The sequence below is a fragment of the Marinobacter sp. ATCH36 genome (assembly GCF_023555055.1).
In the GTDB taxonomy this organism is placed as follows: Bacteria; Pseudomonadota; Gammaproteobacteria; order Pseudomonadales; family Oleiphilaceae; genus Marinobacter.
Map to the genome: position 1 here is coordinate 57,672 of NZ_JAMJPL010000003.1, position 115,343 is coordinate 173,014.

General features: G+C 55.8%; 108 protein-coding genes, 2 tRNA genes and 1 pseudogene (2 of these 111 cut by a window edge). 51 read left to right on the top strand and 60 right to left on the bottom strand.

The window, feature by feature from the left end:
- From trpB to cobA, 13 genes and pseudogenes are all read left to right on the top strand, one after another.
- Positions 1-776: the 3' portion of a tryptophan synthase subunit beta gene (trpB, locus tag M8010_RS11145; protein WP_250091827.1), read on the top strand. It extends 433 nt beyond the left edge of the window; 776 of the gene's 1,209 nt are visible here — the last part of the coding sequence; its start codon lies beyond the left edge, outside the window; the stop codon is at positions 774-776.
- 20 nt (positions 777-796) lie between these two features.
- Positions 797-1,609, top strand: a complete 813-nt coding sequence (gene trpA / locus M8010_RS11150; RefSeq protein WP_250091248.1) for a tryptophan synthase subunit alpha — start codon at positions 797-799, stop codon at positions 1,607-1,609.
- Between the two features lie 41 nt (positions 1,610-1,650).
- Entirely contained in the window at positions 1,651-2,577 is a 927-nt protein-coding gene (accD, locus tag M8010_RS11155; RefSeq protein ID WP_250091250.1) for an acetyl-CoA carboxylase, carboxyltransferase subunit beta, read from the top strand.
- On the top strand, positions 2,561-3,877 hold the full coding sequence (gene folC, locus M8010_RS11160; protein WP_250091251.1) for a bifunctional tetrahydrofolate synthase/dihydrofolate synthase: 1,317 nt from the start codon (positions 2,561-2,563) through the stop codon (positions 3,875-3,877). Before accD ends, folC begins: the two co-directional genes overlap by 17 nt.
- Before the next feature lie 121 nt (positions 3,878-3,998).
- On the top strand, positions 3,999-4,628 hold the full coding sequence (locus M8010_RS11165) for an SPOR domain-containing protein (protein WP_250091253.1): 630 nt from the start codon (positions 3,999-4,001) through the stop codon (positions 4,626-4,628).
- A 71-nt stretch (positions 4,629-4,699) separates the two neighbouring features.
- Positions 4,700-5,269 carry a CvpA family protein gene (locus tag M8010_RS11170; protein ID WP_250091255.1) on the top strand — a complete coding sequence of 190 codons (570 nt, stop codon included), beginning with the start codon at positions 4,700-4,702 and terminating at the stop codon, positions 5,267-5,269.
- 35 nt (positions 5,270-5,304) lie between these two features.
- A complete protein-coding gene (purF, locus tag M8010_RS11175) occupies positions 5,305-6,828 on the top strand; it encodes an amidophosphoribosyltransferase (RefSeq protein WP_250091258.1) in 1,524 nt (507 codons plus the stop codon).
- Positions 6,829-6,858: 30 nt separating this feature from the next.
- Positions 6,859-8,100: an O-succinylhomoserine sulfhydrylase gene (locus M8010_RS11180; protein WP_250091259.1), complete on the top strand. Its 1,242-nt coding sequence runs from the start codon at positions 6,859-6,861 to the stop codon at positions 8,098-8,100.
- A 6-nt stretch (positions 8,101-8,106) separates the two neighbouring features.
- Positions 8,107-10,704, top strand: coding sequence for a DNA translocase FtsK (locus M8010_RS11185; RefSeq protein ID WP_250091261.1), 2,598 nt, complete (start codon positions 8,107-8,109; stop codon positions 10,702-10,704).
- Between the two features lie 12 nt (positions 10,705-10,716).
- A complete protein-coding gene (gene lolA, locus M8010_RS11190) occupies positions 10,717-11,376 on the top strand; it encodes an outer membrane lipoprotein periplasmic chaperone LolA (protein ID WP_250091263.1) in 660 nt (219 codons plus the stop codon).
- A complete protein-coding gene (locus M8010_RS11195; protein ID WP_250091264.1) occupies positions 11,376-12,719 on the top strand; it encodes a replication-associated recombination protein A in 1,344 nt (447 codons plus the stop codon). Before lolA ends, M8010_RS11195 begins: the two co-directional genes overlap by 1 nt.
- A 121-nt stretch (positions 12,720-12,840) precedes the next feature.
- Positions 12,841-14,115 (top strand): serine--tRNA ligase, encoded by a 1,275-nt coding sequence (gene serS / locus M8010_RS11200; protein WP_250091266.1) that lies wholly within the window; start codon positions 12,841-12,843, stop codon positions 14,113-14,115.
- Positions 14,116-14,129: 14 nt separating this feature from the next.
- A pseudogene (gene cobA / locus M8010_RS11205) lies at positions 14,130-14,951 on the top strand (uroporphyrinogen-III C-methyltransferase); the annotation flags it as partial.
- A gap of 24 nt (positions 14,952-14,975) precedes the next feature.
- On the opposite strand, the gene M8010_RS11210 reads toward cobA, so the two are convergent.
- Positions 14,976-16,049: a 3-deoxy-7-phosphoheptulonate synthase gene (locus M8010_RS11210; RefSeq protein WP_250091270.1), complete on the bottom strand. Its 1,074-nt coding sequence runs from the start codon at positions 16,047-16,049 to the stop codon at positions 14,976-14,978.
- Positions 16,050-16,173: 124 nt separating this feature from the next.
- On the opposite strand from M8010_RS11210, the gene M8010_RS11215 reads away from it, so the two are divergent.
- Both M8010_RS11215 and M8010_RS11220 read left to right on the top strand, forming a co-directional pair.
- Positions 16,174-17,997, top strand: a complete 1,824-nt coding sequence (locus tag M8010_RS11215; RefSeq protein WP_250091272.1) for a DUF1631 family protein — start codon at positions 16,174-16,176, stop codon at positions 17,995-17,997.
- 31 nt (positions 17,998-18,028) lie between these two features.
- Positions 18,029-18,439, top strand: coding sequence for a PilZ domain-containing protein (locus M8010_RS11220; protein ID WP_250091273.1), 411 nt, complete (start codon positions 18,029-18,031; stop codon positions 18,437-18,439).
- Positions 18,440-18,489: 50 nt separating this feature from the next.
- Here the strand turns inward: M8010_RS11220 and M8010_RS11225 are convergent, their stop codons facing one another.
- From M8010_RS11225 to gloB, 7 genes are all read right to left on the bottom strand, one after another.
- Positions 18,490-19,275 (bottom strand): enoyl-ACP reductase FabI, encoded by a 786-nt coding sequence (locus M8010_RS11225; protein WP_250091275.1) that lies wholly within the window; start codon positions 19,273-19,275, stop codon positions 18,490-18,492.
- An 88-nt stretch (positions 19,276-19,363) separates the two neighbouring features.
- Positions 19,364-20,953: an ABC transporter ATP-binding protein gene (locus tag M8010_RS11230; RefSeq protein WP_250091276.1), complete on the bottom strand. Its 1,590-nt coding sequence runs from the start codon at positions 20,951-20,953 to the stop codon at positions 19,364-19,366.
- Position 20,954: 1 nt separating this feature from the next.
- Positions 20,955-21,974, bottom strand: coding sequence for an ABC transporter permease (locus tag M8010_RS11235; protein ID WP_250091828.1), 1,020 nt, complete (start codon positions 21,972-21,974; stop codon positions 20,955-20,957).
- 5 nt (positions 21,975-21,979) lie between these two features.
- Positions 21,980-23,065 (bottom strand): microcin C ABC transporter permease YejB, encoded by a 1,086-nt coding sequence (locus tag M8010_RS11240; RefSeq protein ID WP_250091278.1) that lies wholly within the window; start codon positions 23,063-23,065, stop codon positions 21,980-21,982.
- Between the two features lie 38 nt (positions 23,066-23,103).
- Positions 23,104-24,927, bottom strand: coding sequence for an extracellular solute-binding protein (locus M8010_RS11245; protein WP_250091279.1), 1,824 nt, complete (start codon positions 24,925-24,927; stop codon positions 23,104-23,106).
- A gap of 26 nt (positions 24,928-24,953) precedes the next feature.
- Positions 24,954-26,687: a lytic transglycosylase gene (locus M8010_RS11250; protein ID WP_250091281.1), complete on the bottom strand. Its 1,734-nt coding sequence runs from the start codon at positions 26,685-26,687 to the stop codon at positions 24,954-24,956.
- 165 nt (positions 26,688-26,852) lie between these two features.
- Positions 26,853-27,647: a hydroxyacylglutathione hydrolase gene (gloB, locus tag M8010_RS11255; protein WP_250091282.1), complete on the bottom strand. Its 795-nt coding sequence runs from the start codon at positions 27,645-27,647 to the stop codon at positions 26,853-26,855.
- Between the two features lie 95 nt (positions 27,648-27,742).
- On the opposite strand from gloB, the gene M8010_RS11260 reads away from it, so the two are divergent.
- The 4 genes from M8010_RS11260 (at position 27,743) to M8010_RS11275 (ending at position 31,641) form a co-directional block, all read left to right on the top strand.
- Positions 27,743-28,513, top strand: coding sequence for a class I SAM-dependent methyltransferase (locus tag M8010_RS11260; protein WP_250091283.1), 771 nt, complete (start codon positions 27,743-27,745; stop codon positions 28,511-28,513).
- A complete protein-coding gene (gene rnhA, locus M8010_RS11265; RefSeq protein ID WP_250091285.1) occupies positions 28,513-28,956 on the top strand; it encodes a ribonuclease HI in 444 nt (147 codons plus the stop codon). The genes M8010_RS11260 and rnhA overlap by 1 nt, the downstream gene beginning before the upstream one ends.
- A 15-nt stretch (positions 28,957-28,971) precedes the next feature.
- On the top strand, positions 28,972-29,682 hold the full coding sequence (dnaQ, locus tag M8010_RS11270) for a DNA polymerase III subunit epsilon (RefSeq protein WP_250091287.1): 711 nt from the start codon (positions 28,972-28,974) through the stop codon (positions 29,680-29,682).
- Positions 29,683-29,934: 252 nt separating this feature from the next.
- Complete coding sequence (locus M8010_RS11275; protein ID WP_250091289.1) at positions 29,935-31,641, top strand: FimL-related protein; 1,707 nt, start codon at positions 29,935-29,937, stop codon at positions 31,639-31,641.
- 76 nt (positions 31,642-31,717) lie between these two features.
- Here M8010_RS11275 and M8010_RS11280 read toward each other — a convergent pair whose 3' ends face one another.
- Entirely contained in the window at positions 31,718-32,032 is a 315-nt protein-coding gene (locus M8010_RS11280; protein WP_250091291.1) for an SCP2 sterol-binding domain-containing protein, read from the bottom strand.
- Between the two features lie 196 nt (positions 32,033-32,228).
- Between M8010_RS11280 and sohB the strand changes: the two genes are divergently transcribed.
- Positions 32,229-33,293 (top strand): protease SohB, encoded by a 1,065-nt coding sequence (sohB, locus tag M8010_RS11285; protein WP_250091292.1) that lies wholly within the window; start codon positions 32,229-32,231, stop codon positions 33,291-33,293.
- Positions 33,294-33,319: 26 nt separating this feature from the next.
- Complete coding sequence (locus tag M8010_RS11290; protein ID WP_250091294.1) at positions 33,320-34,318, top strand: YhdH/YhfP family quinone oxidoreductase; 999 nt, start codon at positions 33,320-33,322, stop codon at positions 34,316-34,318.
- A gap of 337 nt (positions 34,319-34,655) precedes the next feature.
- On the opposite strand, the gene M8010_RS11295 is transcribed toward M8010_RS11290, so the two are convergent.
- From M8010_RS11295 to metH, 6 genes are all read right to left on the bottom strand, one after another.
- Positions 34,656-35,330, bottom strand: a complete 675-nt coding sequence (locus tag M8010_RS11295) for an IS110 family RNA-guided transposase (protein ID WP_250091296.1) — start codon at positions 35,328-35,330, stop codon at positions 34,656-34,658.
- Positions 35,331-35,339: 9 nt separating this feature from the next.
- A complete protein-coding gene (locus M8010_RS11300; protein WP_250091297.1) occupies positions 35,340-35,690 on the bottom strand; it encodes an IS110 family transposase in 351 nt (116 codons plus the stop codon).
- Positions 35,691-35,970: 280 nt separating this feature from the next.
- Positions 35,971-36,474, bottom strand: coding sequence for a DUF934 domain-containing protein (locus M8010_RS11305; RefSeq protein WP_250091299.1), 504 nt, complete (start codon positions 36,472-36,474; stop codon positions 35,971-35,973).
- Positions 36,467-38,119 (bottom strand): nitrite/sulfite reductase, encoded by a 1,653-nt coding sequence (locus M8010_RS11310; protein ID WP_250091300.1) that lies wholly within the window; start codon positions 38,117-38,119, stop codon positions 36,467-36,469. The genes M8010_RS11305 and M8010_RS11310 overlap by 8 nt, the downstream gene beginning before the upstream one ends.
- A gap of 327 nt (positions 38,120-38,446) precedes the next feature.
- Entirely contained in the window at positions 38,447-38,689 is a 243-nt protein-coding gene (locus M8010_RS11315; protein WP_250091302.1) for a DUF2970 domain-containing protein, read from the bottom strand.
- A gap of 41 nt (positions 38,690-38,730) precedes the next feature.
- Positions 38,731-42,438 (bottom strand): methionine synthase, encoded by a 3,708-nt coding sequence (gene metH, locus M8010_RS11320; RefSeq protein WP_250091304.1) that lies wholly within the window; start codon positions 42,436-42,438, stop codon positions 38,731-38,733.
- A gap of 185 nt (positions 42,439-42,623) precedes the next feature.
- Between metH and nfuA the strand changes: the two genes are divergently transcribed.
- The 3 genes from nfuA to M8010_RS11335 all read left to right on the top strand — a co-directional run bounded on the left by nfuA (position 42,624) and on the right by M8010_RS11335 (position 44,875).
- Positions 42,624-43,211, top strand: a complete 588-nt coding sequence (nfuA, locus tag M8010_RS11325; protein WP_250091306.1) for a Fe-S biogenesis protein NfuA — start codon at positions 42,624-42,626, stop codon at positions 43,209-43,211.
- Positions 43,212-43,296: 85 nt separating this feature from the next.
- A complete protein-coding gene (locus M8010_RS11330; protein ID WP_250091307.1) occupies positions 43,297-44,496 on the top strand; it encodes a DUF445 domain-containing protein in 1,200 nt (399 codons plus the stop codon).
- A 49-nt stretch (positions 44,497-44,545) separates the two neighbouring features.
- Positions 44,546-44,875 (top strand): hypothetical protein, encoded by a 330-nt coding sequence (locus tag M8010_RS11335; RefSeq protein WP_250091308.1) that lies wholly within the window; start codon positions 44,546-44,548, stop codon positions 44,873-44,875.
- Here the strand turns inward: M8010_RS11335 and M8010_RS11340 are convergent.
- From M8010_RS11340 to M8010_RS11360, 5 genes are read right to left on the bottom strand one after another with little or no spacing between them, the layout of a single operon-like run.
- A complete protein-coding gene (locus M8010_RS11340) occupies positions 44,870-45,196 on the bottom strand; it encodes a TusE/DsrC/DsvC family sulfur relay protein (protein ID WP_250091310.1) in 327 nt (108 codons plus the stop codon). The genes M8010_RS11335 and M8010_RS11340 overlap by 6 nt on opposite strands.
- Before the next feature lie 3 nt (positions 45,197-45,199).
- Positions 45,200-45,481, bottom strand: coding sequence for a sulfurtransferase complex subunit TusB (tusB, locus tag M8010_RS11345; RefSeq protein WP_250091311.1), 282 nt, complete (start codon positions 45,479-45,481; stop codon positions 45,200-45,202).
- Between the two features lie 11 nt (positions 45,482-45,492).
- Positions 45,493-45,843 carry a DsrE family protein gene (locus tag M8010_RS11350; protein WP_250091312.1) on the bottom strand — a complete coding sequence of 117 codons (351 nt, stop codon included), beginning with the start codon at positions 45,841-45,843 and terminating at the stop codon, positions 45,493-45,495.
- Between the two features lie 2 nt (positions 45,844-45,845).
- A complete protein-coding gene (tusD, locus tag M8010_RS11355; protein ID WP_250091314.1) occupies positions 45,846-46,289 on the bottom strand; it encodes a sulfurtransferase complex subunit TusD in 444 nt (147 codons plus the stop codon).
- Positions 46,286-46,999, bottom strand: coding sequence for a Bax inhibitor-1/YccA family protein (locus tag M8010_RS11360; protein WP_250091315.1), 714 nt, complete (start codon positions 46,997-46,999; stop codon positions 46,286-46,288). The genes tusD and M8010_RS11360 overlap by 4 nt, the downstream gene beginning before the upstream one ends.
- 282 nt (positions 47,000-47,281) lie before the next feature.
- Between M8010_RS11360 and M8010_RS11365 the strand changes: the two genes are divergently transcribed.
- A tRNA-Ser gene (locus M8010_RS11365) sits at positions 47,282-47,372 on the top strand.
- A 366-nt stretch (positions 47,373-47,738) separates the two neighbouring features.
- On the opposite strand, the gene hemH is transcribed toward M8010_RS11365, so the two are convergent.
- From hemH to M8010_RS11385, 4 genes are all read right to left on the bottom strand, one after another.
- Positions 47,739-48,848 carry a ferrochelatase gene (gene hemH, locus M8010_RS11370; protein ID WP_250091317.1) on the bottom strand — a complete coding sequence of 370 codons (1,110 nt, stop codon included), beginning with the start codon at positions 48,846-48,848 and terminating at the stop codon, positions 47,739-47,741.
- Positions 48,849-48,892: 44 nt separating this feature from the next.
- On the bottom strand, positions 48,893-49,324 hold the full coding sequence (locus M8010_RS11375) for a protein tyrosine phosphatase family protein (protein ID WP_250091319.1): 432 nt from the start codon (positions 49,322-49,324) through the stop codon (positions 48,893-48,895).
- Between the two features lie 96 nt (positions 49,325-49,420).
- Complete coding sequence (locus tag M8010_RS11380) at positions 49,421-49,846, bottom strand: YeeE/YedE family protein (protein ID WP_250091321.1); 426 nt, start codon at positions 49,844-49,846, stop codon at positions 49,421-49,423.
- 3 nt (positions 49,847-49,849) lie between these two features.
- Positions 49,850-50,290, bottom strand: a complete 441-nt coding sequence (locus M8010_RS11385) for a YeeE/YedE family protein (protein ID WP_250091323.1) — start codon at positions 50,288-50,290, stop codon at positions 49,850-49,852.
- Positions 50,291-50,705: 415 nt separating this feature from the next.
- On the opposite strand from M8010_RS11385, the gene M8010_RS11390 reads away from it, so the two are divergent.
- On the top strand, positions 50,706-51,125 hold the full coding sequence (locus M8010_RS11390) for a phasin family protein (protein ID WP_250091325.1): 420 nt from the start codon (positions 50,706-50,708) through the stop codon (positions 51,123-51,125).
- A gap of 23 nt (positions 51,126-51,148) precedes the next feature.
- Here M8010_RS11390 and M8010_RS11395 read toward each other — a convergent pair whose 3' ends face one another.
- The 10 genes from M8010_RS11395 to M8010_RS11440 form a co-directional block, all read right to left on the bottom strand.
- Complete coding sequence (locus M8010_RS11395; protein ID WP_250091327.1) at positions 51,149-51,778, bottom strand: TetR/AcrR family transcriptional regulator; 630 nt, start codon at positions 51,776-51,778, stop codon at positions 51,149-51,151.
- Positions 51,779-51,795: 17 nt separating this feature from the next.
- Positions 51,796-52,608, bottom strand: coding sequence for an exodeoxyribonuclease III (gene xthA, locus M8010_RS11400; RefSeq protein ID WP_250091329.1), 813 nt, complete (start codon positions 52,606-52,608; stop codon positions 51,796-51,798).
- An 88-nt stretch (positions 52,609-52,696) separates the two neighbouring features.
- Positions 52,697-53,431, bottom strand: coding sequence for a hypothetical protein (locus M8010_RS11405; protein ID WP_250091331.1), 735 nt, complete (start codon positions 53,429-53,431; stop codon positions 52,697-52,699).
- Positions 53,428-53,949 (bottom strand): DUF2878 domain-containing protein, encoded by a 522-nt coding sequence (locus tag M8010_RS11410; RefSeq protein ID WP_250091332.1) that lies wholly within the window; start codon positions 53,947-53,949, stop codon positions 53,428-53,430. Before M8010_RS11410 ends, M8010_RS11405 begins: the two co-directional genes overlap by 4 nt.
- Complete coding sequence (locus tag M8010_RS11415) at positions 53,946-55,217, bottom strand: SAM-dependent methyltransferase (RefSeq protein ID WP_250091334.1); 1,272 nt, start codon at positions 55,215-55,217, stop codon at positions 53,946-53,948. The genes M8010_RS11410 and M8010_RS11415 overlap by 4 nt, the downstream gene beginning before the upstream one ends.
- Complete coding sequence (locus tag M8010_RS11420; RefSeq protein ID WP_250091336.1) at positions 55,205-56,128, bottom strand: DUF1365 domain-containing protein; 924 nt, start codon at positions 56,126-56,128, stop codon at positions 55,205-55,207. The genes M8010_RS11415 and M8010_RS11420 overlap by 13 nt, the downstream gene beginning before the upstream one ends.
- A gap of 2 nt (positions 56,129-56,130) precedes the next feature.
- Entirely contained in the window at positions 56,131-57,396 is a 1,266-nt protein-coding gene (locus tag M8010_RS11425) for an NAD(P)/FAD-dependent oxidoreductase (protein WP_250091338.1), read from the bottom strand.
- Positions 57,389-58,192, bottom strand: coding sequence for an SDR family NAD(P)-dependent oxidoreductase (locus M8010_RS11430; protein WP_250091340.1), 804 nt, complete (start codon positions 58,190-58,192; stop codon positions 57,389-57,391). The genes M8010_RS11425 and M8010_RS11430 overlap by 8 nt, the downstream gene beginning before the upstream one ends.
- Entirely contained in the window at positions 58,189-58,656 is a 468-nt protein-coding gene (locus M8010_RS11435) for a nuclear transport factor 2 family protein (protein ID WP_250091342.1), read from the bottom strand. Before M8010_RS11435 ends, M8010_RS11430 begins: the two co-directional genes overlap by 4 nt.
- Positions 58,653-59,609: an acyl-CoA desaturase gene (locus M8010_RS11440; protein WP_250091345.1), complete on the bottom strand. Its 957-nt coding sequence runs from the start codon at positions 59,607-59,609 to the stop codon at positions 58,653-58,655. The genes M8010_RS11435 and M8010_RS11440 overlap by 4 nt, the downstream gene beginning before the upstream one ends.
- Positions 59,610-59,702: 93 nt before the next feature.
- Here M8010_RS11440 and M8010_RS11445 point away from each other — a divergent pair, with 93 nt between their 5' ends.
- Positions 59,703-60,698, top strand: a complete 996-nt coding sequence (locus M8010_RS11445; RefSeq protein WP_349666110.1) for an NAD(P)/FAD-dependent oxidoreductase — start codon at positions 59,703-59,705, stop codon at positions 60,696-60,698.
- A gap of 6 nt (positions 60,699-60,704) precedes the next feature.
- Here the strand turns inward: M8010_RS11445 and M8010_RS11450 are convergent, their stop codons facing one another.
- The gene (locus tag M8010_RS11450; RefSeq protein WP_250091348.1) at positions 60,705-62,171 is read right to left on the bottom strand and encodes an HD domain-containing protein; all 1,467 of its coding nucleotides are present in this window, start codon (positions 62,169-62,171) and stop codon (positions 60,705-60,707) included.
- 114 nt (positions 62,172-62,285) lie between these two features.
- Between M8010_RS11450 and M8010_RS11455 the strand changes: the two genes are divergently transcribed.
- From M8010_RS11455 to M8010_RS11480, 6 genes are all read left to right on the top strand, one after another.
- Entirely contained in the window at positions 62,286-63,494 is a 1,209-nt protein-coding gene (locus M8010_RS11455; RefSeq protein ID WP_250091350.1) for a PP2C family protein-serine/threonine phosphatase, read from the top strand.
- A gap of 14 nt (positions 63,495-63,508) precedes the next feature.
- Positions 63,509-64,000 (top strand): STAS domain-containing protein, encoded by a 492-nt coding sequence (locus M8010_RS11460; RefSeq protein WP_250091351.1) that lies wholly within the window; start codon positions 63,509-63,511, stop codon positions 63,998-64,000.
- Between the two features lie 25 nt (positions 64,001-64,025).
- Complete coding sequence (locus M8010_RS11465; RefSeq protein ID WP_250091353.1) at positions 64,026-65,093, top strand: NAD(P)H-dependent glycerol-3-phosphate dehydrogenase; 1,068 nt, start codon at positions 64,026-64,028, stop codon at positions 65,091-65,093.
- Positions 65,094-65,131: 38 nt separating this feature from the next.
- Positions 65,132-65,581 carry a SixA phosphatase family protein gene (locus tag M8010_RS11470; protein WP_250091354.1) on the top strand — a complete coding sequence of 150 codons (450 nt, stop codon included), beginning with the start codon at positions 65,132-65,134 and terminating at the stop codon, positions 65,579-65,581.
- A 25-nt stretch (positions 65,582-65,606) separates the two neighbouring features.
- Positions 65,607-66,176 carry a DUF1285 domain-containing protein gene (locus M8010_RS11475; RefSeq protein ID WP_250091356.1) on the top strand — a complete coding sequence of 190 codons (570 nt, stop codon included), beginning with the start codon at positions 65,607-65,609 and terminating at the stop codon, positions 66,174-66,176.
- 203 nt (positions 66,177-66,379) lie between these two features.
- Positions 66,380-66,841, top strand: coding sequence for an FKBP-type peptidyl-prolyl cis-trans isomerase (locus tag M8010_RS11480; protein ID WP_250091358.1), 462 nt, complete (start codon positions 66,380-66,382; stop codon positions 66,839-66,841).
- A gap of 68 nt (positions 66,842-66,909) precedes the next feature.
- Here M8010_RS11480 and M8010_RS11485 read toward each other — a convergent pair whose 3' ends face one another.
- The gene (locus M8010_RS11485) at positions 66,910-68,562 is read right to left on the bottom strand and encodes an electron transfer flavoprotein-ubiquinone oxidoreductase (RefSeq protein ID WP_250091359.1); all 1,653 of its coding nucleotides are present in this window, start codon (positions 68,560-68,562) and stop codon (positions 66,910-66,912) included.
- Between the two features lie 415 nt (positions 68,563-68,977).
- On the opposite strand from M8010_RS11485, the gene M8010_RS11490 reads away from it, so the two are divergent.
- Both M8010_RS11490 and M8010_RS11495 read left to right on the top strand, forming a co-directional pair.
- Positions 68,978-69,727 carry an electron transfer flavoprotein subunit beta/FixA family protein gene (locus M8010_RS11490; RefSeq protein WP_137434489.1) on the top strand — a complete coding sequence of 250 codons (750 nt, stop codon included), beginning with the start codon at positions 68,978-68,980 and terminating at the stop codon, positions 69,725-69,727.
- Positions 69,728-70,669 (top strand): electron transfer flavoprotein subunit alpha/FixB family protein, encoded by a 942-nt coding sequence (locus tag M8010_RS11495; protein ID WP_250091360.1) that lies wholly within the window; start codon positions 69,728-69,730, stop codon positions 70,667-70,669. It begins immediately after the preceding gene.
- A 57-nt stretch (positions 70,670-70,726) separates the two neighbouring features.
- On the opposite strand, the gene M8010_RS11500 is transcribed toward M8010_RS11495, so the two are convergent.
- A complete protein-coding gene (locus M8010_RS11500) occupies positions 70,727-71,188 on the bottom strand; it encodes a hypothetical protein (RefSeq protein WP_250091361.1) in 462 nt (153 codons plus the stop codon).
- An 18-nt stretch (positions 71,189-71,206) separates the two neighbouring features.
- Positions 71,207-71,536, bottom strand: a complete 330-nt coding sequence (locus M8010_RS11505; RefSeq protein ID WP_250091363.1) for a hypothetical protein — start codon at positions 71,534-71,536, stop codon at positions 71,207-71,209.
- Positions 71,537-71,661: 125 nt separating this feature from the next.
- Here M8010_RS11505 and M8010_RS11510 point away from each other — a divergent pair, with 125 nt between their 5' ends.
- Both M8010_RS11510 and M8010_RS11515 read left to right on the top strand, forming a co-directional pair.
- The gene (locus tag M8010_RS11510; RefSeq protein ID WP_250091364.1) at positions 71,662-72,087 is read left to right on the top strand and encodes a hypothetical protein; all 426 of its coding nucleotides are present in this window, start codon (positions 71,662-71,664) and stop codon (positions 72,085-72,087) included.
- A 27-nt stretch (positions 72,088-72,114) separates the two neighbouring features.
- Positions 72,115-73,356 carry a saccharopine dehydrogenase family protein gene (locus tag M8010_RS11515; protein WP_250091366.1) on the top strand — a complete coding sequence of 414 codons (1,242 nt, stop codon included), beginning with the start codon at positions 72,115-72,117 and terminating at the stop codon, positions 73,354-73,356.
- 7 nt (positions 73,357-73,363) lie between these two features.
- On the opposite strand, the gene cydC is transcribed toward M8010_RS11515, so the two are convergent.
- Genes cydC through M8010_RS11535 form a run of 4 tightly spaced genes read right to left on the bottom strand, consistent with a single transcriptional unit; the run spans position 73,364 to position 79,078 of the window.
- Positions 73,364-74,980 (bottom strand): thiol reductant ABC exporter subunit CydC, encoded by a 1,617-nt coding sequence (gene cydC, locus M8010_RS11520; protein ID WP_250091367.1) that lies wholly within the window; start codon positions 74,978-74,980, stop codon positions 73,364-73,366.
- Positions 74,973-76,643: a thiol reductant ABC exporter subunit CydD gene (cydD, locus tag M8010_RS11525; RefSeq protein ID WP_250091368.1), complete on the bottom strand. Its 1,671-nt coding sequence runs from the start codon at positions 76,641-76,643 to the stop codon at positions 74,973-74,975. Before cydD ends, cydC begins: the two co-directional genes overlap by 8 nt.
- Positions 76,644-77,645 (bottom strand): cytochrome d ubiquinol oxidase subunit II, encoded by a 1,002-nt coding sequence (cydB, locus tag M8010_RS11530; protein ID WP_250091370.1) that lies wholly within the window; start codon positions 77,643-77,645, stop codon positions 76,644-76,646.
- Between the two features lie 2 nt (positions 77,646-77,647).
- Complete coding sequence (locus tag M8010_RS11535) at positions 77,648-79,078, bottom strand: cytochrome ubiquinol oxidase subunit I (RefSeq protein ID WP_250091372.1); 1,431 nt, start codon at positions 79,076-79,078, stop codon at positions 77,648-77,650.
- Between the two features lie 184 nt (positions 79,079-79,262).
- Here M8010_RS11535 and M8010_RS11540 point away from each other — a divergent pair, with 184 nt between their 5' ends.
- The 4 genes from M8010_RS11540 to M8010_RS11555 all read left to right on the top strand — a co-directional run bounded on the left by M8010_RS11540 (position 79,263) and on the right by M8010_RS11555 (position 82,775).
- The gene (locus tag M8010_RS11540) at positions 79,263-79,892 is read left to right on the top strand and encodes a class I SAM-dependent methyltransferase (RefSeq protein WP_250091374.1); all 630 of its coding nucleotides are present in this window, start codon (positions 79,263-79,265) and stop codon (positions 79,890-79,892) included.
- 87 nt (positions 79,893-79,979) lie between these two features.
- Positions 79,980-80,066 (top strand) — tRNA-Leu (locus M8010_RS11545).
- 99 nt (positions 80,067-80,165) lie between these two features.
- Positions 80,166-82,262 (top strand): putative bifunctional diguanylate cyclase/phosphodiesterase, encoded by a 2,097-nt coding sequence (locus tag M8010_RS11550; RefSeq protein WP_250091375.1) that lies wholly within the window; start codon positions 80,166-80,168, stop codon positions 82,260-82,262.
- Positions 82,263-82,415: 153 nt separating this feature from the next.
- Positions 82,416-82,775, top strand: a complete 360-nt coding sequence (locus M8010_RS11555) for a VOC family protein (protein ID WP_250091377.1) — start codon at positions 82,416-82,418, stop codon at positions 82,773-82,775.
- A 37-nt stretch (positions 82,776-82,812) separates the two neighbouring features.
- On the opposite strand, the gene M8010_RS11560 is transcribed toward M8010_RS11555, so the two are convergent.
- Genes M8010_RS11560 through M8010_RS11570 form a run of 3 tightly spaced genes read right to left on the bottom strand, consistent with a single transcriptional unit; the run spans position 82,813 to position 86,019 of the window.
- Positions 82,813-83,616, bottom strand: coding sequence for an enoyl-CoA hydratase-related protein (locus M8010_RS11560; RefSeq protein ID WP_250091378.1), 804 nt, complete (start codon positions 83,614-83,616; stop codon positions 82,813-82,815).
- A 53-nt stretch (positions 83,617-83,669) separates the two neighbouring features.
- On the bottom strand, positions 83,670-84,548 hold the full coding sequence (locus M8010_RS11565; RefSeq protein WP_250091380.1) for a DMT family transporter: 879 nt from the start codon (positions 84,546-84,548) through the stop codon (positions 83,670-83,672).
- Between the two features lie 4 nt (positions 84,549-84,552).
- Entirely contained in the window at positions 84,553-86,019 is a 1,467-nt protein-coding gene (locus tag M8010_RS11570; RefSeq protein ID WP_284048084.1) for a patatin-like phospholipase family protein, read from the bottom strand.
- A gap of 128 nt (positions 86,020-86,147) precedes the next feature.
- On the opposite strand from M8010_RS11570, the gene M8010_RS11580 reads away from it, so the two are divergent.
- Entirely contained in the window at positions 86,148-86,939 is a 792-nt protein-coding gene (locus M8010_RS11580; RefSeq protein ID WP_250091381.1) for an enoyl-CoA hydratase, read from the top strand.
- Between the two features lie 6 nt (positions 86,940-86,945).
- Here the strand turns inward: M8010_RS11580 and M8010_RS11585 are convergent, their stop codons facing one another.
- Genes M8010_RS11585 through M8010_RS11595 form a run of 3 tightly spaced genes read right to left on the bottom strand, consistent with a single transcriptional unit; the run spans position 86,946 to position 89,146 of the window.
- Positions 86,946-87,449, bottom strand: coding sequence for a DUF192 domain-containing protein (locus M8010_RS11585; protein WP_250091383.1), 504 nt, complete (start codon positions 87,447-87,449; stop codon positions 86,946-86,948).
- Positions 87,449-88,210, bottom strand: a complete 762-nt coding sequence (locus M8010_RS11590; RefSeq protein ID WP_250091385.1) for an ABC transporter permease — start codon at positions 88,208-88,210, stop codon at positions 87,449-87,451. Before M8010_RS11590 ends, M8010_RS11585 begins: the two co-directional genes overlap by 1 nt.
- A 15-nt stretch (positions 88,211-88,225) precedes the next feature.
- Positions 88,226-89,146, bottom strand: coding sequence for an ABC transporter ATP-binding protein (locus M8010_RS11595; protein WP_250091387.1), 921 nt, complete (start codon positions 89,144-89,146; stop codon positions 88,226-88,228).
- A 122-nt stretch (positions 89,147-89,268) separates the two neighbouring features.
- On the opposite strand from M8010_RS11595, the gene M8010_RS11600 reads away from it, so the two are divergent.
- Together M8010_RS11600 and M8010_RS11605 are read left to right on the top strand one after the other, a co-directional pair.
- Positions 89,269-89,751 (top strand): hypothetical protein, encoded by a 483-nt coding sequence (locus tag M8010_RS11600; protein WP_250091388.1) that lies wholly within the window; start codon positions 89,269-89,271, stop codon positions 89,749-89,751.
- A 69-nt stretch (positions 89,752-89,820) separates the two neighbouring features.
- Positions 89,821-90,105, top strand: coding sequence for a hypothetical protein (locus M8010_RS11605; RefSeq protein WP_250091391.1), 285 nt, complete (start codon positions 89,821-89,823; stop codon positions 90,103-90,105).
- Here the strand turns inward: M8010_RS11605 and M8010_RS11610 are convergent.
- From M8010_RS11610 to M8010_RS11620, 3 genes are read right to left on the bottom strand one after another with little or no spacing between them, the layout of a single operon-like run.
- On the bottom strand, positions 90,102-91,568 hold the full coding sequence (locus tag M8010_RS11610; protein ID WP_250091392.1) for a PhnE/PtxC family ABC transporter permease: 1,467 nt from the start codon (positions 91,566-91,568) through the stop codon (positions 90,102-90,104). The genes M8010_RS11605 and M8010_RS11610 overlap by 4 nt on opposite strands.
- Positions 91,569-91,584: 16 nt before the next feature.
- Positions 91,585-92,235, bottom strand: a complete 651-nt coding sequence (locus M8010_RS11615; protein WP_250091394.1) for a phosphonate ABC transporter ATP-binding protein — start codon at positions 92,233-92,235, stop codon at positions 91,585-91,587.
- Positions 92,235-93,104: a putative selenate ABC transporter substrate-binding protein gene (locus M8010_RS11620; RefSeq protein ID WP_250091395.1), complete on the bottom strand. Its 870-nt coding sequence runs from the start codon at positions 93,102-93,104 to the stop codon at positions 92,235-92,237. The genes M8010_RS11615 and M8010_RS11620 overlap by 1 nt, the downstream gene beginning before the upstream one ends.
- A gap of 145 nt (positions 93,105-93,249) precedes the next feature.
- Between M8010_RS11620 and senB the strand changes: the two genes are divergently transcribed.
- A complete protein-coding gene (gene senB, locus M8010_RS11625; RefSeq protein WP_250091396.1) occupies positions 93,250-94,224 on the top strand; it encodes a selenoneine biosynthesis selenosugar synthase SenB in 975 nt (324 codons plus the stop codon).
- Here senB and selD read toward each other — a convergent pair.
- The 4 genes from selD to M8010_RS11645 form a co-directional block, all read right to left on the bottom strand.
- Positions 94,214-96,490, bottom strand: a complete 2,277-nt coding sequence (selD, locus tag M8010_RS11630; protein WP_250091398.1) for a selenide, water dikinase SelD — start codon at positions 96,488-96,490, stop codon at positions 94,214-94,216. The two genes, senB and selD, sit on opposite strands and share 11 nt — an antisense overlap.
- Entirely contained in the window at positions 96,490-97,170 is a 681-nt protein-coding gene (locus M8010_RS11635; RefSeq protein WP_250091399.1) for a helix-hairpin-helix domain-containing protein, read from the bottom strand. Before M8010_RS11635 ends, selD begins: the two co-directional genes overlap by 1 nt.
- 48 nt (positions 97,171-97,218) lie before the next feature.
- Positions 97,219-97,617: a hypothetical protein gene (locus M8010_RS11640; protein ID WP_250091400.1), complete on the bottom strand. Its 399-nt coding sequence runs from the start codon at positions 97,615-97,617 to the stop codon at positions 97,219-97,221.
- A gap of 121 nt (positions 97,618-97,738) precedes the next feature.
- A complete protein-coding gene (locus tag M8010_RS11645; RefSeq protein ID WP_250091401.1) occupies positions 97,739-99,286 on the bottom strand; it encodes a bifunctional GNAT family N-acetyltransferase/carbon-nitrogen hydrolase family protein in 1,548 nt (515 codons plus the stop codon).
- Positions 99,287-99,472: 186 nt separating this feature from the next.
- Between M8010_RS11645 and M8010_RS11650 the strand changes: the two genes are divergently transcribed.
- The gene (locus tag M8010_RS11650) at positions 99,473-101,359 is read left to right on the top strand and encodes a methyl-accepting chemotaxis protein (RefSeq protein ID WP_250091403.1); all 1,887 of its coding nucleotides are present in this window, start codon (positions 99,473-99,475) and stop codon (positions 101,357-101,359) included.
- On the opposite strand, the gene M8010_RS11655 is transcribed toward M8010_RS11650, so the two are convergent.
- Positions 101,342-102,235 carry a transporter substrate-binding domain-containing protein gene (locus M8010_RS11655; RefSeq protein ID WP_250091405.1) on the bottom strand — a complete coding sequence of 298 codons (894 nt, stop codon included), beginning with the start codon at positions 102,233-102,235 and terminating at the stop codon, positions 101,342-101,344. The two genes, M8010_RS11650 and M8010_RS11655, sit on opposite strands and share 18 nt — an antisense overlap.
- A gap of 273 nt (positions 102,236-102,508) precedes the next feature.
- Here M8010_RS11655 and M8010_RS11660 point away from each other — a divergent pair, with 273 nt between their 5' ends.
- Positions 102,509-103,060, top strand: coding sequence for a PaaI family thioesterase (locus M8010_RS11660; protein WP_250091406.1), 552 nt, complete (start codon positions 102,509-102,511; stop codon positions 103,058-103,060).
- A gap of 9 nt (positions 103,061-103,069) precedes the next feature.
- Here M8010_RS11660 and recQ read toward each other — a convergent pair whose 3' ends face one another.
- A complete protein-coding gene (gene recQ / locus M8010_RS11665) occupies positions 103,070-104,929 on the bottom strand; it encodes a DNA helicase RecQ (RefSeq protein ID WP_250091407.1) in 1,860 nt (619 codons plus the stop codon).
- Positions 104,930-105,080: 151 nt separating this feature from the next.
- Between recQ and M8010_RS11670 the strand changes: the two genes are divergently transcribed.
- Both M8010_RS11670 and M8010_RS11675 read left to right on the top strand, forming a co-directional pair.
- Positions 105,081-106,286: a 1-acyl-sn-glycerol-3-phosphate acyltransferase gene (locus M8010_RS11670; RefSeq protein ID WP_250091409.1), complete on the top strand. Its 1,206-nt coding sequence runs from the start codon at positions 105,081-105,083 to the stop codon at positions 106,284-106,286.
- A 15-nt stretch (positions 106,287-106,301) separates the two neighbouring features.
- Positions 106,302-106,961, top strand: a complete 660-nt coding sequence (locus M8010_RS11675) for an alpha/beta hydrolase (protein ID WP_250091411.1) — start codon at positions 106,302-106,304, stop codon at positions 106,959-106,961.
- Positions 106,962-106,980: 19 nt separating this feature from the next.
- Here the strand turns inward: M8010_RS11675 and glgP are convergent, their stop codons facing one another.
- Genes glgP through glgB form a run of 3 tightly spaced genes read right to left on the bottom strand, consistent with a single transcriptional unit; the run spans position 106,981 to position 112,912 of the window.
- Complete coding sequence (gene glgP, locus M8010_RS11680; protein WP_250091413.1) at positions 106,981-109,533, bottom strand: alpha-glucan family phosphorylase; 2,553 nt, start codon at positions 109,531-109,533, stop codon at positions 106,981-106,983.
- 44 nt (positions 109,534-109,577) lie between these two features.
- Positions 109,578-111,029, bottom strand: a complete 1,452-nt coding sequence (glgA, locus tag M8010_RS11685) for a glycogen synthase GlgA (RefSeq protein ID WP_250091414.1) — start codon at positions 111,027-111,029, stop codon at positions 109,578-109,580.
- Positions 111,026-112,912 carry a 1,4-alpha-glucan branching protein GlgB gene (gene glgB, locus M8010_RS11690; protein ID WP_250091416.1) on the bottom strand — a complete coding sequence of 629 codons (1,887 nt, stop codon included), beginning with the start codon at positions 112,910-112,912 and terminating at the stop codon, positions 111,026-111,028. Before glgB ends, glgA begins: the two co-directional genes overlap by 4 nt.
- Before the next feature lie 188 nt (positions 112,913-113,100).
- Between glgB and glgC the strand changes: the two genes are divergently transcribed.
- Positions 113,101-114,366 (top strand): glucose-1-phosphate adenylyltransferase, encoded by a 1,266-nt coding sequence (glgC, locus tag M8010_RS11695; protein ID WP_250091418.1) that lies wholly within the window; start codon positions 113,101-113,103, stop codon positions 114,364-114,366.
- Positions 114,356-115,343: the 5' portion of a glycoside hydrolase family 57 protein gene (locus M8010_RS11700; RefSeq protein ID WP_250091420.1), read on the top strand. 740 nt of this gene lie beyond the right edge of the window; 988 of the gene's 1,728 nt are visible here — the first part of the coding sequence; the start codon lies at positions 114,356-114,358; its stop codon lies beyond the right edge, outside the window. The genes glgC and M8010_RS11700 overlap by 11 nt, the downstream gene beginning before the upstream one ends.

Here is a 115,343-nt window from a genome sequence, read left to right on the forward strand (position 1 = left end):
AAGACATCAGACGTCAGTCTCCCAATGTCTACCGGATGAAGCTGCTGGGTGCCGAGGTCCACTCGGTTACGAGCGGTACCCGTACCCTGAAAGACGCCATGAACGACGCCATGAGGGACTGGGTAGCGAATGTCGACGACACCTTTTACATTATCGGTACTGTGGCCGGCCCCCATCCTTACCCGCTACTGGTCCGTGATTTCCAGTCGGTGATTGGCCGCGAGACCCGTGAGCAGTGTCTTGACCGTACCGGAAAGTTGCCCGATGCGCTGGTCGCCTGCGTCGGTGGCGGATCCAATGCCATTGGCATGTTCTATCCTTTCCTGACTGACGAAAGCGTCGAACTCTACGGCGTAGAGGCTGGCGGCCTTGGTATTGAGTCAGGTCAGCATGCTGCACCTCTGAGTGCCGGTCGCCCGGGCGTGTTGCACGGCAACCGCACCTATCTGATGGAAGACGAGAACGGCCAGATTGCCGGTACACACTCCGTCAGCGCCGGCCTGGATTATCCGGGCGTTGGCCCGGAACATAGCTGGCTCAAGGATATTGGCCGGGCACACTACGTGTCGGTTACCGACGATGAAGCGCTGGATGGCTTCCGTAAACTGACCCGCGTGGAGGGCATCATGCCGGCGCTGGAAACCGCCCATGCCGTTGCGTATGCGATCAAACTTGCCGCCTCCATGGACAAAGACAAGGTGGTGGTGATCAACATCTCCGGCCGCGGCGACAAGGATATGCAGACCATCGCCGAGATAGATGGTATCGAGGTTTAAGCTACAGCAAAGGAGCTGGCATGAGTCGAATCGAAGGGGTTCTTAAATCCCTGAAAGGGCAGGGTCGAAAGGCACTGATTCCGTACATTACCGCTGGCGATCCACACTTGGATCAGACCGTTGATCTGATGCATACGCTGGTGGATGCGGGCGCTGATATTATCGAGCTTGGCGTGCCCTTCTCGGACCCGATGGCGGATGGCCCGGTGATCCAGCAGGCCTGCGAGCGTGCACTCAGGCATGGAACCTCCCTGCGCCAGGTGCTGGCGATGGTGAAAACCTTCCGGGAAAAAGACGATGCAACACCCATTGTGTTGATGGGCTATCTAAACCCCATGGAGGCCATGGGACAGGAGAAGTTTGCGGATGCCGCTGTCGATGCGGGTGTGGATGGCATCCTCACAGTGGATCTGCCACCGGAAGAGGCTGACGAAGTCGCGCCCCTGTTCACCGCACGTAACCTGGATGCGATATTTCTGCTGGCACCGACCACCACCGATGACCGAATTCGTGCAATCAGTGAGCACAGTTCCGGCTATGTGTACTATGTTTCATTCAAGGGCGTAACGGGAGCTGGCAAAATTGATGTGGATGAAGTGGCCTCGAAGGTTGCTCACATTCACGAGCTGACCGCTCTTCCGGTCGCTGTCGGCTTTGGTATCCGTGATGCAGCTACTGCTGCCGCTGTCGGGCGGGTATCCGATGGTGTAATTGTCGGCAGTGTGTTGGTGGATACAATAGCCCGGAATCAGGCAGATCCTGACCAGCTCAAGCGGGCGTTGTCAGATCTGCTTCACCCGATGCGCGAAGCACTGGACAGCCTGGCCTCCTGACACACAGGCATCCGGCAGGCAAAAAAGGACAGGATGAGACCATGAGTAACTGGCTGGACAAGATCATGCCGAGCAAGATTCGCTCGGAATCCAAGCAACGGACCGGGGTGCCCGAAGGCCTCTGGAAGAAATGCCCGAAATGCGGTGCCTTTCTCTACAAGCCGGAGCTCGACAAGAATCTGGATGTTTGTCCCAAATGTCAGCACCATTTGCGGGTAACCGCTCGTCGGCGCCTGGATATCTTTTTGGACAAGGACGGCCGCCAGGAAATTGCGGCTGATCTGGAGCCCTGGGATCGGCTGAAGTTCAAGGACAGCAAGCGCTACAAGGACAGGCTGACACAGAACCAGAAAAACACCGGTGAAAAAGATGCCCTGGTGGCCATGCGAGGCTCCTGCCTTGATACGCCATTGGTTGCAGTGGCCTTTGAATTCAACTTCCTGGGCGGTTCCATGGGCCAGGTCGTGGGCGAGAAGTTCGTTCAGGCCGCCAACGTGTGTCTCGAAGAGCGGATTCCCCTGGTGTGTTTCTCGGCCAGCGGTGGCGCGCGGATGCAGGAAGCCATCCTGTCGCTCATGCAGATGTCCAAGACAGCGGCAGTGCTTGAGCGCATGAAACAGGAGGGCATTCCCTATATCTCGGTGATGACCGATCCGGTGTTTGGTGGTGTTTCCGCCAGTCTGGCGATGCTGGGCGATCTCAACATCGCCGAGCCTTACGCGCTGATCGGCTTTGCCGGTCCACGAGTTATCGAGCAGACGGTCCGTGAAAAACTGCCGGAAGGTTTCCAGCGCAGCGAATTTCTGCTGGACCATGGCGCCATCGATATGATTCTGCATCGTCACCACATGCGTGAACGCATCGCCGCTTTGCTGGCTAAATTTACCGGCCTTGAAAAGCCGGCTACGGAAGCCCCGATAGAGTTTGAAGTGTCGGAGCGACCGGAATCGGATGTCCCCGCAGAATGAGTCCGGCGCCCGGCATCCGAATGTGCCGGGCGCCGGAGCCACCCTTGAGCAGTGGCTTCGTTACCTGGAATCCATCCATCCCTCCGAAATAGACCTGGGCCTCGACCGTGTCCTTCTGGTGCTGCGGCGCCTGTTCCGTGGAAATCCGCCGGCACGGATCATTACGGTCGGTGGCACCAACGGAAAGGGCAGTGCCGTAGCGGCGATAGAGCAACTGTTGATCCGTGCGGGCCGATCCACCGGCGCTTATACCTCACCCCATTTGCAGCATTACAATGAACGGGTCCGAATTAACGGCTCAAGCGTGACGGATGACAGTCTGGTTCGTGCTTTTGAGCAGGTTGAGGCGGCCCGCGGTAATACCACGCTGACCTATTTCGAGTTCGGTACCCTCGCCGCTTTCGTGTTGTTCAGAGAAGCCGGTGTGGAAGACTGGGTTCTTGAAGTAGGTCTCGGTGGCCGGTTGGATGCGGTGAATGTGCTGGATCCGGATCTGGCGATCATTACCTCGGTGGATATCGATCACGTCGCTTTTCTTGGGGATAACCGCGAGGTTATTGGTTTTGAGAAGGCCGGTATACTACGTCCCGGCATCAATGCTATCTATGCAGATATTGATCCTCCCGAGTCCGTGCTTCAGCAGGCATCTGCCCAGAAGGTTCACCTTGAACGCCCGGGTGAAACCTATCAGCTTGTACCCGAACCGCAGGAGGGCAGGGGTGCGAGCGGGTTCACCCTGAAGCAGGCGCGTTATGGTGATGATGTCCGGCTTCCCGATACCGGGCTCCCTGTCCATAGCCTGGCAGCCGCGGTTGTTGCTATCCGTCATCTCGAGCCGGGCCTTGAACTGGCCACTATTGAAAGGGTTCTTGAGGGGTTGACCCTGCCTGGACGTTACGAAGTCTTGAATTCCTCACCACGGGTGATTGCCGATGTTGGCCATAACCCACATGCTGCTGCATGGCTGGCCAGCCGGATTGCTCGCCAGCGAAAGCCGGGCGGGCGCGTTATTGCGATCTACGCCGCCCTGGCTGACAAGGATGTGGAAGGTGTTGCCCGGGCAATGAGCCAGGTTGTCGACCAGTGGATGCTTGCAGGTCTGGAGGTCCCGCGCGGCCTGGGGCGTCAGGAACTGGCGGCACGTTTGGAGGGCAGCATCGGGGAGGCCCCAATGATACTTTCGTCATCGGTGGTGGACGCTCTGAAACAAGCCCTGGCGGAGGCGGACAATGATGATCTGGTCATTGTATTCGGATCTTTCTATACCGTTGCCGCGGCCCGAGCCGCGCTGGGGAAATAGCACATCTTAAATATCCGTCATGCCTGCCCGGAGACTTTGAGTTCTCGGTAGGTGGCGGTTACTATCGGGCACAGTATCTGCCAATGTTGGCATGTGGTGAATTAACGGGAGATAACGTAACGTGGACGGACTGAAGCAAAGAATCATCGGAGCGCTTGTGCTGGTGTCTCTTGCGGTTATCTTTGTGCCCATGATGTTTGACGAGCCTCACTCCGAGCGTGAGTCCACCTCCATCAAGATTCCCGAAGAGCCACCCTTTCCAGAAGTAGAAGCACCGGAACCCGATGTTGTCGATACGCCGGCTTATCGCATCGAAGAACCTGCGGACGAAAACCAGCAGGTAGCAGCCCCGGAGCCCTCAATCGAAGAGCCGCCACAACCAGCCCCCACGGTTGAAGAGCCTGAGGTAGCCCGTCAGGATGACAGTGAACCCGAGCCGGAGGCCGAACCCGAACCCGAATCGGAAGAGCCGGTCAAAGACGAAGACGCCGCGGAGTTTACCCGTTCCCTGGAAGGGGCCTGGGTGGTTCAGCTGGGCAGTTTTGGCAGTGCGGATAATGCCAGAAACCTGCGCGAAAAAGTTCGTGACAAGGGCTATAACTCCCACCTACAGCAGGTGACACGGGGCGACGCTGAACTGACTCGGGTATTCAGTGGACCGTTTGCCGAGAAAGCTGAGGCAGAAAAAGCCAAGCAGGTTCTCGACAAAGCCTTTGGTCTCAACAGCCTGGTAACCTCGGGCGACAAATAGGGCAATGGGCGGTTTGGTCAGGTGACGTTTCCTGATAGAATTCGCGCTTCCTTTTCTCCACCGGGTTTTCCATGGATGCGCTGATCTGGATCGACTGGGTCATCATTGCCCTGATTACTGTTTCTACCCTAATCAGCCTCAAGCGTGGCTTCATCAAGGAAGCGCTATCGCTGATAACCTGGGTGGGTGCGTTCATTATTGCCCGCACGTTTCATCCCCAGATGCAGTCTCTGCTTGAAGGCACGGTTGAGACACCGCTGGTTCGCCTGGTAGCAGCATTTGCCATCCTGTTTTTTGCCACTCTGATCGTTGGTGCGATCATCAACAACCTGATTGGTCACCTGGTAAGGGCCACCGGCCTGTCTGCGACCGACCGGGTGCTGGGTATGGGGTTCGGCCTGTTGCGGGGGCTGGTGGTGGTGATCGTTGCCATTGCCTTTACTCGTTACACCCCTCTGGCAGAAGACACCTGGTGGCGCACCTCTGTGATGATTGACCGTCTGGCCGTGGTGGAGGACTGGTCGCGAAGGACCCTCGGAGATGAATTTGCCCGATTCCTGGGGCCTGCAGGTGGAGGCACGGACGACTCCCCGGATTCTCAGCAGGAAGATAACGTGGAACCCGCTTCCGCGTCCCGCTAACATTCAGTTTTAACGCTTCGGAGATTACCGTATCCATGTGTGGCATTGTCGGCATAGTCAGTACTTCCAACGTGAATCAGTCGCTTTACGACGCGCTGACCGTATTACAGCACCGGGGCCAGGATGCAGCGGGGATTGTTACCTTTCAGGATGAGCGGTTCTACCTTCGCAAGGACAACGGGCTGGTGCGGGATGTATTCCGTACCCGCCACATGCGCCGGTTGGTGGGTAATGTAGGTATTGGTCACGTCCGTTACCCTACAGCTGGAAGCTCCAGCTCGGCCGAGGCCCAGCCGTTCTATGTCAACAGCCCTTACGGTATTACTCTCGCCCATAACGGCAACCTGACCAACGCCGATGACCTCAGCAACGACCTGTTTCGAACCGATCTGCGACATATCAACACCAATTCGGATTCCGAAGTTCTACTGAACGTATTCGCTCACGAGCTACAGAAACTGCGCAAGCTGGACCCTACGAAGGAGGAGATCTTCGCCGCTGTGCGCGCTGTCCACAAACGTTGTCGGGGTGCATACGCGGCCATTGCGATGATCACTGGCTATGGCATTGTCGGGTTCCGTGACCCCAATGGTATTCGCCCCGCCTGTTATGGTGTGCGCAAGACCGACGGTCGCGAGGAGTACATGATTGCGTCGGAAAGCGTCGCCCTGAGTGCCGCCGGTTTCAAGCTGGTGCGTGATATTGCACCGGGCGAGGCGGTTTATATTGAAACTGATGGTACGCTGTATACTCAGCAATGCGCTGAAGAACCCCACCTCTATCCCTGCGTATTCGAGCATGTGTATTTCGCGCGCCCTGACTCCATTATCGACCAGGTGTCGGTTTACAAAGCACGCCTGAGAATGGGTGAAACCCTGGCAGAAAAGGTGCTGCGGGAGCGCCCGGATCATGATATCGATGTGGTGATGCCAATACCCGATACCAGCCGCACCTCTGCGATGCAGATGGCACACCGGTTGGGAGTTAAGTTCCGGGAAGGTTTCATCAAGAACCGTTACATTGGCCGGACCTTTATTATGCCTGGCCAGAAAATGCGCAAAAAATCCGTGCGCCAGAAACTGAATCCGATTGATCTTGAGTTCCGTGGCAAGAACGTGATGCTGGTGGACGATTCAATCGTACGGGGCACCACCTGCAAGGAGATTGTCCAGATGGCCCGGGACGCCGGCGCGCGCAAGGTCTACTTTGCGTCCGCGGCGCCCCCGGTTCGCTACCCCAATGTTTATGGTATCGATATGCCCTCGGTCAATGAGCTGATCGCCCATGATCGCAGCGTTGACGAAATCGGCGAACTGATTGGCGCCGACTGGCTACTTTATCAGGATCTCAACGACCTGATTACCTGCGTCAGCGACGTTAATCCGGATATTGAAGGCTGGGAATGCTCGGTATTCACCGGCGACTACATTACCGGTGATGTCGACGCTGCATACCTCAACAAGCTGGAAGCCGCCCGCAACGATGAAAATCGCTTCCAGGCCAGTTCCGGGGATTCCTCGGATAACGGTATTATTGATCTTTACAACGATGAAGACTGACCACGCCTTGGTCTTACACAGGAGTTTGTCATGACCTATCGCCGCGAAGAGCACGTCCTGATCCCCGAGTCGGATCTGGACGGCATGTCGGTGGACACTCTTGCGGTCCGTGCCGGGCAGATTCGCACCGGCCAGCTGGAACACAGTGACGCAATTTTTCCCACATCCAGCTTTGTTTATGGCAGTGCCGCTCAGGCGGCGGCGCGGTTCGGCGGCGAGGAGCCGGGCAATATCTATTCCCGTTTTACCAACCCGACGGTCCAGGCATTCGAAGCCAGAATTGCAGCGATGGAAGGTGGTGAGCGGGCTGTCGCGACGTCGTCCGGCATGGCCGCCATTCTGGCGACCTGTATGGCGTTGCTGAAGTCCGGCGATCATGTGATTTGCTCAAGAGGCGTGTTCGGCACAACCAATGTGTTGTTTCAGAAGTATCTGGCCAAATTTGGCGTGGAAACCACGTTTGTCGGGCTGACGGATATGGAGCAATGGCATGCAGCGGTGAGGCCGGAAACCCGGATGATCTTTATCGAAACACCCTCCAATCCGCTGTGTGAAGTGGCGGATATGGAAGCGTTGGCCAGACTCTCCCACGACAATGACGCTTTGTTTGTGGTGGATAACTGCTTTTGTACGCCGGTTCTTCAACGCCCGCTCGAGTATGGTGCAGACATTATTATCCATTCCGCCACCAAATATCTGGATGGGCAGGGCCGCTGCGTTGGCGGTGTGGTGGTTGGCAGCAATACGCTGATGGAAGAAATATACGGTTTTCTGCGCTCAGCCGGCCCCACCATGAGCCCGTTCAACGCGTGGGTTTTCCTCAAGGGCCTGGAAACCTTACCAATCCGTATGCGCGCCCACTGTGACAATGCGTTAGAGTTGGCCAAATGGCTGGAAGGGCAGGCAACCGTGGATCGGGTATTCTATGCCGGTTTGCCCGACCACCCCCAGCATGATCTGGCGAAACGCCAGCAGAGTGGGTTCGGCGGCGTGCTCTCCTTTACCGTAAAAGGCGGAAGGGAGCAGGCCTGGGCTTTTATCGACGCAACACGGATGATTTCCATCACCGCCAATCTCGGTGATGTCAAAACAACCATTACACATCCGGCCACAACGACCCATGGCCGACTGTCTCCCGAAGACAAGGAGCAGGCAGGCATTACCGAAAATCTGGTTCGGATCTCGGTAGGTATTGAAGCAGTTGAGGATCTCAAGACCGACCTGCAGCGCGGTTTAGAGGCCCTTGAAAATTACCGTCAGGGAACTGTCTGAGCATTCATGGCTGAGAGCGCAAAAGCAAAAAAATCAGGAGAGCTGACAGACAAACAGTTGCGATTCCGTCGTTTTCTGGCCCAGGGGGCACGGGAAGGGGCGGTGATCGCACTGATTGCACTGTGTATCTATCTGGGTATGGCGCTGGTAACCTTCAGCCCTTCAGACCCCGGCTGGGCCAGCATAGGCCATGAAACCAGTGTGCAGAATTATGCTGGCCGCACCGGTGCCTGGCTCGCCAGCCTGCTTCGCGACTTCTTTGGCCATGTGGCTTTCCTGTTTCCGGTGATGATAGCGGCATACGCCCTTATGCTCATCCGTCGCCGCAATGACCCTATCGATATGCATATGCCACTGTTCCTGGTGCGATTTGGCGGGTTTCTTCTGATCCTGCTGTCGGCTACCAGCCTGCTGTCACTTTATTCCGTTTTCGGGCTTGGGGTTACCTCCGGCGGGGTGCTTGGATCAGCGGTTTCCGAAGCCATGGTGCGATTCTTCAACCTGCCGGCTACCACGCTTTTGCTGATCTCCATATTTCTGTTTGCACTGACAGTGAGTACCGGATTGTCCTGGTTCTGGTTGATGGATCAGTTGGGGAACCTGACCCTGCGGGCAGTCAACAGCATCAAGAATCTGTTTACCTCTACCGGAAAGGCTCCGAAGGCATCGGGCGAGTCGGGCCCCGCAGCCGCTCCGGTACCCGCGAAGAAACCGGCGGAGCCACCCCTCGTGCGGGACAAGGTTGCGGCGCCCGGCAAGGATAAGCGCTCTGCAGGCGTATCCTGGTGGCGACGTCTGCTGGGTCTGGGCCCCCGCAAGGAAAAGGCCAAGGCATCGGCTGGCCCGAAAGAACGCCGCGAGCCGGGTCTTGAGGGTGTGCACTCCGCAGAGGATGCCGAACCTGCGCTGCTTGAAAGCTTCAGCTCCCGCGATGACCGTGCGCCCGGAACCGATGTCCCGGAACCCGGCCCCAAGAGTGGCAAGAAACCACCTGCCGGCAAATCTTTGAAGATCTCTCCCTTCAAGCGTGATGATCAGTCGGTTACAAACGGGAGCGGCAACAGCAAACAACCATCGCTGCTGGAAGATATCGAAAGCGCCATTCCCCCTATTTCACTTCTGGATCCGCCGGAAGAGCATAAGGAAAGGGGATATTCCGAGGAATCGCTTCAGCATATGTCGCGATTGCTGGAAGAGAAACTGGCGGATTTCGGGGTTTCCGTGGAAGTGGTCGAGGTTAACCCGGGGCCCGTTATTACCCGCTTTGAAATCAAACCTGCTCCTGGCGTCAAGGTGAGCAAAATCTCCAACCTGGCGAAAGACCTGGCCCGTTCACTGGCGGTTCTCAGTGTCCGGGTGGTGGAAGTGATACCCGGAAAATCCGTTGTCGGTATCGAAATTCCCAACGAAGAACGGGAAATGGTGCGGCTCAGTGAGGTATTGAATGCCCGCGTATTCAAGGAATCCTCGTCAGCGCTGACACTGGCGCTGGGAAACGACATCGGTGGTAATCCGATGGTGGCCAATCTTTCCAAGATGCCGCACTTGCTGGTGGCGGGTACGACAGGTTCCGGTAAGTCGGTGGGTGTGAACGCTATGCTCCTGAGCATGCTTCTGAAAGCTACGCCCGAGGAAGTCCGTTTTATCATGGTAGACCCCAAGATGCTGGAGCTGAGCATCTATGACGGCATCCCTCACTTGTTGGCACCTGTGGTCACCGATATGAAAGATGCCGCCAATGCCTTGCGCTGGTGTGTGGCGGAAATGGAACGGCGTTACCGGTTGCTTGCGAGCCTGGGCGTGCGCAACCTGGCAGGGTTCAATCGCAAAGTGAAAGATGCCGCCGCAGCAGGAGAGCCGCTGCTGGACCCCACCTGGAAGCCGGATGAATACCTGGCTGACGATGAACAGGAACGACCAGAGCTGGAAACTCTTCCGTTTATCGTGGTGGTGATCGACGAATTCGCCGACATGATGATGATTGTCGGTAAAAAGGTTGAAGAGCTGATCGCCCGAATCGCCCAGAAAGCCCGCGCCGCCGGAATACACCTGATTCTTGCCACCCAGCGGCCCTCGGTTGATGTGATCACCGGCCTGATCAAGGCCAACATTCCTACCCGTATGTCGTTCCAGGTTTCGTCCAAGATCGATTCCCGCACGGTACTTGATCAGGGCGGGGCAGAGCAGCTGCTCGGGCATGGCGACATGCTCTACCTGCCTCCCGGTTCAGGGCTGCCGGTGCGCGTCCACGGTGCCTTTGTGGATGACGACGAAGTACACCGTGTTGTGAGCGCCTGGAAAGCCCGGGGTGAGCCTGTTTATATTGACGACGTACTCAATGGCGCCGAAGGCGAAAGCCTGCCCGGTGTGCCCAGCCTGAGCGAAGGCGGCGGTGACAGCGAAGGCGATGCCCTGTTCGATGAAGCGGTAGCGTTCGTGACCGAGGGTAGGCGTGTATCCATTTCATCCGTGCAGCGGAAGTTCAAGATCGGCTATAACCGGGCGGCAAACCTGGTCGAGGCCATGGAAGCATCCGGTGTTGTCAGCTCGGCCGGGCATAACGGTGCCCGCGAAGTACTGGCACCACCGCCACCACGAGATTAGGAGAACCGATTAATGATGGAATCACCAAAGGGTTTATGGATTGTATCCATGTTGGCAGCATTGCTGGTGTTGTTCACCCTGCCTGCCCATGCTGAAGAAAGCGGTGAATCTGCAGCAGCGGAACTGGCTTCAATGCTTGAAAGCTACGAATCCTTCCAGTCCAGCTTTATACAGATTGTGGTTAACGATAACGGAAACCGTGTGCAGGAGAGCCGTGGATCCCTCAAGGCCAAACGTCCGGGCCTGTTCTACTGGGAGACCAGCGAGCCCCATTCCCAGTTCGTGGTCAGTGACGGCAACAAGGTAGAAGTCTACGACCCGGATCTTGAGCAGGTGACAGTTCACAGCCTCGATGAAAAAGTGTCGACAACGCCGGCGCTGCTGCTCAGTGGTGAAGTGGATAATCTTGATGAAACCTACAAAGTGTCCATGCAGTCAACCGGCGAAAACACCCGGGAGTTTACGCTTGAGCCCAGAAGCGAAGATTCGCTCTTTGTGTCGTTGCGGCTGACTTTCTCGGGAGGCGAGCTTCGGGAGATGCGCATGAAAGATTCGCTGGCGCAGCTCAGCGTGCTGAGCTTTCAGGATATCCGCCTTAATCAGGAAATCAGTGACAGCGCTTTTGTCCTTGAATATCCCGATGGCGTGGATGTGATCCGGGACGGAGCCTGATGCAGGAAAACCTGTTCGGGGAACAGCAGGGGTTTCGGCCTCTGGCTGCCCGAATGCGGCCGGCAAATCTTGACGAGTATGTCGGCCAGAGCCATCTGGTAGGCCCGGGCAAACCGCTTCGGCGGGCAGTGGAGCAGGGGCAGCTCCATTCCATGATCCTGTGGGGGCCTCCGGGAGTCGGCAAGACCACTTTTGCCCGCCTGCTGGCCAACCTTGGCGACCTGAGTTTCGAGACTGTATCCGCGGTCCTGAGTGGTGTGAAGGACATCCGTGCCATTGTCGAGCGCGCAAAAGATCGCAAGCGTGGCGAGGGTCGGGACACGCTGCTGTTCGTGGACGAAGTCCACCGTTTCAACAAAAGCCAGCAGGATGCGTTTCTTCCTCATATTGAGGATGGCACCTTCATATTCGTGGGGGCCACCACGGAAAATCCTTCCTTTGAGCTTAACAGCGCGCTGTTATCACGCACCCGGGTTTATGTACTCAAGAATCTTTCGGATGACGATATTCTGCAATTGCTGAACCGGGCACTGTCTTCACAGGAAGGATTGGGCGGACGCTTTACGGTTGAACAATCCGAGCTTGATCTTGTCGCGGCTGCCTCGGGTGGAGATGCCAGGCGAGCTCTGAATATTCTGGAGGTTGCGACGGATCTTGCCGAGCCGGATGCTGACAGCAGCGCCAGAATCACGCGCGATCATCTCGAACAGGTACTTCAGACCAGCCTGAGACGTTTCGACAAAGGCGGCGATGTCTTCTATGACCAGATATCGGCGCTGCACAAGTCGGTGCGGGGGTCGGATGCTGACGGGTCCCTGTACTGGTTGTGCCGGATGCTCGATGGCGGCTGTGACCCATTGTATGTTGCCCGTCGGCTGGCAAGGATTGCCAGTGAGGACATTGGTAACGCTGACCCCAGGGCGCTGCAGATTTCCATGGACGCCTGGGAGGCTCAGGAGCGGCTGGGTACCCCGGAGGGAGAATTGGCACTGGCCCAGGCAGTAACTTATCTGGCGATGGCGCCAAAGAGTAATGCCGTCTACAAGGCGTTTAATCAGTGTATGGCGGATATCCGCAACGATCCGGACTATGACGTACCCGTTCACCTGCGCAACGCACCGACAAAACTGTTGAAATCCATGGGTCATGGTGATGAATATCGTTACGCTCATGATGAGCCCGAAGCTTTTGCCGCCGGCGAGTCCTACCTGCCGGAAGCTATTCACCAACGCCGGTATTTTCGACCGGTCAATCGCGGCCTGGAAATCAAACTGCTTGAAAAGCAGGGTCGGCTGGATGAATGGAACCGCAAAAGCCCCCGCAAGCGTTATTCGCAGAACTGAAATCCCTTGACGGTCAGCCGCCTGCTGTAGCCACAGGCATACTCGCAGGTATAATGCCCAGTCAATTGCTAAACACCGAGATTTGTCCACTTACCATTGAACCGGAAAATTCAGGATAACCATGCTCGATCCCAAACGTGTCCGCACCCAGACTGAAGAGATCGCCCGTCGCCTGGCCATCAAGGGCTTCGCCTTTGATAAAGCCACCTTCGATCAGCTCGAGGAACGCCGCCGTGCGATCCAGGTGAAAACGGAAAACTTGCAGAGCGAGCAGAATCGCCGGTCCAAATCCATCGGCAAAGCCAAGGCCGCCGGTGAAGATATCCAGCCGTTGCTTGATGAGGTGGAAAACCTGAAAAAGCAGAAGTCGGAAGCGGAAGATGAATTGCGCGTGCTTCAGGATGAACTTAACGACTTCCTGGCGTCGATTCCGAATCTACCGGATGAGACGGTACCTGCCGGAGAAAGCGAAGACGACAATGTAGAAGTTCGCCGTTGGGGCACCCCGAAGAGCTTTGATTTCGAACCCAGGGACCACGTTGCCCTTGGAGAAAGCCTTGGTGGTCTGGATTTTGAAACCGCTACACGCCTGGCCCATTCCCGCTTTGCAGTGATGCGCGGCCCGGTTGCAAGACTGCATCGGGCGCTGGCCCAGTTCATGCTGGATCTGCATACAGAAGAGCATGGATACATGGAAGCCTATGTACCCTATCTGGTAAACGCCGAGACGCTCTATGGTACCGGCCAACTTCCGAAGTTTGAGGAAGACCTGTTCCGCATGGATGGCGAAAAGCCGTTGTACCTGATTCCCACGGCGGAAGTGCCGGCCACCAACCTGGTCAGCGACACCATTCTGGACGCCAAAGAGCTACCCCTGAAGATGGTGTGTCACACCCCCTGTTTCCGCAGCGAGGCGGGCTCTTATGGCCGTGATACCCGGGGCATGATCCGGCAGCACCAGTTTGACAAGGTGGAACTGATCCAGGTAGTGCGCCCGGAAGACTCCGAGGCCGCACTTGAGGCGCTCACAGGTCACGCTGAAAAAGTACTTCAACTGCTTGAGCTGCCTTACCGCCTGGTGGACCTCTGTGGCGGTGACATGGGCTTCGCCGCGGCCCGCACCTACGATATCGAGGTTTGGCTCCCCGGCCAGGACAAGTACCGTGAAATTTCTTCTTGCTCTAACACTCGTGATTTCCAGGCACGACGCATGCATGCGCGTTGGCGTAATCCGGAAACCAACAAGCCTGAGCCGGTCCATACCCTGAACGGGTCAGGCCTTGCCGTTGGCCGTGCATTGATCGCGGTCATGGAGAACTACCAGCAGGAAGACGGCAGCATTCTGGTTCCGGAGGTCCTGAAGCCGTATATGGGAGGCGTAGAAAGAATCCAATGAGTGACAGATCCGACGATGCGCCATGGAAGGGCGTTGGTGCGAAGCCTGCACCGGTTCGATACCAGAAAAATCCGGTCACCGAAAACCCCAACAGCTCCGAAGGGGAGGTCGCGCTTGTAGGCGCCGGCCCCGGTGATCCGGAACTTCTGACATTAAAGGCCTGGCGCCTGATTCAGTCTGCCGAAGTGGTGCTTTACGATCGCCTGGTATCGCCGGAAATCCTGGCGCTCATTCCGGAAACCGCGGAGCGGATCCATGTAGGCAAGCAGCGCTCGAACCATACCTTGCCGCAGGAACAGATCAACAACCGGTTGGTGGAGCTTGCCCGCAAAGGGCACAAGGTAGTACGCCTGAAGGGCGGTGATCCTTTTATCTTTGGCCGTGGTGGCGAGGAGATTGAAACCCTGGCCGCTGCAGGCGTTCGATTTCAGGTGGTGCCCGGGATAACGGCCGCATCCGGGTGTGCGGCCTATGCCGGTATACCACTGACACATCGGGATCACGCCCAGTCGGTCCGGTTCGTGACCGGCCATCTCAAGAATGATACCTCTGATCTGCCCTGGAAGGACTTTGTGCAGAACAACCAGACCCTGGTGTTTTACATGGGTCTGGTGGGATTACCCATTATCTGCCGCCAGCTGATCGCCAATGGTATGTCGCCAGATATGCCGGTGGCACTGGTATCCCGTGGCACCACACCTCAGCAGCAGGTGGTTACCGGCGTTCTGTCCAATATTGTTGAACGGGTGGAGGAAAATGCAGTGCCTGCTCCCACGCTGGTGATTATAGGCAGGGTGGTAACTCTGCGGAGCAGGCTGGACTGGATCGGCGGCTGAGTCTTCAGCCGCAACAGCTATGGATCAGCCGCGACGCTTCGGCAACACGTCCTTGAGCTTGTCGCGCATCTCGTGCAGGGCTTTCTCGGTGGATTCCCAGTCAATACAGGCATCGGTTACGGATACGCCGTACTTCAGGTCAGCCAGGTTCTCCGGGATTGACTGGTTACCCCAGTTCAGGTTGCTTTCCACCATCAGGCCCTGAATGGACTGGTTGCCCTCCAGAATCTGGTGGGTGATGTCCTGGAGTACCAGTGGTTGAATAGCCGGATCCTTGCTGGAGTTGGCGTGGCTGCAGTCTACCATGATGGATGGGCGCAACTTGGCTTTTTCCAGCGCCTGTTCACAGAGCGCTACACTCACGGAATCGTAGTTGGGCTTTCCGCCACCGCCACGGAGGACCACGTGGCCGTAGTTGTTGCCACGGGTACGGATAATGGCCACTTTGCCCTGTTGGTCGATACCCAGGAAGCTGTGCGGATGAGAGACCGACTTCATGGCGTTAACCGCGACATCCAGGCTGCCGTCGGTACCATTCTTGAAGCCTATGGCCATGGACAGGCCGCTGCTCATCTCGCGGTGTGTCTGGGACTCGGTGGTACGGGCACCGATGGCCGACCATGAAATGGTGTCCTGAAGGTATTGCGGAGAGATCGGATCAAGTGCTTCGGTGGCTGTTGGCAGGCCCAGTTCGGAGATGTCCAATAGCAATCGCCGGCCAATGTGAAGCCCCTGTTCAATATCAAAGGTGTCATTCAGGTGCGGGTCGTTGATCAACCCCTTCCAGCCGACGGTGGTACGTGGCTTTTCGAAATATACCCTCATGACAATCAGCAGCGTATCGCTGACTTCGTCCGCCAGTTTCTTGAGCTTCACGGCGTATTCACGGGCAGCTTCAACATCATGAATGGAGCAGGGGCCTACCACCACAAACAGGCGGTGATCCTTGCCGTCCATGATGTCATAGATAGCCTGACGGCCATTTTCGACCGTCGCCGAAGCCTTTTCGGAAAGCGGCAATTCCTGCTTCAGCGTTTCAGGGGTGATCAATGGTTCCTGACTCGCCACATTCAGATTCTCTAGTTTGGTGCCCGACATTCTGTTGTTATCCCCGTCGCATAAAACATGACCGGCCGGTGTCTGGTTGCAGTAAACCCCGGCGAGTTGGTTATACTGCGTCATTTGATGAACCTTTTCAACGCTTCTGACAAGCGGAGAACGGATGCAGCAGAGTACGCAGAACAAGGGGAAAGTCCTGCCCCGTAAGCGGGTGGCAGAGAGGATGGCCGATGTGCTCTCCGGCATTCGCGTACCGGATCTTCCGTACCCGGCACAAAAGCTCTCGCCCGATGCATTAAGCGACTGGGGGCCCTTGCTGCTTTCCTGCTGGACAGAACAACGGGACGAACCCGTCACCCGCGTGATTCGCTCAGTTTCGCTGACCTGGTCTGTCCGGCAGATCAATTCCGCCTACGTTGCCGACCGCATTATGGGTGTGTTCCTGAAAACCAGCGGCCTGCATCCGGACCTTACCCGCCGAATCGCGCGCCTGAGGTTCTTTTTCGCCTGGCGAATGAATCTTGAAGGTGGCGGTGCGCTCCCCGATACACTGATCCATTGGCTGGACAGTCTGCAGGACTGCCGTGGCTGGAGCGCCTCTGGGGGACGTTCGGCGAGGGCCGTTCTGGACCAGCTGGATGCCTTGGTGATAGCAGTTTCCGGCAGTTTCAATTCAGGTGATATTGAGCCCGTGCTGGCTTTCTGTCGCCAGTGGGAAGCAGACGCCGCGAAACGGGAACAGCAGAACGACAGGCTGCGTAGTCGGCTGCTTGAAACCGAGAAAGGTGCTGCGAGACAGCGGAGGGCCGAACAGACAGCACGCGCATTGGTGGGACGGGCTCTGCGGAATCGAGAATTGCCACAGGAAATTGTGAGCTTCATCTTTGATCAGTGGTTCGGATTATTAAAGCAGATTGTCTGGGAGGAAGGCACCGAGGGTGAAAACTGGCGTCACGCCGGCAAACTGCTGGAATGGCTCGTGTGGATTGGCGATCCTGCTCTTTCGGATCGGGACCGCAATCGTCTCTATACCGTGGGTGAGCAGATAGGGGATCGCATCGCCGATGTGTGGAGCCGGGTTCAGAAGAAGCCAATGCAGGAAAAAGCCCTGGAAGGTGTTCAGGCAGTGATGGTAGCTCGCCTCCGAGGCGAAACGCCGGATCTTGTGCCCGCACTGCCGGCTGATAACCGCTTTTCCTGGGATTCGTCCTGGCTCACGTTTTCCGAACCCGCGGAAGACGAGGTTGCTCCCCTGAAGGGTAAGTGGTTCGTTGAGGGCGAGGGGACAAATGAGCAACGCCGGTTCTTCTTTACGCTGTTACCGGACACCTGTGAGGTACTGTGGACCAATGGCGCGGGCGTCAAGCTCGGGGTGCTGCCCTGGACGCGATTTGTAAGTGGTCTCGAAGCCGGCACACTGCGGCCACTGCCACCGCTGAAACCGTTTGGCGAGGTGTTGGCGGAAACCATTACCTCTCTGTCTGTGGTGCTGGATCGTCAAAAACTCCAGCGCGAGACGGCCGCCAAGGAAGCACAAGCGCGCGCTGACGCGTTGCGCCGCGAAAAGGAAGCAGCAGAACGGCGCCAGCAGGAAGAGGAAACCGCAAGGCGGGAGGAGCTTGCCCGCAGCGAACAGGCTGCAGAGGCTCAGCGCCTGGCTGATGAAGAGGCGGAACAGGAGCGCTTGTTGCTTGAGAAGCAAGCTGCAGCGGGGCAAGTTGTCGACGGTATCAAACTGGGTGGCTGGATTGTTGAAGAGAACGTCGGGGCGGACCAGGGCCCGGTTCGTCTCAAGCTGGCGGTGCGGATTAATGCCTCGAAGAAACTGATCTTCGTTGACCGGCTGGGGCTAAACCGCCGGGAGTTTCTGGTGGACGAACTGGTGGATGAGATCGTTGCCGGTCGTATTCGCGTTCTGGGTAGCTCGGCGGAATTTGACGATACCCTTTCCAGGGTCGTCGGGCGCATTCGGGTGGGCCGGAACTGATCTGTCAACCGGCAACGTCAGGTGGGAAATCATGAGCGATATTGATTACAGTTTTGGTGACTACGAAGATTCCCCGGCGTCAGGGGATAATCGTTCCGAGTACCGGCTGACAGCGAGTGCAAAAGTTACCATTGAATTGGAATCGTCTGTTCCGGACGATGCAGGCAACAGCCCTGAACGTTCGCTTATCTCGCGAACCAGTGATTTGTCAGCGGGTGGAATTCGGTTGGCAACTTCCGAACCGCTAACAGCGGGTGCAATATTGCCCGCCTGGGTGAATCTGGAAGACGTTTCCGAACCGTTCCGGTTAATGGTTGAGGTGGTGTGGTGCCGTTCGGCGGATGCCGGTGGCTGGCTGGTGGGACTCCGGATACTGGAGTCTGATGGCACTGCTTGTCTGGAATGGGTGGAGGCGGTTGCGAGAGCCATGTCGGAAGGGTGACGTTGGTTCCCGGCAGGGCACAAGGCCCCACCGGTGCATTGCGGGTTCGATCAGTCTTCCAGTTCGCCCATACCGGTAATGTTGAAGCCGGCGTCGACGTACATGATTTCGCCGGTTATGCCGCTTGCCATGTCGGAACACATGAAGGCGGCGGCGTTACCAACCTCATCAGTGGTGACGTTGCGGCGCAGCGGTGCTCTTCTTGCATTCTCGGCAAGCATCTTGCGGAAGCTCTTGATGCCGGAAGCAGCCAGCGTCCTGATAGGGCCTGCAGAGATGGCATTCACCCGTATACCATCACGCCCCAGGCTGCCGGCCATATAGCGCACGTTGGACTCCAGGGAGGCCTTGGCGAGGCCCATCACGTTGTAATTCTGCAATACCTTTTCCGCACCCAGATAACTCAGGGTCAGCAGAGAGCTGTTTTCATGCAGCATCTTGCGGCCTGCCTTGGCCAGGGCGACAAAGCTGTAGGAGCTGATGTCATGGGCAATGCGGAAGCCTTCGCGGGTGGTGACATCCACGAAGTTGCCATCGAGCTGGTCGCCCGGTGCAAAACCAACGGAATGCACGATCACGTCGATATCATCCCAATGTTTGCCCAGTTCGGTGAACACGGCTTCGATTTCGTCATCACTGGCAACGTCACACGGGAAAGTCAGTGAACTGCCCCAGCCTTCGGCGAATTTTTCCACCCGGGATTTAAGCTTCTCATTCTGATAGGTGAAAGCCAGCTCAGCGCCTTCTCTGGCAAAGGCATCTGCAATGCCGTAGGCAATGGAGTGTTTGCTTGCAACGCCGACAATCAGTGCTTTCTTGCCACTGAGTAATCCCATAATTATTCTCCCTGTGTTTCAGTTTCAGGCATTATCCATGAACCGCAGCAGTGCGGGTAACGCTCAATTGGTCGTAGTGCCTGATGCATTACCGAGTATAGAAAAGCGCTGCCCCAAGCAGTTCACGGGTATATTCGTGTTCAGGTGTATTGAAAATTCCGGATGCTTCGCCATATTCCACCACGCGACCATTCTTGAGCACCAGCAGTTTGTGGCTGAGAGCCCTTACCACGGCCAGATCATGGCTGATAAATACATAGCTTAGACCATATTTGTCCTGTAATTCCCTCAACAGGGTAATCACCTGCTTTTGAACCGTGCGATCGAGGGCCGAAGTAGGCTCATCCAGAATGATCAGTTCCGGTTGTAGCACCAGTGCCCGGGCAATGGCAATTCGCTGCCTCTGGCCGCCGGAAAATTCGTGCGGGTAACGGTGCCGGGCGTTCGGGTCCAGGCCCACATCGTTCAGGGCCTGAATGACTCTCCTGTCCTGCTCTTCGGGGGTTGCCGGCGCGTGTATTTCAAGCCCCTCGCGAACAATCTCTGCAACCGACATGCGGGGGCTGAGGCTGCCGAAAGGATCCTGGAATACGATCTGAAGACGGCTGCGCCACGGTCGGAACTGTTTTTGGTCCAGGTGAGACAATTCGGCCCCCGTAAGCCGAATACTGCCGGTACTGCCGGTGAGTTTCAGCAATGCGTGGCCAATGGTCGTTTTGCCACTGCCGCTTTCACCGACGATGCCCAGAGTCTCGCCCTGGTTCAGGGAAAAGCTGACCTTGTCGACGGCCTGGAACCAGGCTTTCGGCCTGCCCAGCAGGCTCTTACGGGTAGTGAAGCGGACATCCAGGTTATCCACATCCAGTAGCGGCTTGTTGTTGATCATGGCACCCGAAGGTGAGGCGGGTGGTTCCGCATCAAGTAGACGACGGGTATAGGGATGCTGGGGTTCGTCAAACAGCGTTGCAGTCGCTGCTTCCTCCACCAGCAGGCCCCGCTCCATAACGACCACGTGATCGGCGTATCGACGAACGATAGAAAGGTCGTGGGTAATCAGCAGGATGGCCATCCCCAGCTTGTGCTGAAGATCCTTGAGCAATTCCAGGACCTGTTTCTGCACGGTAACATCCAGGGCGGTTGTTGGCTCATCCGCGATCAACAGGTCGGGCTCATTGGCCAGCGCCATGGCGATCATCACCCGTTGTTTCTGGCCACCCGATAACTGGTGCGGGTAGCTGTTCAGGCGCTCCTCTGGCGTTGGAATGCCGACCAGTTCAAGCAGCTCCACGCAGCGGGCCCTTGCCTGGGGCCCGCGCATGCCTTTGTGCAGGGCAAGGGTTTCACTGATCTGCTTTTCAACCGTGTGCAACGGGTTGAGCGAGGTCATGGGTTCCTGGAAGATCATGCTGATCTGCCGCCCGCGGATTTGCCGTAGCCGCTTCTGGCTTGCCTTCAGCATGTCCTCACCCTGGAACAGTATTTCGCCGCTTGGATAGCTGGCGTGGCGCTCATCCAACAGGCGCAGAACCGATAGTGCCGATACTGATTTCCCGGAACCACTTTCTCCCACTAGTGCGACAGTCTCTCCCCGGTCAATCCCCAGGGACAGCCGCTGGACTGCCTGAATGGAGTCATCAAACGTGATCGACAGGTTCCTGACTTCCAGAAGCTGGGACATATCAGTTCTTTCTCGGGTCAAAGGCATCACGCACTGCTTCGCCGACGAAGACCAGCAGGGTCAGCATGATGGAAAGGGAAACGAATGCCGAAATGCCAAGCCAGGGTGCATGGAGATTGGATTTGCCCTGGGCAATCAGCTCGCCGAGCGATGGCGAGCCCGATGGCAGGCCGAATCCGAGGAAATCCAGGGACGTCAGGCCGGTTATGGCGCCGGTAAGTATGAATGGCAGAAACGTAAGCGTGGCCACCATGGCGTTGGGCAGAATATGCCGGAACATGATCTTGCGGTTACCAAGGCCCAGAGCTCTTGCAGCCTTAACGTATTCAAAGTTGCGGGCACGGAGAAACTCCGCCCGTACCACGTCCACCAGCCCCATCCAACTGAACAATAGCATGATGCCCAGCAGCCACCAGAAGTTCGGCTGTACGATGCTGGAAAGGATGATCAGCAGGTAAAGCACCGGAAGGCCGGACCATACCTCGATGAAGCGCTGACCGATCAGGTCGATCTTGCCGCCATAGAAGCCCTGGATGGCACCGACAATGACCCCGACGATGCAACTGAGTATGGTCAGGATGAGGCCGAACAGAACCGAAATCCGGAATCCGTAGATAACTCTGGCGGCCACATCGCGGCCCTGGTCGTCGGTACCGATCCAGTTCTCGGCACTGGGTGGTGCGGGCGAGGGAACTTCCAGGTTGTAGTTGGTCGTGTTGTAGCTGAAGCGAATAGGGGGCCAGATCATCCAGCCGTTGGCTTCGATCTCATCGGCTATAAAGGAATCGCGATAGTCCGCTTCGGTGGGCAGAAAGCCACCGAAGGTTTCTTCCGGCACACTTTCGATCACTGGAAAATAGAGATCCCCTTTGTAGTAGGCAACCAACGGCACGTCGTTGGCGATCACTTCAGCTATCAGCGAGAGCCCGAACAGGGCCAGAAATACCCACAGGGACCAGAAGCCGCGACGGTTTTTGCGGAAGTTGGCAAGCCGGCGCTGCTGGATCGGGGTCAGCTTTATCCGACTCATGACCCCTCCCGGCTTTCAAAATCGATGCGCGGGTCCACCAGTACGTAGGTGATGTCGCTGATCAGCTTGAGCACGAGGCCCATCAGGGTAAAGATATAGAGCGTTCCGAAGATTACCGGGTAATCCCGGTTCAGCGCGGCCTCGAAGCCGAGCAGCCCGAGGCCATCAAGCGAGAAGATCACTTCAATCAGCAGCGAGCCGGTAAAGAACAGGGAAACCAGCACACCCGGCAAGCTGGCGATGACAATCAGCATGGCATTGCGGAATACATGCCCGTACAGAACCTGTTTTTCCTCGAGACCCTTGGCTCTGGCCGTCACAACGTATTGCTTGCTGATTTCATCCAGAAACGAGTTCTTGGTCAGCAGGGTGAGGGTGGCGAAACCGCCAATGACATTGGCGGTCACAGGCAGCGCCAGGTGCCAGAAGTAATCGCCGATTTTCTGGTACCAGTTGAGCTCGTCGAAATTGGAAGAGGTCAGGCCCCGTAGTGGAAACCAGTCCAGATAGCTGCCCCCGGCAAACAGGACGATCAGCAGGATAGCAAACAGGAAGCCGGGAATGGCGTAGCCCACAACGATGGCGGAGCTGCTCCATACATCGAACCGGGAGCCGTCTGTAACGGCTTTGCGGATACCCAGGGGGATCGAAATCAGGTAGATGATCAGGGTGGACCACAAACCCAGTGATATCGAAACCGGCATCTTGTCCAGTATCAGCTCAATCACCGAGCGGTCACGGAAGAATGACTCGCCGAAATCAAACGTGGCGTAATCACCCAGCATTTTCAGAAAGCGTTCGTGGGGCGGCTTGTCAAAGCCGTACATGACTTCGATCTCGCGGAGCAATTCATCCGGAAGCCCCCGAGAGCCGCGGCTGTCGTCGCTGGAAGAAGTCACCTCGCCGCCGGAACCGCCGCCACTGGCCCTGGCAAGCGCACCGCCACCATGCCCCTCGGTTTCCGCAATCAACTGTTCAACCGGACCACCGGGTGCGGCCTGAACAATCACGAAATTGAGCAGCATGATGCCGAGCAGGGTAGGTATGATGAGCGCCAGCCGCCTGAGGATATAGCTGCCCATTCAGCGGACCTCCGTCTCGTTTACGTCAGAGATCTGCATCATTGGTCAGTGCTTTTCACCCACCAGTTGTCAATATCCACGCCATTCTTGGGCACAACGTCTGGCCGCTGCAGGAAGGACCAGTAGGCAATGCGATCTTTGGGCAGGTACCAGTTCGGGATCACGTAATGCCCGTGAAGCAGGACCCGGTCAAGTGCGCGTACCCGATGGACCAGTTCTTCCCGGCTCGGGGCCTGAATCACCATGTTGACGAGTTCATCAACCACCGGACTATCGACACCCATGTAGTTGCGGGAACCTTTGACGTCGACATTGGATGAGTGCCAGTACTCCCTTTGCTCATTTCCCGGCGAGTCGGACTGCCCGATACCCTGGACGGTTATATCGTAGTCGAATTCCCGGATTCGCTGGATATACTGGTTGGTATCCACCAGGCGAACCGATACATCAATTCCCAGTCGTTCCAGGTTGTTCTTGAAGGGCAGCACCACTCGCTCGAAGGTTTTCTGGTAGATGAGAATCTCGAACTCCAGAGGATCTCCGGATTCACTGTTTACCATGGTGCCATCCTTTACTTCGTACCCGGCGCCCCGAAGCATGGTCAGGGCGGTGCGGAGGTTGTCACGAAGTCCACCGTCGCCGGAGGTCGAGGGCGGTTGATACTCCTTTGTAAAAACGTCTTCGCTTAACTGGTCGCGATAGGGCTCCAGAATCTCCAGCTCCCGCCCTTCAGGAAGGCCGGTAGATGCCAGCTCGCTGTTCTCAAAATAGCTGGACGTGCGAGTGTACTGACCGTAGAACAGGTTCTTGTTGGCCCATTCGAAGTCGAATGCGTAGGCGAGCGCTTCGCGCACTTTCGGATCGCTGAACACCTTGCGGCGGGTGTTCATTGCAAATGCCTGCATGCCCGCAGGACGACCGTGCTCAATAGCTTCGGTTTTTACTCTGCCGGAATCGAACTGATCTCCACGGTAGGCAGTTGCCCAGTTCTTGGCGGAGGATTCCACCCGGAAATCAAAGTTGCCGGCGCGGAAAGACTCCAGGGCGACCGTATCGTCCGAGTAGTAGTCGTACCGGATTTCATTGAGGTTGAACCTGCCCTTGCGGACACCAATATCCTCAGCCCAGTAATCCTGCACGCGCTCGAAAGTGATGGAGCGGCCTGCTTCAAAATTCTTGATTCGATAAGGCCCGCTTCCTACTGGTGGGGTCAGGCCGTTATTACCGAACTCACGGTCTTCCCAGTAGTGACCGGGAAGGATCGGAAGCTGACCGAGTATCAGCGGAAGTTCACGGTTGTCGGTGTCACCAAAATCAAAGCGGATTCTTCGCTCATTCTCGACCGTCACCTCGGTCACGTCTGCATAGTAGTTGCGATAGAAAGGATGGCCTTTGGTGGTGAGAACGTCGAAAGAGAACTTCACGTCCTCGGCGGTAATTGCTTCGCCGTCCTGGAATCGCGCTTCCTCGCGAAGGTTGAAAATCACGTAACTGCGATCATCGGGGGTTTCGATGGACTCAGCGATCAGGCCGTAGGCAGAGAAGGGCTCGTCCGCAGACGCTTCCATCAACGTATCGTAAAGGTAGGTATTGATGCCAGCCGCGGCTACTCCGCGAATGACAAACGGGTTGAACGAATCAAAACCATTGGCCACCACAGCCATCTTCAGGGAGCCACCCTTGGGTGCGTCGGGGTTGACGTAGTCAAAGTGGGGAAAAGCTTCGGAGTATTTTGTGTCTCCGTGCATCGCGATGCCGTGCCGCGCAGTCGTATCGGCCGCGATGGCCTGCCATGGCAGCAGTGCCATGGCGACAGAAGTAAAGGCACAGATCAGGGGTGAGGCTTTCCGTGTTCTTGTCATAGATCTCGCACGTTTCCGGTTCAGACTCAGGGGCTGTTTCTTATATCCACATAGAGTACCAGACTTTGCCCGGGCTGCAGATAACGTGAGGTATTGAGATCATTCCAGCTTGCGATGTCTCTCACATTCACCGCGAAACGACTGGCGATCGTGGACAGGGAGTCGCCTTTGCGCACCTGGTAGCCTACCTTGCGGACCATCCCCTTTCCTCTGTTATTGCTTGCCAACATCGCTGGCTGTTTGGATTTTGACCAGATCACGAGTTTTTTGCCGGGGATCAGCGGGTCTCCCGGCGCCATGCCGTTCCAGGAAGCCACTTGCCGGACGGATACCCGGTGCTCGCGGGCAATATCCCAGAACGTATCACCCGAGCGGACGGTATAGTCCACGCGGGTACCGTTACTGTTTTTGCCACTGCGTTGTTGCTTGGTAGCAAGCCGTTCGCTGGCACTGAGCGAGTAGGTGTCGGCCTGTTTGGCTGCAGACGGAATCATCAGCCGTTGCCCGATACGAATAATATGGCTGTCCAGGTTGTTGACCTGCTGGATAACCGAAGACGTGGTGGAATACTGCTTGGCGATGGTGCTGATCGTATCGCCGGATTTGACTTTGTAGTTACGCCAGGAGACACGATCATTCGGGTCGATGGTTTCCAGTGCTGCGGTGAACGTTTTGGCACTTTCCCGCGGTACCAGCAGACGGTGAGGACCGTCAGGCGACGTAGCCCAGCGATTGAACGACGGGTTAAGCAGATAGATTTCGTCTATATCGACACCTGCCAATTCCGCAGCCTGGGCAAGGTCCAGCTGGGAACCGGTTTTCACCACCTCAAAATAGGGCTCATCCGCAAGCGATGGCAGCTCAATACCGTACTTTTCCGGCTGGTCGAATATTTTTGCGAGCGCGATAAGTTTGGGAACATAGTGGCGTGTCTCCCTGGGCAAATCCAGTGACCAGTAATCGGTGGCTGCGTTCCTGTTGCGGTTGCGCCTCATGGCGCTGGAAACGGTGCCGCCACCGCTGTTGTAGGCGGCAAGTGCCAGCATATAGTCGCCGTCAAAACGGGTTGCCAGCCTGTCTAGGTAAGTCAGTGCGGCATCGGTAGCCGCAATCACATCGCGTCGGTCGTCGTGCCACCAGCTCTGGGTCAGACCGAAATACTTACCGGTGGACGGAATGAACTGCCACAGCCCGGCGGCACGGCCATGGGAGTAAGCGAACGGATCAAAGGCACTTTCCACCACAGGAAGCAAAGCCAGCTCTGTGGGCAGGCCCCGCTTCTCGGTTTCCGTAACAATATAGTGCAGGTAACGGCTGCCACGTTCTACAACCCGGTCGATATAGCGTGGGTGCTTTTTGTACCAGTTAAGCTGAGCCTGAACTCTGGGGTCACTTGCGTCGTGGTCCAGAGCAAATCCGGATCTCAGTCTCTGCCAGAGGTCTGAAACAGCCGTTTCCTCAGTGGGCCTGTCCTGTTTCGGAGTGTCCAGTTTCTCTCTCGCGTCCTCTGCTGTCTTTTTCAGGGACGGTTCGATAGCGTCATCAAGCGCTGTGCGGGATGACTTGTCAGCGGACTTGCTGTCAGGGTCGGATTCAATGGATTCTTTGAGATCTTCGTCCCCGGCAGCAACGGTCAACCTGTCGATTTCGAGAACGTTTGCGGAAGATTCCGGTTGATCTCGCTCTTCAGATGCAAAGGTGCTGCACCCGCTGGTTAATGTGCCAAGAAGAAACAGGATTGAAATGCGCGAGACCGACATATAACGACTTCCGGTTAGCTGGGCGACGCCGGTAAAATCTGTCTGAAATTCCGGCATATTTAATGGGTTACGGTGCAAAAGTTACACGGATTCTATTGGAACCCTTTTCAGAGGGTCAACAAGACTCTCGTTACGTCATTGATAGAATTTGTTACCCGTGATTCCTCAAAAAGTGTCCTTTCCATGCCGGGTGACTGCGAACACGTCGTTTTCAGACGCGATGGTCAGTCCTGCTTTACCGGCATGCCGCTTCGCGGAATCGATCACCGACTGGTCGTCCCAGCGAAGGAATGGGTTGAGCCGCTTTTCGTCACCCAGTATGGACGGGACGGTTGGCTCACCATCGTCCCGGCGTTTCTGGCAGTGTGCCTGGAATTCACGCAGTGGCGCATCATTCGGCAGCCAGTGCGTGGCGAACTTCAGATTGGCCAGTGTGTACTCATGGGCGCAATAGACGGCCGTCTCATCCGGCAGTTGGCGGATGGTTTCCAGGGACTGCTTCATCTGCTCCGGCGTGCCTTCAAAGAGTCGCCCACAACCGCAGACAAACAGGGTGTCACCGCAGAAGAGCACCGGGCGGTCGTTAACAGGGCGATTACTATAGTAGGCGATGTGATCGAGCGTGTGGCCGGGTACACCCAGCACATTGAAGGTCAGGTCCTGCCAGACCACTTCATCACCAGGATGAACTTCGCTTTTGGCGCCCTTGAACGGCGAATTGGCCGGGCCAATGATGCGACATTCCGGGGCTGTTTTGGCCAGGGCGTCTACCCCGCCAACGTGGTCCGGGTGGTGGTGGGTGACCAGGATGGTGTCCAGCTCCAGGCCATTGTCCGCCAGGAATCGGATGGCAGGCTCAGCCTGGCCAGGGTCGACAATTAGGGCCTTGCGGTCTTCGGTATTGAACAGGCACCAGATGTAATTGTCGTTAAAAGCTGGAATAGGGCTGATGGTCAGCATAGGCTCCCACATGTGCAAGACGAATGTGACTGTTATGATAGTGCATTAATAGCGACGTCCCAACATCGGCGGGGATGAAACAGGGGAATACAGCGATGACCTCAGCAGGTGAGATTGATTACTCCGCCCGACAGGAAAGCTTCGAGAACTGGTTCCAGACGCCTCTGGGCCGCTCGCTGCTCGCCGATCAGAGGGCTTGTGTCGAGCATCACGTTCAGAAACTCACTGGAGCCAGGCAGTTACAGGTTGGCCTGAGCCACAGGCTGCCGCTGGCAAGTACTGCTGATTTTGCCCAGCGCATCCTGACCACGCCCCGCTGGAATCCGGCGATCCCCGACGGAGTGACGGTTTGCGACGCGGATGAATTACCCTTCCCCGGGGACTCCATGGACCTGGTAATCCTTCACCATACGGCTGATTTTTCTCCTCATCCCCACCAGGCTCTGCGTGAGGCTTCCCGGGTTCTTCGTGGGGAAGGGGTCATGGTGCTGATCGGATTTAATCCTTTCAGTGTTTGGGGGCTCCGGAAACTGGCTTCCAGGCATCGCGGCGGTCCCTGGGGTGGTCGTTTCATGATGAAGCGAAGAATGGAAGACTGGCTTCGGCTGTTGGATTTCTCCATTGAATCCGCAGGGTCTTCATTTTTTCAGCTGCCGCTGCAACGATCGGTGTCGAATGAACGAAAGGGTGTGATGGAACGGATTTGTGGCAACCGGCTCCTGCCGGTGGGAGCCTATTACTGTATCCTTGCCAAAAAACGGGTTTACTCCAGAATTCCCCGCAAGCCGGTGTGGCAGGGTAAAAAAGTCATTGCGCTGCCCGGCAGGGGTGCTGCGCTCAATAACAGTCAAGTCGAGGAATACTGATGACCGGTAAGGTTGTTCTTTACACCGATGGCGCCTGCAAGGGTAATCCAGGGCCAGGAGGTTGGGGTGTAGTGCTTAGCTACGGTAACTCCAACAAGAAACTGCACGGCGGTGAAGCCAATACGACCAATAACAGAATGGAGCTGATGGCCGCGATACGGGGCCTTGAGGCGCTGAAACGCCCCTGCGAAGTAGAGCTGTATACCGATTCCCAGTATGTTCGCAAGGGTATCACTGAATGGATGCATGGCTGGAAACGGAACGGTTGGAAAACGTCAGCGAAAAAACCGGTGAAGAATGAAGATCTCTGGCGGGAGCTGGACAATGAGGTGGCGCGGCACTCGGTGAACTGGCACTGGGTGAAAGGCCACTCCGGAAATCCGGGAAATGAGCTGGCGGACGAGCTGGCCAATCGTGGCGTGGAAGAACTGACGAACGCATAACAGGCAGAGCGAACCATGAGACAGATTGTACTGGATACCGAAACCACCGGTATCGATCCGGCTGAAGGCCACCGGATTATCGAAATAGGGTGTGTGGAGCTGATGGAGCGCCAGACCACCGGGCGCCACTACCATGTGTATATCAATCCGGAAAGGGAGGTGGAAGCCGAGGCGATAACGATTCACGGAATCACCAACGAGTTTCTTGCTGACAAGCCCAGATTCGCAGATATCGCCGATGAGTTCTTTGAATTCATAAAAGGCGCCGAACTTGTCATTCACAATGCGGCCTTTGATATCGGTTTTATGGATTCGGAATTCGCCCGCCTGAAGCCGGTCCGTAAGACGGCCGATTATTGTGGGGTAGTGGATTCCCTTGCCATCGCGCGGAAAAAACACCCGGGCCAGAAAAATAACCTGGATGCCCTGTGTAAACGGTATGGCATCGATAACAGCAGCCGGGATCTTCACGGCGCTTTGCTGGATGCCGAGATTCTTGCCGACGTCTACCTTCTACTCACCGGTGGTCAGACAGCGTTATCACTGGATGCGGGTAGCGATGAAGCCGGGGGTGGGAATGGTATCCGCCGGCTGGCATCCGACCGCAAGCCGCTGAGTGTTGTCCGTGCCAGCGATGACGAAGCCTCTGCCCATGAAGAGTTCATGGCACTGCTTGCCAAACAGGCAGGCGGAACGGTTTGGGACAGGCTGGAATCGAAAGAGTGAATAAACGCCGGATCGGGTAATGGCTCACTGCAATGAGAACTGTGCCGGGTTGTACTTTTTGTTACATTCCCGCTTTCTTGAGCTACTTGAGTTTTGTGTTATAAGTAATGATAAGTTCGCGAGTTTTCGCGAACTTTTATTTTAGCTGGGAAGGGTAAATCCGGCTCATAAAAAGACTCTCAAAAAAAACCGAAAGGGTCACATTCCAAGAACAGGGCGCGGTAGTTTCCGCATAATTTACAGGAAGCGTTTATGGTTCAATCGTCTCTTGCGACGAAATCGCAGTCATTTGATCTGGTCAAAAGTGAGATTGAGCAGACCATAAGACAGGCAGAATCAAGCCTGGAACGCTTTCAGGAAAATCGCGAGAGCGGTGAAGACCTGCAGAACTGTGTGGATTTTCTGAACCAGCTCCGTGGTATTTTTATTCTGGTTGAGCTGCGTGCAGGCACTTTGCTGTGCCAGGAAGCGGTCAGCATGGCGAACGACGTTCCCGTTGGCGCCAATGATGACAAAAACATTCTCCTTACCACACTCAACAGTGCCCTGTTTATCCTGCGCCGATACGTGGAGTACTATCATCAGCAACGTGAGGATCATCCCGAGCTGCTGTTGCCGGTCATCAATGACCTGCGTGAGGCCAGAAAGGAAAAACCCTATCCGGAATCCTGCTTTTTCGATATCGACGTGAAAGACCGACCTGATTTCTGCTCCGGGCTCGACCTGGAGTCGTTTGAGGGCAACGAAGCAGATTATGAAATCCTGGCTCGTCGAATGCGTCTTACCTTTCAGGTGGCATTGCTGGGTATTCTTCGTGAAAAGAATGATGTGGTCAGCAAGAAGCTCTTTGGTCGGGCCGCCAGGGGATTCACCCGTTTATGCCAGGGCCAACCAATGGGGCAGATGTGGTGTCTGGTGGCCGTTGTTGCCGACACCATGCTTGACCGCGCCATGGGTTTCAACAAGTCGCGTAAGCGCATGTTCATGCGTATTGAAAAGTATTCCCGTGAACTGGTGTACGTTGGCAAAGTCGCTACCGCGAAAGACGCTCCGGATTCCCTGATAAAGGATCTGATTTATCTGTTATACCGCAGCGGATCCGCAAATCCGGAAGTTACATCCGTTCTGTCGGCGTTTCGCCTTGCGCCGGCGGATTTTCCGGATTCCATGCTCGATGCCCATGCCCGCCGGCTTTATGGCCCTGGCTCGGATGTGCTCAAGTCCCTGTCTACGGCCCTGCAGGACGAGCTGAATCAGCTCAAGGACAAGCTTGATATTGTTGAGCGCGGCATCGAGCCGGACCTGGCTGAACTGTCCTCCATTGCCGAAGCCCTGGAGCGCATGGCGAATACCCTGGTGATGCTTGACCTGAACCAGCTCGGCACCATGGCGCGGGCAGAAGCGGCAAAACTGCGCACCTGGGAGGAAGAAAAACGGTTACCGGCAGACGATGAACTCTACAAGCTTGCAGACTCCGTGCTTGGTATCGAGGACGCTGTGATGCAGATTGTGACCAGAGGCATCACCTCGGAAACCGACGCCCTGGCCGGCGGACAAAGAAGCCGGGAAGAATCCCTCTACCTGAAAGAAGCCACCTTTGTAGTGGCCGATGAAGCCAGAAGTGCGCTGACTCTGGCAAAACGGGCCATTACAGCCTTCATTGAATCCGACTACGACAAACTCCATCTGGCAAACCTGCCAGGCACCCTCCACAGCATCTGGGGAGGGCTTCATATGCTCGATGACTCCGGTGCAGCGTCTGTACTTGAACGCGTGGCGGGGTCCATACAGGAGCGTCTTCTGGACGCCAGAGAGGCACCCCCGGCTCAGGTTCTGGAAGCGCTGGCGGATGCGCTCACTTCTCTTGAATACTATATTGAAAGCATTGGCAAACGTGAGGAGCGAAACGCAGATCTGTTGCGACTTGCAGAATCGTCACTGGATGACGTGGGCCTGTGAGGCGGCTTACCGAATAGCGGAAACAAAAAACCCTGCAGATGGCAGGGTTTTATTATGGGAGGGTCCTGACGGGCAATCAGCCCATGTTGAACAGCTCACCCAGTTTGGTCGCCAGCATCATGTCGCCTTCGGCGCGCAGCTGGCCAGCCATAAACGCCTGCATGCCGTCTGTTTCGCCGGACACGATGCCTTTAAGAGTCTCGGAGTTCATGATCAGCGTAACAGAAGGGTCGTCGTGGGTACCTTCGACGGCCTTGCAGGTGCCATCCTTGATAATCACGTGATAGTTGTTGTCGTCCTCGATATCGAACTGGAAGACCAGGTCCAGGCCTTCAGCGGCGTCTGCGTTGAAATTCTGTTCGAGCTTTTCAAAGATTGGAGCTACAGACATTATTTTACCCTTTTTGGTGTTTGTCTTGGCGTATTGACGGCGGGCGAGCCGACGTAGCATTCGACTTTAGGGTGAGACATTAACAGTGTCAAGCTCGATCGAACGCTTGTTTTAATTTCTTTATCGCCGTGATGGGTTGTACCTCAAGGCACCTCGGTTACAATCGAGCGCTCAAGAATAATCCTGGAGAAGCAACTTGGAATTTCTGACAGAGTTCGGTTTGTTCATTGCGAAAACGGCCACGCTGGTGGTTGCTGTGGTGGTCATTATTTCCGTGATTATGTCCGCTGCCCAGAAAGAAAAGGGCGATCACGGTGAAGAGGGTGAACTGAGGGTTCGCAAACTTAACGAGAAGTACCGCAAACTGAGGGAGTCTCTTCAGGCCCGGTTGCGCAGTGACTCGGAGCGTAAGGCTTTTGAAAAAGCCCGCAAGAAAGAAGAAAAAGCCAAAGAAAAAGCGGCCAAGGCAAAGCGCAAGTCTGGTGAGGCCGAGGAGGACGCAAAGCCGAAGGTGTATGTCCTCGATTTCGACGGTGACATCAAGGCCAGCGACACCGATTCTCTGCGCCGCTCCATAACAGCCGTCCTCAGCGTAGCAGAACCGGAAACGGATGAAATCGTCATTCGCCTGGAAAGCGCAGGCGGACTGGTTCATTCCTACGGCCTGGCTGCGGCGCAACTGGACCGTATTCGGGCCAAGGGCATTAAGCTGACAGCCTGTGTTGATAAAGTAGCGGCCAGCGGTGGCTACATGATGGCCTGTGTTGCAGATCGCATTGTGGCGTCTCCTTTTGCCATTCTGGGCTCAATTGGTGTGGTTGCTCAGTTGCCAAATTTCCATCGCTTCCTGAAGAAAAACGATGTGGATTTTGAAGTGCTTACGGCTGGCGAACATAAGCGGACCCTGACGATTTTTGGTGAAAATACCGACAAGGGCAGGTCGAAGTTCCTGGAAGATCTTGAAGATACCCACGTGTTGTTCAAGGAATACGTCGGAGAGCGTCGTCCCGGGCTGGACATAACAGCTGTCGCCAACGGCGATATCTGGTTTGGCCGCCGGGCGCTAGAGGTCAATCTGATCGACGAAATCCAGACCTCCGACGAATTTCTCATTGAAGCCTGCGACCGTGCAGACGTAATCTCGGTAAGCTATCAACGCAAGCGCACACTACCGGAAAAGCTCGGCCTGGCCACCAGTGCGGCACTTGAACATACTGTATGGCGGGTACTGGGCGCGTTCCGTAATCAGAAAATCCAGTAAAGCCAACAATGGCGGGGGAAAGAATCATGACAAACGACACCGAGTTCAAGGCATGGCGCGTTCAGGAGCAGGACGGCGAATACACGGGTTCTGAACAGACACTCCACGTATCAGACCTGCCAGAGAATGAAGTGCTGATCCGGGTCAGTCATTCCTCCCTCAACTATAAAGACGCCCTGTCTGCCTCCGGTAATAAAGGCGTCACCCGTAGCTTCCCCCATACTCCGGGCATCGACGCTGCAGGGGAAGTTGTGGAAGCCTCGTCAGGCCCATTCTCCGCCGGCGACAAAGTCCTTGTGACTGGTTATGACCTCGGTATGAACACTGACGGCGGCTTTGGCGAATACATCCGCGTACCGGCAGGCTGGTGTGTGGCAATGCCGCAGGGCTGGGACGCGCGCACCGCCATGATCTACGGTACCGCTGGCCTCACTGCGGGACTGTGTGTGAGAAAACTGCTGACCATGGGTGCCGCCCCGGAGCAGGGCAAGGTCGCGGTAAGCGGTGCCAGTGGCGCAGTGGGCAGCGTGGCCGTTGAACTGCTGGCCAACCTCGGATTCGAAGTGGTGGCGATCAGCGGAAAGCAGGATCATGCCGATGCACTCAAAAACCTGGGTGCTACCGAAGTGCTGGGCCGCGAAGCCCTGGCAACCGAAAAGAAGCCAATGCTGAAGCCGGCCTTCGCCAATGCCGTGGACACCGTAGGCGGCGGCCCGTTGGCCGAACTGTTGAAGCAGATTCACCCTGGCGGCTCTGTCTCCTGCTGCGGCCTGGTAGCTGGCCCACAGCTGGAAACCACCGTGCTGCCGTTTATCCTCCGGGGTAACAACCTGCTGGGCGTGGATTCCGTGGAAATCCCGATGGCGCAAAAACAGGCAGTCTGGGACAAGTTCTCTGGTGACTGGGCCTGCAAGAAAATCGAGGCCTCGGCAAAGGATATTGGCCGTGGTGAACTGGACGGCGCGTTGAAGGCGTTTTTGAAAGGGGAGTCGTCAGGGAAGATTGTTTTGGATCATTCCAGGTGAAAAGGACACCTTAGGTTGGGTTTGTCGGATTACGCCTTTGGCTAATCCGTATATGGTCTCCTCCCCGTTTGCAAGGTCTCAGTGCTCGATGTCAGGGACAGGTTTGCGTCCGTATATCCGGCCTGTTTAACGAGGCGGCTTTGTCGCCTCTGGCCTTGATGGAAAGATCCGCGCCTACCGTCCTTATCGACCTAACGGCCTCTCGGGCCCTCGGATTAATCAGGTTTTCGGCAGGCCGGTCTGACCTGTTATGCCATCAATCGCTGCGACCCTCGCAACCTGAGGGAAGGTGATCTTCTTACTCGTTTACTTCGTGTCGTTTGTCTATTTCATTCACTCATCCAGCCAGCTGTTGCTCCGGTGGCTGGTAATGTTCGCCTCGGGCGATGATCACCCAGGCAATGCGAACCAATTTATTGGCCAATGCCACCGTGGCTTTGTTGAAGCCCCGCTCAGCCTTCAGCCGCTGGACCCATCGGCTTAGCCGGTCGGTCTTCCTGTCAGCCCGGGCAGCCACCGATCGGGCTCCGTGGACCAGCTGGGCACGCACGTACGGGTCGCCTCGCTTGCTGATCCCCAGCAGTACGTCTTTGCCACCCGTGCTGTTTTGACGGGGAACCAGTCCCAACGCCGCTGCGGCGTCTCTGCCTCTGCGGAACTGGCGGCCATCGCCCATCCAGCCCTTCAGCAGGCTGGCGACCACCTCGCCAATACCCGGTATGGCTTGCAGGCGCTGACAGGTCTCGTCCTGTTTAGCCATCCGCTGCACTTGCTGGTCGTACCAGGCCAGTTCCTTCTCTACCTCTAAAAACCGCTGATACTGGCGGTTCAGTAACTGCCGCGCCCAATCGGTTAACTCATTGTCGGCGTCCCCCAGAGCGAGCGGTAGCTCCCGGCGTAAAGCCGCTATGCCTTGGGGAATGATCACGCCGTACTCGGCTAACAGTCCTCGCAACTGATTGCTGATCCGGGTCCGTTCTGTGCTCACACCCCGGCGCAGCTTATGCAGCATTTGTTCATCCTACTGCTCAGCGCCCTTGAGTGGCACCGGACGAATTCGCCCATGCTCGCTCGCCTCCGCAATGGCCTGGGCGTCGTTGTAGTCGTTCTTCTGACCTCGCAGATAGCCCTTGACGTGCTGGGGCGGTAAAAGCTCAACCTGGTGTCCCAAGGCCTGTATCTGACGGGCCCAGTAATGTGAGCTGCCACACGCCTCCAGGGCGACCTTGCACGGCTCCAGCCGGACCAGTTGCTCCAGCAATTGCTTACGGCGTACTTTGCGCTTCCAGCCGCATTGGCCTTTCGGGCCCAGCCCGTAAAGGGCAAACGTGTTCTTTGCGAGGTCAATGCCAATCGTTGTAAGCTTTGCCATGGTCTCCTCCCCTCATTTCTGATAGGAAATTCTCCTTCCCTATCCTGGCGCATTGCGACGCCGATTAGGAGGGGAGGAGACCATCACATCGACCTACGGTTGATGTCCGGGCGGGTCACCTCCCGTATCCGCCAGAACGAAGTGGGGGCCGGCAGCCAAAACTGTGCGGAGCCAGGGATGGCGGAGCCCAAGCCGAACAGGACGTCTTGAGGCGTGTTTTGGTTGCTGGCCCCCGCTTCGTTCGTCATGGGAGTCAAAGAGCCCCCCGGCGAGTAAAAAGTCAGGAAGCTCGACGGCGAAACAGGGGCACGTCAGTATCTGTGGCTGCCTGGTAGCCTTGAGTGAAGAAGTTCAGACAACGGGCCGCTTTGGTAATGTCCTTGTCTGCTCGCAGCACATAGGTATCAAATCCGCAGCGCTTCATGAACTGAAGCTGATCCAGCAGAACATCACCCACCGCACGGAGTTCATTGCGATAGTTGAGTCGCTCTCGCAGAATCCGCGCGATACTGTAACCGCGACCATCACTGAACTTCGGGAAATTCACCGCAATAACCGGCAGCTCATTGACCACGCCAGTGAGCATCTCCGGCTCCTCATGGCTGTCCAGCCAGACCCCGATATCATCCCGGCCTTCAAAATGCTCTTTGCCGGCAAGCCACAAATCAGCGGGAATCAGTGCCGGTTGCTCCGGAATATCCAGGGATTCACCATCAGAGGGCCTGTGAACAAGGACCCAGTTGTCCTCACGGATACTTCCGTCGCTGGTAATCAAATCAGGCATAAACCCGCTCCTTGAATGGCTCAATGCCGATACGGCGATACGTGTCCAGGAAAGGCTCTTCCTCTGTGCGGTGATCGACGTACACATTGATAATCTTCTGGATCACTTCTGGCATGTCATCCCGGGCAAAAGACGGCCCCAGAATCTTGCCGATGGCGGCATCGTGATGAGACGAACCACCCAGGCTGATCTGGTAAAACTCCTGGCCCTTCTTGTCGACACCAAGAACACCAATGTTGCCCACGTGGTGGTGGCCACAGGCATTCATGCAGCCGGAAATATTCAGGTCGATGTTGCCAATGTCATAGAGAAAATCCAGGTCGTCGAACTGGCGCTGGATGGCCTCGGCAACAGGAATCGACTTGGCGTTGGCCAGGGCGCAGTAGTCACCACCCGGGCAGCAGATGACATCGGTCAGGGTGTTGAGGTTGGCAGTTGCGAATCCCATTGGTGTTATGGCCTGCCATAGCTCGAAAAGCTGGTCTTTCCGGACATCCGCGAGAACCACATTCTGCTGATGGGTAACCCGCACCTCACCAAAGCTGTACTGATCCGCAACATCGGCGATTTGCTCAAGCTGACGATCACTGACATCTCCGGGTGGTGTGCCGGTTTTCTTCATGGTCAGCGTTACGATGGCATAACCCGGATTCTTGTGGCTATCGACGTTATGGGTAATCCACTGATCAAACTCACGGTTCTCGAAGCGCTGAGTTGCCAGCGTATCCGTTACATCCGGAACTGCCTGGTAGTCGGGTTCTGTAAAGTAGCCCTTGAACTGGCTGATTGCTTCTTCGGTGAGGCGGGTAGGTGAATCCTTGATGTGGGACCACTCTTCCTCCACCTTCGCCGCAAAACCCTCCGGAGTCAGCGCTTTTACCAGGATTTTGATTCGCGCCTTGAACTTGTTGTCCCGACGGCCGTAACGGTTGTACACACGCAATACGGCTTCAAGGTAAGTAAGAAGATCCAGTTCCGGGAGGAACTCACGAATCACCGGGCCCACCATCGGGGTACGGCCAAGCCCGCCGCCCACGTGCACCTGGAAACCCAGTTCACCCTGATCATTGCGCACCATTTGCAGGCCGATATCGTGAACCTGGATGGCTGCGCGGTCGGTTTGCTCGGACGCATTCACTGCCACTTTGAATTTGCGCGGCAAAAATGCGAATTCCGGATGAAAGGTTGACCACTGCCGGATAATCTCGCAGTAGGGGCGTGGGTCGGTGATTTCGTCCGCCTGTACACCAGAGAACTGATCGGTTGTGGTATTGCGGATGCAGTTGCCGCTGGTCTGGTTGGCGTGCATTTCCACTTCTGCCAGTTCCGCCAGTATGTCTGGCACATCTTCAATCGCCGGCCAGTTGAGCTGAACGTTCTGACGGGTTGTAAAGTGGGCATAACCTTTGTCATAGTCCCGCGTTATCCGAGCCAGCCGGCGAAGCTGTGCGGAGCGGAGCATTCCGTAGGGAACGGCAATACGCAACATCGGTGCAAGACGCTGCACGTACAATCCGTTCTGCAGGCGCAGTGGAAGAAATTCGTCTTCCTGCAGCTCGCCAGCCAGGGCCCTTTCGGTCTGATCACGGAACTGTGCAACGCGCTCGGCAGCCATCTGCCGATCGTGTTCGTCATAAACATACATAGTGGAACGTCCTGCTGAAACGCTGGAAATACGGCCTTGGTGCCTGTTCTTGCGGAGGAGAATATCACCGTGCCATTATTCTTAAAATGATTATTTCAAAATATGTTTATCGATTTGAGTGATATAGAAAGCGAGATATTGCTGGACGGATATCAAATTTCAGCTTAAGTTTAAAAAGGCGTGCTTGAGAAAACACATAACAAAATAAGGGGAAAGACTATGAAGAAGATGATGCGATCCGATAGCCAGGCGGACGCGGTAGCGGCCGTATTGCTCGTGGCCCTTGTGGTTGCCTTTGCCGTGATCTGGGTATCCGGCCAATAGAGTTTATTGACCGGATAGCACCAACTTGACCACGATAATCAGGGCAACGACAAAGCCCAAGGTAAACAGTATCCCGGCGATAATATAGGGCCAAGGGCTGTGGCTTGAGAAATCTTCCTCCCGGCGCTTGTCGGACTGAACTCCGAGAGCGCCGGCGAGAATGCTCTGCATGACTTTGAGAACACCCGGTCCCTTTTTGTCTTTATTGCGGGTGGGCTGTGACTCGTTATTCTGGTTCTCGACCATACATCCTTCCATCTGATCGGGTTTGGCTTTTCCGGCAGTTGTCATTCTGCAGGATCATAACTGAGGCTGGGCGCCAGCCAGCGTTCTGCTTCGGCTTTGGATATGCCTTTACGTTCAGCGTAGTCCTCAACCTGATCTGCGCCAATTTTGCCCACTGCAAAGTACTTTGATTCAGGATGTGAGAAATACCATCCTGAGACGGCCGCTGTCGGGAACATGGCGAAATGCTCTGTCAGCTCCAGGCCGGCGTGCTCCGGGGCATTCAGCAGATCAAACAGCGTGGCTTTTTCGGTGTGGTCGGGGCAGGCCGGGTATCCCGGTGCCGGGCGTATGCCCTGGTAGCGTTCACGAATAAGATCCTCGTTCTTGAGGGTTTCATCGCCTGCGTATCCCCAGAATTCTTTCCTTACACGTTCGTGCAGGTGCTCAGCAAAGGCTTCTGCCAGACGGTCCGCCAGTGCCTTAACCATAATCGCATTGTAATCATCGTTGCGATCTTTGAACTCCAGGGAGAACTCTTCCGCGCCAATACCGGTCGTTACTGCAAAGCCACCAACATAATCGCAGGGGCCGTCGCCCTCGGGTGCCACAAAATCCGACAATGCCATCATTGGCTTGCCTGGAGCCTTCTCGTCCTGCTGGCGCAAGTGGTGCAGGGTGGTTAGCTCTGTGTTACGGCTTTCGTCGGTATAGAGCACGATATCGTCGCCCCGACGGTTGGCCGGCCAGAAGCCGATCACCGCTTTGGCAGAAACGCGTTTTTCATCAATCATCTGCCGCAGGATTTTCTGGGCATCGTCGAAGAGCACTTTGGCGGCTTCACCCCGTTTCGGATCGTCGAAAATCGCCGGGTACTTGCCGGACATGTCCCAGGAAATGAAGAAGGGTGACCAGTCTACATAGTCGAGCAGCTTCTCCAGATCGTAGGTCTCGAAAGACCGGATGCCGGTAAAAGCGGGCCGAGGTGGCTGGTAGTTGTCAAAGTTGATCTCGGGCGCCCGATTTCGGGCTTCCTTCAACGACACCAGTTTGGTTCGCTCACCCCGGTTCTTTCGGCGCTCGCGGATGTCGTGGTATTCGGTTCTTGCGGCATCTACCAGGGCAGGTTTTGCCGTCTTGCTCAGCAACTGGGACGCCACATTGACACAACGTGAGGCGTCAGACACATACAGTGCAATGTCATTCTTGTACTGCTGCTCAATCTTCACCGCGGTGTGGGCCTTGGAAGTGGTGGCTCCGCCAATCATCAGCGGAATGTGGAAATCCAGCCGCTGCATTTCCTTCGCCACATGCACCATTTCGTCCAGCGACGGCGTAATCAGGCCACTCAGGCCAATGATATCAACGTTCTCTTTCTTTGCGGTTTGCAGGATCTTGTCGCAGGGCACCATCACGCCCATGTCGATGACCTCGTAGTTATTGCACTGCAATACCACGCCGACGATGTTCTTGCCGATGTCGTGTACATCACCCTTGACCGTTGCCATCAGGATCTTGCCCTTGGCTTTCTGGTCCTCGGTTTTCTCTGCCTCAATGTAGGGAATCAGATGTGCAACTGCCTGCTTCATCACCCTGGCACTCTTGACCACCTGGGGCAGGAACATCTTGCCATCGCCGAACAGATCGCCGACCACGTTCATGCCGTCCATCAGTGGACCTTCAATCACCTCAATGGGGTGTTCTGCCCGCTGACGACACGCTTCCGTATCATCGATGATGTAGCTGGTAATGCCTTTGACCAAGGCATGCTCAACCCGCTTCTCGACTGGCCACTCACGCCAGGCGAGATCTTCCTCCTGGGTTTTTCCACCCTTGCTGCGGTAGCGCTCTGCAATTTCCAGCAGCCGGTCGGTGGAATCGTCACGGCGGTTAAGGACCACATCCTCGACCAGCTCTTTCAGTTCCGGGTCAATTTCATCGTAGATCACCAGTTGCCCGGGATTGACGATGCCCATGTTCATGCCGGCCTTGATGGCGTGATACAGAAATACCGAGTGAATGGCCTCCCGTACCGCATCATTACCGCGGAACGAGAACGACACGTTGCTTACGCCCCCGGAAATCGAGGCATGGGGCAGGTTATCGCGAATCCAGCGGCTGGCATTGATGAAATCAACCGCATAGTTGTTGTGCTCTTCGATGCCTGTGGCAATGGCAAAGATGTTGGGGTCAAAAATGATGTCGCCGGCATTGAAGCCGATGCCAACGAGCAGATCATAGGAGCGTTTGCAGATCTCGGTCTTGCGCTCGTAAGTATCGGCCTGGCCGTCCTCGTCAAAGGCCATTACCACAACGGCGGCACCATACCGCATACAATCCCGGGCGCGCTTCAGAAATTCTTCCTCGCCCTCCTTGAGACTGATTGAATTCACTACGGCTTTGCCCTGAATGCAGCGCAGGCCGGCTTCGATGACTTCCCACTTGGAGGAGTCGATCATCAACGGGACCCGAGAAATGTCAGGCTCTGAGGCGACCAGTTTCAGGAAAGTCACCATGACTTCCTTTGAATCCAGCATTCCCTCGTCCATGTTGATGTCGATGATCTGGGCACCGTTTTCCACCTGGTCACGGGCCACGCTCAGTGCCTCTTCGTACTGTTCTTCCTTGATCAGCCGCAGGAAGCGCTTGGAGCCTGTGACGTTGGTCCTTTCGCCCACATTGATAAACAGGGTGTTTTCGTCACCGGTGAAAGGTTCCAGGCCAGACAGACGGAGCGCCTTCTTGGGCTCTGGAATGATACGGGGCGGGTACTTGGAGACCGCATTGGCGATGGCTTCGATGTGATCCGGCCGGGACCCGCAACAACCGCCGATAATGTTCAGGAATCCGTCCCGGGCGAAACCCTCAATGATTTCAGCCATTTCTTCCGGAGTCTGGTCGTATTCCCCGAACTCGTTCGGAAGGCCTGCGTTAGGGTGTGCGCTAACGTAGGTGTCGGCCTTGTTGGAGAGTTCCTCTACGTGAGGACGCAGGGCGTCAGCACCGAGGGCGCAATTAAGGCCCACGGATATGGGCTTGGCATGGGCCACGGAATTCCAGAAGGCCTCCGTGGTCTGGCCCGAAAGTGTGCGGCCAGAGGCGTCGGTGATGGTGCCGGAAATCATGATTGGCAATTCAATGCCACTGTCGATGAAATACTGTTGGGTGCCGTAGATGGCCGCCTTCGCGTTCAGAGTATCGAAGATGGTTTCGATCAGAATCAGGTCGCAACCGCCCTCAACCAGGCCCTCGACCGCTTCGTAGTAATTGTCCACCAGAGTCTGGAAGTCAACGTTTCGGTAACCCGGGTTGTTTACATCGGGCGAAATAGAGGCAGTGCGGGACGTAGGCCCTACGGCCCCCGCCACAAAACGCGGTTTGTCCGGGTTGCGGGCGGTAAATTCGTCGGCGATCTCGCGCGCCAGTTTTGCCGCCGCCACGTTAAGCTCTTTGGCCAGCGATTCCAGGCCATAGTCTGCCTGGGATAATTGCGTGGAGTTGAAAGTGTTGGTTTCTATAATATCGGCGCCGGCATCCAGGTAATCCGCGTGAATATTGCGCAGCAGGGCAGGCTGGGTCAGGTTCAGCAGGTCATTGTTACCCTGAACTTCCCGGTCGTAATCGGCAAATCGCTCGCCCCGGAAAGCTTGCTCGTCCAGTTTCAGGTTCTGGATCATGGTACCCATGCCGCCATCGAGAATAACGATGCGTTCTTTAAGGGCATTACCAAGTTGTTCCAGGCGGTCCAGACGAGGGCTGCGATCGGTCATATAGATTACTTCCGGAAGTCGTATTTGTCTTGATGGCGCGGGATCATAGCAAAATTGGCGGAGGTCGTCCCACGCCATCATGATGTTCGTCAATGACCCAATTAAAGTCTGACTATTTTACTTGGTCTTTCATGTTGGAGCGAACTCACTTAAAATACGTATAAATTAACGAACAGGTTGCAATTATGGCATTGGTTACGGTGACAGATCCCGCACGGGATTACCTTGCACAACTTATCGAAAAACAGGATGTTGAGGGCATGGGCGTCCGTATTTTCGTGACCCAGCCCGGGACCAAGAATGCCGAGACCTGTCTGGCGTACTGCCCGCCCAATGAAATTGTGCCGACTGACGAGCAGATTGATCTTGGCAAGTTTACCCTGTTTCTTGATCATAATTCGGTCCCTTTCCTTGAAGAAGCCTATGTCGACTACTCCAAGGACCAGATGGGTGGGCAACTGACCATCAAGGCACCCAATGCCAAGGTGCCCAAGGTCGATGATGACGCACCATTACCGGACAGAATCCAGTACGTGCTGGCGTCCGAGATCAACCCGAACCTGGCCGCTCATGGTGGCGATGTGTCGCTGGTTGAGATTGTCGATGAGTCCGTTGCCGTACTAAGGTTCGGCGGTGGATGTCAGGGTTGTAGCGCCGTCAGCCTGACCCTCAAGCAAGGTGTTGAGTCCACGCTGAAAGAGCGCGTCCCTGAAATCACTGCTGTGCGGGACGTAACGGATCATACAGTTAAAGAAAACGCGTATTATCAATAGGGTAAACGTAAGATTTCAGGTATATTAAGAAGCCGGCTCTTGCCGGCTTCTTTTGTTTCGTAGCTACTGGTTATCGGGGTCTGTCTTGGTTGATGTAGCACTTCTGTCTGTGCCACTGGTAGCCGCCATGGTTGGCTGGTTCACCAACTGGCTGGCAATTCAGATGTCGTTCTATCCGGTGCAGTTTGTGGGCGTCGGATTGTTCGGCTGGCAGGGCGTTATTCCCCGCAAGTCCGAGAAAATGGCCCATATCTGCATCGACCGGACTCTGCAGCAGTTCGGGGACCTGAATGAGGTTTATCAGAAGCTGCAGCCCCAGAAAATCGTCGAGCAGGTCATTTCCCAGGTCGGCCCGCGGATGGATGAGTACATCGATGAGGTCATGTACGACATCCAGCCGGTGCTATGGGACAACCTGCCATTGTTCGTTCGCAACCGCATTTATCAATGGGGGCGTGAGCAGTTGCCGGCGCGGATTGAATCATTGGTGGAAGACTTTGGTGACGACCTCAATGACCTGGTAGACCTGAAAGCGCTGCTGAGTCGTGAACTCGAATCCCACCCGGACCTGATGAACCGTATATTCCAACAGGCAGGCTCAGTGGAGCTTCGGTCTGTCATTAACCGTGGTGCGATCATCGGGGGGCTTCTGGGGGCGATCCTTGCGCCACTCTGGGCCCGGTACCCGGAGCCATGGCTTCTTCCGGTGGGCGGGTTTGCCGTGGGGTTTCTCACCAACTGGATTGCCATTAACCTGATTTTCCGCCCGCTGCAGCCCCGGCGCTTTCTGTTCTGGAAGGTCCAGGGGCTGTTTCTCAGGCGCCAGCCGGAAATCAGTGATGTCTGGGCAAGGCTGGTAGCCGAAGAATTGATTACCGTAGAGAAGGTTGCCGATGCCATGATCAACGGCAGCCGTGGTGACCGCACGCGGGCTATTATTCAAAAGCACCTGCGGCCACTTCTGGACAATTCTGTGGTAATGAAACTGACCGCGCAGGTCACTGTAGGCATGACGGGCTACACCGAGCTCAAGAAGGCCATGAACCAGAAAGCCGTGCTTGCAACCCGGGATGTGTTTGGCGACCCGGCGTTCAACCGGGAAAGGGCGCCCGTGGTGGCCAGCGTGTTGGCCAGCCAGATGAAATCCCTGGCCCCAGCGGAGTTTCAGGACATACTCAGGCCGGCGTTTCGAGAAGAAGAGCTCCAGCTCATGCTGGTGGGTGGATTGCTTGGCGCCCTGGCCGGTGGTCTGCAGTTCCTGGTACTGAACAATGTATTTGCGTAACGGGCCGAACGAGAGGCCTGACACAGTCGACTGACCGGGAGGGCAGACTATGGATTTTGGATGGACACTGGTAATCCAGGCGGCGGTAACCGCTGCATCTGTGCTAGCTGCGCTTGCCGTTTTCTGGTTTGCCGTTATGAAGCCACACCTGGACCGCAAGGTTGAGGAAATCATACAGGCTGCGCGGGAGATAGAACCCGGAGTCAAAAGGGGTGTTCGAGAGGGTGTTGAGGAAACCCTGAGGGAACTTCCGGAAAGCACGGCCAAGGAATCCAGCCGCCAGTTTCTGCGCTTCGGGTCGAACCTGTTCGAAAATGGCCTGAGCAGTTTTCTTGGCGATGTGCCAGGGCAGGAAAGGAAGCCCCGCAAGGACCTATAGGCAGTTTGTTGGCCGTGGCAGGCCTGCGATGCGGCAGGCAGTTTTTGCCGGGGTTCCGGGAAACAGTTGCATCAGGTAGATGCTGTTGCCTTTTGCTTCGCCGAACGCCTCTTTTACTGCCTTTACGAACAGGCGGTTGGAGGGCGGTGACATCTCATGTTGTTTGTAAAATTCACGCAGAAAACTGATGATTTCCCAGTGATTTTTTAAAAGATCAATGCCGTCGTCACGCGCAATAATCTCGGCAACCTTCGGGCTCCAGTGCTCCGCGTTCTCGAGAAAACCTTCATTATTTCTTTCCGGCATCAGGGTGTCAGTCATGGTTCACCAGCTAATAACGTTTTCGGCAAGGGCGGTCAGATCTACCATGTCATCAAACGACGCTATTTGATCGCTGCTGACGTGTGATAAAAGCCCCCGGGCTTCCAGATCGGGCGCTAGCGCAAAACACCGCTCCTTGTTGATCGCCAAAGGTTGGGTAATGGCGAGAACGCCATTCTCGGTCAGTAGTAATCCATCCTGCGGACCGATAGCGGAAAGGCACAGCCGGTAGCGAGCGTGCTCCGGTGGTTTATTGAGAATGTGCAGGGTTTTGAATCTGGTCATTGGCTCAGTCCCTAGCCTGCAAAGGCGACGTGGTCGAAGCGGCTGGTCAGTTCCGGGCCGAAATCAGTGATGGAAACAGGGTCGAGCAGATCCTCCTCCGTCAGACCGTAGTGGTCACAGGCCTTGTTGTCTGCAAGCAAAGCTTCCACGCCGAAGACCGGCGCCGCAGCCAGGTTCCGTTCAACGGATTTTTGCTGAATCGTCGTGGCGTCCTGTCCTTTACGCAACCAGTTTACTCCGGCACCGCAGAACAGCAGAGAAACCGGTTGATCGAACGCAGCCAGGGAAAAGGCCATGTCCAGTGCTTCACGGCCTTCCCAGGAGCCGTAAGGAGGCTGGTCGATAATGATAAGCGTGCTCATCGTCAGCTTCCTCTGTGAAAGTATAGGACACGGGATTCAGAAGCGGCGCTGTCCACCCACTCGCCCAACCCTGCGATCTCAAAAGGCGCGCGAAGGTTGAACGCGGAAAGTTCATGGCGTTGCATTTCTGATTCGTTAACGAGGCCGCGCCGGAGAGCAGAGGCAATACAGGCAACTCCGGGAATGTTGTTTTCGGCCATGAAGCCGGCCCAGGCTTCAGAGAGGTTCAATTCGTCGGAGGGCGGTGTACTGAGGCTGGACGCCAGGTGAACACCATCCCCGTAGAGGAATACCCGGTCAATTCGCTTGTTGGCGGCCAGCGCAGCGCGGGCGAAGTGCAGGGCTGTCTGTGGCGCCTGAGACGAGTAGGGTGCACCGGTAATCACCAACGTAAAAACCCCGGCAGGCGCCGGGGTTTTTGTCTGCTCTGGCAAGCTGTTGCTCATTCGTTGGAAAAGGCGCCAATGATATGAAGCAGGCTCACGAACAGGTTGTAGATGTTCAGGTACAGGCCTGTTGTTGCCAGGATGTAGTTGGTCTCGCCACCGTTAACGATGCGGCTGGTGTCATACAGGATGAAACCGGACATCAGGAACACGATGGCGGCACTCAGCGCCAGGCTGAATACTGTTACATCAACACCAAACATGGAGGCAACTACTGTGCCCAGCATGGCGACAACCACGACCACCAGGCCTGCTACCAGCATTCCCCGCATGAAGCTGAAATCTTTCTTGGTAGTCAGCACGTAGCCGGACAGCGCAAAGAACACCACCGCCGTGCCACCCAGTGCCTGCATGACGACCTGTCCACCGTTAGACATGGCCAGGTAGAAGGAAAGAATTGGACCGAGCGACAGACCGAGAAGGCCTGTGAAGGCAAATACAACGCCAATGCCCGCGGAACTGTTGGCAGTTTTGGGAAGCACAAACCAGATAAGCAGTAGTGCACCGATGCTGCACATCAGCCCGACCATGTGGCTCAGGCCGAGGGCCATGGAAACGCCAGCGGTAGCCGCACTGAACAACAGCGTCATACCGAGGAGTGTGTAGGTGTTGCGCAGAACCTTCTTGGCCTCTGCGCCGATGGCGGCAGTAGCAGAGCCGCGAGCAATCTGGCTTCCCTGTTTCTGAACGCTATACTGTCTGTTTTGCATTCTGACTTATCTCCGGTTATTGCTGCCTTTGGATCTGGGCACTTGCCTTCCGCCCACCCCAATGTGTGTTAACTCCATAATAATGGCGAAATCCCAACTTTCAATCGTTTCCGACATTAATCACGGATAAAGATTCCCTTGGATACCATTAACTTCAGTTTAGATCGAGGTCTGACTGTGTCCTGACTCCGAAAAGCTATCCGGATTATTCCAGGGCGTTGACAGAACAGGAGATTCCGGTATCATGCTCCCCGCTGTCGCAATGACGGCTGTGGAGAAAACGGTGGGCTGGCAGAGTGGCTGAATGCAGCGGTCTTGAAAACCGCCGAAGGTTAATAGCCTTCCCGGGGTTCGAATCCCTGGCCCACCGCCACTTTCTCTTCTTCTTTTCGCACCCCTTATAACTGCTTCAAGATCAACCTACTGTATACGACGCACCTGACGGAGTTGGATTTGGCGCTGTCCGCCCCCACACTGTAATAAATTGTGGATAAAGGAAATTGCGCCATGCGAGACTCAGAGACCAACCAGGAACAAACATCAGAATCCGGCGACGTTCGTCACGACCGCAAGTTCTCAGTGACTGCAAATCGCGGTGGGGCTAGCCATAGGGTTCGGTATGTTGAAGCCGGGGGAGCTGCTGTGGATACGGAAGAGTGTACCTTATGCCAGTCCGTACCGGAGCTATCCGGGAGCCCTGAAAAAGACAGTACTCCCTGATAGCGTCACTGGTTCCGGATTACAGATCGCGGCCGGGGTACTGGGCCTGCTTCTGTTCTTCGGCCAGACGCAGGCGGGCGGCCAGTTCCTCCGGCTCGTTGGTAGGGACCTTCCAACCCTGCAGATTGTCTTCAATCAGTTGGGTCAGAGCGCTGATGTGCCCCGGTGTTGCATTGAGCGCGGGAATGTAGCTGAAGCCTTCGCCTCCTGCCTCCATAAAGTACTCCCGGTTCTCTTCATCGATTTCCTCAACGGTTTCAAGGCAATCCGAGGAAAAGCCGGGGCAGAATACATCTATGGACTTCACACCTTTCCCGGGCAGAGATTTCAGGGTCTCATCTGTGTATGGCTGCAACCATTCCTCGCGGCCGAAGCGTGACTGGAAAGTGGTCATATAGTCTTCTTTCGACAGCCCAAGCCGTTCTGCCAGCAGCCGCGAAGTCTTGTGGCATTCACAGTGATAGGGGTCGCCTTTCTTCAGGTACTTCAGCGGAACGCCGTGGTAGGACAGAATCAGCTTTTCGTTGCGCCCATGCTCATCCCAGTGCGCCTGAATGTGGTTAGCCATGGCCTCAATGTAGGGCGGATAGTCCGGGTAATGGGAAACAAACCGAAGATCCGGTATCCAGCGCCGGCGGGTGAAGTCATGGGCGATGGCATCAAACGTGGAGGCGGAGGTTGACGCTGAGTACTGGGGGTACAGTGGTAGTACCAGCAACTGGCGAACTCCCTGAGCCTGCATTTCGTCCAGAACCTTCGAAACGCTCGGGTTACCGTAGCGCATGGCGAAACCGACCACGATGTTGTTGCCATACTTTCCCTGTAATTCCTTACGAATACCCTCTGCCTGTTTGGCCGTATGGGTCAGTAGGGGAGAGCCCTCCGGTTGCCAGACACTGGCATAGGCTTTCGCGGAACGGCTGGGCCGGATTCGCAGGATGATGCCGTGCAGGATCAGCCACCAGACCGGGCGCGGTACTTCCACCACCCGGGGGTCCCAGAGGAATTCCCCGAGATAGCGGCGCAAGGCTGATGACGTTGGGGCATCCGGGGTTCCCAGATTGGTAACCAGTACCCCGGTCTTTTCCGGATGGTCATGGCGAAAGTTGGCGGTACCCTTGTACTGCATGGTGCTGGATCCTGGTAGCGGTTGATGTCAGAGCGGAAGGTGACTCAGGACTGTTTTGTTGCCTGCTGCGCCAGTCTCGGTGCCAGGCCGCCGATGTCATAACCGGCGTTGCGAGCTTTACTGACAATATCCTGTGCCGAGCTCGAGCGGGCGGAACTCAATGCCCAGAGAACTGTGCAACGTGTTCCCGAGCGACAGAAAGCCAATACGGGCTTTTCGGCATTGCGGATCATCGAATCAAAGCGGTCCACATCGTCATCGAGGATGTTGCCGGACTCCACTGGAAGATAAACCCATTCCATACCATTTTCGCGAGCGGCCGCTTCAATATCGGCCATGGCGGGCTGCCCCGCTTCTTCACCATCCGGGCGGTTGGCCACAAGAGTTTTGAAGCCCAGTTTTGCTGCTTCCGCTATGTCATTCACAGCCAACTGCGGAGCCACCGAAATCGTCTCGTCGATACGCCTGATATCCATACAAGATCCTCGTTTCAGTCATGAAAAGACAGTGCATAATGCCATAATGGGCCGTCAGTGTCCGAGTGGTGTGAAGGCCCGCAATTAGCATTTTCTTCAATGGGCAACCCTGTTTTTCTCTATCATCTCGAATAGCCCCATACCTGCGATCATTGCTGCTATAAATACCAGGGCACCGGTCTCCCCTGCGCCCAGTGCCACCAGTCCCGGCCCGGGACAGAAACCAGCGAGCCCCCAGCCCGCGCCGAACATCACGCTGCCGATCACCAGCCGTTTGTCGAGGCGATCTGTAGCGGGCAGGCGCATATCGAAACCGAGGAGGGAAACGGTCCGTTTCCTGGCGATCGTAAAAGCGAACAGGCCTACAAGGATGGCGCCTCCCATGACAAAGGCAAGCGAAGGATCCCATTGCCCGGCAATGTCGAGGAAGCCGAGCACTTTCTCGGGATTAGCCATGCCACTGACCAGCAAGCCGAAACCAAACAGCAGACCGGCGCCAAAAGAAGCAAGATTGAATTTCATGGATCAGGCTCCCGTTATCAGATGGCGGACTGCATAGACTGTTATAAAGCCGGCGGTCATGAAGGTCAGAGTGGCAGTCAGCGAGCGTAAAGACAGCCGTGACAGGCCACAAACTCCGTGACCACTGGTACAGCCGGAGCCGTAGCGTGTGCCGATGCCTACCAAGAGTCCCGATATCACCAGTACCGGGTAGCTGGCGTTGATCTCTATGGCGGGCAAATCTGCTGTCATCATCCAGATCAGCGGCGCGGCAATCATGCCTGCCAGGAAAGCAACACGCCAGAGCACGTCACGTTTCCGGGGAGCTAATAAGCCCCCAACAATCCCACTGATACCGGCAATGCGCCCATTCAGCAATACAAACGCCGCAGCCGACAGCCCAATAATGATTCCGCCTGCCAGTGCCGACCATGGGGTAAAATTCTCCCATGCAATTTCAATCATGTGGTGTATCCTCCCGGTCATCCCGAATGATATATGCAATTATGTAATAACTATATATCTAAATGGTAGTAGGGAAAACCCCGACGGATGGCAGGCATAAAAAAGCCCGGCGCTGATGGCCGGGCAGAGGCGTGCGAGTAGTATCCATGAAAGACTTCCAGACAAACCGGCATCAGCAGGGATACCGGTACTGTGAAGTATTGACCATATTTTGAACACTTCAAGCCAGCGAACGATTCGTTTGATCACATTTTTTCATATTGAATGTGTGCTTATACTTAAGCCTGTCATGACGGGGGTTTCAGAGCAGTCCGGAGACAGCGACTTTGGAAGATTTTTGGTTGCTGACTGAAATTCGGGGCCTGCTGTAATACAATCAGGGGCATCGAATAGTTCATGTCTCCCGAGGTTTTGCATGTCTGACGAAAACGAGAACAAGCCGGAAAACGACGAACAGCTGGCGGGTAGAATCAAGGGATCTGCAAGGCAGATCTGGCTTGCCGGGCTGGGTGCCTATACCAAGGCAGAAGAGGATGCTGGCCGGTTCTTTGAGCGCCTGGTGCAGGAGGGTGAGCAGCTCGAGGGAAAGACCCGTGGCGTGGTAGAGAAACACGTTCGCTCGGTGGAGGATCGTGTGGGCGGGGTGCGAGACAAGGCGACAGGTACCTGGGACAAGCTTGAGCATCTGTTTGACGAGCGGGTATCCGGCGCATTGCGGCGTCTGGGCATCCACCGGCGCGAGGAAATTGAAGCCATGGAACGCCGGATACAGGCGCTTGAAGCTGAACTGAAACGGTTACGGGAAGAAACTGAAGACCGCTCCGAGGAGGAATGATCTTTCAGCAGCTTTTCTGAAGATCAGAGATATTCCCGGCTCATCAAATAGATCTGCTCTTTTTCTTCCGCTCCCAGATAGGGTAGCAGCAGATACATCATCTGGTAGACTCCACGCCCGGGATCCATGGACTCCCGGTCTTCCAGGTGTGACAAGCTGTCGAAACTGCTCCAGTAACAGGCCGTCAGGGTCAGCTGGTCGCACAGGGCTTCCAGCTCTCCATCCGTGATGTCCATGATGCCCTGGCGTCGAAAACTCTCACAAATCGTTCTGAAGCCGCTGGTTTTTTTCTTGAGTATGCGGCGGAAACGAGCCTGCAACTGATCGTAACGCGACAGCACATTCACCAGATCCTGGTACAGGAACCGGTAGCGGGCGACCGTTTCGAACAGCAGGTGCAGAAAGAAGCTCTGCTGGTCCAGGGTGATATCTGCATCTTCAGGCACCGCCAGCAGATCGTGCATCTCATGTTCGTAACTGGTGAATAACTCGCCGACAATGTCGCCCTTGCTTTTGAAATGGTAATAGAGATTGCCGGGCGAGATATCCAGTTCGTCAGAAATCAGCAGGGTAGTGACATTGGGCTCGCCGACGCTGTTAAACAGCATCAGGCTGGCCTCCAGAATGCGGTCGCGGGTTTTAACTTTCTTCATGGCGCGGGCCGGCAGGGTCAGATGTCGAAGCTGGCCCACACCGGACAATGGTCCGAGGGCCGCTCCATGGCACGAATGTCATAGCTCACCCCAGCCTTCTTCGCCTTGGGCAGAAGGCTGTCACTGGCCATGATCAGGTCGATCCTCAGGCCTCTGCGAGGGTCCCGCTCAAACCCTTTGCTGCGATAATCAAACCAGCTGAAGGTGTCTGATTCCTCCGGATGCAGATGGCGGAACACATCCGTAAAGCCGCGGTTCTGCACCTGGCCAAGCCACTCCCGCTCTTCCGGAAGGAAACTGCACTTACCCGTGCGCAGCCAACGCTTGGCATTGTCGGCGCCGATGCCAATATCCAGGTCGGTGGGGGAGATATTCATGTCGCCCATCACCACGATCTCGCTGCCTTTCGACTTGAGTTCGTCCAGATAGCGCATCAGGTCAGCGTAGAACTTCTCTTTGGCAGGAAATTTCACCGGGTGATCGCGACTTTCGCCCTGCGGGAAATAACCATTGATGACCGTCAGTTTCTGCCCGTTCACCACAAAGTGGCCGGTGATGAGCCGGCGCTGGGAATCCTCACCATCCCAGGGGTAGCCCTTCTGGATGCTCTCGGGTTCCTGGCGGGAGAGCAGAGCAACACCGTAATGGGTTTTCTGGCCATGAAAGAAAACGTGGTAGCCAAGCGCCCTGATGGCCTCTACCGGAAACTCTTCGTCGGTTACCTTGGTTTCCTGCAGGCCGATAAAGTCCGGATTAAGTTCATTAATAACAGCCTCAAGCTGGTGCAGCCTGGTACGAATACTGTTGACGTTGAACGAGACAAACATCATCGGCGGAAACTCTCTGTTGTGGCTGTGTCGGAAAACCAGAAGTCTACCATAACAGGCCGGCGTGTCTGCGTTGGCTGTAAGGACGGATTCAGCGGGTCAGTTCACATTCCGGGGTGGATTCCACGGTATAGCGGATATGGGCGGTGTAGTTGGAGTCCTTGTCTTTGCGGATATTGGTCAGGCCGACGTAATCCGTCAGCAAGCCATCGTCGTTGTAGCCCAGCAGGATAGGGTCCACGAGAAACCCAAGCACGATACCGGAGGGCTTTATTCGCACGGTATGCGCGGCGTTAATCCGGTTGTCATTCGCGGGCTCGAGGACAAAGCCGTAGGCCTTGCCGCGTGTGGGCGCCAGAAAATCAAATTCCACACTTTCACCGGACGTCACAGCCGACCAGTTCTGCCGAACCAGGTGATCAAAACCGGCGTCCGCGACCAGAGAGTCGGTAACATTTACCGAGAACCGCTCCGTGTCGCCTTCAGGTGTCTGCCATTCGATCCGGAGTTCGTTATCGTCCCGATTCGTGATTGCCATGGTCTCATTGAAATCCGGTTGTCGGAATTCAACGGTCGGGCGCAACACCGATCCTTCATAGGAAAGTTCCTTTGTGGCGAATTCATTGCCTCCGTTACGGACGTAAGTGACCGTTTGAGCATCGGGTCGGAACAGACCGTCTGTACACTCGCCCTCCACAATGTGCCGCTCCTCGTAGATCGTCGATTCTCCACCTACCTCAGCTGCCTCGCCGGTGAAGCGCACTTCTGCAGCCATGGTTGTAAGCAGAGGCAAGGAGCAGGCGATAAACACGAATGTTCGTTTCATTGAACCAGCTCCGGATAGAGGGATTTGCGCAGGTAAAGCAGGGTGGGAAATACCACCAGCCAGCCGAGAGCCAACGCTATCAGTGACACTGTAGGGTCCGGTAACTCAACGGCTCCCAGTTTGCTTGCTGACCAGTAGGCAAAGGGACCGGCGATTGGCGCACACACGAATGGTAGCCAGGCCCTGCTGCTGATCCAGGACAACGAATGGGAGAGGGTGGTCATGAAAATCGCCCAGATACCCACCAGCCAGACAGGTGTCAGCTCAACGCTGCCGGTGCCGTCATCGAGGATGCCAGTCTGGAACCAGATGCCATCCAGCACGCCGCCAAGAACCACACCGGCACCGATAAACTGCATTTCGGCAGAACGGTGCTGGCTGATGAAGGCTAGGTGAAATATGACCAGCAGTAACACCAGGCCTGCTGCCGGAAGGCCCGGATAGAGAACACATGCTAACCATCCCGCCTGGAACAGTACGAAGTTGATGGTTTTGCGGACAGTGTCAGACTTGATCATAGGCTGAGAATGTTCGCACGTTTGTTGCCGGGCTTGGCAAATACAATCTGGGAAACGCCAATGGCACGCTCACTGAACCCCGCTTCACAGTAGGCAAAATAGAAGTGCCAGAGGCGACGAAAGGCTTCGTCATATCCCATGCTTTCGAGCTTCGGATGACTTTCCATGAATCGCTGACACCAGTCCCTCAACGTTCGGGCGTAGTGGAAGCCGATGTCTTCAGAGTGAGTCATCACGAGATCTGACCCGGTTCGCACTGATCCGAGAATAGCCCCGAACGACGGAATGAAACTGCCCGGGAATATGAACCTCTGGATAAAGTCCACGTTTTTCAGCGCTCTGCTATATCGTTGCTCCGGCATATTGATGGCCTGAATCAGCGCAAGCCCGTTGGGCTTCAATAACCGGCTGATCTGGGAAAAATAGCTGTCCAGGAACTGCGGACCCACGGCTTCGATCATCTCGATCGACACCAGCTTGTCGAACTGACCCTCCAGGTCCCTGTAATCATCAAACAGCAGAGTGATTCTGTCTTCCAGGCCCTCGGCTTCCACCTTTGCTTTTGCCAGCTCCAGCTGCTCGGACGATATGGTTGTGGTCGTTACATGACAGCCAAAATGTTTGGCGGCATGGACCGCAAAGCCACCCCAGCCGGTACCAATCTCCATTACTCGGTCACCTGGCTGCAGGTCCAGCTTGCGGCAAATGGTATCGAGTTTGTGTATGGCAGCCTCTTCAAGGGTTGCTTCCGGGCGGGGATAGATCGCCGACGAGTACATCATCGTAGGGTCGAGGAAGGTCTCAAAAAGCTCGTTGCCCAGGTCGTAATGGGCGCTGATGTTTTTACGGGATCCTTCTTTGGTGTTCCGGTTCAGCCAGTGGAGGCTTTTCAAAGCCGGCTTGGTAATCCAGCTGAACCTGTCTTCGAATTCATTCATCCGGTCTACGTTGCGAGTAAAAAAACGCAACAGGGCGACCAGGTCTGGTGTTGACCAGTCGCCGGCCACGTAAGACTCTGCCGCACCGATGCTGCCGCCGGTCAACAGATCCTTCCAGGTACTGCTGTCGTGGATAACCAGTTCTGCAGGCGCAAAGCGGGCGTTACCATCACCGAAAGCCAGAGTTGGCTGGCCGGATTCGCGGATCGTCAGGGCACCGTCTTTCAGCAATGATAATTGCCTGCAAACCAGATTTTTTGCAACCCGGCTACTCAGCGGGATCTGCCTGCCGGTGCCATTGGATTCGAGTGAGGTGTTCAGGTTCTCCATGAGCTTACCTTTCCGCTTGTCTTTGTCCGGTCGTTGGCCTCGGTAACATCAAGGCCGGAATCGTCGCTTCCGAGCCTGTGGGCCGGGTCACTTTCCGGAAGCTTGTCCGGGTGGGTAAAAAAGGGCACGCCCTTGAGCTTCAGCTTTAATGCATGCCAGTAAATTCCACCCACAACTTTCAGAGCCTCGACCGGGAACTGTCTGAGACTTCTGTGAAGTTCTTTACGATCGAGGGGGGTTCGACGGACCACTAAAGTGGCATCAAAATGTTTGCTATTGCCCTGAAGCACATTCATGTGAATGCGTACCTCGGGCCCTCTGAAGCTGAAGGTCCACTGGTAGTGCTGATCCATCGCGTTGAATGGTGAGACATGAAACCGCTTGCCGAAGCCGAACCTTTCGGTGCGCCAGCCCGCACTGGTGGGCTCCGCTCCGGTGGTTTCCAGGCAGTACACATGGCGATCTTTCCAGGGAGTGTTGGTAATCTGGGCCAGAATAACCCTCGGCACAGCGCCTTTGTCGGGCTCGTCACCGGCGTTGTAGCAGAAGTAGAAACTGACCGGGTTAAACACGTAGCCAAAATACCGGGGGTGAGTAATCAACTCTACCGCTCCGTCCGGTTCCCAGCCTGTCGCTGTCCGTACCTGGCCAGTCACGGCCTGGAGCAAATCCTCCGTCTCTGGCTGGAAATAGTCCCGGCGCCTGAGCGAGAGCCAGTTAAACCTTTCCAGTGAGAACAGACGGCTTATACGGGTGACCGAATGCCATTCCCGCAGGTCCAGCGCGAGCATACCGGTGCCGTAGCTGAACTCATGGCGAACAGGCGCCATGCGACGGTGGCGGATGGTGCCTTCCAGCCATTGGCTGTGAAGGGGCTGGCTGATAGTCCGGTGCTGTACAGCGGAATTCATTGCTAAAGCTCCACACCCAGGGCGCGGGTAACGCGCAGAGCGCTGCACACGCCGTCTTCATGGAAGCCATTAAACCAGTAGGCACCGCAGAAATGGCTGCGGTGATGTCCACCGATTTCACTGTAACGCTTCTGGGCGGCAACAGCCTCCAGGGTGAATACGGGGTGGGCGTAGTCGAATTGCTTGATTACCTTTTTCGGGTCAATATCGCTGTTTCTATTCAGGGTGACACAGAAGGTTTCCGGTGCATCGTCAAAATTTTGCAGGATATTCATGTTGTAGGTCACCGAAACCGGCTCGGTGCTATGCTCCGGGATAAAGTAGTTCCAGGCCGCCCAGGCAAGACGGTTGGAAGGAAGCATGGAGCTATCGGTGTGAAGCACCACATCATTGCGCTGATAGGTGATGGCTCCCAGGATCTCCAGTTCTTTTTCGGTGGGGTCTGTGATCATCCCCAGTGCCTGGTCACTGTGACAGGCGAATACCACCTGATCGAATTCCTGCTGCTCACCGTTTGCCGTGACAACCACCTTGTCCGGATGACGAACCACCGAAGTGACGGGGCTGTTCAGATGGGTATGGCTACCCAGTCGCTCCATCATCGCGTCCACGTAGCGGGCGGAACCGCCGGATATCACGCGCCAGGTGGGCCTGTCATCCACGGACAACATGCCATGGTTGTTGAAAAACTGCAGGAAGAAACGAATGGGAAACTGCTCCAGCACAATCTCCGGCGCTGACCAGATGGCAGCCCCCATCGGAACGATGTAGTACTTGCGAAAATAACGGGAATAGCGATTACGGTTAAGGTATTCGCCAAGGCTTTCCTCATCACCGATGTTACCTGCCGCCAGGTCGGCACGAGATTCCTGGTTGAATCTGAGGATTTCCCGAACCATCCGCAGGAACGGCAGGTTCAACAGGTTTCTCCTCTGGGCAAACAGTGTGTTCAGGCTGGTGCCATTGTACTGAAGGCCGGTCGAGTGGCAGTCGACACTGAAACTCATGTCGCTGACTTCGGATTTTACCCCCAGCCGATCCATCAACTTGATGAAATTGGGGTAAGTCCAGTCATTAAACACGATAAAGCCAGTATTCACCGGCCATTCCCGGCCTCCCGCAGTAACCGGTTCGGTATTGGTATGCCCACCGGCATAACTGCCCGCTTCAAACAGTTCGACCTCGTATTTTTCCGACAATAGCCAGGCTGTTGTCAGCCCCGATACACCCGCCCCAATGACTGCAATGCGTTCCCGGTTGTTACTCATCCATTGGATTCCTGTTCTTTCCTGTTTGCCGGCTCATGTTGGCGGACATACGGTCAATAAGGCCCTGGGGCAGGGCGCCAAGAAGCTTGAGTGTCCAGGTGAAACGCTTGGGGAACGCGATCTCCGTTTTCCCTTTGCGCAGTCCGGTGACAATACGCGTTGCCGCATCTTCCGCCGACACCAAAAAAGGCATGGGGAAGTCGTTACGGTCAGTCAGTGGAGTTTTGACAAATCCTGGCGACACCACAACCACATCAATGCCTTCGGAGGCCAGATCTGCTCTCAGCGAATGGGCAAAATACGTTAGCGCTGCCTTGGAAGCGCCGTAGCCTTCTGCGCGCCCGAACGGAAACCACCAGGCCGATGAACTGACAATGACCAGCGTGGCCGACCGACCCTGCTGTGCGGTTCGGCGAAGGGCGGGCAAGGCGATGTCTATGCACCGGGCCGTACCAACAACATTAGTGGTAACGTTGTGATCAATGATGCTGCTGTCGTAATCAGCAATTTCCAGGTATTCGCAGGTGCCTGCATTCAGGATGGCCATGTTCAGATTGCCGAAGGCCTCCAGGTCACCGCTAATTGACTGAAGCGCGTCCCGGTCCGTGGTGTCAGCCGTGGCGGCTTTCATCCTTTCCGGGGCCAGGGAACACAATTCGTCGAGAGCTTCCTGTCTGCGCCCGGTTATTACCAGCCGATGGCCCTGTTGCATCAGTTCGCGGGTTACAGCCTCTCCGATGCCTGAACTGGCTCCGGTGATCCAGATATTGGACGTTGATTCAAGTCGTTGACTCATCCTGCCTGATTCCTTATCCAGCGAATAACGCCTCCCATTAACGGCAGGTTTTCGTATAGCAACTGGCCAACGTCAAAGTAATCCCGGTGAGACGTGACACGGCCTTCGCGGATAATCAGTTGGCTGATTCCGTCAACTTTGACGGCCTTGCCTTTGCGAATCCGCTTATGCTGCAGGCTCATTACCCAGGGAATACACACGTTTTCGCCACTGATAACCGGGTCGCCGAACTCAAAGCCGCAGGAGATAACATTGGCGTAGGCACCAGTGAAGTACTCGGTGAGTTCGTCGATACCGCGAACGGTACAAAAGGGGTCCTGAAACCACACATTGTCACTGTATATGCTATTCAGCTCGGCCATGTTGCCAGCGCAAAGGTTGTTAAAGAGTTGTTGGAAACGGTTGAGGGTTTCGTGCACGGATGAATTCCTGTTGCCCATTTCAATAATCGAGGCGGTACTCACAATCGCTTCCTCCTTACTGCGTCCAGTTGCCGGGTTTCTTCCTGAATGTGCTCTGGAATCGGTTTCATGTCCCAGATGATCCCCAGGCGTGCTAACAGCCAGAGTCCATACCAGGTCATATCCACCTCATACCACCGGAATCCCTGACGCACAGACTGTGGCCAGCGATGGTGATTATTGTGCCAGCCTTCGCCCATAGTAATCAGCGCCAGCCAAACGTTATTTCTGCTGTCATCGTCGGTTTCGAATCGACGCTTGCCCCACACATGGGACAGGGAATTGATCGACACCGTGGCATGGAAAAGTGCAACTGTAGAAATAAAGAAACCCCAGACAAGCAACTGAAGCCCATTGGTGTTCAGTCCAGGCGCCCAGGCAGCCAAGCCTTCGCCCAGCGCATAAATGGCGGCGGCGGCCGCGGCAGGCACCAGCGAGTCAAATCTGTTCAGGAACTTCAACTCTGGAAATTTCATCCAGTCCTTGACCCGGCGTTCATCCATGGCAAATCCCGCGTCGCAAGTAAACCAGCCAACATGTGACCACCAGAAACCGCCCTGGTGAGGAGAGTGCAGGTCCTTCTCGTCATCTGAATGCTGGTGGTGGTGGCGGTGGTGAGCGGCCCACCACAGCGGGCCACGCTGGGCTGCACTGGCTCCCAGTACCCCGAACAGAAACTGGGTCACCCGGCTGGTCTTGAAAGTCTTGTGGGCGAAGTAACGATGGTAGAAACCTGTAATGGCAAACATGCGCACAACGAAGAAAGCGACCGCAAAAAAGACCGCAAAGGCACTGGTGCCAGTAAAGATGACCAGCAAGCATGCGAGATGAAGTGCTATAAAGGGAACGACTCGCAGGAAGTTGAAGGCTCGCGAGCCCGTGTCGAGGTGATCCGAACCCGCAGAGGAGTCGAACCATCTCAGAATGTTTGTCAGCCAGTTTTGCACTCGGGTCATACCCTGATTGCCCTTTAGTTCGTGGTTTACTCAGTTACGTTTCATTTACCGATTTTGGATGCACCATAAACGATGTTTAACCAAACCGATCAGATGCCTGTTATACGCCGGATAGCCATTGTTGGTTCAGGGCTTGCTGGCCTCACAGCCGCTCTTTTACTGAAGGAACGAAATCTTGCTGTCACGGTCTTTGAGAAAAGCCGTGGCCCGGGAGGGCGTATGGCCGCAAAGCGGGTTTCCGGTGGCTCTGCCGACATCGGTGCCCAGTATTTCACAGCGAGAAATCCTTCTTTTATCAGTTTTCTGAACCACCATGCCGGTGAGCAACGTTTCGGAGTCTGGCCGGGGCGGTTTGGCTATCAGAACGATGATGGCGAATGGGAGGCCTTCCCCGATGATAGCCGGTATGTCGGGATTCCCAGAATGACCGCGATCACGCGGGGGCTGTCCTCGTCGCTGGATGTAAAATCTGAAACCCGTATACAACATCTGGTTCGTAGTGGCCGGGGGTGGACGCTCCAGGGCTCCAATGGTGCAACTTACGGCCCCTTTGACGCAATAATTGTAACTGCGCCGCCTGCACAAGCTCAGGAACTGCTCAGCAACAGCGAATTGAAAATGCTTGCCGACACGCTCGATGAATCGGTGCGCCATATTCAGCCGTGCTGGGCGACCGCCGCACATTTCGCGGCGCCCCTGGAACAGCCGTACGAGGGAATGCGGTGTCATGATGAGGTGCTTTATTGGGTCGCCAACAATTCCAGCAAGCCTGGTCGGGAAGATCAGGGCCAGTGGTGGGTTCTGCACGCGAATCCTGAATGGTCCCGCAGGCATCAGGACGCGGAGCCGGAAAAGGTTACGGCAGAAATGGTCGCCGCATTTCAGCGGGTTATTGGCTCTGAAAACACACCGGATGAGGTGGTTTCACATCGCTGGCTATATGCGAAATCGTCATCAACAGACAATCCCGGCTTTCACTGGTTTGAAGATCAGTGCATTGGCCTGGCCGGTGACTGGCTGAATGGTGGCCGGGTGGAAGGCGCATTCGAGAGTGCTAAGGGCCTCGCGGAAAAAATTCTATCCCGATGAGGTAGATCAGGGTTTGCTCAGGACGTCGGGCCTGACATAGAAGTGGCTGATGGTGCCGTCGCTGAATTTGCTAAAAAATGCACTGACATCGGTAATCTTTTTCAGCGAGCGGGTTCTGTCGATCGGGTTCCTCACCAGCACTTTGATGCCATTGAAATTGTCCTGAATATTTGAGAACCGGGCGCGCATGGAGCAGGTCACCACCTGCTCAGGATCCAGGTGCAGCTCCCGGGCTAGCCAGCTGCCGTGATCAACGATGCCCGTGGCAGAAAGGTCTTCACGTGTGTCCAGGTGGTTCAGCTTGATGCGGTCCACAATACAACGCGAGTAGCTTGCGGGCTTTCTGCGGGCGACCTTTCGAAATGCTTCCCAGAAGAAACTGTCGGTCAGCTCCGCGAAATACCGCATGTTGCTGAGACAGGTGTCCACCCAGTCAAAAATCTCCGGATCTTCCAGCACCTCGTTGATGGCTTCCCGTAACAGCCAGTCGAAGCCAAGGGCGGTTTTGTGAGCATATACCTTGCGGTACATCTGGTGGCGGCTGTAGACAAAGTCTTCCAGCGCACCAAGCCCTTTCTGGGTGATGGCCAGCCCCATCCATGGTTCACGCACATCCCAGCCAAAGCGCAGGTTACTGAGCAGATGGTCAAGATTGAAACCGCCGATAGTCACCGAAGAGTGAAACCCGTCCCGGAGCATGTAGTCTGCCCTGTCGGCATCAATTTCCCCGGATACGATGGAAGACAACAGATCCATCACCAGCCGCGGCGTGTCAGCCTCACTTAGCACGCCGGATTCCGCGTCCTCGCCGGCGATAAAGCTCCAGAAAGTTCGGGCGTGCCTGCAGAAAGCGTCACTGGGGCTGACATCCGTGGTTTCCATGATTCCGATCACGTCTCTGGCATGCAGCCCCGCGGAGTCAAGATCGATGGATGACAGCACATCATGAGCGACCCGCACGGAATAATGCTCGTGTTCAAGCTCTTCCGGTCGCTCAGAGTGGTAGATCGAGTAATCAACGCCTTCCCAGAGATCGTCAAACCGGGCCGGACGTGACATCAGTTCGTGTATTCGACGGGCTTGGGTGAACTGATGGGAGAAGCTTGAGTGGCCGCTATCGTGTAACAGGCAGCCAAGGCGAATGGTTTTGGCCAGGTAATCGATGGCATCCAGTTGGCTCAGGCTCAGGTCGGTCTGATCGCTGAGTTGACGCTCCCGCAGGTAGGCATCGATCATGGAGCGGAACATGCGGGTGCCGACATGCATCACACCAATACTGTGCAGAAAGCGGGAGTGAGTCGCACCGGGGAACACCAGGCTGAGAATATCATTCTGGCAGATATTGCGCAGACGCTGGAACAGGGGATGATCAATAACCGTGATTTCATGCCGGTAAAGTGGGATGCCACCGTGAACCGGATCCATGATCAGCTTGTCATAGGCCCCGAGCAGATCATTTACGGCACTTCTCATAGATTACAACCCCCCAAAAACATCAAACAGCTCTTGTTATATCACAGGGGCGTGCCAGAATAGATAGCACAAAGCTAATTTCCCGTTTACCGATGGTAGTTTAGGGCAATAATCATGACATCGCGCACCGAGCGCATTCTTATAATTGATTCGGATGAGCGTGCCCGTTCGGAGCTGGGCCGTTACCTTGAGGCCAGGGGGTTCTATGTGACCGGCGGTGCGGACCTGGGCTCGGCTACGGCCCTGTTCAACGACAACATGCCCGATATCATCTTCGCCGACATGCCGCCTGACGCCATAGGGGAGTTGGCTTCAAAACTGGAAGATGCTGAAACCTTTACCCCCATCGTTGCCTGTTACTCCACCGAAAATGCACCGGAGATCGTCAATGCCCTGCGAGCAGGGGCGGCGGATATCGTTCTGAAACCCTGCTCCGACGATCGCGGAGCACTGGATGACGTCATCGGAAAGCTGTTTGACCGGGTGCGGGTAAACCGCCTCAACCAGCTTTACCGTCAGGAACTGGAAGAAGCCAATCGCGACTTGCGGGACGGTATTGCAGAGTTGCGGGCTGACCAGAGGGCAGGGCGAAAGGTCCAATTGAGGATGTTGCCAGACAATGAACAAGTCCTGTCAGGCCTTTCTATTGACCATCTGATCAAGCCATCGCTGTTTCTCAGCGGTGATTTTCTTGATTACTTCCGTATATCCGAAGACAAAGTGCTGGTTTATATTGCCGACGTATCCGGCCACGGTGCCAGTTCGGCGTTCGTTACGGTATTACTGAAAAACCTGACAAACCGACTTCAGCGTAACCTCAGGCGCGGTTCCAGCGATGATATTCTTTATCCGGAGCGTTTCCTGGAACGCATCAATTCGGAACTGCTGGATACTGGCCTGGGCAAGCACGTGACCGTATTTGTCGGGATTATTTCCACCACCGATCGGCGCCTCCGGTATTCGGTAGGCGCGCATTTTCCCATGCCCATACTGTCCTTCGAGGGCGGCCGCACCGAGTTTCTTGAGGGCAGCGGGTTACCGGTAGGGCTGTTCGAAACACCGGAGTGGGAAGTCTACGAAGTGCCGCTGGAGCAACCGTTCCACCTGATTCTGTTTTCAGACGGTATACTGGAAGTGATCAAAGCGAAAAGCCTTGATGAAAAGGAAAAGACATTACTTGAACTCGTCTCGGGAGGTAGTCACACTATTGCTTCACTGAGCGACGCTCTGAATCTCGACGAGATCACAGAGTTACCTGACGATATTGCTATCGTATCCGTCACGGATGCCGTTCCCGGTATCGATAGCCCAACGTCGAAATAGTGGCAATGGATTCAATGGCTGGTTACAAGATCCTGCAAGCTGTGAAACAGGGCATTTATGTCCTGAAGTTTATTGGAGAAATCCGGCTGAACCTGTGTTCGACGCTGGACAATCTGGTTGAGTCCATCACCCAGGATCCCGAATTCAAAACGGTGGTCATTGACCTCACGGAAACCGAGATTATCGACAGCACCACCCTTGGGTTGCTTGCCAAGATTGCCATGGCAGCCCAGAAACGCAGTAATTTCCTGCCAACGATGATTTCCACTAACCCGGACATAACCCGGATTATCACTTCCATGGGTTTCGACAAGATTTTCATTATTGTTCGAGAACCCGCCTCCCGCATTGAGGAACTGGAAGAAATACCCGTATTGCGCGCCAGTGAACAGGACGTGCGGGACAAGGTTCTGGAAGCTCACAGGGTGCTGATGGGTCTGAACAGCCACAACCGGGAAGAGTTCAGGAACCTGGTGCGCGCCCTCGAATGCGAAGAGACCGGGTGAGTCTGCGAGCAACAACGGAATAATTATGCCTGATAAAAAAGCCCCACGGCCACCGGAGCCCGCTCCAACAGGCCACGATGTGGCAGTCCTTGGCGGCGGAAGTTTTGGTACCGCCATGGCCAAGGTGCTCGGAGAAAACGGGCACACAGTGCACTTCTGGATGCGTGATGCAGCCCAGGCAGATGAAATCCGCGATACCGGCGTAAACAGCCGCTACATGCCTGACGTCAAGCTGACTGGTGATATCCGGCCGACAACGAATCTTCCGGAAGCGATAGGCAAGGCAGAGGTTGTTCTCGTCGCCATACCCAGCAAGGCGTTCCGATCCGTCATCAAGGACAACAGCGCGGAGTTCCGCGACGGACAGGTGGTTGTCAGCCTGACCAAGGGTATTGAAGAGCATGGTTTCAAGCTGATGAGCGAGATCCTCCAGGAAGAGACCCCGCGTTGCCGAATTGGTGTTCTCAGTGGCCCGAACCTCGCCGGAGAAATAGTTAGCCAGGATCTCACCGCCACCGTTATCGCTGCCAAGGACCCGGATGTCCGTCGCACGGTGCAGGAATTACTGGGCTGCGAATACTTGCGGGTCTACGCCAACGTCGATGTGTATGGGGTAGAGCTTGCCGGGGCCCTGAAGAATATTTATGCCATTGTGGCGGGCCTGGCCTCAGCGCGAGACCTTGGTGAAAACGCCAAAGCGATGCTGATTACCCGTGGGCTGGCGGAAATGAGCCGGTTTGCTGTCAGCCTCGGCGCCAACCCGATGACTTTCATGGGGCTGGCGGGCGTTGGAGACCTGATCGTAACCTGCACCTCACCGAAGAGTCGTAATTATCGCGTAGGCTATGCTGTGGGCAAAGGGCAGGCGCTTGATGACGCTGTCGCTGACCTGGGGCAGGTCGCTGAAGGCATCTATACTCTTAAACTGGTTAAGGAAAAGTCTGAGGCTATTGGTATTTATATGCCCCTGGTACGGGGCCTGTATGAAATACTTTACGAAGGCGCATCCATCAGCGCGGTAATCAATAGCCTGATGATGTCGGTCCAGAATTCCGACGTGGAATTCATTCTGCCGCGTACTCTTAGCCAATAGTCAGGCAAACAGCACCTCGGCAACTCCGGAGGTAACCAGTGCACTTGATTATCATGCGTCACGGTGAGGCCGGTTGGCACACCCTCGACAGAGAACGCGAACTGACGGAATTTGGCCGGCACGGCGTGGCGGATGTTGCAGCGCAGATTGCGGAGTCACCCTGGCGGCCTGAGTTCATCTGGAGCAGCCCCCTTGTTCGTGCACGCCAGACAGCTGCAATCGCATCCGAGATCCTCAATTGCGCGGTTACCGAGAAAGACTATATCACCCCCGATGATGACCCGGGGCGCTGCCTGGATGAGCTTATTGAAACGGCGCCGTCACACCTTATGATTGTTTCTCACATGCCGTTTGTAGGCAGCCTGTCGACGTTGCTGGTGGATGGCCACCGCAAAGGTATTCCCTTCATGACTGCGCAGGCCGTTGTACTCGAGATGCCCGTTGCGGGGCCAGGGTGCGCAGACCTCAGGGCACAGTTCTTACCCTGACCGGACTTATTGAGGAATCAGACTTATGACTCAGAAACCGGAAACGATCGCCGAGCAGGTCGAGAAGGCACAAGCTCCGGGCAACGGATTGCCACCACTGCACGAATGGAATCCGGAGCTGTCGGGCGACATCGATATTGTCATCGCTCGCGATGGCCAGTGGCTGTATCAGGGCAAGCCCATTAACCGTGAAGCCATTGTCCGATTGTTTTCCACCATCCTGCGGCGGGAAGATGACGGACACTATTTCCTGGTCACGCCGGTGGAAAAATGGCGCATAACTGTCGAAGACGCGCCTCTGCTCGCGCACTCCCTTCGCGCAACTGGCGAGGGCAAAGATCAGGTTCTGTCCTTGACCACAAACACCGGGGAAGTCGTAGAGATTGGAGAGGCGCACCCACTTCACGTGAGCACCTACGACGGCACTGATGAGCCTCGCCCGGTCGTGAAACTGAGGCACGGGATTGAAGCCAGGCTCGTCACCGCCGCCTATTACGACCTTGCGGATCTGGTAACCGAAGATTCCAGCGATGGCGAAACGGCGCCAGGTGTCTGGAGTCATGGAAATTTCTATAAAATTGCTGCCAACGGTTGAATTACCCGGCACCATCCCAAATAACTGACGGTAGAAAACGCAGTGCGACAGTTGTTAAACTGTGTTTTCGTACTTGTTACCGAGCCTGGCTCTCTAACGAGGCCCGGTGGTCGTAAGTCCCTCTGTGCAGTCTGGCTGTTCAAGACTACTTTCGATTGCCCAAACTTAAATCAAACAGTCATTGCGACACGCAAGGAGATCACATGGCCCAACCTCGTGTTGTCACCATCCATTACACGCTCACCAACGACCAGGGAGAAGAACTGGATTCCTCCCGTGTAGAAGGTCGTGAGCCTCTGTCCTATGTGGAAGGTGCTCAGAACATTATCGGCGGACTGGAAAATGCGCTGAATGAAAAGAACGCCGGCGACCAGGTGAAAGTATCTGTCGAGCCCGGCGAAGGTTACGGCGAAGTCAACGAAGAGCTGGTTCAGCCGGTTCCGCGTTCTGCGTTTGAAGGTGTGGACACCATCGAGCCGGGCATGCAGTTCCAGGCACAAACTCCGGGCGGCCCCCAGGTAGTTCGTGTTGTGGAAGTAGGCGACGAAACTGTCACTATCGATGCAAACCACCCGCTGGCAGGCCAGACCCTGCACTTTGACGTGGAAGTGGTTGAAGCTCGCGACGCAACCGACGAAGAGCAAGAGCACGGTCACGCTCACTGATTTCGTTTGAGTTGTAAATAAAAACGGCCCCAAAAGGGGCCGTTTTTATTTCGACTATACGAACCCTGTTACATGTTCGGATAATTCGGACCGCCGCCGCCTTCCGGCGTCACCCAGGTAATATTCTGGGAAGGGTCCTTGATGTCACAGGTTTTGCAGTGGACGCAGTTCTGAGCGTTGATCTGGAACTTCTTGCCGCTGCCATCTTCCGCCTCAACCACTTCATACACACCAGCCGGGCAGTAACGCTGCGCAGGCTCGTTGTACTTCGGCAGATTCTGCTCGATCGGAATGGCCGGGTCCGTCAGCTTCAGGTGAATCGGCTGGTCTTCCTCGTGATTGGTATTGGAAATAAACACCGAGGACAGTTTGTCGAAGGTCAGCTTGTTATCCGGTCTTGGATAGTCAATCTTCTTCGTCTGATCAGCCGGCTTCAGCGTTGCATAGTCCGGTGTAGTGTCGTGAAAGGTAATCGGCAGGCTGCCCCGCAGGATGTTCTGCTCGAAGTAGGCAATAGCACCGCCCACGATATTGCCGAACTTGTGCATGGCCGGGCCAAAGTTGCGCTCGGCGTAAAGCTCCTTGTACAGCCAGCTGTCCTTGAAGCGCTCCTCGAAGCTGGTAATCTCCTCGCCGCTCTTGCCATCCTTCAGTGCCTCGAACACGGCTTCCGCGCCCAGAAGTCCTGATTTCATGGCGGTGTGAGAGCCCTTGATCTTGGAGCCGTTCAGGGTGCCGGCATCGCAGCCAAGCAGAAGGCCGCCCGGAAAGCTCATCTTTGGCAGGCAATTGAAACCGCCCTTGGTGATAGCGCGCGCACCATAAGCCACCCGCTTACCGCCTTCCAGATGTTTTTTGACCTCTGGGTGCAGCTTCAGGCGCTGGAACTCGTCAAACGGGCTCAGGTGCGGATTGCTGTATGACAGGTCCGCGATCAGGCCCACATAGACCTGGCCATTTTCCAGGTGATAAAGGAAAGACCCGCCGGTAGAACCGGATTCGTTCAGAGGCCAGCCAGTCGTGTGGACAACCAGGCCAGGCTCGTGTTTGGCCGGGTCGATGTCCCACAGTTCCTTGATGCCAATGCCGTAGTGCTGCGGATCCTTGCCTTCGTCCAGCTTGAAGTCACTGATAAGACGCTTGCCCAGGTGTCCGCGGCAGCCTTCAGTAAACAGGGTGTACTTGGCACGCAGTTCCATGCCGGGCATGTAGCCGTCTTTCTTGGAACCGTCACGGGCAACGCCCATGTCGCCGGTAATAATGCCTTTAACCTGGCCATCTTCAACAATGGTTTCAGAGGCGGCAAAACCGGGATAGACCTCAACACCCAGGCCCTCGGCCTGTTCCGCCAGCCAGCGGCAGAGGTTGCCCAGGCTGATTATATAATTGCCGTGGTTGTGCATGTTTTTCGGCACAAAGGCATTGGGAACTTTGGTGGCTTTTTCCTGGTTCTTCAGCAGGAAAATGTCATCACGGGTGACCGGCGTATTCAGCGGCGCACCTTTCTCTTTCCAGTCCGGGAAGAGCTCATTGAGGGCAGTGGGTTCAAATACTGTACCTGCCAGAATATGAGCACCGATCTCGGAACCCTTCTCGACAACGCAGACCGTCAGCTCCTGTTCGGCTTCCTGAGCCATCTGCATGATACGGCAGGCTGCTGAAAGGCCAGCTGGCCCACCGCCGACGATCAGAACATCAAATTCCATCGATTCGCGTTCCACGTTGGTCTCCTCATCTTTTTTAGTGATGCCAACAGGCAATTTCTCAGGGGCGACATCATACCGGTAAAACGGCGCACAGACGAATCCCACAAGGCGAAAGCACCTGTTTTCTTAACTGAAAGGATACCGCAATTGATTAATCAAACAAACGTTTGTTTGAAATTTGGCTGTACCTTTGGCATTGTTTAACCGCGCTGGGCCAAAACGTGTTTTTTGAGTCGTTTTTTAGTATCGTCTCACGCTCAGGTGGAGTCAACCGGTGTTCATTGGCCGCGAACGCGGCCTTTTAACGTCTTGAAGGGCTATTGACCCCGGTGCCCTTTGCCTGCAGTATTATGACGCCCTGACAGACAGCAGGTCCCGCGAGCATGTGCTGTTCTCAAATGTAAACTCATCGTAGAAGAACGAGGAATCTATGAAGGTTCTGGTCGCTGTAAAACGAGTTATCGACTACAACGTAAAGGTGCGCGTCAAGCCGGACAATACCGGTGTTGATCTCGCCAACGTCAAAATGGCAATGAACCCTTTCTGTGAAATCGCTGTTGAAGAAGCGGTTCGCCTTAAAGAGAAGGGTGTTGCCAGTGAAATCGTGGTGGTATCCATCGGCCCGAAGGCCTGCCAGGAGCAAATCCGTACCGCTCTGGCTCTGGGTGCCGACCGTGGTATCCATATCGAAACCGACGAAGAGGTTCAGTCTCTCGAAGCGGCCAAGCTGCTCAAGAGCGTGGTTGAGAAAGAAGAGCCCAAGCTGGTCATCCTCGGCAAGCAGTCCATCGATTCCGACAACAACCAGACCGGCCAGATGCTGGCTGCACTGACCGGTATGGGTCAGGGCACTTTCGCCTCTGAAGTCGTTGTCGAAGGCGACAAGGTAAATGTGACCCGTGAGGTTGACGGCGGCCTGATGACCGTTGCTCTCAACCTGCCAGCGGTTGTGACCACTGACCTTCGCCTGAACGAGCCGCGTTACGCCTCTCTGCCAAACATCATGAAGGCCAAGAAGAAGCCGCTGGACAACATGAGCCCGGCGGACCTGGGTGTTGAGCTTGCTCCGCGTCTTTCTACCCTGAAGGTAGAGGCTCCTGCCTCTCGCCAGGCAGGTGTGAAGGTTGCTGATGTAGCTGAGCTGGTCGACAAACTGAAGAACGAAGCGAAGGTGATCTGAATGAGCATCCTTGTAATTGCTGAACATGACAACAGCGAGCTGAAGCAGGCAACCCTGAACGTTCTGGCTGCCGCCAAAGCAATCGGTGGCGACATCGACGTACTGGTAGCCGGCGAAAACTGCGGCGCAGTAGGCGAAGCAGCAGCAAAGGCTGAAGGCGTGAACAAGGTAATGGTTGCCGACAACGCCGTTTACGGCCACTTCCTGGGTGAGAACCTGGGCGAGCTGGTTGCCGAGGTAGGTAAGAACTACAGCCATATCCTGGCCGCCGCTGGCACCGTTGGCAAAGATTTCATGCCACGGGTTGCCGCACTACTGGACGTTGCCCAGGTTTCCGACATCATGCGTGTGGAGTCCGAAGACACCTTCGTTCGCCCGATTTACGCAGGTAACGCCATCGCCACGGTTAAGTCCACTGACAGCATCAAGGTGGTTACCGTTCGTCCGACCGCATTTGATCCGGTTGCCGGTGAAGGTGGTTCTGCAGCTGTTGAGCAGCTGGACGTTGTGAAAGACGCGGGTCTGTCCCAGTTCGTCAACGAAGAGCTGGCGAAGTCTGACCGTCCCGATCTGGCAAGCGCCGGTATCGTGGTTTCCGGTGGTCGCGGCATGCAGAACGGTGAAAACTTCAAGATGCTGGAGCAGGTAGCTGACCTGATGGGTGCCGCTGTTGGTGCTTCACGCGCTGCGGTAGACGCCGGCTTCGTGCCCAACGATATGCAGGTCGGTCAGACCGGTAAGATCGTGGCACCACAGCTGTACATTGCCGTTGGTATCTCTGGTGCCATCCAGCACCTGGCCGGTATGTCTGATTCCAAGGTGATCGTTGCGATCAACAAGGATGAAGAAGCACCGATCTTCCAGGTTGCCGATTACGGCCTGGTAGCGGATCTGTTCGAAGCGGTTCCGCAACTTGAAGAAGAGTTGAAGAAAGTGCTGTAACTTTCTGTTTCTTTGATAAAAAAGGCACCCAAGGGTGCCTTTTTTATGGTCAGAATCCTATTCGTCGTTGTGATTTTTCCGCCCTGTAAGCTTCTTTTCTTTCTTACTGATAAACAGTGTGTCCGCCAGGATATGCAGTGCTTTATTGGTGGTGTGAACCGTACGATAGATCCGGTCGCTGGTGTAATCATGGCTGTCCCGTGCGCGGCGGGCATTTTCCCGGAACTCCTCGCTGGTTGAGAAGCGATCTATCAGGCTGAAGGTGGTCGTTGTAATAGCCTTGTGAACTTTCTCCACCGCACTGGTGCCATTCTTGACCGTATCCTCCAGTAACCGGGCTCGATTGCGGGTTTCCATCAGGTCCATTCGGCTTTTCTGGAGATGGCTATGGGCGGAAATCTGCTTTGCTCTGAGTAACCTCAGGTTGCGGGTGTTTCGGGTGTGCTGCCTGATGGTCATAGTGATAAGCCCGATAGCCGTAACGGTAGCAAACAGGCTGAGCAGGGTGGTTGCGTCCATAGTTGCTCCTTGTGGCTTTTATCGGTATTCCAGTTTCATTTCAACGTCGATTTCCCGTTCCGCCAATTCAATTTCCAGTTCTTTCATCACTTCCACGTAAACCAACCGTTGAACCATAACGGGAAGGCGGTCGGCCAGCATTCTGGCCGATTTGGATTCGCGTTTGGCCAGGGCAATCGGATCAAGCACCCGCAGCGTAAGTAAAATCTCCGGATTTCTTGTATTATCAGGGCCATAGCTTTCAGACAGTGTTTCGTCGATTATGCGTTGCTGACGCTTCACTCGCCAGAAAAGCCAGCCGCTGACAATGACGAGTATGAGGCTCAGTACCAGAAGCAGGGTGTTCAATGGGGTAACCTCCGCAATTCGGGTTTATCAATCCTGACAGAGTGTGCAGGATCGGCCAATTGAATCGATTGGCCCGTGAGACGTTTTTTCAAAATTTTCAGGGAAACAACCGTAAGGATAATGACATGGTCTGGTTAAAAGCGTTTGTCAGTGGTTTTCTCGCAACACTGATTTTCCACCAGGGGCTGTTTGCCCTGTTCTACGCAGTAGGTATGGTGCCATCGGCTCCGTTCAACCTTAACCCGGTACCGCCTCTGGGGGTACCCGCGGTGTTCTCACTGGCATTCTTTGGCGGGCTTTGGGGACTTGTACTCTGGGCCATTCTTGGGCGCCTGAACGGCTTTAAGTTCTGGTTGGGTAATGTAATAGTAGGCGCCATCGGGCCAACCGCGGTGGCTATTCTGGTCGTCTTTCCGCTCAAGGAGCTTGCGGTGTCTGCCCAGACCTGGATCGGAGGATTGATCCTTAACGGCTTCTGGGGCCTGGGCGTCGCCGTTTTCCTGGTAATGATGGGCGCAAAGGCGGCCCGTTCCGGCGCTGGTAATTCATAATCGATCCTGACGGATTAAGGACATTCAATGAGCACAAAGACTGACACCACATATGACATCGTGGTATTCGGTGCCACCAGTTTCGTGGGGCAAATTCTCACCAACTACCTGTTTGAAACCTACGGCGTTGGCAAGGATGTTCGCTGGGCCATCGCCGGGCGATCAGAGAGCAAACTGCACACCCTGAAACAGAGCCTGGGCAAAGGCGCGGGTGATTTGCCGATGATTGTCGCGGATGCCAGCGATGAGGGTGCCCTGAAAGCCATGTGTGATCAGACCCGCGTCATCATCTCAACTGTCGGCCCTTACGCCCTGTATGGCGAGCCACTGGTCAAGGTCTGTGCCGAAAGCGGAACAGATTATTGCGACCTGACCGGCGAGGTACAGTGGATCCGCAAGATGGTGGAAACCTATGAGGAGACAGCCAAGGCCTCTGGAGCTCGCATCGTCCATTGCTGTGGTTTTGACTCCATTCCGTCGGACATGGGCGTCTGGTTCCTGCAGGAACAGGCGGAAGCAACTTTTGGATCACCCTGCCAGGATGTTCGCATGCGGGTGAAAGTCGCCAAAGGCGAGTTCTCCGGCGGTACTGTGGCCAGCATGATGAACGTAGCCAAAGAGGCGGCGGCCGACCCCAAGCTACGCAAGGAGCTGGCAAACCCGTTTTCCATCTGCCCACCAGACCATCGCTCCAAAGCCCGTCAGCCCAGCCTGAAAGGGGCGGAATTCGATAAGGACTTTGGTGTCTGGTTGGCGCCATTCGTGATGGGCGCGATCAATACCCGGATTGTCCACCGGTCCAACGCCCTGCAGAATGCCCGCTACGGGAAAGAGTTCACCTACGACGAGGCGATGATGACAGGTCGGGGCATTAAAGGCCGTCTGGCAGCCTATGGCATTACCGGCGCTCTGGGTGGTTTCTTTACTGCTTCTGCGTTCAAACCATCTCGTTGGGTTGTTGAAAAGTTCGTGCCCAAACCGGGTGAGGGCCCAAGCCCGGAAGCTCAGGAAAAAGGCTTCTATGATCTGCGATTTGTGGGAAAAACCGTCGATGGCAAAACCATCAAGACCAAGGTGACTGGCGACCGTGACCCGGGATACGGCTCTACAGGCAAGATGTTAGGCGAAGCCGGAATGAGCCTTGCGTTTGATGTGGACGGCGACAAGCAGGGCGGCTTCTGGACGCCGTCATCACTGCTTGGTGGCAAACTCTTTGAGCGCCTGACCAGCAAGGCAGGCCTGGGCTTCGAGGTTCTTGAAACCAGCTGAACCAGTATCAGCTGAGCCTGATGGTGCGGTCGGAGGAGGGTAAAGCCTCCGGCGCGTGCCCCAGCGCAACAACGGTCCTGCCTGCCAACCACCGCTTCATCCCCACTGCAATCCTTTCTCTGGTTGGTGCGTCTACTCCAGTAAACGGCTCATCCAAAATCACCAGCGGTGCTTCATTCAGGAGCACACGCGCCAGCGCAATCCGTCGGGCTTCGCCGCCGGAAAGCTTGCTACCCATCGAGCCTAGCCAGGTATTGAGTTGCGATGGTTCGTGAGTGAACCGATCTGCCATGGCCACCAACTCCAGAGCTTGCCAAAGCTGAGCATCAGAGGCATCCGGATTGCCAATCAGAAGATTGGCTTTCAGGGTATCCTCGAACAATACTGTCTGCTGGGTAAGGTAGGCAGCTGAAAGGCAACGAGCGCTGCCGGACGCGGGTTTTTCCAGACCAGCCATCACCTCGGCCAAGGAGGATTTGCCAGCGCCGGAGCTGCCAATAATGCCGATCCATTCTCCGGTGCAAACCTTCAGATCGAATCGACTGATGACAGGCGAATGATCACCAAACCGGATGGTAACCCGTTCCAGTTCCAGCGCATTGTGACTGTCCAACGGTGGCTGTCCAGCATCGGACTCCGTGCCCGGAGCAGTCGAGCAATCACGGTTGAGCCTGGCGGCCGAAGCCAGTGTTCCGCCAAGTCTGGCAAACGCATCGGGGAGCATTGAATAGACCTCCAGCAACCCCAGCAGGGCCACTGGCAGCAATACCACCACCGGTCCGCTAATGGCGTTTTGCTGGAACAACTGAAGCCCTATCCACAGGGCAAGCACAACAGCCAGGTTGACCATGACCTGGGCCAGGCCGAGGTTCCAGCCGGTGCGGGTATCAGCCCGGGAGTCGTTGCGGGTAATCTGGTCTGCCTGCCGCAGGCAGAGTGCGGCGTGTTTGCCGGTGCGCCCTGCCGCCGTCAGTTCCGCGAAGCCCTCGACATGCTCAATAACATCCGTTCGTAGGCGTTCCCGTGCATCTGTCTGACGGTAGACCAGATGGTAGGTGCGCAGATAAACCACAGCCGTCGCAACCAGAAATCCCGGTAACAACGTGATCAGAAGGCCGATGGCGAGACTCTGGCTATAGAATGCCCAGGCCACGATGATCAGCATGGACGTTACCAGCGCCGCGAGGGCCGCAGGGGCGATCAGGCGAAGGTAGAGGGTATCCAGCGCATCCACATCATTGGTCAGCCGAGACAGCCACTGGGGGCCTTGTAAGGCGCTTCTGCGGCTACGTGTCGAGAGACTGAGGCGCTGGAACAGGGCAACCCGTATATCCGTCAACAGGCGCAGCACCGTGTCGTGGTTGTAAACCCGCTCGGCATATCTGGCTACTGTGCGGGCAACGGCAAAAAAACGTATCCCACCACCGGGAACATAGAGGTTGAGTGACGCCTGGACACCGGCCGCCAGCAAAATGCCGGTAAGGGCAGTGGCGGTGATAAACCAGCCGGACAATGCCAGCAATCCCATACCCGACAGCAAGGTGGCCAGAATCAGCAAGCCTCCCACTGTCAGCCGGATCGGACGCCTGAGTATCAGTGTCAGCCAGGGCCAGAGTTCACGCATCCTGCACACTCCCATCGGTTACCAGCAAGGTTCTGTTTGCCAGAGTCAATAAGGCCTGGTGATGAGTTGCGAAGATCAGCGTCTTGCCTGCCCGAGCGAGCTTGTGGAGCGCTTCGAGAATGTAGATTTCACTGTCGCTGTCGAGCCCTGCCGTGGGCTCGTCGAGGAGAATCAGGTCGTAATTTGCCACAAACACCCGCGCCAGGCTCAGCCTGCGGGCCTGGCCGCCAGACAACCCCTGACCATCCTCGGTAGTTTTGCTGTAAATGCCTCGTTCCCGACTGTTCAGCAGACTCCCCAGGCCGACCTGGCGCAAGGCTGTTTCTATAGCAATATCTGTTGCGTCCGGTATGGTGAGGCGAAGATTATCGGCCCAGCTACCGTGTACCAGAAACGGCGACTGGCCAAGCCAACCGAACGGCTGTTCTCCGGGCTCGGCACCAAACACCGAGATCCTACCCTGATCCGGTTGCATGAAGCCCGCTATCAGGTATAGCAAAGAGGATTTGCCACCGCCGGAAGGGCCGGTGAGGGCGATGACGTCGCCTTGTCGTATCTCCAGCGACAGGTGATCCAGTACCGGGCGTTCGGCATTGTATGCAAGGGAGAGATCCTGTACGCAGATCATGTCCAGTGCCTGCGGCTGAAATGCCTCCGGTGAAGCCAGGTTGGCGGCCTCAACACTCTGCAGTCGCGCCACAATTTCAGCACCAGCGCCCATGGCGGCAGCACGGTCATGATAGTGCTGTGACAACAGACGCAGAGGCTGGAAAAATTCAGGTGCCAGCAGCAGCACCAGCAATCCAGAGAACAGGGTAAGGTCCTCGGACGGCCCGTAGGTGATGTAGCCCAGCAAGCCAAAGCCAATGTAGATAGCCACCACGGCGATGGCTACCGAGGAAAAAAACTCCAGTACGGCGGAGGACAGAAAGGCAACCCTGAGGGTTTTCATGCTAACGCGGCGATAATCATCGGATCGCTTGCGCAAGGTCTCCGCGGCAGGTTCCGTCTGACCGAACAGCTGCAACGTTGTCAGACCCCGAACCTTATCCAGGAACTGGCCCGACAGCCGGCCAATGGTCTGGAAATGCTGCTGGTTAAGCTTCTCGGCACCCATGCCCACCAGCGCCATGAATAGCGGAATCAGAGGCGCGGACAGCAACAGGAAAACCCCGGCCAACCAGTCCAGCGAGAAGACCACCCCCAGAATCAGTAATGGCACCACCACAGCCAGAACCATCTGCGGAAGGAAGCGGGCGAAATAGCCATGCAGGGCATCGGTATGATCAAGCCACTCCCGCGCCAGGGTGCCTGCCGATATCTGCCCCATGGCAACAGGCCCGGTCGTCTGCCAGCAGCGGTTGAGCTGGCGGCGCACCTCGCTGCGAATCTTGCGGCTGCAACGGGCTGCAAACCGGGCCTGAAGACCCTGTGCTATTCCCCGGACCAGAATGGCCGCGACAAGCCCGGTAAACAGCAGGGGGAGCTCTTTAACCGGCACTTCGGCAACGATGCCCTGGTGGATAATTCCTGCCAGAAACGCCATTTGCGCAATGGTGGCCAGGCCGACCACCACACCCGCAGATACCGTTGCCAGTATCAGCGGGCGGCCATGGGTAGCTAGCCCGCCCAGCCAGGCGCGGGCTGCGGCCTGTTCTGACACTTAGTGATAACCCTCGCCGGCTCGAACCTTGCCCCGGAAGACCCAGTAGGTCCAGGCGGTGTAGGCCAGCACTATCGGGATGACAAACACCAGACCGATCAGCAGAAAGAGCTGTGACTCGGGTGCCGAGGCGGCGTCCCATAGCGTGTAATCCGGTGGTACCACGTAGGGCCAGCGGCTTACCACAAGGCCAAGATAGGTTGTGATGAACAGCCCCATCGTGGCGACGAAGGGCATACCTTCAGACCGGTTACGCACGGAACGGAAAATCTGGAATGCGCAGATCAATGTCAGCAGTGGCAGTATCCAGATCACCGTCAGGTTCGAAAACCAGCGATCCTGGACCATCTCGTCCACGAACGGTGTCCAGACGCTGATAATAGCGAATACGGCTAAAACGGCCGCCAACAACGGCAGTGTGATCCGGTAAGCCCACTCCTGCAGCCGGCCCTCGGTTTTCATGATCAGCCAGGTTGATCCCAGCAGCGCATAACCGGCCAACAGGCCCAGCCCGGTAAGTACCGTGAACGGGGTGAGCCAGTCCAGAGCACCACCCACATACACCCCGTCGGCGGTTTCGAAACCCTGTATGTAGGCGCCAACAACCGCGCCCTGTGCAAATGAGGCAACCGTGGAACCACCCGCAAAAGCCCAGTTCCAGAGGTACCGGGATGTGTTGGCCTTGAACCGGAATTCGAAGGCAACGCCCCGGAATATCAGCCCCGCCAGCAGCAGGAACACTCCAATATAAAGTGCCGGCAGGAAGATGGAATAAACCAAGGGAAAGGCCGCCAGAAGGCCTGCACCCCCGAGTACCAGCCAGGTCTCGTTACCGTCCCAGACCGGGGCGACGGTGTTCATCATTACGTCCCTGCTTTCTTCACTGGGGGCAAAGGGAAACAGAATGCCCACGCCCAGATCAAAGCCATCCATCAACACGTACATGATGACGCCGAAGCCGATAATAAACGCCCATATGAGGGGCAGATCAAACAGTTCCATAGTCAGTGACCTCCCTGGTTCAGGGGTTTGTGGGTGTCATTGTCACCCATCTCAAACGGTACATGAGCGGCAGAGAAAGGGCGTTTGGGCCGCTCAGCGTCGTATTCGTCGTCAACGCTGCTGTCTTCCAGACCCACGTAAAGCACCCGCATCAGGTAATAAACACCTGCCGAGAACACCATCGAGTAGACCACCACATAACCGATCAGCGTGAACAGCGCCATGCCGCCGGTCAGGGAGGGCGTAACGGATTCAGCCTGGTTCATCATGCCCTGGACCAGCCATGGCGCTCTGCCTATTTCCGTAACAAACCAACCGGCGAGCACTGCTACAAAGGGCGTAAGGCTCATCAAACGGAGTCCCTGCAAGAACCACGGTGTTTGCCAATACCGGCCGTTTTTCCTGAGTACAAGGCCGGCCAGACCGAACAGAATCATTAACATGCCCAGAGCAACCATGACACGGAAGGACCAGAACACGATGGCCACTGGCGGCTGCTCTTCAACTGCCACCTCATTCAGGCCGGGTACCTCGCCATTCCAGTCGTGAGTCAGCACAAAGCTCGCAAGGCTCGGAATACCCACTTCAAAATGGTTCATCTGGTTGGCCTGATCCGGTATCGCAAACAGCAATAGCGGCACATTGCGGGACGTTTCCCAGTTGCCCTCCATGGCGGCTACTTTCATTGGCTGGTGCTCCAGGGTGTTGAGGCCATGAAAGTCGCCTACAACCAACTGGGCCGGCGCAATGAACAGGATAAGCCACAGGCTCATGGACAGTGCTTTCCTGTTAGCTTCAACTTCTCTTTTGCGCAGCAGATACCAGGCACTGACACCGGCCACCACAAAGGAACCGGTGAGGAAGGAAGCCAGGCCCATGTGCATGAAACGGTAGGGGAAAGATGGATTGAATATCGCCTCGCTCCAGGAGGTCACATAAAACACGCCGTCCCTCAGTTCGGTACCGGCAGGAGTCTGCATCCAGCTGTTTGCCGACAGAATCCAGAACGAGGAAATGAAGGTGCCCAATGCCACCATAATGGCGGCAAACAGATGAACGCCGGCAGGAACCTTATCGCGGCCAAACAGCAATACGCCCAGGAATGCCGCTTCCAGGAAGAAGGCGGTGACCACTTCGTAACTGAGAATAGGACCAAGATAGTTCGCCGTGGCCTGGGCAAAGTTGCTCCAGTTGGTACCGAACTGGAAGGACATCACGATGCCAGACACCACGCCCATACCAAACACGACGGCAAACACTTTGGTCCAGAAGGCGGACAGCTTTATCCAGGCCGGATTACCGGTTTTGAAGGCAAGGCCCTCAAGCACTGCGATGAAGGAAGCAAGACCGATGGTAAACACCGGAAAAATGGCGTGAAATGACACCACAAACGCGAACTGGATTCGCGATAGGATAAGGGGATCAAGTTCCATGGGAACCCTCCGGTAACGTTTACATCATAACAAACGGGCCCAGCAAACCCGTTCAGCCGCTGCCTTAGCTCATATTGTTATGTTGTTATTACCGGCAGATCATTGTCATGCTACTAAACATGGCGACAAAACCGATAGGGCAGATTGTCGCACCCGTTGATATAGCACAAGTATGGTGAGGCCAATGAGCTTTTACGAAGACCGGATACTGCCACATATCATAGACCGCGCCTGCTCAATGGGCCAGGTCATGAAGCTGCGCAGCCAGGTAGTGCCGCACGCCAAAGGACGGGTGCTGGAAGTGGGGATGGGTTCCGCTATCAATATGGAATTTTACGATCCGGAACAAGTCGAAATGATTTATGGCCTTGAGCCGTCAGACGGAATGCGTCGAAAAGCTCGGCCCAATCTGGCCAGGTCCCCCATCAAAGTGGAGTGGCTCGACCTGCCCGGTGAACAAATCCCCCTGCAAGACCATTCCGTGGACACGGTACTACTCACTTTCACGCTATGCACGATTCCGGATTGGCATGCTGCATTGCTGCAGATGTGGCGGGTACTCAAACCCGGTGGAGAACTCCTGTTCCTGGAACACGGCGAATCCCCCCACGACAACACCCGAAAGTGGCAACACCGAATTACTCCCGGCTGGAAAAAGCTGGCCGGTGGCTGCCATCTGAACCGTCACATCGCTGATCTCATCCGACACGCAGGGTTCGAAATTCTGGAACTGGAGAACCTTTACATCCCCAAAGCGCCGAAGATTGCCGGTTATATCTACAAGGGCAGGGCTGTGAAACCGGCGCAGGCCTGAGAGGCAGCGACGACCCAGGTACATATTCCGAATTGCGTTACCGTACGCGGCCTTATACAATCCTGCCCGTCAAAACTCCCTCCGAATGCCCGGATGGTGGAATAGGTAGACACAAGAGACTTAAAATCTCTCGGCCGCAAGGCTGTGCCGGTTCGATTCCGGCTCCGGGCACCATTACTATCCAAAGGCTACAGAACTTTCTTAATTGGACCGCTTGATGTGGTTAGTTCTAGTATGCAACTTAATGCTTCCGTGTGAGCTTAGAGTAAGAAAATGGATAAAATTCCAGGACTCTCAGGGACGAATCTGATTGAGGCCGCCTTCCTGGCCCATGATCACCCCGTATTTGTAGTGAGCTGGCAGACGCGCCGGATCCTCGCGGCCAGCGAAGCGGTGTACCGGGTCTTCGGCTGGCGGCCGGAAGAATTGCATGACCGTAGCACCGAAATGCTACATGTGGATGCGGAAAGTTTCCGGCGGTTTGGCGAAATATCGGAAAACATACTCAACTCCGAAAAGGACACATTTCACTGCTTTTACCAAATGCGTCGTCGTGATGGTGCCATCTTCGATTCCGAGAATATGGTAGGCATTATTCGGGGCCAGCACGATGAGCCTGTTGCCGTCGTAAGTGTTGTCTCTGAAATCTCCGAGGGCCGCTCCCTTATGATGCAGCCAGCTGATCACAACCTGGGTCTGGCTTGGTTCGGTGATCGTCTTCCCGGTGGCATCTTTCAGCGCGTGCAGCGCCCTGATGGCAGCGTTGCCTATACCTACATTCACAGTGCTCTTGCGGACCGGTTCGACATCGATCCGGAGCAGGTCAGGAGCGATCCGAACATCGTACTGGACCGACTCCATCCCGACGACCGGGAGCGATTGACCCATGCGCTTGTTCACGCTAATCAAAACCTCTCCGTACTGGATATTGAATTGGCCGCCTTTTCCGTCAGTGGTGAACGCCTGACGTTGCGTAGCATTTCACAGCCGCGGAGACTGGATGATGGCTCCACAATCTGGGACGGGTTGATTCTGGATATCACCGAACAGCGTTTCGCGGAAAACAGGATCCAGCATCTGGTCATGTATGACCGTGTCACCGGATTGCCCAATGTGGTCACCTTTGAACAGCGTCTGCAGCAGGTGATGGCTCACGCTAAGGACGAGGAAACCGTATTGGTGGTCGGCGCCCTGAACGTGATTCGTTTTTACAGGATTAACGAAAGCCTCGGCTTTAAGCGTGGCGACGATGCGCTACGAAAGATAGGCGAACGGCTGGCATCTGTGCTTCACGGCAATGATATGGTCGCGCGTTATGAGGGTGATGAGTTTCTGTTCCTGGCCCAGGGCCTGGAAACGCTGGAAAGCGTTCGGCGGCTGGGCCAGGAAGTCGTAACACTGTTTGATGAGCCGCTCGAGCTGAATGATCACTCTCTTTTGTCTGTATCTGTGAAAGTCGGACTGTCGGTTTTTCCGGATGGTGCCGGAACAGCCGATGAACTGCGCCGGAAGGCGGATCTGGCGTTGCAACGGGTACGCAAGGATCCAGACAGAAGTTTCGAGTTCTATTCTGAGCAAATGAGCCAGGAAGTGCTGGAAACTTTGGCACTGGAGAGGAACCTGAAAGAGGCTATTCAGGCTGGCGTCATTATACCCCACTACCAGCCGCAATTCGAAGCTGCCAGCGGTCGGCTCAGTGGCATGGAAGTGCTGGCCAGGTGGCCGTTGGCCGAGGGTGGCATGGTATCGCCCGGTCGGTTTATTCCCCTGGCCGAAGAGACCGGCCTCATCCATCCACTGATGGAGCATCTGGTGGATGCAGTGCTAGCTCAGATTACGCGCTGGCGTCAGGACGGTCTTTCACCGCCGCCAGTGGCGATCAATGTGTCTGCCCACCAGATTCGCCGGCCCGGGTTCTTCGACTGGTTATTTGAGCGGCTTGCACGCTACGGGGTGGGAATCGAGGCGTTGACGGTAGAGCTCACGGAATCAGCCTTTCTGCTCGATTTTGAGCATGTCAGGTCGGCTCTTGAGAGTCTGGATGAGAAAGGGGTGCGTTTGTCCATTGACGATTTCGGCACGGGCTATTCTTCGTTGAGCTACCTCAGTCAGTTGCCCTTCCGGGAATTGAAAATTGACCAGTCTTTCGTCTCGGAAGTCGATGTTAATCGCCGAAAGCGGGCGGTGGTTAAGGGCATTATTGAACTCGCCCGCGCACTCGAACTGGAGGTGGTGGCGGAGGGTGTCGAAACGGAAAGCCAGCTGTCCGAACTCAAGGCCCTCGGATGCGATTCGGTTCAGGGATTTTACCTCGGCCGACCTATGGATGCCTCTGCGTTGACTGGTCTGTTGCTAGCCGGGAAGCACTAAATTCACTGCTTGTCATTAGCGAGTTTCAGGCATATTCCCGGATATTTTCCCGCATCACGCCGACCCTACCGATACCACCCGGATAGTCTAAGCTGAATGAAAAGACAGGCTGCACACGTTTCCCTGGTTCATTGAAAAGAGCAGGTGCCCGCCATGAAACCCGAATTCAAGCCCGGCAGAAACATCGCCATGAAAATACCGCCGCATGAGTATGAAAGCACAGTAGATTTTTACCGCGACATTCTGGGATTCCGGGAGCTTACCACCATCGGTACCGACGCCACGCCCCGATTCGAGTTTGGCGATAAGGTGTTGTGGATGGACTGTGTCGCGGGTATCAGCCAGGCAGAGATATGGCTGGAGATTGTCACTGACAATATTGAGGAAGCACTGGAATACCTGCCCGGGCAGGGCTGCCATCGTCGCGACGAAATCGAGCCTTTGCCGGATGGTTTTCAGGCATTCTGGATCTCCAGTCCATCCAATATTATCCATCTGGTGTCTGCAAGCTGACTTGCCGAGCTGGAGTGGATGACACCTCCTGTCATCCTTATTTCCTGCTCATAGTCTCCAACATCCGATTGACCGCCTCCAGATGCTCTGGCTCGTTGTGGCACATGCCCTGGAAATTCGCACACACGTCCAGAAAGTCCTTCAGTTCCATGCGCGGTGCCATTTTCATCAGGCGTTTGGTTAGCCGTGTGGCTTTCGGGGGTTGGCTGGCGATTCGGTTTGCCATGGCATTTGCCGCGTCGAGCAGTTCATCGGCGGGTACCACTTCCAGAACAATGCCCAGCTCTCGGGCTTCTTCGGCGTCAATGATGCGGCCGGTGAGTGTCAGTTCAAAGGCGCGCTGATAGCCAATCAGGCGTTGCATGAACCAGGCGCCGCCGTCGCCGGGGATGATGCCCAGGTTGAGGAAGGTCTCGCCGAATTTTGCCTTTTCCGAAGCGATGCGGATGTCGGCCATGTTCGCCAAATCGAATCCCGCGCCGATGGCTGGGCCGTTCACAGCGGCGATAATCGGCACTTCAACGTCCTGCAGGGCCAGGGGGATTCGCTGGATGCCCTTGCGGTAGCGGTCTGCGCATTCAGCAACGTCACCGGCGAAATCTCCACTGCGGTTCGCCATTTCACGGATGTTGCCCCCGGCACTGAAGGCGGAACCGGCGCCGGTGATTACCAGTACCGATACCTCGTCACACTGGTTGACCCATTCTGCGGTGGTGACGATGTCCTCAATGAGGTGGGAGCCTGTAAGTGCGTTTCGAAGGTCGTGGCGGTTCAGGGTGAGAGTGGCTACCCGGTTTTCCAGCGTAAGCAGAGCATCAGTCAGTTGTGGGGCAGTGGTCATTGTTGTGGTTCCTTGTTTGCGGTCAGCTATTATTCTGGCGCGTCGGGTTTTCATCAATCAACTGCTATCCGCGCTTTGCGGTAGCGCTTTACCTCTATCCAGCCGTGGGCCGCCAGTGCCGAAAACACAATGACGCCGCCAATCAGGCTGAGGTTTGGCGGGACTTCATCGAGAAACAGCCACACCAGAAAGGATCCCAGCACCGTTTCCAGAAGCAGCATCAGGCTGACTTCCGCGGCGGGTATATAGCGCGGGCCTATCTGTATCAGAATACAGGCCATGGGCAGGAAAACCAGGCAGAGCAGGGCAATGAAAAAGCCGTCCCTCGCTGAAAGGAGTTCGGCGCCGCCCATCATGGCCGCCACGATTGCCAGCACCAGGGCACCAAACATTAGCATCACGCTCATATCGCAGTCCGGCCGTGAGCGGGCCACGTTGAGGTTGGAGGCCAGGGCCGTAGCAGCAACACCTGCCATCATCAGCCCCAGAGGGTCACCTTTGCCCCATTCGCCGATAGCCATGAAGGTTGCACCGGTAACGCACACCAGAATAACCACCCAGGTTCTCCAGGGCAGGGTTTCCTTCCAGATCAGCCAGGCAATCAGGGCGGCGATCACCGGCGCGGTGTTGAGAATCACCAGTACGTTGCCGGCAGCCGTGTTCTTCATGCCTACCACGAAGCCCAGGGTACTGATGGCAAATGCGCCCGCACAGAAAAGCCCTTTCCAGCCGCAGCGCCTGATCTCGTTGGTCAGGCGGGAGCGGTATCTCAGCCAGCTGATTAACAGGAAGCTGATGGCCAGCAGCAGGCCGCGCCAGAACAGGAATACTACAGGCTCCACCGATGTAATCTTGACCAGCAGTGCATCGGGGACAATAAACAGCACCCCCAGGGCGGCAATGGTCAGGCCTTTGATCCTCGTAGTCTGCAAACGGCTACTCCCCGGCGATCTGTTTGGCGGCGCAGGCCTTTTCCAGCCGTGCAATACAATTGCTGAAGGTGCGGCTGATGCGGGTCTGGTCCCGGATCATGGCAATCCGCGGCCAAGTGGCCTGCTCGCCAAGCCGGATAAACATTTCCAGGTCTTTACGGCTGGGGTTGGTGAGTACCTTGCGATACAGCAACGGGCGGAACGGGAACTGCACGTTGATATCCCCCAGGTAGGTTTGTGTTGCCATGGCATGGGCCTGCTCCAGCAAGGGCCGGAGTATCGTTGATGACCAGCTGTTTCGAGTGAGTTGCAGGGTTGTGGCCACCTGGGCGTGCATCAGTGAGGCCGCAGCCTGTTTTGCGGACGCGCCCGGGCCCCGCTCGTGATGATGGCTGATGAACGGCAGCACATGGGGGTTAGCCTGGCTGACGATAGTCCGGTTGACGTTATGCAGCCGGGCCATGCGCATCAGCGGCAGGTCTCCGTGTACGCTGCCGTCAATCCAGCGCTCGGTGGGCATGTAGGGTTTCCTGCCGGCTTTCCCCCTTTGGCTGTCCCGGGCCTGCAGCGTCACCGGTGGATAGATGCCGGGCACTGAACAGGAGGCCAGAATGGCGGAGTCCACCAGCACTTCTGGCGACGCCAGGCTGTTGAGCAGGCGCGGTTTCTGGCGGGTTCGGGTGGGCGATACCGAAATATTGAGCGTTCGCCCGCTATGCTCCGCTGCCTCGCGAAAGCTGGTGCTGCCTATATTGGTGTGGATGTGATGAAGCAACTGCGACTGGTCCATGGCGTGACGTTTACGCCATATCCGGCCGGGTTCGAGCCAGCGAAAAGCGTCCAGGTGAATCTCGCCGGGCTCGTTAAAAAAGCGCTCCAGCTCCTGATCATTCCGGGTACAAATGGCACCTGCCACGATCGCACCCATGCTGGAACCGGCAATCACGTCCGGCAACAGTCCCTGCTGCCAGAGCGCGCGGGTGACACCAATGTGATAAACCCCGAAAGCGGCGCCGCCGCTGAGCATCAGGGCAGGGCGACCGTAAACCCGCTCGGCGTCGCGGAACAGGCGGAGTTTTTGCTCGTTGGTAACCCCTGGCATTTCGTGGTCGCAGACGAAGTTCATCGACCGTTCCACTTCATCCAGAAATTCCGTGACCAGGTACTTGGTGCCGGTCCAGGCGACTGCGTAAAGGTCCGGATTGGCGATTTCACCCAGGTGGCGATAAAGGCTTTCCTGCAGCACACGGGTGAGGCCACGTGTATCACCTTTTTCACGGCAACGGCTCATGGCGTCAATGTGCTCGCGAATGAGCTTTTCATGAAGAAGCTCACAGCCGCTTTCCGACCGCCAGGCCAGCGTGCCTTCCAGGTCATCAATCTGTTCGGCAATGGCATACCATTGCCCGAAGGATGTGGCTTCGGCCTGTTGCTTCTCAAGTTTCCGACGTTGTTGCTTTAAATTTTTCATAGCGCACAGGATACATCACGAAGGCCGGATACTCCGACCAATGTCGCTTCGACTCTTTTGATAAGCTGCCAGATACTGCAATATGGTACAGGGCTTCTGCCATTACAGCGGAACAAAGGGGGGGTAGGATGAGTGACCAGAATGACGTGTTGGTAAAAAAATATTCAGAAAATGGCATCACCATGCTCACACTGAATCAGCCGGAACGCCGCAATAGTCTGTCTATTGCCATGTTGGAGGCGCTGTCCAGTGAGCTTGAGTCAGTCTCGGATGATCCGGAGACCCGCGTCGTGGTGTTGGCCGCTGCCGGGCAGGTGTTTTGCGCCGGGCACGATCTGCGCGAGGTGAGCAGCCAGTTCGACAGCCATGAGTTCCAGCTGAAACTGTTCAACCTGTGCAGCAAGGTGATGCAGCAGATTGTGAACCTACCCAAACCGGTGATTGCCCGTGTGGCGGGTGTTGCCACTGCAGCAGGTTGCCAGCTGGTGGCCAGTTGTGACCTGGCGGTTGCGGCAGATACCGCGCGGTTTGCCACACCGGGGGTGAATATCGGCCTGTTCTGCTCCACACCGATGGTGGCGTTGTCCCGCAACGTATCCCGCAAGCACGCCATGGAGATGCTGCTGACCGGCGAGATGGTCGGCGCCGGTAAGGCGGAGCAGATCGGGTTGGTGAACCAGGTGGTCGACGAACAGGTCCTGGATGAAACGGTTTACCGCCTCGCTGCCACCATAGCGGGTAAATCAGGCTACACCCTGAAAATTGGTAAGGAAGCGTTCTACAGGCAGCTGGAAATGGGACTGGCGGAGGCCTACGACTACACTTCGGTGGTTATGGCTGAAAACATGCAGGCTGCTGATGCGCAGGAGGGTATCTGTGCGTTCCTGGAGAAACGCAAGCCCGATTGGAAAGACGAATAGGCTTCTTTAGCGACAGTCTGAAGGTTCAAGCGAAAGCCGGTCTCCCACTTCAATGCCCCGGCTTTCAAAGTACCCCAGGTTCATTTCAAGAGCCAGATAGAAAGGTACCCCGGCCCGGTAAGTGGGGCAGTCTCTGCCCTGGCTTGACGGGCAGGGTGTCATCTGGCGTATGGCGCGGATAACACCCCGGCGGTCCATATAGGCAATATCCAGCGGAATCAGCGTGCGGTACATCCAGAAGCCATGGTCTGCCCGGCGCTCACCACTGTAGACGAAAAGCATTCCCGCATCTTCGGCAAGTATCTCTCTTTCCATCAAACCACGGCTGCGTTCGTCAGAACTTTTGGCGATTTCAACTGTGATCGGAACGGCCTGCTCCGCGGATATCAGGCAAGCCTGTTGGACCGGCAAAGACTTGTTGTCTGGCAGGGCGGCAAGGCAACCGGAGAACAGCAGGGCCATCAGTGCCAGCACGACCATCAGGCTATACTCCGGTGCGCTTTTGTTCATCAGGAACGTAACCGGTAGCCGGTTTTGAAAATCCACCACACGGCAACCATGCAGGCAGAGAGGAACATCACGGTCATGCCTACGCTGATGCCCACGTGTACATCTGAAACGCCGTAGAATGCCCAGCGGAAGCCGCTGATCAGATACACCACCGGGTTGAACAGGCTGACCGTCTGCCAGACTTCGGGCAGCATGTCGATGGAGTAGAAGGTGCCTCCCAGAAAGACCAGCGGGGTAACGATCATCAACGGGATAATCTGGAGTTTTTCAAAGCCGTCTGCCCAGATACCGATGATGAAGCCAAACAGGCTGAAGGTAATGGCGGTCAACACCAGGAAGGCGAACATCCAGAACGGATGCAGGACATCGTAATCCACAAATAGCCTGGCCGTTAGCAAAATGATAATTCCGAGTATTACCGACTTGGTGGCGGCAGCTCCGACATAGCCCAGCACTACCTCCACGTAGGAGACTGGCGCCGACAGCACCTCGTAGATAGTGCCGGAAAATTTTGGCATGTAGATGCCGAAAGACGCGTTGGAGATGCTCTGCATCAACAATGACAGCATCACCAGGCCGGGAATGATAAAGGCACCGTAACTGATGTTGTCGATATCGCCCATACGGCTGCCGATGGCAGAACCGAACACCACGAAATACAGGGAAGTTGAGATGACCGGCGCGGCCACGCTTTGCATCAACGTACGTCGCATGCGGGCCATTTCGAAATTGTAGATTGCACGGACACCGTACAGATTCATTGCATCACTCCCGCATTATTCATTGACCAGGCCTACAAAGATTTCTTCCAGGGAGCTCTCCCTGGTCTGGATGTCCCGGTATTCAATATCCAGATCGCCCAGGGTCCGCAGGAGTCTGGCTACTCCGGCCTGTTCCTGTTGTGAGTCGAAGGTGTAAATTAGCTCATAGCCGTCTTCTGACAACTCCACCGGCTCAAGGGCAAGTTGCCCCGGAATTGTCTCCAGAGGGCTCTGCAGATGAAGGCGAAGTTCTTTCTTGCCCAGTTTGCTCATCAGCCGGGACTTGTCTTCGACCAGAATGATCTCACCGTTTCGGATCACCCCGATCCGGTCAGCCATCTCCTCGGCTTCCTCGATGTAGTGGGTGGTGAGAATAATGGTGACGCCGTTTTCCCTGAGCTTGCGGACCATTTCCCACATATCGCGCCGCAGCTCCACATCCACCCCGGCGGTTGGTTCGTCCAGAAACAGAATTTGAGGTTCATGGGACAGAGCCTTGGCGATCATCAGGCGGCGCTTCATGCCCCCGGACAGAGACATGATACGGTTGTCTTTCTTGTCCCACAGTGACAGGTCTTTCAGAACCTTTTCGATATGCCCCGGTGCTGGCGGTTTGCCGAAAAGGCCACGGCTGAAGGAGACTGCTCCCCAAACGGTTTCAAAGGAGTCGGTGTGGAGTTCCTGGGGCACAAGGCCTATGCTTTCCCGAGCTTTGCGGTAATCCTTGACGATATCGTATCCAGCAGCTTTCACTTCCCCGCTGGAGATGTTCGCGATGCCGCAGATGATGCTGATCAGCGTCGTCTTACCGGCGCCGTTGGGGCCAAGGAGGGCAAATATCTCTCCACGCTTGATGTCGAGATTTATGTCATTAAGGGCCCTGAAACCGTCAGCGTAGACTTTGTTGAGGTGCTTTACGGAGATATCCGGTTGCACAGTCTTGTCCTGTTGGTGGTGAATAAAAGCGCGGTATTTTCTCATGACCGGTGATGATTTAGAAAGCTTTGCCTTGGCGGCAATTATCCCCATAATGCCTCATTAACCTTGGAGGTGTAGTTGTGTGGAAAGCACTTGTGGCTGTCATTGCCATCTCAGGCGTAACGGCCCTTGGCGTTTTCGGCCCGCGCTGGCTCATGTTGAATACCGATAACCAGTCTGTTCAGGGCGTGATTGAATGTGACGTGCTCAGTGATACGTGCCGATGGACACAACAGAGCAATCACTGGGATGCTGCACTGGTAAAAGTTGGCACGGGGACAGACGGTATCGAATACCGGCTGTCGGTAAAAACCAACAAGAATCAGCCAAGACTGCTGGCAGTGCTGCGTGGCGAGTCCATGTACCTGGGAGAATATCCGGTGCCGATGACCAGGGCAGGGGTGGCGCCGGACGGCAGCGGCCAGCTTTGGGAGGCCACGTTTACCGCACCTTTTTGTACGACTGATCCCGAAATGACCTGGAGAATCGACCTGCAAACGGGCATGGAAACAGAGCCCGACAGACCCGTGAAACTGATATTCCAGGCAGAGGGCCGAGCCTGACGTTAAGATGACAGCTCATCAGGATTGTGTAAAATCATCAGACTGTTTCACTTGCCCAGGGAAGCGCATATGGATTATGGCGATAGCGTACAAAAGGTCCTGCTGAGGAAAATCCAGAAAGCGGAACAGGATCTGCTGCAGTTAAAGCTGGATTATTGTCGCTTTATTTTCGGGTTGACTCACAGATCGACGGTTGAGTGTAACGGTAAGATCTATGCAGTTCGTTCCGTGGATGTCGACAGCATGGAGCGGCTTGAAGACGGCACCTTTTCCAGGCCGGCTATCACCGGAGTGCCGACTGACGCGCCGGACACCACCGAAGCAGAGGATCTTGGCACAGGCTGGAAACCCTAACAGGTCGGCATGGTTTGCAGCGCAAGCTTCCTGCGAATGAAACGGCCCAGTATATCGACACCAATGTTCAGGGAAGCGGTAATCAGGATAAGCAACATGGCCTTGTCGAACTGGATATTCTGAATAGCGCTGTCGACATAGAAGCCGAGGGTATAGATACCGAGAATACCCAGAATGGCCGTCTCCCGCATGATGATTTCCCACCGATAGAACAGGAAAGCAAGAAACGACCGGTAGACACGGGGCACCAGCTCGTAGGTATACCGGTTGAGGCCGGTTGGCGCGTCTGGCCGTAGCGCGATAGAGCTGGACTGGCGGCCAATCAGGTGGCCGATGATGCCACCATTATGCAACGCAAGCGCCACAACGGCAGGCAGCATTGAAGGCCCCCATAGCTGCAGCAGGATATAGGCCAGGATGTATTCCGGCGTTGAACGCAGGATCACCAGAAAAACATGGCCGCTTGTGCGCCGAATCGGCCCGCCAAAGTGTGTGGAAATCAGGGGAAAAGCCAGCAGGGCAATGAGGCCCGTGGCAACCAGAGCGATCTGGGTGAGTATCACTGTATTCCAGATGCCCGGAAGGGCCTGATTAACAAATACATCGCCAAGCCAGGTGCCCATGCCGGCCCAGCCCTCCTCGTTTTTCAGGGGCGAGGGCACGATATCCTCAGTGAAGAACCGGGTAACGTTGCCCCAGACAATGGGCATTCCGTCACCCAGGAAGAAAGGCGCCCCCAGAATATAGACCGGCAACAGCTTGGGTTTGACCCACAGCGGCAGCGTGGCAATCAGCACATAAAACAGGATCAGCATGGCGCCGGCGTCGGAATAATGCCCCTGGGAGAAGGCAGATTCCAGATAGAACCCCAGTGTCGGCAACCCCACGAAGCCGAGAATGGCGCTGGACCTGAGGCCGCACTCCAGGCGATAGGCCGTATAGGTGCGTATCTGAACCCAGCAATCCGGAATACGAGCGTACAGGAACGCTGAGATCACACCGGTCCCCGGCGGTAGCAGACGACCTGGTTCGGGGTCTGCCTCTTCCAGGATCTCGGAGTAGACCTTGGCAAAAATGCCAGAGTAGGGAATGGCAATTGCCAGCACGCCGGTCAGCGGGTGGAAACCAAAGAACTGCAGGAAGATCAGTGCCCAGAAAAGTTCATGGATGGCCCGTATGAAGGCACAGAAAATCCGAACCGGATAGGCACGGTAAACCAGTGCCAGCAGAAACCCGCACACACTGCCCAGAGCCACACCCACGAAAGCGAACGCCACGGTGCGGAGCAGGGCAGTGGCCAGCCCCTGCGTACTGAAGAAATCCGGGGTGACCACGCCGAGGAAAAATCGCCCGAGGTCTTTCCAGGGATTGGCTGCTGTTATGGCTATATCCGCAAACAACAGCCCGACCAACGCAATGGCGGTGAAAATCAGGCTGGTTCTAACGGTCGGGTAGGACAACATAGAGTCAGGGTCTGGGTCAGTAAAGCGGCATTATATCTGCCGGGGTCAGCTTTTCGCTGGGCTCATCCAGAGCAACTTGTCCGTCCTGGATACCAACAATCCGTGTGCAATACTCCAGTGCCAGTTCCACATCGTGAAGTGCAATGACACTGGTCTGGAAACGCTCCTTCAGGAGCCGCATGATTTGATGGGCCATGGGGCCGTCAAGCGCCGATACCGGCTCATCGGCAAGCAGAAGACCGGACTTTCTGTAAAGAGCCCGGGCAATGGCAACACGCTGTCGCTGCCCGCCAGATAGCGAGGCCGCGGGAATCCATACCTTTTCCGGCATGGCCAGTTCGGACAACAGGTCTTTAACCTCGCGGTTGTCCTTTGCAAACGGACGCATCAGCGTCAGTACGTTGTACCAGGTGGGATGGGCATCCAGGCGGCCCATGTACACGTTATGGAAAACCGGCAACGCGTTGACCAGGCCAAGATCCTGAGGGACCAGCGACGCGAGGGATTCGACCTCCTGGTACACAAGCCGGATCAACGTGGATTTCCCGGCACCGCTGCGGCCCACCAAGGCAACCTTTTCACCGGCTTTTACGCTCAGTGAGAGCGGGCCGATAACCCGCTCCCCACCGAACGATGCCGACAGACCCGTCAGATCAAATCCTGACATCAATCGATGATTCCGATCTGCTTGCCAACAACCCTGATCGGATCGTAGGCGTCGTTCGAGACCGGGATAAAGCCACTGCGGGGAAAACTCTCCAGAAGGGCGGGATCGTCCATCGCCAGCAGCGCTTCCTGAACACGCTGTGAGAATCCTTCACCGAATCGTTCGTTAACGTCGCCGCGGATGGTCCATTGGTAGTTGGGATAGGAAGGCGTTGTCCAGATGACTTTTACGGCATCCGTATCAATATTGTTGTTTTCCATTTCCTTGTCCCAGACCGAGAAGTTGATTGCACCAACGTCATAGGTGCCGGCCTCAACAAGGCGAAGCGTGCGGGTATGGTTGCCGCTGAAGCCAACGCGGGCAAACACATCTTCAGGGCTCTCTCCGAATGCTTCCCGAATGTAGTATTCCGGAATCAGGCGGCCGGATGTGGAGCCCTTGGAGCCGAAGGTGAAGGTCTTGTCGCGAAGCTCGTCCGACAGGTTTTCCATTTCATCAAGGCCGGTGCTTTTATGGGCAATGATGTGAGAATAGAATGCCGTGTCCTCAACACCCTGGGCGATCGCTTCCGAACCAGGGACCAGCTCACGGGCCTGGACGCCTGACAATCCGCCGAACCAGGCCAGTTGCACCTGATTGTTCCGGAACGCAGAAATAGCCGCTGCGTAGGATTTTACAGGGATGTAGCGAACGTCTACATCGAGCTCGCCAGACAGGTAGTCGGCAATACCCTTGAAGCGTTCCACCAACTTGGTCTCGTCCTCATCCGGTATGGCGGTGAATACGAGGGTTTGGGCCGAAGCCGTGGCGGAAGCAATAAACACCAGTAAGCTGGCTGCAGCCAATTTCCGTATCAGATTCAGTAGCATTGCAATTTCCTTGTGTTTGTTTGTGGATCAAGCGGGTCAGGATAACGCGATTTACCTGAACTCTGAACAGCTATACGATTCAGTCGACTAAACAGGTTATGCATATCCATCAAAAACCAGAAAAATTTTCCGGAGCCATGCATTCATGAACATCACGATAATCACGCCTGCACCGCCCGGTTCCAGGGCAGGCAATCGGGCGACGGCAGAGCGCTGGAAGCAGTTGCTTGAAGCTGCCGGGCACCGCACGAACCTGGTTACGGAGTACCATGGAGAACCCTGCGACCTGTTTATCGCGCTGCACGCGTGGAGAAGCCATGAGCCCGTTGTGCGCTTCCGGAAACAGCATCCGGACACCCCGCTCATTGTTGTGCTCACTGGCACCGATATATACGACCATCAACACCGTTTTCCCGCAGTTACCCATGAGTCGATGACGCTCGCTGACTGCCTGGTTGGTCTTCATCACAGGGTCAGCCTGGACATTCCTGAACGTTTTACCAGTAAATTGATGACGGTGTTCCAGTCCGCGGACAAGCCTGCGAAAGCGGCAGACCCGAAAAAGGGCTTTGATATTTGTGTTATCGGGCACCTCCGCGACGAGAAAGACCCACTTCGTGCAGCTCTTGCGGCCAGACAATTGCCCGGGACCTCCATCATTCATGTGATCAACGCCGGCAAAGCTCACACTCCGGAATGGGAACACAAAGCCCGGACTGAACAGCAGGCAAATCCGCGCTTTGAATGGCTCGGGGAAATAGACAAGCCCGCTATCCATCAGCTGATGAAACGCTGTCGAGCGATGGTGATCAGCTCGGTGATGGAGGGTGGTGCCAATGTTGTCTCTGAGGCCTGCCGCGCGGGTCTTCCAGTTATCGCTTCAGACATCTCCGGCAATATTGGCCTTCTGGGCGATGATTATCCGGGCTACTTCCCCGTGGGTGATGACACAGAACTTGCCATATTGTTACAGCGAGCGGAACAATCCCCCGATTTTCTGGGGGTTCTGGAAAGTCGCGTGAATCATCTGGCCAGCCGCTTCACCCCGCAATCGGAGCAGGCTTCAATACTGGCAGCCATTGAAAGGGCAGTGGCCGGACGCGCCGGTCTCAATCCCTGAGGGTGATCGGTTCTATCGGCCCGCTTTCGTCCTGTGGCAACACCCTGCCAATAATTGCTGTATGGGGATACCCCAACGCCTTGAGCTCGCTGACGCAGGCTTCGGCCTGATCGGCCGGTACACTGGCCAGTAAACCGCCTGCAGTCTGGGGGTCAAAGATCAGCGGATAGCGGGGGTGGCTGACCCATTTCTCCTGGTCCCGGATGCCGCGCCTCAAGCGGATATTGGCGGGCTGCAGGGAGCTGAGAATACCGGCCGCCGCGGTTTCCTCTGCGCCGGGCAGGATTGGAATGGCTCCAAGATCCAGCTCTGCGTCCACACCGGATGGCCGCGTCATTTCCACCAGATGCCCGAGCAGGCCAAAACCGGTGACATCGGTACAGGCTTTCGAACCATGCCGGCGAAGGCATTGGGCGGCATCTTTATTGGACTGCACCATGGATGCCAGCGCTGCATCAATCCAGCGACCCTTGGCTTCCAGCTTTGCGTGGGCGGCAAACAGAGTTCCGGTACCGATGGGCTTGGTCAGGATGAGCACATCGCCGGCTCGCAGGCCGCCTTTGCTCATAACTTCTTCCGGATCGATCAGGCCATTCACCGCAAAGCCCAGTGCCAGTTCACGGCCTTCGCCGGTATGGCCACCCACCAGTGCACAACCAGCTTCGTTCAGTACTTCCACGGCGCCCGACATCATCTGGTAAACGACATCCTCCACCTTGGACTCGATACCATAGGGAACGGTTGCGACGGCGGTAGCACTCTGGGCTTCAGCGCCCATGGCGAATACATCGCCCAGTGCGTGGTTAGCGGCAACACGGCCAAACACGTAGGGGTCGTCAATAAACGCCCGGAAGAAGTCGACGGTATGCACCACCGCTTTACCGGGAGGCACGGTCAATACCGCGGCGTCGTCTGGTGCGTGCAAGCCAATCAGAATGTCGTCCCGCTCAATGGGGCGCAGCTCACCCAGCGCCCTGGATAGCACTGTGCTGCCCACTTTTGCGCCACAGCCACCACAACGCATGGCCACGGCGGATATGGCCTGGGACGCTTCCTCGGCGTTCTGCGCGGCGCCAGTGTCGGGCAGGGCAGAGTTTTCTTCCATCGCCGGAAGATCGTTGAACTTCGCCATGAAGCGCTTATCAATATGGTTTTTCCAGCGCCAGACCCACTTACCGGCAAAGGACATGTCTCCACGGGACGCCACGGCGAATTTGTCGCCGGTGCTGATCAGGGCCAGCCACTTTTTCTGGGGAGTGAAGGGCTTTGTTGGTTTGCCCAGGGCATGACGCTTCAGATTATCCGCCAACGGCGGCCCCTGGCGCACTGCAAATACTCCGGCTTTCTCGCGCGGGTGATTGACCACATTGGCAATGTCGCCGGCTGCGAAAATGTCATCGTCGGATTCGGCCTGCAAGGTATCCTTCACCCGGATAAACCCGCCGTCATCCAGCGCCAGGCCGGTCTCCCTGAGCCATTCCGGTCCGCCGGCCCGGGTAACCCAGAGTATTTCGTCCACAGAGAAGGTCTCGCCGCCTTCGGTCATCAGGTGGTTAGCGTCAACCTTAGACACCGGTGAGCCCAGATGTACCTTCACGCCACGACTTGCGAGCTTTTCCTCGAATACCGCACGGACTTTGGCATTGTGGGTTGGCAGGATCTGGCTCTCTGCGTCGAACAAATGAAAATGTAACTGGTCCGGGTCATGGCCGCGCTTTGCAAGCTCATTTCTGAGCCGGAACTGCATGGCAAGGGTGAGCTCAACGCCACCGGCGCCGGCACCGACTACCGCGACCGTCATCGGGCCTTCGTGATTTTCCAGCCTGGATAGCAGGGACAACCAGCGATTATTGAAGCCGTTGATGGGCTTCACCGGTACGGCATGTTCAGTGGCACCATTTACGTCGCCAACCCTGGGGGAAGAGCCAATATTCACGGAGAGAATATCGTAGGGAACATCCGGCCGGGACCTGCACACCACCTTTTTTCGGGCACGATCAATTCCAGAAACTTCGTCCCGATAAAAGCGTGCGCCTGCAAATTCGGCCAGTTTGCTCAAATCAATGTGGACGTCGTCATAGGAATAGTGCCCGGCTACGTAGCCAGGCAACATGCCGGAGTAGGGTGTATGGGTGTCCCTGCAAATGAGAGTGAGGCGAACACCCGGTACAGGGTTCATGGCAAAACGCCTGAGAACCCCTACGTGGCTGTGCCCGCCGCCAACCAGGACAATGTCCCGTAAAACAGGCTGCTCAGATTGTTGCATCAAATAACTTTCTTGGCTTCATCGCTGAAGGTACTGAAGCCCTTCACTTTGGAAAATGCCTGCAGTTTTTCCTGATCGTCTGCAGACGGGTTGGCGATCTGGTCAACCGAGGTAATGCCCGCCTCTTTCAGTTTGCGGGCAGTGGCCGGTCCGATGCCCTTGACCTGTGTCAGATCGCTTTTATCTTTGGGCTTTGGTGCGGCAGGCTTTCTGGGGGCCGCCGCTTTTTTGGGAGCAGCCTTCTTGGAAGCCGTTTTTGCGGCAGCAGCCGGGCCTTTGCTCGTGGTGGCTGCCTTGGGCTTGGCGGCCTTTTTCGCTTTAGCTGGCTTTTTGGCAGCGGGCTTTTTCGCCGTTGGTTTAATGCCCGCGGCTTTCTTGGCGTCGGCCTTGGCTTGCTTGCTGGAAATGCCAAGGCGATCCAGAATGTTGTTCTGCAATTCGTGAAACTCTCCCAGACGACGCTCATATTCTTCGCTGAAGCGCTTCATTTCACGATCACGAAGTTCATCGAGTTCTTTGAGCAGTTTGCGAACCGGTTCCTGGACCTGGTTCTGAACGCCATCGAACTGTTTGATGGCATCATCGATCAGCTTTTCAATTCGCGACGATGTCTTGTCAAATTCCTTGTTCACTTTCTTTACCACTTTATCGACATTTTGGTTTTTGGCTTTCTTGGCCATCAGGATTGTCTCCTTACAGTGCGGATTGAATGGTGAGCACGGGTGATTTCAGGCCATTTGCCGGAGGCTCGAGGCAGGCCCGGGTGAACGCCTGGATTTCAGTAACTGCTTTTTCGTCACCACATCCCGTATTCGCTTGAGCTTGTCTGATAAAGCACGGGAGGTCTGATCGTTGATTCGAACAAAATCAATAGAATAGAAGAAGTTGCTACAGTGCTTTCTTCGTTCGGTGACCAGGCCGGATATGCCATCGGCCCGGATATTATCAAAAGGCATTTCCATAATGAGATCGAGTACTACCGTATCACCCGGATTGAACACTTTGTCGGTTTTCATCACGCAGCCAAAGTTATCCAGCTCGAACAACGCAGCTTCAACCCGTTCACGCCGGAACAGGCCGCGTTTAACGTGAAATTGTGCAACAAGGTCTGGTAGTGCTTCGTTCATTTACGAGTAATCCCTGGTTTGTTCCGGGAAGCGACCTGAAAGTACATGGTTAAACAATAGCCACACTCAGGCTGTTTGGCAACGTGCTCAGTGTCATACGATAGAGCCCTCAGACAGTTCTTCAACTGTCTGAGTTATTTTCGTCTTTGTTTATCGTATTGAGCGCGTATATATCCGTACGGCGGTCTTTCAGGTTTGTCACAGAGCCTTCGTTACGCACCAGCTTGAGTTTCTCAAGATCCATGTCCGAGAACATGATCATCTCCGTGTTCGGAGTCGTTTCCGCCATTACCGCATCGTGTGGAAACGCAAAGTCAGACGGAGAAAACACGGAGGACTGGGCATATTGCACATCAAGGTTTTCCACCTTCGGCAGGTTACCGACACTGCCGGTGATCACCACATAGCACTCGTTTTCAACAGCTCGTGCCTGGGCACAGAGACGAACCCGCAAATAACCGTTTTTGGTGTCCGTCCAGAACGGCACCATGATAATGTCAACGTCATCACTGGCGGCCAGGCGCCCGAGTTCCGGGAACTCGATGTCGTAACAGACCATGATGGCAACCCGTCCGGCATCGGTTTCGAACACCTGAAACTTTTCACCGCCCTCAATCACCCAGTCGCGTCGCTCGTGAGGCGTGATATGGATTTTGCGCTGCTCGTCCACGCGTCCGTCCCGATGACACAGGTAGGACACGTTGTAGACCCGGTCATTTTCCAGCAATGGCATGGAGCCGGTGATGATATTGATGTTGTAGCTTACCGCCATTTCCGACATCTGGTTGCGGAACTGCTCGGTAAAGCCCGCCAGAAAACGGATTGCCCGGGTCTGGTCCATCTGATCTGTCAGGCCCATTAAAGGCGCGTTGAAGAACTCGGGAAAAATCGCAAAGTCGCTCTTATAATCGGACAGCGCGTCGACGAAATACTCCACCTGTTCGAGTACTTCGTCCACGGAGGTGAATTCCCGCATCTGCCACTGAACAGCACCCAGTCGTACCTGGGTTTTCTTCACGCCCAGAACCGGTGAGGGCGGGGTGTAGAGAATGTTCCTCCACTCCAACAGGGTGGCGTATCCCTGGGACTTTTCGTCTTCCGGCAGATATTTGTGCATCAGCCGTGTGACCTGGAAGTCGTTAGACAGCTGGAAGCTGAGTATCGGGTCGTAGATGTCCTTACGGTCCACCCTCAGGATGTACTCTTCCGGGGAGTACTGTTCAGAGTACTTGTGATACCCCGGAATCCGGCCACCCGCCAGAATGGCCCGCAGGTTCATTGAGCGACAAAGTTCCTTACGGGCTTCATAGAGCCGGCGCCCAAGGCGATATCCACGGTAATCCGGATGGATAAACACATCCAGCCCGTACAGGGAGTCACCATTGGGGTTATGCCAGAGTTTCTCGTTACGCAGAATCAAATCGTCGTAGGTATGGGGGTTGCTGAAACGCTCGTACTTGACGCTGACAGTCAGTGCCACTGCGATCAGCTCGCCGGATTCCTCAATACAGATCTGGCCGTCCGGGAACTGCTCAACCAGCGCTTTGATGGTTTCCTCTGGCCAGGCACCACCGATGTCGTCGTAAACCCTGTCCATCAGTCTCTGGAGCTGTGGATAGTCATCATTGGTGAGGTTACGGAGATTGAGATGCAGTTCTTCGTGGGCCATACACGGCGGCTCCGGTTGGATACAGGAAAAAGTACGCAGACAAAGTGCGTCAACTAAAGATCCTATTTTATCAGATCACGCTAAAGACTTCGCAGCAAAAGCCGAAAACAAAACTATACAGAACACAGGCTGCGAAGGTGTCAGGATCGCATCTCCTGTACAGAACGAATCAAAAGGACCCGGATAATGAACCTGAGTTTCGGCCAGAAGCTGCTTATCGCCTTCGGAATACTGCTCGTGCTGGTTATGGGGGCGTTCACCATAAGCGGCAACCTGAGGCTGCAAAGCACTACAGATACCTATGTGAATGCTTTGATCGAAGATACGGTAGCCCAGAGTACGTCCAGTATCGCCGATTGGCTCAATACCCGCCTGACCATGACACAAGCAACTGCAAAGGCACTGGAAACTGTCACAACTGACGAAGAGGCCCGGGTCGTCCTGGCAGCGGCTACCACCGGTGGCGGTTTTATCGACGTTTACGTCGGTCGCGATGACGGCTACATGCTGATGAAAGACGATGCCTCGGAAGCCACTTTGCCGGCGGACTTTGATCCCCGTACCCGCCCCTGGTTCAAACAGGCCAAACAAACAGGGATTGCTTCTTTCACTGCTCCCTACCTGGACGCTGGCACAGGCGGCACCATCATTTCAACTCTGGCCCCGGTGAAACGCGGTGACTATGAGGGTGTGATTGGTGGTGATATTGCACTGAAAACCATCGAGCAAGCCCTCTCCACCATTACTTTGGCCGATACTGGTTATGCGGCGTTGATTAGTGAAAATGGTACCGTTCTTTTTCACCCGGATCAGGATCTGGTGGGCAATAAGATAAGGGAACTGCTTGGGGAATCCCCAAAGTTGAGCGGTGATTCTCATAGCTATGAAGCAAATGAATCGATCTGGACGGCCAGCTTTCACCCTATTGCCGATGCACGGGGTGTCGACTGGTACCTGGGTACCTTCATCAACGAGGACAAAATAAACGCGCCGGTGCAGGCAGCGAGAGTGACCGGTCTGATCATTGCCGTCATTGGCCTGATGGTTTCACTGGTTGTGCTGCATTTCGGTATACGTGTGTTGATGGCGCCGGTCAGAAGGTTGAACCGTGCAATGTCTTCCATTGCCAGTGGCGAGGCCGATCTTACCAAACGTCTTGACGACAGTGCCAGTGACGAATTCGGCACGCTTGCCCGGGAATTCAACAGCTTTGTTGAAAATATCCAGAACGTTGTGCGGGATGTGCAGCAGGGCACGAAGGAACTTGGAGATAACGTTGCGTCTCTGCGGGAGACTGCCAGTGCCAGCCGGGGAAGTGTCGAAAAACAGCAGGCTGAGGTTGATATGGTGGCCACGGCCATTAATGAAATGTCCGCCGCAGCCGGCGAGATCGCCCAAAGCGCCCAACAGACTGCTGACGCCGCCAATACTGCCGATTCCGACTCCCGTGACTCGCTGGAGACTGTCGCTGCGTCCAGGGATGCGGTACAGAAACTGTCCCGAGAGATCACCGCTGCCGCCGAAGTTATCGATAAACTTGGCAAAGACGTGACCGACATTACTTCTGTGCTTGAGGTCATTCAGGGGATCGCCGAGCAGACCAACCTGCTGGCCCTGAACGCTGCTATTGAGGCTGCAAGGGCAGGGGATGCAGGCCGCGGCTTCGCCGTTGTGGCAGACGAGGTCCGTAATCTGGCCCGTCGCACCCAGGACAGCACGGAAGAAATCAATAACATGATTGAGCGGCTGCAAAGTGGTGCCAACAACGCGGTTGATGTCATGAAAGCATCAACAGCCGTCTCCAATGTCAGTATGGAAAAAGCCCAGGACGCGATGGAAGCGCTCAACCGGATCGCTGAAGCCATCACTTCCATCAGTCAGATGACGTCCCAGATTGCCACGGCGTCTGAAGAGCAGACATCGGTCACCGAAGAGCTGAATTCTTCCATCACCCGAATTGCAGATGAAGGCCAAGAGGCTGCAAAGGCTGCGAGTGAGAACGACGTTTACAGTGGTCAGATTGAATCGATCGGCAGCGCGCTCAGACAGAACGTTTCACGGTTCAAGGTCTGACGCTGACGCTTCTGGCCGGGACAGCAACAGAATGCGGCGGCGAAGGTTCCTTAAAGCGTGGCGGCCGACTGTTCCGGACTCTTCAGTCAGGAACGGGTTGCCCAGTACCAACACAGTGCGCTCTTCGAGCGCCAGCTCTCTCAAAGCTCTGCCGTAAAAGTGATCCAGATATTCACCGAAACTGCCATCCTCGATGGCCCGCTCCATGCCCAGCTGGAGGCGCTGAGCGATTTCATGATCATGCTTGCTGACGAAAAAGTAGGAGGGCATGGCGTAGGCGAGCAAGAGGTGGGGTTCAATAACCAGGTCCGGGTTGCCCTCCAGCTCAAGGTCAAACAGCACTTCGCTGACACCGCGGGCGAAGCATTCGAATCGCTGGTTTTCCAGCATACGGAAAAGAATTTCGTAACGGGAGTGGGTGACGACCGGTATTCCGTTGGCCTGAAGTATCGGTGTATCTGGCCAGTGAGCACCCTGACCTATGCGTATGCCGGCTCTCTGAAAATCCAGGATGCTCCTGATGCCCTCAAATTCCGGCAACGATTGCTCCAATACGACGCAGACCCGGAACCCCAACAGTCCACCATCGATAGGAATGGGAATGGCAAGTAGACTGTCCTCCCGCTCAATGGACGTCGCCACATTGGCAATATCCACCAGCGGCGATTGTCGCTGTTCCAATTCACGGATTACGCGCCCCTGGGCCATTTCGGGGCTTCTGGTTATGTTGAAAGTACCGTATTCCGGGGTTTTCTCAAGAGCCAGGGATACAAGAGCGCGAACCGGAGGGCTGTCGTAGTTCCGATACCAGAGCCGGTAATCAGTGACCGGGGCGGGGACCTGTGAGTTGTAGCTGGCGATAGATTCAGAAGACACGGCAAAGCCTGCGCCTGAGCACAAACCTATCAGGCCTGCCAACAGACAACCAAGCCGCCTCAAATTCATCGGGTTCTGCCCCTTTGCATCCATACTTGCTCTGCTGTCCCATCGTCCTCAGACACCACGGCAGTTTAGGCGAATTTCACCAGAGCAACAGGAATTGATTACAGAAATCGACAAAAATAGTTGCGAAGGCTTTCACCACGCTGTAATGATTTACGCCTGTTGGTCCGGCCTGCCGGAAATAAATGCGTTCGAGAGAGTAAGCGTATGGCATTAATTGACAATCTGATCGGGGCAACGGGGCATTGGGTGTCTTCTTCCGATCCAAAAGCCAGAATTACCCAGCCGTTGGCCTGGCTTCGGAAAACCAGTGGCTATGCAGCCGTAAACCGGATTATCGGGCTTTCAATCCCGTTCGCGCCTCGCAACGGCTTCAGCGTGGAAGAGGTGCGGCCCGGTTTTGTAAAAGCGAGGGTTCGCCTGAAAGGCAACAAGAACCATTTTGGCAGCCTCTATGCCGGCGCCTATTTTCTGGTGGCTGAAATCCCCGGCGGCGTACTTACCCTTTTCGACCTGGGGCCGGCCTATACGCCCATTCTGAAGGAAATGACTCTGCAGTTCCTGCAGCCGGCGAACTCGGATGTGTTTGTGGAGTTTTCGCTGGATGAAGCCACGGTTGAGGCCATCAAGGTGGAAGCGGACCAGACCGGCAGGGCGGCATTTTCACTGGAAGGTACTCTTTACGACATGGAAGGCAATCACGTGGCAACGTCTATTGCCCAATACCGGGTTCGCAAGAAGGGATTCAAGGCTTCGTAGTTCAGCGAATCAATGGCCGTCCAGCTCCCGCAGGGCGGCCAGGAAGGTATCGCCGTATTTCTCGAGCTTGGCGGCCCCCACGCCATTAATCTCGGCCATTTCTGCCAGGCTGTTCGGCCGTCTTTCCAGGATCTCGAACAGGGTGGCATCGTGAAAGATCACATAGGGTGGCACGCCTTTCTCTTCCGCCAGTGCCTTGCGACAAGCGCGCAAAGCTTCCCAGCCTGCCTTGTCGGTTATCTGATCGGCAATCTTTCGACGCCCCGAAGTGCCGGAGGAACTGCGCCCTGCCGATGACTTGATCACCGGATCTTTGCGTAGCTGGATAGCCACTTCGCCCTTAAGCAATGGCCGGCATTCCTCCGTGAGCTGGAGCGCGCCATATCCCTCCGGGTCTGCACGCAGATAGCCATTCGCTACCAGTTGCCGGAATACCGACTTCCAGTCGTTGGCGGATAAATCGGTGCCGATGCCATAGGTGGATACGGCCTGATGCCCGAACTGAAAGATGCGCTCGTTCTCCGAGCCCCGCAGAACGTCGATCAGGTAGGTGACCCCAAAGCGTTGCCCGGTCCGGAACACGCAGGAAAGAGCTTTCTGGACAGCTACCTTGCCATCCCAGGTTTCCGGCGGGTTAAGGCAGGTGTCACAGTTACCGCAGGGTTGCTCCAGGGTATCGCCAAAATACCGCAGCAATACCTGGCGGCGGCAGCTGGTTACCTCGCACAGGCCCAGCATGGCATCCAGCTTCTGACGCTCAACGCGTTTGAAATGGTCGTTACCCATGGAGCCTTCAAGCATCTGACGCAGCTTGATGACGTCCTGCAGGCCGTAAACCATCCAGGCGGTTGAGGGCTTGCCGTCCCGGCCGGCACGGCCGGTTTCCTGATAGTAGGCTTCGAGACTTTTAGGGAGGTCAAGGTGTGCAACAAACCGCACGTCGGGTTTGTCGATACCCATACCGAACGCAATGGTGGCAACGATAATGACACCGTCTTCACGCAGAAAACGTTCCTGATGCCGCGCGCGGTCTCCGGCATTCAGGCCGGCGTGATAGGGCAGAGCCGTGTAGCCTTTACCGCTGAGCATCTTCGCTGTGGCATCTACCTTATTACGTGAGAGGCAATAAACAATACCGCAGTCGCCATCATGTTCTGCGTTAATAAAATCCAGTAATTGTTTGTTCGCATTGGTTTTTGGAGCGATACGATACTGGATATTCGGGCGATCGAATCCGCTTATGAAATGGCGGGCTTCGGTCAATGACAGCCTCTCGGCGATCTCCTTGCGGGTACGCTCATCGGCGGTTGCGGTCAGTGCGATACGGGGCACACTGGGAAATTCATGGGCCAGCCGGCTCAACTCAAGGTAATCGGAACGGAAATCGTGGCCCCACTGGGATACGCAGTGCGCTTCGTCAATGGCAAACAGGGAAATGGAAGCGTGGTGCAGCAAGTCAAGAGTGCGTGGCTGGATCAACCGCTCCGGTGCGCAGTACAGCAGGTCCAGCTCGCCCGTCATCAGCGCATTTTCGGTATCCCGCGCCTGCTCGAAATCCATGGTGGAGTTCAAAAATGCGGCCCGGACACCCAGTTCTTTCAAGGCAGCCACCTGGTCCTGCATCAGTGCGATCAGGGGAGAAATCACAATTGCCGTGCCCGGGCGCACAAGGGCCGGGACCTGGTAACACAGGGATTTACCGCCACCGGTGGGCATCAATACCAGGGCGTCACCGCCTTTGACCACTTCATGGATTATGTCGCCCTGCAGTGGCCTGAAGGTCTCGTAACCGAATATGCGGTGCAGGACTTCTTCCGGGTCCTGATCTGAAACACGGGGACGTTCTGTGCTTAGCTGTGCAAAATCCATGACGTGGCCGGTGGTATTGGTGAACAGTAAAACCTGACGAATTCGGCAGACGTGCAATGATACCAGAATCCGGTCACGGAATCGGCGAAGACAAACAAACCTTATAACGGCTACAATGCGCCTTTTTCTGCACCCAACAAACAGGATCTCCATGCAGGAATTTGATGCCATCCGTCCTTATTCGGACGAGGAAACCGGAACTGCAATTAACAATCTGGTTCGGGACCCGGAATTTCTGGATATGATAGGCCGCTTCAAATCGCCGATGCTGGCGAAGTGGGCGCCGGGCATGCTCAGGCTATGGGTGAAGCGCTGGCTGATCAGCCACTTTGCCGGCATTACCCGTATCGACGATCTTCAGGCCCGGCTATCAGGCTATGTGGGTGAACTGGTGGACAATACGACCACTCGTGTTACCCACAGCGGGCTGGAAAACCTGCACAAGCATAGCGCTCATCTGTTTATTTCCAACCACCGGGATATTGTGTTTGACCCCATGGTGGTGAATTACCTGTTGTTTGCCAACGGCTTCAAGACCACCCGCATTGCCATTGGCGACAACCTGTTGGCAAACCGCGTTTTCGCGGAAATGATGAGGCTGAACAAAAGCTTTGTGGTACGCCGCAACATGACCAGCCCGCGGGAAATGCGGGACGCCTACATCATGCTTTCCTCGTTTATCAACCACAGCATCGACAACAACGAAAGCATCTGGATTGCGCAGCGGGAAGGCCGCGCTAAGAACGGCCTGGATTTTACCGACCCAGCCATTATCAAGATGTTCTACATGAGCAAGAAAAAGAGTGGGCTGGCATTTGGTGAGGCCATGAACCGGCTTCATATCGTTCCGGTATCCATCGCCTATGAGTACGACCCCTGCGATGTGGACAAGGCTCGCGCATTGGAGACTCGTGCGCGGACAGGCGAGTACATCAAAAGGGAAGGTGAGGACACTGATCAGATCATGAAGGGGCTGACCGGGTTCAAGGGGCACGTGCACGTGCATTTCGGTGCTCCCATCGCAAACGCTGAGGACAACCCGAAGGACCTTTCAGCGCGGATAGACCGTGAGATGCACGCCAACTATCACCTGCATACGTCGAATCTGGTGGCGTATCAGCAGAGGGGAATTCATCCCGAATCGCACGCCACGAGGGATTCTGTGAGTGACGCAGTGGTGACGGCGGAAGCCTGGTCACCAGCCGAGATAGAAGCAGCCGAGGCAGAAATGGAGCGCAGGCTGGACGCGTGCGACCCGGCCATTCGTCCCTACGTGCTGGACATGTATGCCAATCCGGTAGTGACAGCGCTTGAAGCGCACAATGGTAAACCGGATTCACCAACGGAACATTCCTGATACCCGAGGTAATTTGTGCAACAACTTCAATACATTGAACTGGAAACCAAACCTAACCCTACCGCAGCGGTGATCTGGCTTCATGGCCTTGGTGCCAGTGGCCACGATTTTGAGCCAGTCGTGCCGGAACTCGGTTTACCGGAAAATGCTGCGGTCCGTTTTATTTTTCCCCATGCGCCCAACATGCCGGTGACCATCAATGGCGGCATGACCATGCCGGCCTGGTACGACATCAAGGCGATGGACATCGACCGTATAGTGGATACCGATCAGTTGATGGCTTCGTCAGATGCTGTTGGCAAGCTGGTGGACCGGGAAATTGAGCGCGGTATAAACAGCGAAAACATTGTTATCGCTGGTTTTTCTCAGGGCGGCGCCGTTGCCTACGAGCTTGGGCTGAGCTACCCGAAGCGGCTGGGCGGTATTCTGGCGCTGTCTACCTACTTTGCGACCGCGAAAACCGTACAGGTTTCCGACGCCAACCGTGGTATCCCCATCAACATCTACCATGGAACGCATGACCCCATGGTGCCGGAATCTCTCGGCCGGCAGAGTGTGGAAAAGCTGAAGGAACTTGGCTTCGATCCTTCATATCGAACATTCCCGATGGAGCACAGTGTTTGCCTGGAAGAGGTACAGGATATCGGCGGCTTCCTCCGCAAACATCTTCTCTAACCTGTTGCCACACCCGGATTCAGACCCAGAGCATCGCGCCCATCTCCAAAGGGTGTGTGAGCGCGTCATGGTAGGGATACATTCTGAGCCTTAGCGTCTGAAGCCCGGGATAGGAGGGTTGAACCTGCGTGGCGAAGACGGTTCGGCCATCAGCTTCGCTTTCCTGTTCCAGGAAAAAGCTTGCGGGGCCGGGTGTCTTATGGGTGCCTGTACATTCCGGGCTGACCAGACACTCCACCCGCACATCGTCAGCGCTCAGACCATTGAGCAACGCCTCTACCCGGAGTTCCACCGCGCCATCGTAGGGGCAGGCAGACTCCACACATCCGACAACGCTTAGCTCAACCCCGGGCCAGGCGTCCCTCACTCTCGCTTTCCACTGTGACAGCTCGATCGCCAGCTCGCCGCCATCGGCCATCAGTCTGGCGCCCTGGCTGGATGCGGTCTGGTAGTAGTTGGTGACGTAATCCATCACCATTCGCTGGCTGTTGAATCGTGGCGTAATCGTTTTCATGGACGCTTTGGAGCGTTTGACCCAACCCTTGGAGTAGCCTTGAGAGGCGCGCTCGTAATACAGCGGGACCACGTCGAATTCCAGTAGATCAATCAGGTCGCGGGCTTCCTCTTCATTACGGAATTCCGGATCAAGTTGAGTATCGCGCGGCGGAATAGCCCAGCCGTTCTTGCCGTCGTAACCTTCCCCCCACCAGCCGTCAAGCACGCTCAGATTCAGGGCGCCATTCAGCGCTGCCTTTTCGCCGGAGGTTCCGCTTGCTTCTTTGGGGTATTCCGGTGTGTTGAGCCAGACATCAACACCGCTGAGCAGGCGCCTTGCCATCGCCTGGTCGTAGTCTTCGAGAAGTATCAGGTGCCCCATCAGGGATGGGTGCATGGATAAATCATGGATGACTTTAATCAGCTGTTGGCCGGGCTTGTCCTGTGGGTGCGCCTTACCCGCAAATACCAGCACGACCGTGCGGTCCGGATTGGTCAGAATGCGTTCCAGACGGTCAAGATCGGAAAAGATCAGAGTGGCGCGTTTGTAGGTGGCAAACCGTCGGGCAAAACCGATCACCAGGGTGTCTTGCTCCGCGGAGATCAAAGGCCGGGTCATCCGGTCAGTGACGGAGTGGCCGGTGCCGTTACGTTTATGCTGGCGCTTCAGGCGACGAACAATGAATTCACCCATTTGCTGCTTGAGCGCCTTGTGGACGCTCCAGTAGTGATAATCCGGAATCTGGTCGATGAATTCCCAGAATGCAGGGTTTCGCAGTTCACTCTTCCACGTCGGGGCCTGGATATCGAAAAGGCTGGACCATTCCGGCGCCAGAAAGGTTGGTACATGTACACCGTTGGTGATGTAACCGATCGGGTTTTCCTCTGGTGGCACCTGTGGCCAGATACCACCTTCCATGCGAGAGGCTACACCGCCGTGAATCCGGCTGACGCCGTTGTGGAACCGGGAGCCACGCAGGCCAAGGCCAGTCATGTTGAAGGTCTCACCACCGTTGTTGGCACCCAGCGCAAATACTTTTTCAAAGTCCAGCCCGGACTCCTCCAGATACCTGCCCATGGCATGCTGGACCAGATTTTTTGGAAAAATATCATGGCCTGCAGCCACGGGCGTATGGGTGGTGAACAGCGTCGCGCCGGCAACAGCCTCCAGGGCAGCCTCAAAGGTCAATCCTCCGGCCATGGTCTGGCGGCAACGTTCGAGTATCTGGAATGCCGCATGGCCTTCGTTGATGTGCCACGCCGTCGGTACCAGGCCCAACAACTCCAGCACCCGCGTTCCGCCGATGCCAAGCAGCATCTCCTGACCAATCCGGGTGGTCTCGTCGCCGCCATAGAGCTGCAGCGTCAGCTCCTGGTCTTCAGGAGAGTTCTCCTCGGTGTGACTGTCGAGCAGGTACAAACGGATATGACCAACCCTGGCTTCCCATACCCGCGCCACTATGTCGCGGTCCGGGAAAGGCACAGATACTTTCAGCACCTCACCGTCCTGTTCAACGGGCGTGATGGGCAGTTTGTCACTGGAGTGGGACTGATACCGGGCAATCTGATGGCCAAGGGCGTCAATGCTCTGGATGAAATATCCCTGCTGGTAAAGCAATCCGATCGCCACGAAGGGCAGGGCGAGGTCGCTTGCAGCCTTGCAGTGATCTCCCGCCAGAATGCCAAGCCCGCCGGAATAGATCGGAAAGCTTTCGTGAAAGCCGAACTCGGCGCAGAAATAGGCTACCAGTGTGGTTTCCGGGTCCAGTTTTTCGGTGACTTCCGGCCCTGGGCCCGCTTCCAGGTAGGCATCGTAACTGCTCAGCACCTGCCGGTACTCGGCCAGGAAAGCCCGGTCTTCTGCTGCTTCATCCAGGCGGTCCTGGGCAACACGCCGCAGAAACAGCTTCGGATTATGTTCCACTTTCTGCCATAGCCGCAGATCGATGCGGGCGAACAGGCTCCTGACCCCGTGATCCCAGCTGTAAAACAGGTCGTTGGCCAACTCTTCGAGGCGTTCGAGGGCCTCTGGAATTTGCGGATGGGCCTCAAGTCGGAATTCGGTTGCTTTATGCATGTCGATTGCCTCCGCGCGGGCACGCGCTCACACTGTTCCAGCCGTTAGATGTCACGCTCTTTAAGAATGCTTTTATAAAGATCAGCATAGCTTCGGGCGCGCTGTTTCCAGGAGTAGTCCGCAGCCATCCCGTTTTCCTGAAGCCGGCGCCATGATTTTCTATGTATGAAACACTCCAATGCCCGGTTTATCGCTGCCAGCAGGGCGTGCTCATCGTCCTTGATAAACCGGAAACCGTTAGCTTTGCCAGTGCCAGCCTCCAGAGGATCATTTACGGTGTCTGACAGCCCCCCAACCGCATGTACCACCGGAATCGTGCCATAGCGCAGGCTGTACATCTGGTTCAAGCCACAAGGCTCGAACCGGGAGGGCATCAGGAAAATGTCGCATCCGGCGGTAATGCGATGGGAAAGCCCTTCGTCGTAACCCAATGTCAGGGACAATTGACCCGGCCATTGCCGCGCCAGAAGCTTTAAGGGCTCTTCGTAACGTGCCTCTCCGGAGCCGAGCAATACGAACTGACAACCGCGATCCAGTAACTCCGGCATCACCGCAATCAGCCAATCCACGCCTTTTTGTTCCACCAGACGGCCGATGAAACCCAGCAGCGGGCCACCGTTAACCTCAAGACCAAGTTCCTGCTGAAGAAGGGCCTGACATTGGGCCTTGTTTTTCAGGTGATCGCGCCCGTAGTGGAACGACAGCTCGGGATCCACCTCAGGGTTCCACACTCGAGTATCAATTCCATTCAGAATACCGGTTAGCCAGTTCGCACGGTGCCTGAGAACACCATCAAGCCCATTACCGAATTCCGGGGTCTGAATTTCCCGGGCATATTCCGGGCTGACGGTGGTAATGCGATCGCTGAAAACAAGTCCGCCCTTGATAAAGGACAGCTGTCCGTAAAATTCCAGTTGGTCCCAGCGCCAGAGTGAATCAGGCAAACCCAGTGCGCGGAAAGTTTCCTGTGAGAAGATGCCCTGATACGCAAGGTTGTGAATGGTAAATACCGTGCCGGGCCTATGGGGATAGTGCTCCAGGAATACCGGGATCAGGCCGGTCTGCCAATCGTTGCAATGGACCACGTCAGGCCGCCAACTGATCCCGGCTTCACCTACGGCCATCATGGCGCCGACTTTTCCAAACAGTTCGAACCGGTGGGCATTATCCCACCAGTCCTCTCCTTTTTCGTTCTGATAGGGGTTCCCATGCCGCTCGAATAATGGCGGGCAGTCGACCAGCCAGAGCGTAACCGCCGTTCCCGGAAGCCGTGTCTGCCAGAGGCTGACTTCGTATTGACCGATTCTGAACCGGGACTTCCTGCGAGAGCCGGCTTCTCGGGCGGCTTTGATGGCCGCAGGGTATCCCGGCAGCAGAATCTGGACGTCGTGTTCCAGTCTGCAGAGCGCTTCTGGCAGGCTTGCGGATACATCAGCAAGGCCACCGGTCTTTACCAGTGGATAGACTTCACTGGTCGCAAACAGAACACGGATCATAGCGCTGGCCTCAGCACAATTGCGCCTAGCGGTGGCAGGGTCAGCTCCAGTGACCAGTTCCGGTTCATCCAGGGTTGTTCATCCGCCGCCATGGGGTAGGGGTTGCCAAGGTTACTGCCACCATAATATTCGGAATCTGAATTGAATATTTCCCGCCAGTGACCGCCCTGGGGCAGCCCGATGCGATAATGATTCCGTGGCATGGGCGTGAAATTCACCACAATGACGGAGCTTTCGCCCTTTGCCGTGCGCACAAAGCTGATCACCGACTGGGGCGAATCGTGGCAGTCAATCCATTCAAACCCTTCAGGCCGGAAGGACTCGCCGTGTAACGATACTTCCCGCCGGTAAATGCCGTTCAGGTCCTGGACCAGTCGCTTGATACCCTGGTGCCCGGTATTAACAAGCAACGACCAGTCAAGCTCCCTGGACTCACTCCATTCCCGACGTTGGCCGAACTCACCGCCCATGAACAGCAATTTGGCGCCTGGGTAACCATACATATAGGTGAGCAGTAGACGTAATGAAGCCTGCTGCTGCCACTCGTCCCCGGCCATTTTATTGATCAGGCTGCCTTTGCCATGCACGACTTCGTCGTGGGAAAGAGGCAGTAAAAAGTTCTCGGAAAATGCGTAGATCAGGCCAAAGGTCAGCTTATCGTGGTGGTATTGGCGGTAGACAGGATCCTGTTGCAGGTAATCCAGGGTGTCGTGCATCCATCCCATGTTCCATTTCAGGTTGAAGCCAAGGCCTCCGATTTCCGGTGGACGTGTGACCCGCGGCCAGGATGTGGATTCCTCGGCACAGACCAGGGTTCCCGGAAAACGGCTCTGGCAGACACGGTTCAGCTCCTGCAAAAACCCGATGGCTTCCAGATTCTCATGGCCACCGTGGACATTGGGTACCCACTCTCCTTCTTTGCGGGAGTAATTGAGATAGAGCATCGATGCCACAGCATCCACCCGCAAGCCATCGATGTGAAATGCATCCAGCCAGAACAGGGCACTGCCAATCAGGAAGTTCCGCACTTCATGACGGCCGTAGTTGTAAATCAGCGTGCCCCAGTCCTGATGTCGACCCTTACGGGGGTCTTCATGCTCATAAAGCGCACTGCCATCAAACCGGGCCAGGGCGTGCTCGTCTGTGGGGAAGTGCCCGGGAACCCAATCAAGGATTACGCCGATGTTGTGTCGATGACACTCGTTCACCAGGTAGCGAAGGTCGTCTGGTGTGCCAAAGCGGCTGGTCGGTGCGTAGTAGCCGGTGGTCTGATAGCCCCAGGATTCGTCCAGTGGGTGTTCAGTCACTGGTAACAGCTCGATATGGGTAAAACCCAGTTCCAGCACGTAGGGAATCAGCTGATCGGCAAGCTCGCGATAGGTCAGCCAGCGGCCAGAGCCGTGGTGGCGCCAAGAAGCGGCATGGACTTCGTAAATTGAAACAGGGGAGTCCTGCCAGTTCCATCGGCCACGGCGGGCCAGCCAGTCACCATCATTCCAGCAAAAATGGCCGCGCTCAGTTACCACCGCTGCGGTAGCGGGCCTCAGTTCAAAGGCCTGACCGTAAGGATCTGTTTTTAACAACTCCCGGCCTGTATCGGTGGTAATCGAGAATTTGTAAAGGTTTCCGCTACCGATGCCCGGTACAAAGCATGACCAGACACCAGTACCTTCATGGAGCTTCATCGGGTGAGTGCCGGCATTCCAGTCATTGAAATCCCCGACAACGCTAAGGGCCCGTGCATGTGGAGCCCAGACTGCAAATCGAACCCCTTCAACACCCCGGCTTTTGCAGGCGTGAGCCCCCAGAACGTTGTAGATGTGCCAATGTCGGCCTTCAGCAAAAAGGTGAAGGTCGAATTCGCTGAGCGTTGGACTGTCCATAGACCGTGCTTTTCCTGACCAGACTGGCTTCCATTGGACGTTACAGGGGCTGTTTGAAAAATGACCCAGAACAAGTTTACGTCATAATTCCATGATAGTGTTCTAATATAGTTTATGCCGTCAAAAGTATGGCGAACCCTCGATAAAAGAGCAGGTCACAGGGAAAGAGTTTCTTCAGGGAAGCAGCTATGCAAACAGCCAAGCGTTTTGTCAGCCGTCTTACTCGTCAAACACTCGCACTGGTTCTTGCCGGGGGGCGAGGTTCCCGCCTTCATGATCTCACCAAGTGGCGCGCCAAGCCGGCCGTGCCTTTTGGCGGTAAGTTCCGCATCATCGATTTTCCCCTCTCTAACTGCATCAATTCCGGTATCGGTCAGGTAGGTGTGATCACCCAGTACAAATCCCATTCGCTGATCCGCCACATTCAGCGGGGCTGGGGATTTCTGCGCGGTGAGCTGGATGAATTTGTCGAGCTGTTGCCGGCGCAGCAGCGCATCGAAACCTCCTGGTACGAGGGCACGGCAGATGCCGTTTTGCAAAACCTCGACATCATCCGCAGCCACACCCCGGAATACGTCCTGATTCTGGCCGGCGACCATGTCTACAAGATGGACTATGGCACCATGTTGGCCGCACATGTTGAGAATGACGCCGATATAACCGTTGGCTGCATCGAAGTTCCTGTCGACGAAGCCTCTGCATTTGGCGTGATGTCGGTGGATGAGGATCTCCGGATTACCGAGTTTGTTGAAAAGCCGGAGAACCCCAAGCCTATGCCCGGCCGTCCCGGAAAGGCATTGGCATCCATGGGCATCTACGTGTTCAGCACCCAGGTGCTGTTCGATGAGCTGATGCGCGATCACCAGATGGATGGCGACTCCACCCACGATTTTGGCAAGGATATTATTCCTTCTGTGATCAAGCGTTTGCGTGTTGTGGCCTTTCCTTTCCAGGATCCGGTGCTGAACAAACCTGCCTATTGGCGAGACGTGGGAACCATCGACGCGCTCTGGCAAGCCAATCTGGAACTGATCGGCATCAGCCCTGAACTGAATCTATACGATTCTGACTGGCCGATATGGACCTACCAGGAACAGTTACCCCCCGCAAAGTTTATATTTGATGATGAGAATCGCCGCGGAATGGCAGTGGATTCCATGGTGGCTGGAGGCTGTATTGTTTCCGGTGCGGTGGTGAAACATTCCCTTCTTTTCTCGCAAGTCAGGGTTCATTCTTTCACTGACATCTCAGACTCGGTGATTTATCCCGATGTAGAGATTGGTCGCCACTGCCACATACGCAATGCCCTGATCGACCGTGGCTGCCGCATTCCAAAGGGCTCACGAATAGGTTTGGATGCGGCAGAAGACCAAAAGCGGTTTTACGTTTCGCCGAAGGGTGTTGTGCTCATCACCCCCGAGATGCTCGGGCAGGATTATCCTCATGGCCTCTGACACCAAAACCCCGGTCGTGCTGTGCTGGCACATGCACCAGCCTTCCTACCAGGACATGCGTACCGGGCAGTTCCTGTTTCCCTGGGTTTATTTGCACACCATCAAGGATTACAGCGATATGGCCGCGCACCTGGAGCATGAGCCCCAGGCAAGGGCCGTGGTGAACTTTGCCCCGGTACTGCTTGAGCAGATTGAAGTCTACCTGGTACAGATTGAACGTTGGCGCCATGGGTCGGGGGAGATCGGCGATCCACTGCTGGCCGCTCTGGTGGCAGATGTTTTGCCGGAAACCAACACGCCAGCTTTCCTGGTGCTGATGGAGAAATGCCTGCGCGCCAATGCCGACCGGATCATCAAGCGCTTCCCAGCCTTTGCACAACTGGCAGAGCTGGCCAATGTCTACCGGAAAAAACCAGAATTGCAGAGGTACATCTCCAGCCAATTTCTTTCAGATCTTCTGGTCTGGTATCACCTGGGCTGGATGGGCGAGACCATTCGCCGTGACAACCACTGCATTCAAAGCCTTCAGGAAAAAGGCCATCAATTTACGATGGACGACCGCCGTGCCTTGCTGGATGTTATTTTCGATGTACTGTCCGGTATCGGGCCCAGATACCGGCACCTGGCTGAGAAAGGGCAGGTAGAGCTGTCTGTCAGCCCGTATACACACGCCATGCTGCCATTGCTTCTGGAACTGGAATCCGCCCGGGAAGCGCTGCCGGAGATAGTCCTCCCCGCACACAAACAGTACCCCGAAGGAAGCGCGCGGTCTGGGTGGCAACTGCTGCAGGCGAAAGCGGTTTTTCAACGATTTTTTGGTATCGAACCCACCGGCTGCTGGGCTTCCGAAGGGGGGCTAAGTCAGGCCACACTGGGTGTTCTCAGTGAACACAGCTTCCATTGGACCGCCAGTGGTGATTCAGTGGTTCACAACAGCCTGAATCTTGCCAGAGAGCAGAATCCGGAACTGCCGGATT

Bases quoted from the DNA above. Each gene is read 5' to 3' on its own strand.
- trpA (WP_250091248.1), top strand. From the start codon at position 797: ATGAGTCGAATCGAAGGGGTTCTTAAATCCCTGAAAGGGCAGGGTCGA.
- accD (WP_250091250.1), top strand. From the start codon at position 1,651: ATGAGTAACTGGCTGGACAAGATCATGCCGAGCAAGATTCGCTCGGAA.
- folC (WP_250091251.1), top strand. From the start codon at position 2,561: ATGTCCCCGCAGAATGAGTCCGGCGCCCGGCATCCGAATGTGCCGGGC.
- M8010_RS11170 (WP_250091255.1), top strand. From the start codon at position 4,700: ATGGATGCGCTGATCTGGATCGACTGGGTCATCATTGCCCTGATTACT.
- purF (WP_250091258.1), top strand. From the start codon at position 5,305: ATGTGTGGCATTGTCGGCATAGTCAGTACTTCCAACGTGAATCAGTCG.
- M8010_RS11180 (WP_250091259.1), top strand. From the start codon at position 6,859: ATGACCTATCGCCGCGAAGAGCACGTCCTGATCCCCGAGTCGGATCTG.
- M8010_RS11185 (WP_250091261.1), top strand. From the start codon at position 8,107: ATGGCTGAGAGCGCAAAAGCAAAAAAATCAGGAGAGCTGACAGACAAA.
- lolA (WP_250091263.1), top strand. From the start codon at position 10,717: ATGATGGAATCACCAAAGGGTTTATGGATTGTATCCATGTTGGCAGCA.
- M8010_RS11195 (WP_250091264.1), top strand. From the start codon at position 11,376: ATGCAGGAAAACCTGTTCGGGGAACAGCAGGGGTTTCGGCCTCTGGCT.
- serS (WP_250091266.1), top strand. From the start codon at position 12,841: ATGCTCGATCCCAAACGTGTCCGCACCCAGACTGAAGAGATCGCCCGT.
- M8010_RS11210 (WP_250091270.1), bottom strand. From the start codon at position 16,049: ATGTCGGGCACCAAACTAGAGAATCTGAATGTGGCGAGTCAGGAACCA.
- M8010_RS11215 (WP_250091272.1), top strand. From the start codon at position 16,174: ATGCAGCAGAGTACGCAGAACAAGGGGAAAGTCCTGCCCCGTAAGCGG.
- M8010_RS11220 (WP_250091273.1), top strand. From the start codon at position 18,029: ATGAGCGATATTGATTACAGTTTTGGTGACTACGAAGATTCCCCGGCG.
- M8010_RS11225 (WP_250091275.1), bottom strand. From the start codon at position 19,275: ATGGGATTACTCAGTGGCAAGAAAGCACTGATTGTCGGCGTTGCAAGC.
- M8010_RS11230 (WP_250091276.1), bottom strand. From the start codon at position 20,953: ATGTCCCAGCTTCTGGAAGTCAGGAACCTGTCGATCACGTTTGATGAC.
- M8010_RS11240 (WP_250091278.1), bottom strand. From the start codon at position 23,065: ATGGGCAGCTATATCCTCAGGCGGCTGGCGCTCATCATACCTACCCTG.
- M8010_RS11245 (WP_250091279.1), bottom strand. From the start codon at position 24,927: ATGACAAGAACACGGAAAGCCTCACCCCTGATCTGTGCCTTTACTTCT.
- M8010_RS11250 (WP_250091281.1), bottom strand. From the start codon at position 26,687: ATGTCGGTCTCGCGCATTTCAATCCTGTTTCTTCTTGGCACATTAACC.
- gloB (WP_250091282.1), bottom strand. From the start codon at position 27,647: ATGCTGACCATCAGCCCTATTCCAGCTTTTAACGACAATTACATCTGG.
- M8010_RS11260 (WP_250091283.1), top strand. From the start codon at position 27,743: ATGACCTCAGCAGGTGAGATTGATTACTCCGCCCGACAGGAAAGCTTC.
- rnhA (WP_250091285.1), top strand. From the start codon at position 28,513: ATGACCGGTAAGGTTGTTCTTTACACCGATGGCGCCTGCAAGGGTAAT.
- dnaQ (WP_250091287.1), top strand. From the start codon at position 28,972: ATGAGACAGATTGTACTGGATACCGAAACCACCGGTATCGATCCGGCT.
- M8010_RS11275 (WP_250091289.1), top strand. From the start codon at position 29,935: ATGGTTCAATCGTCTCTTGCGACGAAATCGCAGTCATTTGATCTGGTC.
- M8010_RS11280 (WP_250091291.1), bottom strand. From the start codon at position 32,032: ATGTCTGTAGCTCCAATCTTTGAAAAGCTCGAACAGAATTTCAACGCA.
- M8010_RS11290 (WP_250091294.1), top strand. From the start codon at position 33,320: ATGACAAACGACACCGAGTTCAAGGCATGGCGCGTTCAGGAGCAGGAC.
- M8010_RS11295 (WP_250091296.1), bottom strand. From the start codon at position 35,330: ATGCTGCATAAGCTGCGCCGGGGTGTGAGCACAGAACGGACCCGGATC.
- M8010_RS11300 (WP_250091297.1), bottom strand. From the start codon at position 35,690: ATGGCAAAGCTTACAACGATTGGCATTGACCTCGCAAAGAACACGTTT.
- M8010_RS11305 (WP_250091299.1), bottom strand. From the start codon at position 36,474: ATGCCTGATTTGATTACCAGCGACGGAAGTATCCGTGAGGACAACTGG.
- M8010_RS11310 (WP_250091300.1), bottom strand. From the start codon at position 38,119: ATGTATGTTTATGACGAACACGATCGGCAGATGGCTGCCGAGCGCGTT.
- M8010_RS11315 (WP_250091302.1), bottom strand. From the start codon at position 38,689: ATGGTCGAGAACCAGAATAACGAGTCACAGCCCACCCGCAATAAAGAC.
- metH (WP_250091304.1), bottom strand. From the start codon at position 42,438: ATGACCGATCGCAGCCCTCGTCTGGACCGCCTGGAACAACTTGGTAAT.
- nfuA (WP_250091306.1), top strand. From the start codon at position 42,624: ATGGCATTGGTTACGGTGACAGATCCCGCACGGGATTACCTTGCACAA.
- M8010_RS11335 (WP_250091308.1), top strand. From the start codon at position 44,546: ATGGATTTTGGATGGACACTGGTAATCCAGGCGGCGGTAACCGCTGCA.
- M8010_RS11340 (WP_250091310.1), bottom strand. From the start codon at position 45,196: ATGACTGACACCCTGATGCCGGAAAGAAATAATGAAGGTTTTCTCGAG.
- tusB (WP_250091311.1), bottom strand. From the start codon at position 45,481: ATGACCAGATTCAAAACCCTGCACATTCTCAATAAACCACCGGAGCAC.
- M8010_RS11350 (WP_250091312.1), bottom strand. From the start codon at position 45,843: ATGAGCACGCTTATCATTATCGACCAGCCTCCTTACGGCTCCTGGGAA.
- tusD (WP_250091314.1), bottom strand. From the start codon at position 46,289: ATGAGCAACAGCTTGCCAGAGCAGACAAAAACCCCGGCGCCTGCCGGG.
- M8010_RS11360 (WP_250091315.1), bottom strand. From the start codon at position 46,999: ATGCAAAACAGACAGTATAGCGTTCAGAAACAGGGAAGCCAGATTGCT.
- hemH (WP_250091317.1), bottom strand. From the start codon at position 48,848: ATGCAGTACAAGGGTACCGCCAACTTTCGCCATGACCATCCGGAAAAG.
- M8010_RS11375 (WP_250091319.1), bottom strand. From the start codon at position 49,324: ATGGATATCAGGCGTATCGACGAGACGATTTCGGTGGCTCCGCAGTTG.
- M8010_RS11380 (WP_250091321.1), bottom strand. From the start codon at position 49,846: ATGAAATTCAATCTTGCTTCTTTTGGCGCCGGTCTGCTGTTTGGTTTC.
- M8010_RS11385 (WP_250091323.1), bottom strand. From the start codon at position 50,290: ATGATTGAAATTGCATGGGAGAATTTTACCCCATGGTCGGCACTGGCA.
- M8010_RS11390 (WP_250091325.1), top strand. From the start codon at position 50,706: ATGTCTGACGAAAACGAGAACAAGCCGGAAAACGACGAACAGCTGGCG.
- M8010_RS11395 (WP_250091327.1), bottom strand. From the start codon at position 51,778: ATGAAGAAAGTTAAAACCCGCGACCGCATTCTGGAGGCCAGCCTGATG.
- xthA (WP_250091329.1), bottom strand. From the start codon at position 52,608: ATGATGTTTGTCTCGTTCAACGTCAACAGTATTCGTACCAGGCTGCAC.
- M8010_RS11405 (WP_250091331.1), bottom strand. From the start codon at position 53,431: ATGAAACGAACATTCGTGTTTATCGCCTGCTCCTTGCCTCTGCTTACA.
- M8010_RS11410 (WP_250091332.1), bottom strand. From the start codon at position 53,949: ATGATCAAGTCTGACACTGTCCGCAAAACCATCAACTTCGTACTGTTC.
- M8010_RS11415 (WP_250091334.1), bottom strand. From the start codon at position 55,217: ATGGAGAACCTGAACACCTCACTCGAATCCAATGGCACCGGCAGGCAG.
- M8010_RS11420 (WP_250091336.1), bottom strand. From the start codon at position 56,128: ATGAATTCCGCTGTACAGCACCGGACTATCAGCCAGCCCCTTCACAGC.
- M8010_RS11425 (WP_250091338.1), bottom strand. From the start codon at position 57,396: ATGAGTAACAACCGGGAACGCATTGCAGTCATTGGGGCGGGTGTATCG.
- M8010_RS11430 (WP_250091340.1), bottom strand. From the start codon at position 58,192: ATGAGTCAACGACTTGAATCAACGTCCAATATCTGGATCACCGGAGCC.
- M8010_RS11440 (WP_250091345.1), bottom strand. From the start codon at position 59,609: ATGACCCGAGTGCAAAACTGGCTGACAAACATTCTGAGATGGTTCGAC.
- M8010_RS11445 (WP_349666110.1), top strand. From the start codon at position 59,703: ATGCCTGTTATACGCCGGATAGCCATTGTTGGTTCAGGGCTTGCTGGC.
- M8010_RS11450 (WP_250091348.1), bottom strand. From the start codon at position 62,171: ATGAGAAGTGCCGTAAATGATCTGCTCGGGGCCTATGACAAGCTGATC.
- M8010_RS11455 (WP_250091350.1), top strand. From the start codon at position 62,286: ATGACATCGCGCACCGAGCGCATTCTTATAATTGATTCGGATGAGCGT.
- M8010_RS11460 (WP_250091351.1), top strand. From the start codon at position 63,509: ATGGCTGGTTACAAGATCCTGCAAGCTGTGAAACAGGGCATTTATGTC.
- M8010_RS11465 (WP_250091353.1), top strand. From the start codon at position 64,026: ATGCCTGATAAAAAAGCCCCACGGCCACCGGAGCCCGCTCCAACAGGC.
- M8010_RS11475 (WP_250091356.1), top strand. From the start codon at position 65,607: ATGACTCAGAAACCGGAAACGATCGCCGAGCAGGTCGAGAAGGCACAA.
- M8010_RS11480 (WP_250091358.1), top strand. From the start codon at position 66,380: ATGGCCCAACCTCGTGTTGTCACCATCCATTACACGCTCACCAACGAC.
- M8010_RS11490 (WP_137434489.1), top strand. From the start codon at position 68,978: ATGAAGGTTCTGGTCGCTGTAAAACGAGTTATCGACTACAACGTAAAG.
- M8010_RS11495 (WP_250091360.1), top strand. From the start codon at position 69,728: ATGAGCATCCTTGTAATTGCTGAACATGACAACAGCGAGCTGAAGCAG.
- M8010_RS11500 (WP_250091361.1), bottom strand. From the start codon at position 71,188: ATGGACGCAACCACCCTGCTCAGCCTGTTTGCTACCGTTACGGCTATC.
- M8010_RS11510 (WP_250091364.1), top strand. From the start codon at position 71,662: ATGGTCTGGTTAAAAGCGTTTGTCAGTGGTTTTCTCGCAACACTGATT.
- M8010_RS11515 (WP_250091366.1), top strand. From the start codon at position 72,115: ATGAGCACAAAGACTGACACCACATATGACATCGTGGTATTCGGTGCC.
- cydC (WP_250091367.1), bottom strand. From the start codon at position 74,980: ATGCGTGAACTCTGGCCCTGGCTGACACTGATACTCAGGCGTCCGATC.
- cydB (WP_250091370.1), bottom strand. From the start codon at position 77,645: ATGGAACTGTTTGATCTGCCCCTCATATGGGCGTTTATTATCGGCTTC.
- M8010_RS11535 (WP_250091372.1), bottom strand. From the start codon at position 79,078: ATGGAACTTGATCCCCTTATCCTATCGCGAATCCAGTTCGCGTTTGTG.
- M8010_RS11540 (WP_250091374.1), top strand. From the start codon at position 79,263: ATGAGCTTTTACGAAGACCGGATACTGCCACATATCATAGACCGCGCC.
- M8010_RS11550 (WP_250091375.1), top strand. From the start codon at position 80,166: ATGGATAAAATTCCAGGACTCTCAGGGACGAATCTGATTGAGGCCGCC.
- M8010_RS11555 (WP_250091377.1), top strand. From the start codon at position 82,416: ATGAAACCCGAATTCAAGCCCGGCAGAAACATCGCCATGAAAATACCG.
- M8010_RS11560 (WP_250091378.1), bottom strand. From the start codon at position 83,616: ATGACCACTGCCCCACAACTGACTGATGCTCTGCTTACGCTGGAAAAC.
- M8010_RS11570 (WP_284048084.1), bottom strand. From the start codon at position 86,019: ATGAAAAATTTAAAGCAACAACGTCGGAAACTTGAGAAGCAACAGGCC.
- M8010_RS11580 (WP_250091381.1), top strand. From the start codon at position 86,148: ATGAGTGACCAGAATGACGTGTTGGTAAAAAAATATTCAGAAAATGGC.
- M8010_RS11585 (WP_250091383.1), bottom strand. From the start codon at position 87,449: ATGAACAAAAGCGCACCGGAGTATAGCCTGATGGTCGTGCTGGCACTG.
- M8010_RS11590 (WP_250091385.1), bottom strand. From the start codon at position 88,210: ATGAATCTGTACGGTGTCCGTGCAATCTACAATTTCGAAATGGCCCGC.
- M8010_RS11605 (WP_250091391.1), top strand. From the start codon at position 89,821: ATGGATTATGGCGATAGCGTACAAAAGGTCCTGCTGAGGAAAATCCAG.
- M8010_RS11610 (WP_250091392.1), bottom strand. From the start codon at position 91,568: ATGTTGTCCTACCCGACCGTTAGAACCAGCCTGATTTTCACCGCCATT.
- M8010_RS11615 (WP_250091394.1), bottom strand. From the start codon at position 92,235: ATGTCAGGATTTGATCTGACGGGTCTGTCGGCATCGTTCGGTGGGGAG.
- M8010_RS11620 (WP_250091395.1), bottom strand. From the start codon at position 93,104: ATGCTACTGAATCTGATACGGAAATTGGCTGCAGCCAGCTTACTGGTG.
- senB (WP_250091396.1), top strand. From the start codon at position 93,250: ATGAACATCACGATAATCACGCCTGCACCGCCCGGTTCCAGGGCAGGC.
- selD (WP_250091398.1), bottom strand. From the start codon at position 96,490: ATGCAACAATCTGAGCAGCCTGTTTTACGGGACATTGTCCTGGTTGGC.
- M8010_RS11635 (WP_250091399.1), bottom strand. From the start codon at position 97,170: ATGGCCAAGAAAGCCAAAAACCAAAATGTCGATAAAGTGGTAAAGAAA.
- M8010_RS11640 (WP_250091400.1), bottom strand. From the start codon at position 97,617: ATGAACGAAGCACTACCAGACCTTGTTGCACAATTTCACGTTAAACGC.
- M8010_RS11645 (WP_250091401.1), bottom strand. From the start codon at position 99,286: ATGGCCCACGAAGAACTGCATCTCAATCTCCGTAACCTCACCAATGAT.
- M8010_RS11650 (WP_250091403.1), top strand. From the start codon at position 99,473: ATGAACCTGAGTTTCGGCCAGAAGCTGCTTATCGCCTTCGGAATACTG.
- M8010_RS11660 (WP_250091406.1), top strand. From the start codon at position 102,509: ATGGCATTAATTGACAATCTGATCGGGGCAACGGGGCATTGGGTGTCT.
- recQ (WP_250091407.1), bottom strand. From the start codon at position 104,929: ATGGATTTTGCACAGCTAAGCACAGAACGTCCCCGTGTTTCAGATCAG.
- M8010_RS11670 (WP_250091409.1), top strand. From the start codon at position 105,081: ATGCAGGAATTTGATGCCATCCGTCCTTATTCGGACGAGGAAACCGGA.
- glgP (WP_250091413.1), bottom strand. From the start codon at position 109,533: ATGCATAAAGCAACCGAATTCCGACTTGAGGCCCATCCGCAAATTCCA.
- glgA (WP_250091414.1), bottom strand. From the start codon at position 111,029: ATGATCCGTGTTCTGTTTGCGACCAGTGAAGTCTATCCACTGGTAAAG.
- glgB (WP_250091416.1), bottom strand. From the start codon at position 112,912: ATGGACAGTCCAACGCTCAGCGAATTCGACCTTCACCTTTTTGCTGAA.
- glgC (WP_250091418.1), top strand. From the start codon at position 113,101: ATGCAAACAGCCAAGCGTTTTGTCAGCCGTCTTACTCGTCAAACACTC.